Below are 115,343 nucleotides of genomic sequence, written 5' to 3'. Positions count from 1 at the left end.
GCGAGTCAGATGCCATGGTTTCAGCTTGGCTACCTAAAACTCATGGTTCACAATATGCACAATATAAAGATCAAGTCGAAGACCTAGGTGCCAATTTGACAGGAGCAAAAGTTGGTTTAGCAGTGCCAGCCTACATGGATGTAAATTCGATCGATGAGTTAACCGATCAGGCAGGTAAGAAAATCATAGGAATCGAGCCAGGAGCTGGTGTAGTTACGGCTGCTGAAAACACGATCCAAAAATATGACAACTTGAAAGACTGGAAAGTAGAGACATCTTCTTCAGGAGCAATGACCGTTGCACTAGGTCAAGCGATCAAAAAACACGAACCAATTGTAGTTACAGGATGGACACCTCATTGGATGTTTGCCAAATATGATCTGAAATACTTAGAAGATCCTGAAAACGGAATGGGAAGCGAAGAGCAGATCCATACGATGGTTCGAAAAGGATTGAAAGAAGACCAGCCAGAAGCTTACAAAGTATTAGACAATTTCCATTGGTCAGAAAAAGATATGGAAAAAGTTATGTTGGAAATCAACAATGGAAAAGATCCACAGCAAGCAGCAAAAGACTGGATCAAAGAGAACCAAGAATTAGTCGAAAGCTGGAAAAAATAAAAAGACAGACACGAAATAAATGGAGCTTCCAAAATTGGATCAAATATCCAAATTTGGAAGCTCCATGTTCGTCTCTATCTTTTTTGTCTATAAAAAAAGAGAATGCGTAGCTCATCTTCGAAACGTCCAAAGACGCCGACAAACTATTATGAATTTATGGGTGCGAGTCAAAGAGATCGATCGTAGGTATGAAAGACTAATGTGATTAAAGTTTATTATGTACGAAGTGCATTCTCAAAAAATATTAAAGAATATACATAGTTTATATACTTAAAAGTGATTAAATTCTTATTCAGGAATTATTTTGCTACGTTTCAAGAAGGAATTGTTTTTTGAAATTTAATGAATGTTAGAATAATAGTCTAAAAACATTAATTTAGGGGTGATTAGATTATGAAACATTTAAAAATTTTGTCTATTAAAGAGACACAACTTATCTATGGGGGTACCACTCATAGTGGAAAATATTATGGAAATGGAGTGTATTGCACTAAAAATAAATGTACGGTCGATTGGGCCAAGGCAACTACTTGTATTGCAGGAATGTCTATAGGTGGTTTTTTAGGTGGAGCAATTCCAGGGAAGTGCTAAAATGAAAAAAAATGCTAAGCAAATTGTTCATGAATTATATAATGATATATCTATAAGTAAAGATCCTAAATATTCTGATATTCTTGAGGTTTTACAAAAGGTATATTTAAAATTAGAAAAACAAAAATATGAATTAGATCCCGGTCCTTTAATAAATAGATTGGTGAATTATCTATATTTTACTGCTTATACTAATAAAATAAGATTCACTGAATATCAAGAGGAATTAATAAGAAATTTGAGTGAAATTGGAAGAACTGCTGGAATAAATGGTTTATATCGAGCAGATTATGGAGATAAATCTCAATTTTAATGATACTTATAATATTAAATATGTCTCAAAATTTTTTGATTAGAAAAATAGGTATATTGAATCAGTGACATAAAAGTATTTATAGTTTGTAGGGGGAATCGTAATGGAAGAAAAAAATAGACTAAATGCTAAACAATGTTCAGATCAAGAGCTTAAAAAAATTAAAGGAGGTGCTGGAACAAAACCTCAAGGAAAACCGGCATCAAATTTAGTGGAATGTGTTTTTTCATTATTTAAAAAGTGTAACTAAAATTTTTTTTATGATATCCTAAAATCAGGAGGGGATCTCTTGATTACTATCGATACAAAAGCTTATCTATTAAGAATGTTCGTGGGAAACTTTTTCTTTTTTCTCTTATTTTATATGACTAATACTGATCTTAACAAAAGAAAATATCTTTTTGTATGTTTATTGATACCACTCACTTTTTTTGTTGAATTATTTACTGATGTTTCCGCAGCTATACCTATAATCGGAAGTTATTTTATATTAAAGGAAAAGAAGAAAACTAATATAGTGCTTTTAAATAAATTACTATTATGTATGCTTATTGATGATTTCAGATCTATTATTACTTCCATGGTTATGACGTATATGTTTTCATTTGAAGGGATAAAAGGGTATGGTTATGTAGTATTCCAGATAATGCTTGATTCTTTGTTTTTGCTGATGTTTATTTGGTTATATAGAAAATTAGCTATAAATAGGATTGTTGAACAGTCCAGTTCTAAACTTACTGCTATATTCATGATTTATTTACTTACAATTGGTTTATTTGTTTCTTATGTTGCTCATCAATATCAAGTATTTGATCATTTTGTGTTTGGTGTCTTAATATTTTTAATCATTCAAATGTTTGTTGTTCTATTTTTATTTATTAGAATAACTATTAGGCAACGAGAACAATATGAACAGCAATTGAAAAGAAAAGAATTGGTTTATCTAAAAAAATATACTGATTCACTGGAAAAAGATCAAGAAAAATTTGCCAGATTTAGACATGACTATAAAAATTTATTGCTGAGTTTAAAAGAAATCGCTAATCAAAACCATGATTCGATATTGGAAAAAGAAATAAAAGAATTAGAGATCTATTCTAATTCTTATCTAACCAATAAGTTTGAATATCGTTATTTAAAAAATATAAAAAATGAATATTTGAAAAGTTTGTTGATAGCGAAGCTATACCAAGCAAATAACAATAAGATTTGTTGTAAATTCGAATGTCCAAGTACTATTATTGAAGTTCCTGTTCCAATATTTGACTGTATTAGGGTGCTTGGAATTATTCTCGATAATGCAATTGAAGCATCTATAGAGAGTCAAGATAGAGAACTGTCTCTAGCTATTTACCGAGATGATAAACAGATAGAAATTTCGATATCGAATAGTTGTAGAGAGATACTACTCTCTATAGATACTCTAATGAAAAAAGGAATAACAACAAAAAAGGGACATCAAGGGTTAGGTTTATCTAGTATAGAGGAAATCAATAAAAAGAATCCCAATATGTTTGTGAACTATCAAAACGATCCGTATCAATTTACTACTCAAGTTATTTTGTTGTTTTGAGGGAAGGAGGATTTATGAGTTATCCAATAATATTATGTGAAGATCAAATTATACAATTAAATCAGTTAGAACGAATTATTGATAATTTCATTCTTTTTCACGATAAAGTATTTAAGATAGTATTGAAAACACAAAGTCCGTTAGAAGTTAAAAAATACCTCAAACAATTCCGACCAAAGCAAGGAATATATTTCTTAGATATTGATTTAAATCATGAAGTTAACGGTATAGAATTAGCAGAAGTAATCAGAAAATATGATGTTCAAGCAAAAATCATTTTTACAACTACTCATGATGAGATGTTACCCGTAACAATAAAAAGAAGAGTTGAAACGTTAGGATTTGTAACAAAAGATCAAACACTAGATGAGTATCGAAACGAGATTGTTGAGTTATTGTTATTAGCGCAAGAAAGGATAGATGCAACAAAACAGGTTACGAATCAAGCATTTGTTTTTTCCATAGGTTCTCAAACATTTACTTTTGATATAAATGACATTTATTTTGTAGAAGCTTCAAAATTACCACATAGATTATCATTGTGTACTAAAGATGGGCAGTACGAATTTTATGGAAGAATTAGTGAGCTTGAAAAGAAATATCCTATGTTAACAAGAATTAGTCGAGCGTGTTTAGTAAATATCTTTAACGTTAAAGAAATAGATTTTAAAAAACGTTCACTATATTTTGATTCAGAGTTGGCCAGAAACTTTACTTTAGGGAAAGCACAAAAAATTAAGGAGAAGTTGAAAGAAAGCACTGTTTAGTGGTTTTTTCTTTAGGGAGATTGCATTTTTCTAATAAAATAGATTCCTTCACTAGTGCAAATTTTTCTGAATCCTATTAAAGTTGTACCAATTTTTATAGCTGTTATTAGTTACGTGCATAACAGCAATATTAGTTACTGGAGGAATATTTCTATGGTCTGGAACCAAAAAAGGGCCAAATGAATAGTTCTTTTCTTGTTTTTATTAAGTACCATAAAGGGGAATTAAAATTAAATGTATGGTGGAAGATGCGAAAGATTTGGCAAATTCTACTAATTTTTAGAAAGTGTTTTTCATTTTTTAGTTAAAAAATTTGTCCTGTCAAGTGCAATCCTATGATTGTACTTGATAGGATTTGAGATAATTACTTTCCTGTTTTTATAAATTTAACTTGCAGGAACAGGCTTTAATGCACATCCGACAAGTACATTACCAATACCTCCTGTAACGGCCGAAATAGGTCCTCCTGCAGCACCAACTACAGCGCTGCAAGTCCTTTTGTAAAAATATCTCTACCATTACATTTCCAAAGAATTTTTATCTGACTTTAATAAAAGATAAAAATTTAATATAATTATAAAAACTAGCACAAGAAGCTTTAGTAAAAAGTTCTGTCCATTCCAAACTTTTGAAAAGATAAAGAACATACCTATGTTCGTAATCGACACAAACCAATCTTGAGGTTTGATATTTTTTAATTGTTTACGCACCGGTCCACATGCTGAATCCAGCACCTAATAAAGCTCCACCTACACCACAAGCAGCTATTGCATAAGGTCCTCCGGCTGAACAAAGTTTTACTCCTGCTGTTGCCCCAGAAAAAGTAGTGCCTAAAACTCCCACGGCACTCCCACCTTGAATATTTTTCAACTCTTCTGAAGATAATATAAATGTTGTTTTTGTGTTTTTAATATGCATACTACTTATTCTCCTTTTTTATTTTTTTCGAGCATCCCAGCCAGCTGCAGCACCTCCAGCGACAGCTCCATATAACCCTCCAACAACACCGCAAGCTGGTCCGCAAATTGCTGTTCCTAAACCTGCACCACCTACTGCCCCTGTGGTAAGTCCACCTACAACTTGCCCCAATTTTCCCCAAGCATTATTGCCTCCACCAACAGTTTGTGCATTTCCACAATACTTAGTTCCTTTACATTTTGCATGTTTAAACACGCTTCTTTAAATAATATTTTTTACGGTGCTACTGTAACATACGTATTTGATTAACAGTAAAAATCTTCCTGAAACTTATCAAGTTTATTCTTGAATAGTAAAATTTCCAAAATAAATTTGATTCAGGAATGAAAAAGTTAGTGTTCAAGAACTGTTTTCAAAGTTTTTGTGGAATTATGAGACAATATTTTCACTGTATTAAAGCTATATTGAGAATTTTTCTATAAAAATTTTTTAGAAGGAGTTGTGTTAGATAAGTGATAAAATCATTTCCTTTTGTGCAGCAACAAGATGAAAAAGATTGTGGTGTTGCTTGCCTTTCGATGATTTTAAAATATTTTAAAACTGATATCCCGATTCATAAATTACGGGACCTATCTGGGACTGATTTAGAGGGTACTTCAGCATTTGGATTGAAAAAGACATTTGAAAAATTGTCTTTTGATTGTATGGCTATTCAAGCAGATAGTGAGATCTGGAAAGAAAGAGATCTTATCTTACCATTAATTGCACATATATTGGTTGATAACAGCTATATGCACTACGTTGTAATTTATAAAACGAAGGGAAACGTACTATGGATTGCAGATCCCGCTAATGGAAAAAATAGAAAAACGATTGAAGCGTTTCAAAAAGAATGGACAGGTATTCTTTTATTACCTATGCCTAGAGAAACTTATATTCCTATTAAAGAAAAAGTAGCTGGATTAAGTTCTTTTTTGCCTATAATTTGGAAACAAAAAGGATTAGTATTCCACATCGTTTTAGCATCGATTTTCATTACGTTTTTTGGCATAGGAAGCTCATATTATTTTCAAGGTATTCTTGATTTTTTCATCCCTAATCAAGCACGTTCAACTTTAAATATAATTTCCATTGGCTTGATCGCTGTCTATTTATTTCGGGTATTGTTTGAATATAGTCGTAGTTATCTTCTTATTATTTTAGGACAGCGAATGAGTATGGCAATTATGCTTCAGTATTTCAAACATGTGTTAACTTTACCAATGAATTTTTTTGCTACGAGAAAATCAGGGGAAATTATTTCTCGTTTTCTTGATGCCAGTAAGATTATTGATGCTTTAGCAAGTGCTACGTTATCAATATTTTTAGATATTGGTATGGTGTTGCTTGTTGGGGTTACGTTAGCTATTCAGAATAGTACGTTGTTTTTAATCACTCTATGCTCTTTGCCTTTTTATGTAGTTGCAATATTCGCTTTCGTGAAAAGCTATGAAAAATCGAACAGGGAAGAAATGGCAGCCGGTGCAGCTGTAAATTCTAGTATCATAGAAAGTCTTAAAGGAATAGAAACAATTAAAGCATATAGCGGTGAAGAGAAAGTATATAACCGTATAGACCATGAATTTGTTAAATTAATGAAAAAATCATTTCGTACGGTTACGCTTGATAATATTCAACAAGGAATTAAACATTTGATTCAATTAATTAGCAGTGCATTAATTTTATGGCTAGGTTCTTATTTTGTTATGGATAATAGAATTAGTCTAGGTCAACTTATCACATACAATGCTTTACTAGTATTTTTCACAGATCCTTTACAAAACATTATTAATTTACAAGTGAAAATGCAAACGGCTCAAGTTGCAAATAATCGTTTAAATGAAATTTTCGCGATTGATTCAGAAAAATCGAACCAGTCTTTTGAATATATGCTTTCTGAACAATTATTTCAACAAGATATCACTGTAAAAAACGTTTCATTCTCGTATAGCATGAAGGCCCCAACGTTGAACGAAATTTCATGTACAATTCCTTCGCACAGTAAAACGGCTATAGTTGGAGTTAGTGGTTCTGGAAAATCAACTCTTGCAAAGTTATTTGTTCGTTTTTATGAAGCATCAGAAGGATCGATCCATTATGGAAACATTAATCACTTAGACATTCCTTTTCAGATATTACGCGATCGAGTGACATATTTGCCTCAAGAGTCATTTTTCTTTAGTGGAACAATCATTGAGAATCTTATATTCGGTTTAGATAGCCCACCAAGTTTCGAACAAATAATAGAAGTTTGTGAGATAGTCCAACTAAATGAATTTATTAATCAACAGCCATTACGTTACGAGACATTGTTGGAAGAAGGTGGAAATAATCTTTCAGGAGGGCAACGACAACGATTAGCCTTAGCACGGGCTTTATTAAAAAATCCGGACATATTAATTTTAGATGAAGCAACTAGTGGATTAGATACCTTGTTAGAACATGCAATTATGAATTATCTCCTCAATTTAAAAGAAAAAACGATTATTTTTATTGCGCATCATTTACCAATAGCAAAAGCATGTGATCAAATTTTAGTTCTCCATGAAGGGCATTTGGTAGAAAAAGGAACGCACGATGAACTTCGTTTTGCCGATGGTATCTATCAAAAATTATGGGAAATCTAGGAGAGGGAAACAATTTATGCAGAATAATAATTGGTTCGAACATTCTAGTATCTATACTAAACAACATCATAGCTTCTACCGTTGGGTGTTATACCCTGTAATTCTTTTTTTATGTATTATTGGATTGTTTTTAACCTTTGCTAAAAAAGAGGTTGTTATTCGGACAACGGCTCAATTGAACCCCGAAAAAATAGAGAAGTTACAAGTGCCATTAGAAGCTAAAATAATGGAAAACTTCCTAAAAGAAAATCAATTTGTTCATAAGGACGATGTGTTGGTTAGATTGGATTGTTCTTTAATAGAGAATGAAAAGGCTCAGATAGAACAAGAAAACCAACGTATTACTCAACAAATAAAGATGGCTCAGCTATTTATTGAAAGTATAAGTAAAGGAAAAAATTTGTTTTCAACGGATGACAGTTTTGGCTACAGTAATCAATTAAAGAGCATGTTGTCAGAAAAAGAATCACTCCGCTACGCTTTGAAGCAAAGTGAATTAAATGATCAAAAGCAATTAGAAGTATACGAAAAGACAAAAAGACAACTAGAAAAACAAATTGAGAGTTCAGATAGTAAATTACAAGAATGGCAACAAGTACAGGTAGCTTGGAGTAATAATCAATCATTAAAAGATTTTTCAAAAGAAATGATGGCAAACTATGAGAATTGGCAAGAACAACTAAATAATGTTTCTGATGATCAAAAAAATCAAGTGAAACTGACAATTTCAGCAAGCATAAATGAACAAATTGAGCAACTAAAAAAAGAAGTAGAACAGTATCAGTCAGAAAAAGCTAAATTAGTTAAACCAACTACTTCTGAGAATGACAGAATTAGTCAAACGGAAAAAGGAAAGCAAGAGCTAGAACAAGCAATAACAACTGTAAAACAAACAGTTACAGAGCTAAATGAAAAACAAGAGAAGAACCAGTCAGTTATCAAAAGTTTGGACGATCAACTTTCAAAAGGAATACTAAAAGCTCCTGTATCTGGAACGGTTCATTTAAATGAAGAAACAAAGGGACAAGCAGAACTAGCCAAAGGAACAGTGCTTGCAGAAATTTATCCGATCCACGAAAAATCAAAAATGAAATTTACAGCACTTTTACCTGCGAATGAAAGTACCTATATTAAAGAAGGGATGAAGGTTCATTTTAAATTGGATCAAAAAGGTGGGGCTCCGATTACGATCGACGGAACTTTAGATGAAATTTCAGAAAATTCTACTGCCACTGAGAAAGGTGTTTTTTATGCAGTGAAAGGAACGTTAAAAACAACTCAATCGTTTCCGTTTCGTTATGGATTAACTGGAGAGTTGTCTTTAATTGTAGGAGAAAAAACATATTGGCAACAAATTGTCGATGTGTTTCTAAATAAAAAATAATTATTTTTACTAAGAATATAGGAGGAGTTTATATGAATAAAAGAAGATGGATTGCTGTGGGAGTAGCGTGCGGATTATTGTTACTATCCATTATCGTCGCGCTAATTCCAGGAAAAGATAAAGAGGAAGCATCAAATACAACCCTAACAGGAATAAATAAGATTTTTTACGGATCTAACGAAATCACAGAAGAAACGTTAGAAGAAGGCGCATCAAATAAAAAGATTGTCAAACTATCCGTCAATGGAGTTATTGCAGATACAGGTGAAAGCAATCTTTTTAGTAGGGAACAATATAACCATCAGAATTTTTTAACACAGCTAAAGAAAATTCAAGAAGACAAAGCGGTTAAGGGAGTGTTATTAGAAGTAAATTCACCTGGGGGAGGAATATATGAAAGTGCTGAGATTGCTAAAGAAATGGCAAAAATTAAAAAGCTAGATATTCCTATCTATACTGCATTTAAAAATACAGCGGCAAGTGGAGGGTACTACATTTCTGCTGGTTCAGATAAAATATTTGCTACGGAAGAAACAACAACTGGATCAATTGGTGTCATTATTTCTGGTTTAAATTATTCTGGCTTATTAGAAAAACTTGGCGTAACTGATGCGACGTATAAAAGTGGTGCATTAAAAGATATGATGTCACCTCAACACAAACCTTCAGAGGAAGAGAATAAAGTTATACAGGAATTTGTGATGAGTGCTTATGATCGTTTTGTCAATGTTGTAGCAAAAGGAAGAAATATGGATACTAATGCAGTGAAAGAACTTGCGGATGGAAGAATTTATGATGGTAACCAAGCAGTAGAAAATGGGTTGGTGGATCAAATTGGTTACTCTGAAGATGCATTAGATTCCCTAAAAAAAGAGAAGAAATTAACTGATGCGACGGTTATAGAATATAAAAATGACACAACTGGCTTTGCTTCTTCTTGGTTAGGTAATAAGATTGCTGAATGGCAAGGGCTAAAGGCAACTACATCAGATCGTGTAATTTCAGTTTTTGAAAAACTTGGATTTTCTGATACTCCAAAACCAATGTATTACTATGGAGGGCTATAAAATGAATAAGAAGAGTGGCATTGAAACTTTGCCTAATTATGTATTTGCGGGATTTTGGTTACGATTTTTTGCTTTTCTTATTGATTTAATTTGTATTAGCATCATCACCCATGCTACTATAGGTCTCTTTTACAAAATCATGGGACTGGAATCTGACAAATCCATTATTACTTTTTATGGTATAGCGTCATTAGCTATTTATTTAACCTATTTTGTACTTTTGACTAAGCTGAATTCAGGACAAACAATTGGGAAAATGATTTTTGGGATAAGAGTAGTGAGCTTTGAGGAAAAAGAGCTAAGTTGGCAAACTATCTTTATTCGTGAGTGTATATGTAGGTTTATATTAAAAAATTTTGTATTTCAAATTGGGTATTTGGTGGCTGCTTTCACGCCCAAGAAACAACATATTGGGGATTATTTTTCTAACACGTCAGTGGTTGTTATTCGTTCATTAGAAGCTATTAACTATGGTCAAAAAATTTCTAATTCTAAAACACTTAATCTGGAGAGAATTAAATGAATAAGAGAAAAACAGAGTTTATTTTGATTTTAATTAGTGGAATAACAGGGATTTTATGTAGTCTTTTAGCATTGATGGGTGGTATGTTTCTATCTTCTATTGATTCAACTACTTTAAATACTACAGAACTAACCAGTAAGGATATAGATATGTTAGTCAATCTAAGCGGGAATGTTGTTTTATTTGGAGGAATTACCCTAGTTTTTTCGATAATGATTTTCATAATAGGTTTTTTAGTAAGAAAAAATCAAAAAACAGTGGTCTATGGTATTAGTTTACTCATTTTATCTATTATTCCATTTTTTCTTTTAACATTATTGTGGGTAATTCCTGGAGTTTTAGGTATTATTGCGGGATTGATGCTTCTAATAAGAAAATCTTAATTAGGCAATGTGTAGACAACGTGAAACGAATTAATCAATTAAAAGCTAAATACGTTTTGAGAAATGATAACTTGTAGTCGATGGAAGACATGTAGATAAAAAAACTACGTGTCTTTTATTTATTCTAATTTTTTCGAAAAAAAGACACTCTCTGATTGTTGTATTAATGGAAAAGGGGAAAGCAGCAAGTAAATTTAGTTTTTCTATTAAATATTCTTCACTTTTTAACCTTTTATAGTACTTAGATTTAATCCTATATGTTTAGAGAGTTCATTGGCAGCATGATTTTGCAAAGCTTCTCGAATTATTGTTATATTAGAAACTTTACTGTTCATAATTATGCTTCTTTTTTAACTCAAAGTCCAAAGGGCTACAGTGGACTTTGAGTTAAAAATAAAAAGCCCTAGTTATTTTGAAAAATAAAAAAAGAACAGCGTAAATGTTTTCGAAATGCTTTCGCACCAACATTTACCTGTTCCGTGGGTTTGGCACCCAATGGGCCGTGAGGGGCTCGAACCCGCGACCCGCTGATTAAGAGTCAGCTGCTCTACCAACTGAGCTAACGGCCCGTACAAAAAGTACTTAATAATAGTAGCACTAAGAATTTTAAAATGCAAGACTACATTTAAAGAAAATCAGAAAAATCTTTACTTCCTTATAGGAAATCATTCATAGATTATTCACATTTGCTCGCTATTATATAAGCATACCAACAAACAAAGTTCTTGCAAGAGAACAAACCCTAACACTTTTTTCATTTTTTACTCCTTTCCCGCCGTCTCCCCGGCGGGTCTCCTGTTCTTAACGATAAAAGACAAGAAGGCTTAGCCTTCTTGTTTTTTGTTTTCATGGAATCCCGCTAATCAAATCACCTAGTTAAAGCAACTAGATTGAATGTTTATCATAAGTCTGATATCATGTTTATGAAATGAAAAAAGGAGCGGTTATGATGGAAAAAATGCGTCAGCAATTAATGGAGTGGGGGAAGGAACTAGAAACATTCCGTCTGCCTCACTGGGAAGAACTCCCTGACTTAGAACTTTATATGGACCAAGTCAGAACGTTAGTTGATCGTTATCTTTCACCTGTGATACAAGGAGAAAAGCATCCATTGCTTACCTCTTCTATGGTAAACAATTACGTTAAACTAGGTTTGATACCAGCACCAGTTAAAAAAAGATATAACAAAGAACACGTAGCATTTTTACTTGCAATCACTACGTTGAAACAAGTATTGACTATTCCTGAAATCAAAGAAGGGATATTGTTCCAAGGAAAAACAGTAGGAATTCGTGAAGCCTATAATCTATTTTGCGATGAACAAGAAGCAGCTGTGTGGATGGTCAGCCAATTAGCACAAGGTAAATCTCATCCGCAAAAATTCGACCAGGCAACCCCTGTAGAATATATTGCTGTAAGAGCGGCAACTTTATCGTTTGCAATGAAACTTCTTGCGGAAAAAACGATTGTTCTAGAAACCGAATATTTAAAAGAGGAGAAAACAAATGAAAAACAATAAAATCGCAATTTTAGTAGATTCAGGTACGGATGTGCCAGAAGAATTGATAAAAAAATACGAGATGTATATGATCCCATTGAAAATTATTTATAAAGATCAGGTATATACAGATAAAATTGACATTACCCCTGAAGAGATCTATCAACGTTTGCCAGAGGAAATCCCTGGTACATCTTTGCCGGATGGTGAGTCGATCACAGAAATCTTTGAGCAAATCAAAAAAGACGGTTATGAAAAGGTACTTGCGGTAACAATTTCCAGTGGATTGAGCGGGACATATAATGTGGTTCGTTTAATTGCACAACAGCAAGAAGAATTGGAAGCATATGTACTAGATACGAAAAATATTGGTATTGGTGCAGGTTTTTCTGCGATCCAAGCAGCAAAATGGCTGGAAGAAGGAGTAGAATGGGATCAACTGATCAGTAATCTGAATGAGTTAGTCGAAAGAACAAAAGTTTTCTTTAATGTTGCGACATTGGAATATCTTCAAAAAGGTGGACGGATCGGTTTAGTTGCTTCTATTGTAGGAACCGCTTTAAAGCTTAACCCAATCATCTCATGTAATGAAGAAGGGATTTATTACACAGTAGGAAAAGCTAGGGGACGTAAAAAAAGTTTGGATAAAACGGTTGCTTACGTCAAAGAAAAAATCGGTAATGCAAAGGTCTTCAACTTAGCTGTTGCCCATGGGGATGCGAAAGAAGAAGCAATTGAAATGGAAGCGAGACTTAAAAGAGAGTTCCCACAAGCAAACCAAATCTACTTTGGCCAGATTTCTCCGGCATTAGTAGTCCACACTGGTCCGGGATTATTGGGTGTCGGTGTACAAGTTTTAGAAGGATAAATCAAAAAAAGGAAACACTGAGGTGAAAATCAGTGTTTTCCTTTTTTATTGAAGTTAGAACAAAAAATAATAAAGTATTTTGCACTTTCATTTTAATTTTCTCTTTTGTTTTATAGGCAAAGATGAAACAAAAGCAGAAATACGGTATAATGAGAAGGTATGACAATAATATATAAGAGGTGGCTCTTTATGAAAAAAGTTTTAGTTGTCGATGATGAGAAGCCGATTTCGGATATCGTCAAATTCAATTTAGCCAAAGAAGGCTATGATGTTTATACTGCATATGATGGGGAAGAAGCCTTGGAAAAAGTTGCTGAGGTAGAACCTGATTTGATTTTACTTGATTTGATGCTACCTAAAATGGACGGCTTAGAAGTTGCTCGTGAGGTACGCAAAACTTATGATATGCCGATCATTATGGTAACAGCCAAAGATTCTGAAATTGATAAAGTCCTAGGCTTAGAGTTAGGCGCCGATGATTACGTGACCAAGCCATTTTCCAACCGAGAATTAGTTGCACGTGTCAAAGCAAATCTTCGTCGCGGTGCCACGGCTGCGAAGGAACCAGAAGAGGCAGCACCTGCGGAATTGACGATTGGTGATTTGACGATCCATCCAGAAGCTTACATGGTGACGAAACGAGGAGAAACAATCGAGTTAACACATCGTGAATTCGAACTACTCTTTTACTTGGCGAAGCACCTTGGACAAGTGATGACAAGAGAACATTTATTACAAACGGTTTGGGGTTATGATTATTTTGGAGATGTACGAACAGTGGATGTAACTGTACGTCGTTTGCGTGAAAAGATCGAAGATAATCCAAGCCATCCAAATTATTTAGTGACACGTCGTGGTGTCGGTTACTATTTGCGTAACCCAGAACAGGAGTAATTGGATGAAAAGAAAAGTCCGCTTTTTTCGATCAGTCAATTTTAAGATCGCTATTACCTTTATTCTGATTTTATTGATCTCGATCGAAATTATTGGTGCCTACTTTATACGTGGTTTAGAACGTTCCACGATCAATACATTTATTAAAGATATGAATCAAACGGTGGAATCATTAGCAACAACAATCAGCCCGGAATTGAATCGAAAAGATAATGCAGATGATGAAGAGGTAAATGCGAATATCAAAAGATTTATTGAAAACAGTGCGACTAGCGATATCATCGAAATACGGGTCGTTGACGAAAAAGGGATCATCCGAGGAACAACCGATGTCAATGAACAAAGCGCTGTGGGAAAGAAAAATGATTATGTTGATATCAATGATTTCACGACTAAACGTTATGTTGCTTTAGATAACGACGATAAACGGGTGAATATCAATGTTCAACCGATCCTGTCCCCGACCGGCGATGCCGTTATCGGGGCTCTTTACGTCAAAAGTAATATCGAACAAAAATATTCGGAAATCAATAACACAGCAGTCATTTTCTTTACTGCCTCACTAATTGCGGCATTTATTTCAATGATCGTATCTGTTTTAGTTGCTCGTTCGATTACACAGCCGATCGGTGAAATGAGAGAACAAGCCATTCGAATCGCTAGAGGAGACTACAGTCGGAAAGTCAAAGTGCATGGACAAGATGAACTTGGACAGCTGGCTGATACCTTCAATCAGTTAGCTGAACGTATTGAAGAAGCTCAAGATACAATGGAAGCTGAACGCAATCGTTTGGATAGCGTGCTATCCCATATGACAGACGGCGTCATTGCGACAGATCGCAGGGGTAAAGTCATTACGATCAATGATATGGCTGTTTCCTTGCTAGATATCAAAAACGAGGAAGCAATCGGACAATCGATTTTGACACTTTTAGATATCGAAGAAGAATATACGTTGCGGAAATTATTAGAAGATCCAAACGAAATGGTACTTGACCGTTCAACCAGTACATTGGAAAGTGATCAGATGATCTTGCGAGTAGACTTTTCTATGATCCGTCGCGAATCAGGTTTTATCAGCGGATTAGTAGCTGTCTTGCATGATGTGACAGAACAAGAAAAAACAGAACGGGAACGTCGTGAATTCGTCTCTAATGTTTCCCATGAACTTCGTACACCGTTGACAAGTATGCGTAGTTATATCGAAGCATTGAGCGAAGGTGCGTGGAAAGACGAGGAAGTAGCACCAAATTTTTTGAAGGTAACGCTAGATGAAACAGACCGAATGATTCGAATGATCAATGACCTCTTAAATCTATCTCGCATGGATACAGGTAATACCCAGCTTCAATTAGAATATGTCAATTTCAACGAGTTAGTGAATTTTGTTCTTGACCGGTTTGATATGATGGTGGGAAATCAGGAAAAAAATTATAAGATCCGTCGTGAATTTACGCAAAGAGATCTTTGGGTCGAAGTAGATACAGATAAAATCATCCAAGTAGTCGATAATATCATGAATAACGCGATCAAGTATTCACCAGATGGGGGAACGATTACTTGTCGCTTATTAGAAACGCATAATAACGTGATTTTAAGTATCACCGATCAAGGATTGGGGATTCCTAAAAAAGATCTGAACCGAGTGTTCGAGCGGTTCTATCGAGTAGATAAAGCACGTGCAAGAGCACAAGGTGGGACAGGACTTGGATTAGCTATTTCTAGAGAAGTGATTAAGGCGCATCGAGGCGCTATTTGGGCAGAGAGCAAGGAAGGAAAAGGGTCGACTTTTTATATCTCGCTGCCATATGAACCTTATGAGGAGGAATGGTGGGAATGAGAATCTCTGAAAAAGTCGTTCGTATAGGACTCATTTTGATGGTTGCGTTAAGCATATACTTCTCTTATGCAATCTGGCTGAGCCCAGCAGGAAAAAGTTCAATCAACGTAGATGAGACAAACACTCAAATGATCGAGTCTCAAAGCAATCGAAAAACTTCCGAAGTCTTTCTTCCGCTTCATGTTACATGGCACCATTCGGGAATGATCCAAGAAACCAACAGTGAAAATCTCGTGTACCGATTGCAATTGATCATCGATAAAGCAAGATTTGGAAAGCTTTCTGAAGTAGTTTCAGGAGACAAATCACAGTTTGAACAGGTGAAAAATCTGAACTCTGGTTTTGAGTTGGCCTATAATGCGCCTTTTTTGCTAAGAGAATACAAGGAAGCATTTGATTTAGATTTAGATGTGTCGAACTTGGCAAAAGAAAGCGAAAATATGTATTTTACTAGAATACAATTCGATCAAGGAAATAAAAAAATCCGATTTTTGAATTATTCGAACCATCTCGTATATGAAGCAAATATTTCGTTGAATTGGACAGATATCAATAAAGAATTAACAGCAAAAGACACAAAATGGACAGAAATGACAACAGAACCATCGACGATCGACACGCAATATGCTACGAAACATTCGATCAAACTGAAGAAGTATAGTTATATCCTGTCACAGCAACCCTATACACTTTTTAGAAATGCTTTTTTCCAGAAACCAGATAGCGTGAAAAATAATGATGAAAGCAATGAATTGATTTTTTACGGTGGGAATGAAACAATGTCTATCCATTCGGAAACGCAAGTAGTTGATTTTCGTGGAGAGCTGCCAGAGAAAAAAGAAAATGCTAGTGTATTTTCTGAAAGTTTCCCCTATATTAGCAAATTAGGCAGTTCTTTAGGGAACCTCAGATATTTTGACCGCAGTGACAATACGATCGATTATCGGATATTCGTGGAAGGCTTCCCGGTTTTTGGGACAGACAGCAGAGGACAGATTGGTGTGGAAGTTGGCGGTGAAACGAATGGTTCTGTGCAAGTGAATATCCAAACCAGTTTGAATACGATTCAAGTGCCGATACCTTCAGACGAAGAAGTAGAACTTGCAAGTACGAATGAAATCATCCAGCAGTTAAAAGCTAAGGGAGCAGATAGCAACAAGATTGGTTCAGTGATCGTTGGCTATACATGGCAAAATGTCAAAGAAACGAATCGTGTCGTTGATCTCTTACCTGAATGGTATGTGAAATATAAAGATAACTGGTATTCAGCTAACGACCTTCTGGAAAAATTACCTGGATTGGAGGCGAATTAATTGGATTTCAAAAAAATCGAATGGATATTTTTCGTCGCTTTTTTAGGGTTGAATGTGTTTTTATTCAGCAGTTATCATGACGCGGTATACCAAGAAAACAATGTCATTCGCTCTAATCAGACTGAATCAATCCAACAACGTCTGGCTAGCGACGATATCACTTACACGGGGAAGATTTCGTCTGAGAACAAGCAAGGCTATTATCTTAGCGCGGAGCAGACCAATCTTAGCACTTCATTAGCGAATTATCGCAAGGCTGGTAAAAGCGGCTTGCTGGCAAGTGGTGTGTTTTTAGACGGTGATGTTTTGACGAAATCTTTATCCAGTTCAGATGCTGAAAAGAACGTGATCGATCCAGATAAAATTAGTAGTTCCTTGGAAGATTTTTTATCTAACAAAGACAATATTTTATTCGGTAATGATTATGTGTACACGAAAAACTTTTCTCATTTAGAAGAAGAACCACTAGAAATCCAAGCAAGCCAAGAGTATGAAGGCATCCCATTCAATGATGATACAGCAAAAATCGTTCTTTCTTTAGAAAAAAACGATAATGATTATAGCATCACGAAATACATGCAGACGCATTTATCTGATATCGAGCAGCTGCGCGAAAAGACGGAACTGTATACGGAAGAGGAAGCAATCAATACATTGTACATCAATAACAAAATACCAAGAGGATCAAAAATTTTATGGCGTCAGCTAGCTTATTCCTGTATTCTGAAAGTCCGGGAAAAAAATGTGTATGTTCCTGTTTGGCATGTAGCGATCGAAACAAGCGATAAAGTGGTCCAAATTGAGAGCGTCAACGCTTTCAGCAATACGATCGTGACAAACAATACTGTACCAAAAGTGGAAGATCAATAAAAAAGCGAGTATAATGAAAAAAGTTTACAAAGTAAGAAGGGAAGTAGGAGTCAAATGGCTGAAGAAAAACCAGCTTTTAAAATCAGTATCCTAGCAAGTGGAAGTTCGGGTAATTCACTTTATATCGAAAGTGAAAAAAAACGGCTTTTGGTCGATGCAGGACTTAGCGGTAAAAAAATCACTTCCTTGATGGCTCAAATTGATCGGACACCGGACCAATTAGATGGAATACTTGTGACGCATGAACATCGAGATCATATACATGGCGTGGGTGTCTTGGCTCGTAAGTATCATTTGGATGTTTTTGCCAATCAGCAGACTTGGGAAGCGATGGAACCACTGATTGGAAATGTACCAGTGGAACAAAAACATCTATTTGAGATGGGGAAAGTCAGAACATTCGGCGATATCGATATTGAGAGTTTCGGCGTCTCCCATGACGCAGCGGCTCCGCAATTTTATCGTTTCCATAAAGAAAATCGGTCATTCGTCATGTTGACGGACACCGGATATTGCAGTGATTATATGCGAGGTGTCATTGAAAATGCCGATGGTTATTTGATGGAAAGTAATCATGATCTTGAGATGTTACGCATGGGACCTTATCCGTGGAATTTAAAACAGCGTATTTTAGGAGATAGAGGACATCTTTCCAACGAAGACGGTGCACTTGTCATGACTGATGTGATCGGTAATCGGACCAAACGAATCTATCTTGGCCATCTTAGCAAGGAAAACAATATGAAAGAACTTGCTCATTTAACAATGGAAAATGTTTTGAAAGAAAAAGATTTTGGCGTTGGACATGATTTTGAAATCTATGATACAGATCCAGATGAAGCAACTGAGCTATTTTCGATTTAAACAGTTCAATCAATAAAAATATAAAAAGCAGAAGATAAAATCAATCAGGGTTGGTTTTATCTTCTATTTTTATTTTTTTAGCATATTAAAAAAATAACCGTATTATCGACTGACTACACTGATGTGCTGCTTTTCATGTTTCTCATCCAGTATCTCATCTACTAATGCAATCGCGTAATCTGCCATGCTGATCGTACTGTCGCCAGCAGCGTTTCTTTGTAAATAATCATCACTTAACAAATAAGTACCTGTACGTTTGCCATGTGGATCAAATAAAGAAGCTGGACTGATATAAGTCCAATGTAGATTTTTAGATTGTTTCAATTTTAACAATCCTTCGTACATATTGAAAGCTGTTGGATAGAAGGGTGCATTTTTAGGTACTTGGTCAATCATACGAGTCGTCTTTTCTGTATCTAAGAATAACGAAGAGGCACCCCCAACGACAATTAAGCGTGTATCGGTTCCTTCAAGCATCTCAATCAAATGGGACAAAGAAGTTTGATGCATTTCTTCTTTTCCTTTGGGAGCGTTGAAAGCATCAACGACAACATCAAAAGATGCAAGATCAGTAGTTGTCAACTCAAATAAATCCTTTTGTATAAACGGAACATCTGATGGCAATTTTTCTGGATGACGCACGATTGCCGTCACGTCTAAATCTCTGGACAATGCTTCGTCTAAAATAAATGAACCTGCATGGCCAGTAGCTCCAATGAGTGCAATTTTCATAAAAAACCTCCTTTTTTATTCCTGTCCATTGTAAGCAGTTGCTGAATATTCGTCAAAGAATCCGATTTTTGAAAAGCTCAGTGCGCATTCCTTTCATGGTTCGTGATCATTGGGTATAGTTAAATTAAGAAAACTGATTGATAAAAATAGAAGTTGAAGGAGATAAGAAATGAAAGAGTGGTTAGATCGTGCCTTTTTACCAATGATAACATCTGTTGTGAATCTTAGACCCTTAACTGCTTTGCGTAATGGAATGACTTACACGATCCCAATAATTATTGTTGGCTCGCTGTTTTTCTTATTTGCTCATTTTCCTGTGGATTACATCGCTCAGTGGATAGACAAAACAGGATTTTCTATGTATTTTACACAAGTATACCAGGCTACATTTGATGTGATAGCCTTTTGGATCGTTTTTGCCATTGCATACGCTTATGCAAAAGAAGAAGACATCGATCGCTTACCAGTCGGCATAACAGCCTTGTCTGCTTATCTACTGCTTATTCAGCCACTAAATACTCAGATAGATACTGTCTGGACAGGTGCTGAAGGGATACTAGGAGCAGTTACAACTGGGCTCATCATCGGATGGGGCTATGCACGTTTAGTAAGACTTGCGAAAGGGTGGAAGCAAAGAGAGAAGATACCTGAAAATGTTTGGCAGTCTTTTACTTCATTGATTCCAATCATTGTTATAGTCACTTTTACGCTTATCGGTTCAGCGGTTTTTCAACATTTGTTCAGAATGACTGTTGTTCAAGGAGTATGGACATATGTCCAGCTTCCCATTCAATCGTTCATAGACACGTTGTTTGGTGTGCTTTTATTAGGTTTTTTTGTTCCGTTTTTATGGTTATTTGGTCTTCATGGATCTGCGATGGTCAATGGGTTGGTTAGTCCCGTCTTGCAAGCGAATTCATTAGCAAATGCAGAAATCTTAGCCTCAGGACAAGAGTTGACGGTGGCAAATGGCGGACATATCGTTACTCAGCAATTTCTCGATCAGTTCATGACGGTTACGGGTGCTGGATTGACGTTAGGGGCTGTATTTTTTATGACGGTTTTTGCGAAATCGAAGAAATACAGAGAATTAGGAAATCTTGCTCTTTTACCAGCCTTTTTCAACATCAATGAATCAATTATTTTTTCCACACCGATCGTGATGAACCCGATGATGGCTGTTCCTTTTATTTTCGCACCGGTCGTTTCAGGATTGATTACCTATTCCGCTTTATATTTTGGATTCGTTCCTTTATTTACAGCAGTCCAAGTCCCTTGGACAACACCGCCGATCCTCTCGGGTTTCTTAGTAGGCGGAGTGCCTGCAGCGATTTTACAAGGTATCGTGTTGTCAATTAGTTTTTTCATTTATTTCCCATTTTTGAAAAAAATAGATTCTGCAAACTGCAAAAAGGAAAGACAGACAAAAAATGATGGAGCAGCAGAAAAGATGAACGACTAAAAAACAAAAATACTCCTGTCGCTTTAGATTGGGAAAATCACCAATCTAGGATGACAGGAGTATTTATAGTCATGTTTATACTAGCCCTTTTTGGACAGCTAATTGAACAAGAACAACTAATGTGTTCATTCCTACGTGTGTGATCATCGATGTCCAGATCCGACCAGTTGCTTTGTACTCTAGGCTGAAGAAGAAACCTAGGAAAAAGTAGATTAGCAGATGACCATCATTATGAGCAAACGCAAACAGCAAAGAGCTGATCACTGCTCCGACCCAAAAATTTGAATATCGACTGATGATCCCCAGTATACTGCGGCGGAATACGAACTCTTCCATGATGGGTCCAGCAACAGTTGTCGCCAAAATAAAAGCGGGTGCTTCCATGATCATCTGGATGATATTTTGTGTATTCTCGGAAGGGGTTGCTTTGCCAAACAATACAGATTCTAACATGACAGCGATGCTTTGCAGAATCAATGCGACAAAGATTCCAACCAATCCATAAATAACAATCTTTGGAGCAGAAGCTTTTTTTACCGCTGATTCGATCGCTAAGGGTTCACGTTGCTTAAAATAAAAAATAGCTAGGACAACGGCGCCTAGTATATACATGACTGCAGTTGCTGTGATCAATTCAGACGTAGATTTTACAAGTCCTATCGAAGCTAGGATCAAGGGTGAGATAAAAATTAGACCATAGCAAAAAATGCTGAGGAAGCTATATTTTTTTAAAGACATGTAATTCCTCCTTTTAAGGGATAACAAGCATGCAAGGCAAGCTTATATCGATTGATTTCAATTATATCATAATTTCAATAAGCAGCTGTCAGAATAAAATTTCTTTTCTTTGATTTAAAAGCTTGCAAAAAAGAGGGAGAATGAGTATTATTAAAAATGTAGGTTAGCACTCGAAGGTTAAGAGTGCTAACAGATTAAAAAAAGAGTTATCGGAGGGATTTATCGTGTTAAAACCATTAGGTGATCGCGTCATTATCGAAGTCGCAAAAGAAGAAGAAAAAACTGTCGGAGGAATCGTTTTAGCTTCTGCTGCTAAAGAGAAACCCCAAACTGGGACAGTTGTTGCAGTCGGTGAAGGCCGTTTGTTAGAAAACGGTGAAAAAGTTCCTGCCGCTGTAAAAGCAGGCGACCAAGTTATGTTCGAAAAATACGCCGGTACAGAAGTAAAATACGAAGGAAAAGAATATCTGATCGTCGCAGGAAAAGATATCATGGCGATTGTTGAGTAAATTTGGAAGATAAAAAAATAATCAAAAATAATCAATGAGGTGAATCAATCATGGCAAAAGAATTGAAATTTGCAGAAGACGCACGCGCAGCTATGTTACGCGGGGTAGATAAATTAGCAGATACAGTGAAAGTAACATTAGGACCTAAAGGCCGAAATGTCGTACTAGAAAAATCTTACGGCTCTCCATTGATCACAAATGATGGTGTGACGATCGCAAAAGAAATCGAATTAGAAGATCATTTTGAAAACATGGGTGCAAAACTTGTATCAGAAGTAGCATCAAAAACAAATGATATTGCAGGAGACGGTACAACGACAGCAACTGTTCTGACACAAGCAATCGTTCGCGAAGGTTTAAAAAACGTAACTGCAGGTGCTAATCCTCTAGGCATTCGTCGCGGGATCGAATTGGCAACAAAAGCAGCAGTCGAAGAATTGCATAATATCTCAACTGTTGTTGATTCAAAAGAAGCCATTGCACAAGTAGCAGCTGTTTCTTCGGGTTCTGATAAAGTTGGACATTTGATTGCTGATGCAATGGAAAAAGTTGGAAACGACGGTGTCATCACAATCGAAGAATCAAAAGGGATCGAAACAGAACTAGATGTTGTAGAAGGTATGCAGTTTGATCGTGGTTACTTATCACAATATATGGTAACAGATAACGACAAAATGGAAGCTGTTCTAGAAAACCCATATATCTTGATCACAGACAAAAAAATCTCTAACATCCAAGATATTCTGCCATTGTTAGAACAAATCTTGCAACAATCACGTCCATTGTTGATTATTGCTGACGATGTAGATGGTGAAGCATTGCCAACTCTTGTATTGAACAAAATCCGTGGAACATTCAACGTAGTAGCTGTAAAAGCTCCTGGTTTCGGCGATCGTCGTAAAGCAATGCTTGAAGATATCGCTATTTTGACAGGTGGTACAGTAATTACTGACGATCTAGGTTTAGAATTGAAAGATGCAACAATCGAAAACTTAGGAAATGCTTCTAAAGTTGTTGTAGATAAAGACAATACAACGATCGTAGAAGGTTCTGGAGAAAAAGAAGCAATCGAAGCTCGTGTGCAATTGATCAAAAACCAAATTGCTGAAACAACTTCTGATTTTGACCGCGAAAAATTACAAGAACGCTTAGCTAAATTAGCAGGTGGTGTAGCTGTTGTTAAAGTTGGTGCAGCTACTGAAACAGAATTGAAAGAATTAAAATTACGCATTGAAGATGCATTGAATGCTACACGTGCCGCAGTAGAAGAAGGAATGGTCTCAGGTGGTGGTACAGCTCTAGTGAACGTTATCAGCAAAGTTTCTGCTGTAGAAGCAGAAGGAGACGTGGCAACAGGTATCAAGATCGTTGTTCGTGCTTTAGAAGAACCAATTCGTCAAATCGCTGAAAACGCTGGTTATGAAGGATCAGTGATTGTTGATAAATTGAAGAACGTGGAACTAGGCACTGGTTTCAATGCTGCTACTGGAGAATGGGTAAACATGGTTGAAGCAGGTATCGTAGACCCAACTAAAGTAACACGTTCTGCCTTGCAAAATGCCGCTTCCGTTTCTGCCTTGTTATTAACGACAGAAGCAGTCGTTGCAGATAAACCAGAACCAGCAGCGCCAGCAGCTCCTGCAATGGATCCATCAATGATGGGCGGTATGATGTAAGAAAAAGCAACTTGCTTATCTACAACTGATCATTAGTGAAAGACAGATAAAAAGAGGCTGGAACAGAAGCGTTTAACTCCAAGAAATAAGAAGAAATTCACGGAAATTGCTTTTCAAATTTTTGTGAATTTCAGCTTATTTCCGAAGGAGTTGCTTCTGCTTCCGCTGTTTATACGTGTTTAGAGCGTGAGACAAAAGTGTTCTTTACTTTTGTCTCACGCTCTTTTTTGTGTGTAATTATAATGAAAATAGTTATTTTTAATAGTTATAATATTTTATCTATTAAAAGTAAATATCCATTCACTAATAATAAAGATATATTTACAGTATCATTATAATGTATTCAATTTAAAATAAGAGACTTTGGTAATAATGAAAGAGGAATAAAACTTTTCTTTGGCAAAACAAACTCCTTGCTATGAGACGCGTTTCATACACTATACTCAAAGTATCAAAAGGAGGGCTTGCAATGAATACTTATGTAGAGATAACAGATGGCACAACGAACAATTATTTTTATGCGTTTGTCGAGTTCAAGGGATCCGTATTAACGTTGTACAGTTTTCAAGGGTTGAATAGGAATATAGTAAAAGAAATACCAATGAATGAAATCGAAAATTTGACAAAAGATATATATTGGGGCGGGCAGCGGATCAGTTTTTCGCATGAAGGAAAAATGTATCAGTTTTTTGAATGCGGTCCAGCTGTGGTAGACTATTTACAAGAAAATCTTTTTGTATAGGTGGCGAAGCAGCAGTGGCAAACATTCGAGATATCGCAAAGCTCACAGGTTATTCAGTTTCTACTATTTCACGTGTAATCAATGGACATCCATATGTAGATGAGGAAAAAAGGAAAGAAATACTTGCGGTCATGAAAGAAGTCGATTATATCCCTAATGCAAATGCCAGACAGTTAAGTTATGGAAAAACGAAAAGCATTGGAGTGATTCTGCCTTATACCAATCATCCGTATTTTGATCAGTTGATCAGTGGGATCATTGAAGCAGCGTTTGATTATGATTACAAAGTGACACTTTTACCGACGGGCTATCAGAAAGAAAAAGAGCGAAGGTATCTTGAAGAATTTGCAGCTAAAGCTTTCGATGGATTGATCATTACGTCTCGTGCCAATACACTAGATGATTTATTGGCATATCAAAAATATGGACCTCTAGTTTTTTGTGAAGAAATCAAGGGAAAACAGGCAAGCTGTGTCTTTATTGATCGAGAACAATCAATTACAGAAGGTCTTACTTATTTGAAGCAGCAAGGTATAAAGCAATTGGGCATCACGTTGGGGCGAAGTGGCAGGCTAAGTTATAACTCAAAAATCACTTTGCAGCTATGTCATCAACTTTTTCCATCTTTTGATGAATCACTTGTTTTTTGGGATTGTATAGATGCAGAGAAAGGAAAACAAGCAGGCTTCTTTTTTAAAGAGCTTGGAGTTGATGGTGTCTTTACAAATTCGGATATGGTTGCAGCAGGCATCTTGCAAAGCTATCTGCAAGATAAGACACCAGTGGTGATTGGACGCGATAATTTGCTGATCAGCGAGCTTCTTGGTTTCCCAACCATCGACCACCATCTGGAAGCTTGCGGAGAAATGGCATTTCAATTGTTTCTTACAGAAAAAAAGGATAAAGTGAAAATACCTTATACGTTTATTCAACGATGAATATATTTAAAGTAGGATGAAAAAACTTGTGAAAGAATGGAGCAGACACCAAAAGTTAGCATAAAAATCTAACTTGGGTGTCTGCTGTTTTGTTATTAGGTCATTTTACGTGTACTTTTTTGTTGGATCATGTAAAAGATTACGCCTTTTTTTGGATAATTTCATTTAAAGCTTTTGCTGCACCATGACCACTTCGCTCGTCATAATATGCAGTGAACCGTTCATCGGCTTCGTACATCATTCCTAGTCCTTTATGCGCTTTTGGCTGATATTCAGGCCAGCTGTAAGATAACCACTTCTTATGAGCTTGGAAGATACGGTCTGCTAAGCTTTCATCTTCTGGTTCTTTTAAGTAAAGAGTGAGATCAAATAATATCTGCTTTTCAACAGTTTGCATTTCTTCATACGTTTCTTTATCCATATTCATCCATTTTTCATTGGATGCTGTAACCTTTTTTTTTCCGTATTTTTGTCGAATCTCTTGTCCATAGGATTCTTCATTTTCTTTCAACTTTTGTTGTTTAAACCCTTCAAATTTTTCTTTGTCACTCATTTTTCTTCCTCCTTCGTACATATCAAGTGTCTGTTGGACAGTTGTCAAGAGGGTATCGATTTGTGCCCGTTTTTCCAGCAACATTTGCTGATGCTTGATTAAAGCTTTCTGGTGGTCAAAAGATGGATTGTCTAAGACCTCTTGGATATCATCCAACTTGAATGCCATTGTTCGATAAAATAAGATGTGTTGCAGACGATCGACTTCTTTTTTGCCATAAATCCGATAACCTGAAGAATTGATCCTAGCTGGTTTTAGCAGTCCAATCTCATCATAAAAGCGCAAGGTTCTCGGACTGACTCCTGATATCTCTGACATTTTCTTTATTGTGTACTCCATTATTTTTCCTCCTGACAAATGTAAGCATAATCCTTTACGTAACGAGATGGTCAAGAAAAAATTGTATTTTTTTCTCATGAAATTATGTTATACTATTAAGTGATAAAAGGTAAATCCTTTTGTCTTTAAAGGTTCAATTGTAACCGATTCCTTAATGCTAGGAAAGATGGTAACATAACTTAAGATTGGATCTAAATCGACTATATAGAAAAGAGGAATGAGATGAAGCTAATCGAAACACCTGTGAATAGTAATTTAAATATTAAGACATTTTATCCTAAAGTAGTGGAATTCTTTTTTGGGAATACGGCTATTAATTATTACAAATTATTTTCGTTAGATCGAACACAACTGCTATTGGTAGACACATATGATAAAAAGCAAGTCGTGATGATCAATACGAAGAAAAAAATCACAAGGCAAGAAATCGACTATGCGATTCATCACGTTTTAAAAATGACACGAGAAGATGTCAAAGTCCATGTAGGAGTGAAACAGGAGCTAGAACGTGCCGGAATACAATTCAAACGTCCAAATAAAGATATTGTAGTGATAGAACAAAAAAATACGAAGGATTCTATTTAATAACGACTAATAATCATCTTTATGGTAACCTGCTCCATATCTAATGTATACAATAAAAAACAAGGCGAGACTGATTGATGTCTCGCCATTTTTGTTTCCATTCTATTGACAGCTGCTTTCTTACTTTGTATCTTTTTAAAAACGTGTGATATTTTTTCCGCGAGTTTTTTCAACGCAAGGTATATCTTGTCATAATTCGCCTTTCCAAAAAAATTCAATACATAATAAGTTATATCCGTTTCTTTGGGGATAAGAAGCAAAAAAGGAAAGACGTATTATTGCTTCAAAAACTTTTGCCATTGATTATGTTGTAGAGACATTTGGTTATATTTGTTCAATCATCGGTATCTTAACGGCTACGATTGTAGTAGGAAAATCTACTTATTTTATCAAGTAAGAAAAATAGAAAACGCTAATTTCTTCGTGTCTCGGATACATTGAATAAAATAAGTATTCTTTCTCGTTTAGGTTAAATACCAATAAGAAAGGATAGTTTTAGCAGATGGAGTTCATTTTTAGCAAGAAATATCCGTAAAACATGTGCTTTTTCAGAAAAAATGGAAGATTTCTTTTCCTATTAATTTTTTTTGTTATAATGGGTAGGAAATGAAAACTTGCCAAGAGGAGTAATACAAGATGAATAATACTTACCCAGACGACAGTTTGACGCTGCATACGGATCTATATCAAATCAATATGATGCAGACATACTGGGAATTAGGTCGAGCTGATTTACATGCTGTTTTTGAATGTTACTTTCGAGAAATGCCTTTTAACCACGGATACGCGGTTTTTGCAGGATTGGAACGGTTAGTCAATTATTTAGAGAATCTGACGTTCAATGATTCCGATATTGCTTACTTGCGTGGATTAGAAGTCTATCCTGAAGGTTTTTTGGAGTATTTACAAAATTTTGAATTTAAAGCAACAGTTCGTTCTGCTCGTGAAGGAGAACTAGTTTTTGCAAATGAACCATTGATCCAAGTGGAAGGGCCTTTAGCGCACTGCCAATTAGTAGAAACAGCACTGTTGAATATGGTCAATTTCCAAACGTTGATCGCGACAAAAGCAGCTCGTATCAAATCTGTCATCGGAGAAGATCCACTATTGGAATTTGGAACTAGACGGGCACAAGAACTGGATGCAGCAGTCTGGGGAACTAGAGCGGCATATATCGGCGGAGCAGATGCAACAAGCAATGTACGTGCTGGGAAGATATTTGGGATACCAGCTAGCGGGACCCATGCTCATTCGTTAGTCCAATCTTATGGAAATGATTATGAAGCATTTATGGCCTACGCTAAAACCCATAAAGACTGCGTGTTCTTAGTCGACACTTATGATACGTTGAAATCAGGTGTGCCAAGTGCGATTCGCGTGGCGAAAGAATTAGGTGACAAAATCAACTTCCAAGGCGTACGCATCGACAGTGGAGATATGGCCTATATATCTAAGCGTGTTCGGGAACAATTAGATGCAGCCGGATTTACGGAAGCAAAAATCTATGCTTCGAATGACTTGGATGAAGCAACGATTTTGAATTTAAAGATGCAAAAAGCTAAAATTGATGTATGGGGTGTTGGGACAAAATTGATCACAGCCTATGATCAGCCAGCCCTTGGTGCAGTATTCAAGCTAGTATCGATCGAAGATGATGAAGGAAAAATGATGGATACGATCAAGTTATCAAGCAATGCAGAAAAAGTAACTACTCCAGGGAAAAAACAAGTGTGGCGCATCACTCGAAATTTTGATGGGAAATCTGAAGGAGACTACGTGACATTATGGGATGAAGACCCTCGAGAAGAAGAAGCTATCTTCATGTTCCATCCAGTGCATACGTTTATCAATAAAACTGTTCGAGACTTTACAGCTCGCCCAGTTTTACAAGATATCTTTATCGAAGGAAAAAGAGTTTACGAATTACCTGCACTAAACGAAATCAAAGAATATACAAAAGAAAATCTAGATTCACTATGGGAAGAGTATAAACGAGACTTGAATCCGCAAAAATACCCAGTCGATCTGTCTACTGAATGCTGGAACCATAAAATGGCTATCATGGAACGAATGAAAAAAAGCGTAGCAGAACTTCATACAGAAGCATAGGAGGAGAATAAATGAGCCTGCAGACAGAAATTATCAATGAATTAGGTGTCAAACCAACAATTGATCCAAAAGAAGAAATACGTAAAAGTATTGACTTTATGAAAGCATATTTGAAAAAATATCCGTTTCTTAAAACTTTTGTACTAGGTATCAGCGGCGGCCAAGATTCTACTTTAGCAGGCCGTTTGGCGCAACTAACGATGGAAGAAATGCGTGAAGAAACAAAAGATGAAAACTATCAATTTATCGCTGTTCGTCTTCCTTATGGTGAACAAGCAGATGAAGAAGATGCAAAAGCTGCTCTTGACTTTATCCAGCCCGATGTTAGTCTGCGAGTAAATATCAAACCAGCTGTTGATGCACAAGTACAAGTATTAAGCGAAGCAGGTGTGGGAATCAGCGATTTTAACAAAGGAAATATCAAAGCACGTCAACGTATGATTACGCAATATGCCGTAGCTGGAGAAAGAGCAGGAGCCGTATTAGGGACAGATCATGCTGCAGAAAACATTACTGGATTCTTCACGAAATTTGGTGATGGTGGAGCCGACATTTTGCCATTATTCCGTTTGGACAAACGACAAGGGAAACAATTGCTTCAAGCATTGAATGCACCGGAAAAATTATACACAAAAATTCCGACTGCAGATCTTGAAGATGGGAAACCAATGATTGCAGATGAAGTCGCACTAGGTGTCACATATAATGAAATTGATGATTATCTAGAAGGAAAAGAAGTTCCCGCTCAAGCACAAGAAAAAATCGAAGCATGGTGGAACAAGACACAACATAAACGACATTTGCCAATTTCCGTTTTGGATGATTTCTGGAAATAACAATAAAGCAAAAACAGCCGTCCCTTCATAGGGATTGGCTGTTTTTGTTTTATAAAATAGAAAAGAAAAATATCAGCTGTAGTAAACTTTTAATTTGATATCCTGATCGTAATTACCGAATCCTTTACCAAATAAAGTACAGCCCCCCACATGTTTGGCATCGTCTTTCACTTCGATTCGCAAATGCCAAGTGTCTTGCTCTTTAGGGATGTCGTTGATCGTGATGTTTGACAAGGGTTCTCCATTCATATTCGTCAAGTGTTTGGTAATTCGGATCGTCTTCAGCAAGCCGTATTGATTAAGATTATCTGGATACCAATCAGGCGTATATTTACCGCGGATATCAGCAAAATCTCCAGGGCTCGTCCATGTTCCTAGCTCCACACCATTTAGGCTGAAAGTGATATCTGAAGGCCAATTGTCATTTGAAAAAGGAAATTCAGAAGAAATTTCCACAGAAACTTCCAACATCTCCAATGTATCCTCTGTATTTAAAAAATTAGGTGCCTGATACTCGACAAATCCGCTGGTAAACCAGAGAATGCGGGCATCCATCCTTCGAGGATCCATAAAATAGCGTGGTTCATCCACTTTCCCGATAAAATCATGGATCGTAGCTAAACCGCATGTTGGTTCAATTGCATAATTTGTATAGTGACCAATAGGTATCGATGTTTCTTTCGTATCAAAAGCATTGAATATTTTTTCTGGAAAACTAATATCGATTTTATCGACACGAAGGCTCGAAATTTTTTGTTGTCCTACTTTTTCTGTTTTGATGATGTTTGCTTCCTCTAGCTTTTTCACGTGCATCGTCGTGATAGCACTGCTCACTCCAAGTTCTTTTGCCAAATCTTTGACATTCATCTTTTTTTTGGAAAGTAGCTGGATGATCTTGATCCTTGTTTTACTAGCTAATGCTTCATATACCGGTAAGGATTCTTCGTTTATTTGTAGTTGCATATATATCACCTCTTAAAAGGTTTTTCTTATATATTAACATATTTGTTAATAAAAGTTATATTAAATTATTTGTTTTAATCATTATTAATATTTTGGTTAATTAAAATCGATAAAAAATAAGTAAGTTTAACATTTATATTATTGACAACGCTTTCAACGAGGTGTATTATTCATGTATAAATTAAAGGAGGTCAGTTATGGAAGCCACAATGTTGATTAGTAGTGTCAAGCGTGTAGGCAAAGTTGATCCGCGGTTGTACAGTTCATTTATTGAACATATGGGACGAGCAGTATATGAAGGGATTTATCAGCCAGATCATCCATCAGCTAATAAAAGTGGATTTCGCCAAGACGTCATTCACTTGGTAAAAGAATTGAACATTCCCATGATTAGATATCCTGGTGGAAATTTTGTGTCAGGATTTCGTTGGGAAGACAGTATTGGGCCCATAGCAAATAGACCTAGAAGGTTGGATTTAGCTTGGCGGACAATTGAAACGAATGAAGTTGGGATTCATGAATTTTATAACTGGTGTCAGCATGTGGGGGCCGAAATCAATATGGCTGTCAATCTGGGTACTCGTGGAGTAGATGCAGCTCGTAATTTAGTCGAATATTGTAATTTTCCTAAAGGAACTTATTGGAGTGATTTAAGGCGTTCGAATGGTCAAGAGAGCCCTTTTGGAATTAAGACATGGTGTTTAGGGAATGAAATGGACGGTCCTTGGCAGATTGGACATAAAACAGCGGAAGAATATGGACGGTTAGCAGAGGAAACGGCTAAGGCGATGAAACTCGTAGATGATTCAATTGAGGTGGTTTTATGCGGAAGTTCGAATCGGCAAATGCCTACATTTGGTGATTGGGAGTTAACAGTTCTTGATCAAGCGTACGATCAAATAGATTATTTGTCTCTGCATCAATATTATGGCAACCAAAAAAATGATCTTTCTCATTATCTTGCACGTTCCTTAGACATGGATCGGTTCATTTCTGAAGTGACAGCGATGTGCGATACAGTCAAGGCGAAGAAACATAGTAAGAAGCAGATCAACCTGTCCTTTGATGAATGGAATATTTGGTATCATTCAGCGGAACAAGATGAGCAAGCAGCGCCTTGGCAGATTGCTCCTCCTTTACTAGAAGATAACTATAATTTTGAAGATGCATTACTATTAGGCTGTCTATTAATCACTTTATTGAAACATGCAGATAGAGTAAAGATTGCTTGTCTTGCTCAATTGGTAAACGTTATTGCACCAATCAGGACAGAAACAAACGGAGAAGCTTGGAGACAGACGATCTATTATCCATTTATGCAAGCTGCTGTGTATGGACAAGGAGAGGTGTTAAGCCCACAAATTCGTTCAGCAAACTATGCGACGGAAGATTTTGAAGAAGTGCCGTATTTAGAAAGTATAGCCGTAATAAATGACAAAGAACTTGTCATATTTGCAGTTAACCGTGGAGAAGAAGAAATGAATCTAACTGTTCACTTGTCTGAATTATCATTAGAGGGAGTGATTGATTTTTCTGAAATGAGTGGATTTGATACAAAAGCAACTAATCTTCCTAAAAGTGAACAAGTAAAACCAAGTCATTCAACAAATGTAAAAGCTGAAGATGGGAAAATCAATTGTTTATTGAAACCGCTATCTTGGAATGTGGTCAGATGTCGTTTATCAGATGAAGGAGGAACAAAAAATGAAAGGTAAAAAATGGTTAATTGGCTCTTTGTTGGTAGCTGCAACAGGTATTTTAGGAGCTTGCGGTGGCGGAAGTTCAGCAGAATCTGATTCTGATAAAGAAGTGACTTTGACTTTTTGGAATGGGTTTACTGCATCTGATGGTGAAATATTGCAAGAAATCGTTAATGAATTTAATAAAACAAATGATAAAAACATCAAAATTGAAATGGATATCATGACTTGGGCCAATTTGAATGAAAAACTTCCTACAGCGATTTCTTCTAAAAAAGCACCTGACTTTATTGCATTAAATTATCCAGATTTTGCACAGTATGTAGAAAACGGAGCGGTACAACCATTAGACGATTTCTGGGAATATGATGGAGTAGATAAATCTGATTTTAAAGAAACGGCTATTGAATTAGGTGAAGTAGAAGGTAAACAGTATTTTGTCCCCATGCAGGTACAAGGCATGTATATGTATTGGAATAATGATTTGTTTAAACAAGCTGGATTAGATACTGAACAACCACCTACTACTTGGGAAGAATTGACAGAAATGGCACCAAAATTAACTGATAGTAGTAAAAATGTATCAGGTTTTGTCTTCAATAAGGATGGAACTGCACCGTTATATAACTGGATGTTAGCAAATGGCGGTAAATTAGTGAACGATGATTATACTAAGTCTGAATTTGCGTCTCCTGAGAACCTTAAAACGTTAAAAGCGATCCAAAAAATGATCCATGTAGACAAGACTGGTCCAGAATCGATTTCTGGCGCCGAAATGGACAATTTAATGAATGCTGGTCAACTAGCCATTGAAATCAATGGGCCATGGTTAAATAACGGATTGAAAGCAAACGAGATTGATTATAATGTGACTACCTTACCACAAGGGAGTGATTCAGACAAAAAAACAGCTATTTTAGATGGCGTAGGATATGCCATTCCGGCAAGTACAGATAATAATAAAAAAGAAGCTGTCTATGAGTTTTTGAAATATTGGAATACAACTGAAATTGGTAAAAAATGGAGTATCGAAAATGGTTTTCCTGCCTACTTGGATTCAGTAGCAAAAGATGAAGAAGTAAAAAATGATCCTATTGTATCTGAATTATCGAAACAAATGGACTATGCAGAGCCATATTTACCAGGTTTTACCCAAATCTCTGCGATCAATAACGATATCATCAATCCACTGATTGAAAAATTATTAGCAGGAGAAGATCCTGAGACACTCATGAACGATGCAGATGATGCCATCAATCAATTACTGCAAAAATAGTACAGAACTTTATACAGGATAGACTGTTGGCAAGATACAGATATCTGAATGATCGACCTAGTATTTGCAGATAGGTGTTATTGCAAAAATCACAGCGATTGTTCGGATATCTTATTCAGATTCGTTTAAACCAAGATTGTATATTTTATCAAAATGAAAGATGAGGTGGACTATATGAACGGATTCACCAAATATTGGAATCGTCCTGATCGTGCTGCGTATTTGTTTTTAACTCCATCTTTTTTAGTTTTATTATTATTTACTGTCATACCGCTTTTAGGAACATTTGCTATTAGTTTTACAGATTTGAATATTTTCTTTACATCAAGAAATTTTGTAAGTTTTGAAAATTTCACACGTATATTTAGTGATGAACGAGCAGTTAATTCGTTGATTCATTCTTTATATTTCACCGTACTCGAAACGCCAACACAAATTATCGTTGGTTTATTAGCAGCAGTAGCATTATCTAAAAATACCAGATTCAATCGTTTTTGTCGTTCGACATTTTACATTCCAGTTATTTGTTCATTGACGTCAATTGCGATTATTTTTTCTATGTTGCTTGATCCGAATGTAGGGGCGATTCCTTACTTGTTTTCACAAGTCGGCTTGCCGATCCCTCAATTTTTTCGCGATCCAACCCTTGCTATGCCGACGGTAGCCATCATGACTGTTTGGAAGAATTTTGGTGTTACTATGACGATTCTCTTGACTGCTATTCAGGGAATCTCTCCCTCTTTGTATGAATCTGCTCAAATGGATGGTGCAACAAATCGACAGCAGTTTTTTAACATTACGCTACCTCAGATCGTTCCCTCCTTAGGTTTTTGTATTTTAACGAATCTGATTGGTTCGATGCAAGTGTTTGACCAAGTATATGTTGCAACCGCTGGTGGCCCACAATTTAAGACAGAAACAGCTGTTCAATATATTTACAGTCGAGGATTTACAGCACCTTATGAATTGGGCTATGCATCAGCACTGTCTTCGGTTTTGTTTATCATTGTTGCAACTATAGCTATCTCCACTAATGTGTACATGTCACGGAAAGAAAAACAAATGAAATAGGAGGGAAACCTGTATGGCACCAGAAAGCTCGATTACAGTTACTGTGAATAGTCGAAAAGCAGTTAGTGGTAAAAAAATCATTCGAACGATTAGTATGCTAGTTATATTGTTGGTTATTGCGTTTCCTTTTTTGTGGCTGATTATTTCTTCTTTTAAACACGAAAAAGACATTATCTCATTTCCGCCTAGAATATTTGCAGATAGCTATACCCTAGATAACTATATTAAGGTTTGGACAACGATCCCTTTATTAGATTACATCAAAAATACAGTGATTTTTGCTGGAGGGACAGTGATCACTTCTGTATTCTTTGATTCTCTTGCGGGGTATGCATTTGCTCGTATGCGTTTCAAAGGAAAATCAGTTTTGTTCTATTTCGTTTTGCTGACAATGATGATCCCATTCCAAGTCTTCATGATTCCTCTATTTATTGAAGTCAATTTGCTTGGCATGCTTGATACTTATGCAGGTTTGATCATTCCTCGTATGACAACTGCATTTGGTATCTTCATGATGCGTTCCTTTTTTATTACTTTACCAGATTCTTTGGAAGAGGCAGCACGCATTGATGGATTAAGTGAGTTTAATATTTTTTTGAAAATCATGTTGCCATTGAGCAAACCTACTCTTTTATCATTAGGGATTTTCACGCTGATGAATAGTTGGAATGACTTGCTTTATCCATTGATATTGACAAGTAGTTCAAAAATGAGAACTTTACCAGCAGGGTTAGCTTTATTTACAGGGCAGAACATTTCTTTTTATGGACCTGTAATGGCTGGAACGGTTATTTCAATGCTGCCATTACTAGTGGTTTATATTTTTGCACAGAAATATTTTGTTCAAGGAACAGCTATGTCTGGAATGAAAGAGTGAGGAAGATGAAAATAGTTGAGACTAAATTTTATGGACAGTTGATTGTGGTTTCTGATTACATCTTATTAGGTATTCTCTGGGTAATCGTGTGTTTGCCTGTTATTACTATCGTGCCTGCTACATGTGCTGTTTTTTATGTAATGGCGCAATGGAAAGGTGAGGGATCAGGAAATATCATTTATTTTTTCTTTCAAGGAATAAAGCAACATTTTGGTAAGAACTTGTTCCTTAGTCTGTTAACGATCATTATTTATTTTCTTGTTAATCAATTATTAGAAGAACAGACAATCGTACTTTCAATTAGTGGATATGTAGTTTTACTTATTTATTCCATGTTTCTTTTATCCTGGATATATGTGATTTCTGAAAACAAAGATATCACATTTTTACAAATTTTTGAACAAAGTGCATGGAAAGTATTTTTTGATTTTTTGAGAAATATTCTTTGTTGCGTATTGTTATTAGGATTTGTACTGCTCATATTTCTTTTCCCTCCTTTTATTTTTATCTTTGCTGGTGGCGTATGGAAACTTGTATCTATTATCTTGACTATAGGAAATGAAAGGTAGGGAAAGCTGTTGGACGAAGAAGTGAAAGTAAAAATCAGAGAGGATTTTACGGTAGGAGAGATCAGTTCTCGGCTGTTTGGCTCATTTGTTGAGCATATGGGAAGTGTCGTCTATACAGGGATTTATGAACCGGGCCATGAAACAGCTGATGGTGACGGGTTTAGACAAGATGTCCTCTCTTATGTAAAGGAATTAGAATTAGGTGTCATTCGCTATCCTGGAGGAAACTTTACATCTGGTTATGATTGGGTGGATACTGTAGGTAGGAAAGAACAACGACCAAAAAAAATTGATTTAGCATGGCGAGGTATAGAACCAAATTCTTTTGGACTCCACGAATTTTTTAAATGGATCAGTCATGTACAAGCGAAACCGATATTCACGGTGAATTTAGGAACAAAAGGAATTGATGAAGCAAAAAATTTAGTAGAATATTGTAATTTTCCAAAAGGAACCTTCTGGAGTGATTTAAGAATAAAAAATGGGCAAAAAAAGCCTTTTGGCGTTAAATTATGGTGTTTAGGGAATGAGCTAGACGGTCCATGGCAAGTGGGGGCTAAGAGTGCTTATGAATATGGTAGGTTAGCAAATGAAGCCTCAAAAGTCATGAAGTTAGTGGATGATTCAATTGAAACAATCTTAGTTGGAAGCTCTACGCCACGTTTACCATCGTACCCTGAATGGGATCGTATCGCATTAGAAGAAGCTTATGAGAATGTAGATTATTTAGCTTTGCATAACTATATTGATAAGTATGATGAAGAAGACTTGACTAAACCTCCTAAAAATGAGCGTGATGATACAGCGACATACCTTGCAAAAGCTTATCGATTCGATCGTCAAATTGAAGAAATCGTTGCTACTTGTGATTATGTAAAAGGATATTTGAGAAGTGAGAAAACAATGTATCTAGCGTTTGATGAATGGAATGTACATGCCCAACCGGAAAAAAGACATAGGGATTTTGAAGTCGGTAGTCCCATCGATTGGTGTTACTTTACTATGGAAGATACATTATTATTTGGTTCATTAGGGCTGGCTATTTTACGACACGCAGATCGCGTAAAGATTAGTTGTCAATCATTGTTAGTAAACACAATACCTTTAATACTGACAGATGCTAAAGGACAAGCATGGAGGAATCCAACTTATTATGTGATGCAACACTTATCGAAATATGCTAAAGGTCAAGTATTGAAACAACAAATCATTTGCCCTGTTTATGATTGTGAAAAGATAAAAAATGTTCCTTATGTGGACAGTGTGATCGTAGATAACGGCAATCAGCTGACTATTTTCTTGATCAATCGCACAAATGAACAACAAAAGATAACGATTGAACATGATTTCAATTTGCTAGATCAAGGAGAGCACTACACATTAACCAGTAGCGATCTGTTGGACAAAAATACACGTGAAGAACCAGAAAAAATAAAACCTGAAATAAACTATTTTTCAATAGAAAAACATGACGAATTAAATGTAGGGATAGAAAAATACTCTTGGAATGTAATTAGAATAAAGAAAATGTGAGGAAATTTGTTATGATGAAGACACTTTATAATAATCCTATCGTTCGGCAACGGGCAGATCCTTGGGTATATAAACATACAGATGGTTATTATTATTTTACAGGATCGGTTCCAGGCTACCAAGTGATTGAATTAAGAAGGGCAAAGTCACTGAATGAATTAGAACATGCTGCAAGCCTGATTGTATGGCAGGCTCATGAAGAAGGACCGATGAGTGAATTGATCTGGGCACCTGAAGTCCATTATATCAATGGAAAATGGTATATTTACTTTGCTGCAAGCAATCATAAAACTATACGTGATGAATCTCATCATCACCGCATGTTCGTACTTGAAAATCAGCATATAGATCCAATGAATACAGATTGGATAGAAAAGGGACAAATAAAAACGAAAAGGGAAACTTTCAGTTTAGACGGAACAACTTTCTCTTCTCAAGGAAAGCTATATTATGTGTGGGCCCAACAAGATCCTGAAATTACTGGGAATTCTAATCTTTATCTATCCGAAATGGATAATCCTTGGACGTTAAAGGGGAAGCAGATCCTCCTTTCTATACCTGAGTATGAATGGGAAAAACGGGGTTTTTCAGTAAATGAAGGTCCAGCAGTCCTTACTCGCAATGGGAAAATATTCATTACGTATTCTGGTAGTGCAACAGATGAAAACTATGCCATGGGCCTGCTGTGGGCTGATGAGCACAAGAATCTTTTATTAAAAGAATCATGGCATAAATTATCGGAGCCAGTATTCGTTTCTTCTGAAAAAAATAAGCAATTTGGTCCTGGTCACAACTCGTTTACGGTTTCAGAAGACGGGTGCTTTGATATTTTGATCTATCATGCTCGACCAGAGAAGAACCAAAAAGGGGATCCGTTAGACAATCCTAATCGGCACGCGAACGCGCAATGCTTTACGTGGAATGAGCAAGGATTTCCAGAATTTGGTGAACCTGTTCCGTATGCCTTATGAGCACAAGAAACCTTGATTTTTGCTTGAATAAACCTTGCAGACTCGTTATGATATATGTACGTACAAATAAAAAGGGGCAAGGCAAATGGCAAAATATCAAGATATTGCAGAAGAGATAAAACAAAAGATCCTTCGTGAGGAATACGAAGTAAATACAACCATTCCCTCAGAATTCAAGCTGCAAGAAATATATGACGTCAGCAGACATACGATTCGGCAAGCAATCGCTGTGTTGGTAAATGAGGGCTATCTGCGTAAAGAAAAAGGGTCGGGCACATATGTAGATGACAGCTATAAGAAAGAAAAAACACCATTGAACAGAACAAAAACGATCGGTGTCATCACCACATATCTCTCTGATTATATTTTTCCGTCGATTATCCGAGGAATCGAAAATGAATTACGAGAATCTGGGTATTCATTGCTTTTAGCCAGTACGAATAACGATCACGAATTGGAGAAAGAGTGTTTGAAGAAAATGATTGCTTATGGGGTAGATGGTTTGATCGTTGAGCCTACGAAAAGTAATCAGTATAACCCAAACTTAGCACTTTATGTTGCTTTGAGAGAACAAGGCATTCCGATGGTGATGATCAATGCTGCTTATGAAGAGTTAAATGCCTCTTATATTTGTTTAGATGATGTGAAAGTCGGTTTTATGGCAGCAGAATATTTGATAAAAAAAGGACATCAGCGTCTGTTGTTCATCACAAAAATCGACGATCTTCAAGGAAAATACAGGATGAAAGGTTTTATCAGCGCGTGTGAACAGTATAATGTGCGTTTTTTGACGGAAGATATCATTACTTTCACCACGGAAACACGAGAAACAATCGCTGAAAAAACAGTACAACGGTTGAAAGAAGAACAAGCTTTAGATGGCATCATTTGCTATAACGATCAAATAGCTAGTTTAATGCTAGATAAGTTGACAGAAAATGGCTATCATATTCCAGATGACCTATCGATCGTAGGAACAGACGATTCTTCTTTAAGCCATTTAGGGAATAAAAAATTGACAACATTGACGCATCCAAAAGAAAAGTTGGGACAAGATGCCGCACGGTGGATCGTCACAACGATTGAAAAAGGACAGGCACAGCCAAATATTCTCTATGAACCTGTACTAGTTGAACGGGAAACAGTGAAAGAAAACGAAAAATAAGAGACGGGTTTTTACCGCCTCTTATTGCTCCTACGGTTACTCGTCGCAATGTTTGTGAGAGCTTTTGTCATCGCTCAAGGCTGAACGTTTCTTTCACCACCTCTCCACTAAACGGTGTTCTCCTACCAACTGGTCACAAGTCACAATATTCATCAAACATGAGAAGCTGTTTTTTGAAATTGTTCCTTGTGACTGGAAACTAAGCGGTTCCTTCTTATTTCTTGAAGCTGACCACTTCTGTCACAACCTCTTTAAGAATGATGGATAGAAATACGTTTAGGATAAGTTTTTTTAGATGCACTTTGTTCGATTTCCTCTAAAGATTTCCCACGAGTTTCTGGTACGATCTCTTGAATAAATAAAACCCCTAAAAAGCAGATGATCCCAAAAATGCCGAAAACGATTTCTTGAGACATAGAAGCAGTCATCACAGGAAAAAGCAAGCCAACTAGGAAAGAACCAATCCAATTAAAAGAAGAGGCTAGGCCAGATGCTCGCCCGCGGACAGCTAGTGGGAATATTTCGCCTATGATTACCCATGTCAGTGGAGCCCATGTGCAAGAATAAAATGCGACATAAATACATAAAAACAAGAGAATCAACAACGAATTTGTATGAGCATCCAGTACAGTTCCTAAAACAGCTGGTAGGATGAAAGAAAGTCCCATCACGCTACCGCCTATTTTCAATAAAGTTCGCCGATTGAACTTGTCTGCAATAACCAAAAAGAGCAAAGAACCAGCAACTAAAATGATTCCTTGGATGATCGGCCACATCAATGCATCGCTCGCTGCATGCCCAGTCGCTTTTTCTACGATCAGCGGAATATAGTAAAAAATAGCATTAGCTCCTTGAAATTGCTGGAATACTGCTACACCAATACCGGCAATGACTAAGGAACGATATTTTTCTAAAAACAAAGTATGCCAAGAAGTTCCGGTTGTCTTTTCTTGTTTGACATTCAGCTGGATTTGTTCGAATTCCTGTTCAGCTTCTTTTGGTGTCCGAATATAGTTCAATACTCTTTTTGCCTCTTCCAAGCGGCCAGATTGCATAAGAAAACGCGGTGACTCTGGTAGAGCTAAAACACCGAAAAATAAAATCAGCGCGGGGACAGCAGCGAGCCCTAACATCACGCGCCAAGCCATCGTTTCAGGCAACCCTTTTAGCAAATAATCTGCAACATAGGAAAGGAGCATGCCAGAAGCAATCATCACTTGATTGATCCCTGACAATCTTCCCCTTAGTCTAGCAGGAGCCATTTCAGACATATAAGCAGGAACTAGGGCAGATGCAGCGCCAACAGCTAAACCTAGAAGAATCCTTGCTGCAATCAGAAAATAAGAACCATTGTGAGGGGCAGATGCAGAAAGGACAGAACCAGCCATAAAAATAAGTGCAGAAAGAAGAATCATTTTTCGTCGTCCAAGCTTATCAGAAAGAAGACCAGATAAAGAGCCGCCAAGGATCGCACCTAACATGACCGAAGACGTGATCCATCCTATCAAAGAAGCTTTACCTGCCAAACCCCAATCATGCTGTAAAAAAGGTAAGGCGCCGGTCATAACACCAATATCATATCCAAATAGAATGCCGCCAAATGCGCCAAAAAAATAAATAAACGATGAGGAAACTTTTTTTTCTTTTTTCATAAGTATTCTCTCCTTCTAGAATTTCGAGAAGGCGGTTGATCAGATTTTGTAAGCAATTTCATTTTATAACTTATGTACGTACAAAACAAGTGTTTTTTATTGTATTCTTGTAAATAACCGCTTGACATGTACGTACAAAAGTATACAATAATCATTGTAAGCGCTACTAAAAAGACGGTTTGATCAGGTTTGACGAGAAGGAGGGAGTTAAATCATTATGAAGGAAGTAAATGCGCAAAGTATGTTAGATGTCATAGATGGTCGTACATCTTTAGGGATTGAGTTTGGATCAACTAGGATCAAAGCTGTATTGATTGATTCATCTTTTACTCCTATTGCCGCTGGTAGTTATGAGTGGGAAAACAAACTAGAAAATGGTATCTGGACCTATTCATTAGAAGATATTTGGAAAGGACTGCGCGTCAGTTACCGAAAAATGGCAGCAGAAGTATTCGAAATCTATGGCGAGAATCTTACGACAATCGGGTCGATTGGGTTCAGTGCAATGATGCACGGTTATCTAGCATTTGATAGCAAGGAACAGTTACTAGTACCATTTCGTACTTGGCGAAATACAATCACTGAAGAAGCAGAACGAATATTAACGGAAAAATTTCAATACAATATTCCGCAGAGATGGAGTATCGCTCATTTGTATCAATCTATTTTGAATAAAGAAGAACATGTGAAAGAAATTAATTTTTTGACAACGCTTGCAGGTTATGTCCATTGGCAGCTTACTGGTGAGAAAGTACTAGGCGTAGGAGATGCATCAGGCATGTTTCCTATCGATCCTTCAACGAAAACCTACCATCAAGAAATGAAAAATATTTTTGGTCAGTTAATCGAAAAAGCGCACGTAGCGATTGACTTGGATCACATTTTGCCTAAAGTTCTAGTAGCAGGAGAAGAAGCTGGCAAGTTAAGCGAATCAGGGGCTTATCTGATCGACCCTACGGGAAATTTGAGACCAGGAATCCCGGTTTGTCCGCCAGAAGGGGATGCAGGAACCGGTATGGTCGCTACGAACAGTGTAGCCAAACGGACAGGGAACATTTCGGCTGGTACTTCCGCCTTCGCTATGATCGTATTAGAAAAAGAACTAGAAAATGTCCATCCGGAAATCGACATGGTCACTACACCTTCAGGAGAACTAGTAGGCATGGTTCATACGAATAACTGCTCTTCGGATATCAATGCTTGGGTCAGTATTTTTGAAGAATTTACCAATTCTTTGGGTATGGAGATAAGCAGAGATAAATTATTCACGGTATTATTCAACAAAGCGCTAGAAGGCGATACGGATTGCGGGGGATTACTTTCTTATGGTTATTTTTCCGGTGAAAACATTACAGGAGTAAATGAAGGAAGGCCATTATTTGTACGTACACCAGGTAGCCGTTTTGATTTAGCGAATTTCATGCGGATCCATTTAGCCAGTGCTTTTGGTGCAATGAGAATCGGAATGGATATATTGAAATCTGAGAATGTCCAAATTGATCGTTTAGTGGGGCATGGGGGGATTTTTAAAACACCAGAAGTTGGACAGCGGATTCTAGCATCTGCTATGGAGGCACCAGTTACAGTGATGGACACAGCCGGAGAAGGTGGAGCGTGGGGAATCGCGTTATTAGCAGCCTATATGATGGATCGACATGGGAAGTCTTTAGAAAACTTCTTGGCAGAAGACGTGTTTGGACAAGACCAAGGAATCACCATCACACCTTCAGCAGAAGAAATAGCAGGCTATCAGATATTTATGAGACGTTACCGTGAGGGGATCGACATTGAAAAAACAGCGATTCATCAATTGCAAGAAAAAGGAGTGATAGAAAATGCTGGAACAACTGAAAGAAGAAGTATACCAAGCAAATCTTGACTTGCCTAAACACGGACTCGTCAAATATACATGGGGAAATGTGAGCGCTTTTGATCCTGAAACACGATATTTCGTTATCAAACCTAGCGGAGTCAGTTATGAAGAGATGACAGCAGACGACATGGTCGTTGTGGACTTGGACAATCATATCATTGAAGGTAAACTCAATCCCTCTTCGGATACGCCTACTCATGCTGTTTTATATCGTTCATTTCCTCAAATCGGAGGAATCGTCCATACTCACTCGACATGGGCGACGATCTGGGCACAAGCAGGATTGGATGTTCCTGCGATGGGGACGACGCATGCAGATACTTTTTATGGATCGGTACCTTGTGCTCGATTTTTGACACAACAGGAAATCGACAGCGGGTACGAATATGAAACAGGAAAAGTTATCATAGAAACATTCAAAGAACGCAAAATTGATCCCTTAGCAATTCCAGGGGTACTTTTACACGGACACGGTCCATTTACTTGGGGGAAAGATGCGCAAAGTGCGGTAATGAACGCAGTCGTACTAGATGAAGTATGCAAGATGAATTTATTTACCAGACAGCTCAATTCATTTTCAGAAGAGCTGCCTCAACGGATTTTAGATAAACATTATTTACGAAAACACGGAAAAAATGCGTATTACGGACAAAACAAATAAAAGGAGTGGCTAATTATGTTGAATATTGGAGAAAAAGAATTTTGGTTTGTTGTAGGATCACAGCATTTATATGGGGAAGAAGCACTGCGAGAAGTAAAGAAACATGCACAAGAAATGGTCGATGAACTGAATGAAAATGGCCAATTGCCTTATCCAATCCGCCTTCAAGAATTAGCAGTTACTGCTGATACGATCACAAAAATCATGAAAGAGGTCAATTATCGAGAAGAAGTAGCAGGTGTGATCACTTGGATGCATACTTTCTCACCAGCAAAAATGTGGATCCGCGGGACAAAGCTTCTACAAAAACCATTGCTTCATTTAGCTACGCAATATAACGAAAGCATTCCTTGGAAAACGATCGATATGGATTTCATGAATTTAAATCAATCCGCTCATGGTGACCGCGAATATGGGTTCATCAATGCTCGATTAAATAAACAAAATAAAATCGTCGTTGGCTACTGGAAACGACCTGAGATCCAAAAAGAGATTGCTGATTGGATGGATGTTGCAGTAGCCTATAATGAAAGTTTTGGAATAAAAGTGGCTCGTTTTGGTGACAACATGAGAAACGTGGGTGTCACAGAAGGAGACAAAGTGGAAGCACAGATTCAATTTGGTTGGACTGTTGATTATTTTGGTATCGGAGATCTTGTACAAGTAATCGATCGCGTATCAGACGAAGAAGTCGATCAATTATTTGAAGAGTACAAGGAATTGTATACCTTCGACTATGGTGATTATGAAGAAAAGACATGGGAGGAACATGTAAAAGTACAAGCTCAGCAGGAAATCGGTATTCGCCGTTTCTTAGAAGAAGGAGGCTATAACGCTTTTACGACTAATTTTGAAGACCTGTATGGAATGAAACAACTACCTGGACTAGCTGTACAACGTTTGATGGCAGAAGGATACGGTTTTGCTGGGGAAGGCGACTGGAAAACTGCAGCGATTGATCGGTTGCTGAAAATCATGGCTCGAGGGAAAGATACAGGATTCATGGAAGATTATACTTACGAGCTAGCTAGTGGCCAAGAAGCAATCTTGGAATCCCATATGATGGAAGTAGATCCGACGCTTGCTGCGACGAAACCAAGAATCGTTGTTTCTCCTTTATCAATGGGAGATAGAGAAGATCCGGCGCGTCTTGTATTTGATGGGAAAGCAGGAGAAGGGGTAGTCGTATCGATGGCAGATTTCGGTACGCATTATAAACTGCTGATCAATGAAGTAGAAGCCTTTGAACCAACGACTGAAGCACCTAATTTACCTGTTGCACGTGTGTTATGGAAAACTAAACCGAATTTCCATGAAGGTGTCCATTCATGGATTCAGGCAGGTGGCGGTCATCATACCGTTGTCTCGCTAAATCTAACAACAGATCAAATTGAAACGTGGGCAAAATTAGTTGAGTTGGAAACAGTGGTTATTAGATAAAAAGAGGTTGTGAAAAAGCCACTTAGTTTTAAGAAATAAGAAGAGATTGACGAAATTTGCTTTTCAACTTTTTTGAAATTTAGTCTTATTATCAATGTCAGCTAACGGAACACCATTTATCAAGATATCTCACCCTCAATATTTTGCTCTCGAAAATAAGGCTTATGGCAGTAACTTGTCATAGCCTTATTTTTATCACTCAGCCTACTCTGCTCTAACTGCTCTTTTTGCTTCTAGGAAGTCAAATGGTAAACAGTTGTCTAATTGCAGAAATTTCGAGATACTTGTTAGTAAGGAGGGGGTTTTATGTATCACGTTCATTTGATTGATGCTATTCCAGAACAAGAGATAGAAAAGTTACAAGGGGAATATTTCAAAATAATAGATGATTTGCCAGCCGAAGGAATAGTTATTCGTAGTACGAAAGTGAAAGATGAATGGCTTACACCAGATTTGCTAGCAATTTCAAGAGCTGGTGTTGGGGTGAACACGATCAACGTTGAAAAAGCTTCTGAAAACGGGACGATCGTCATGAATACACCAGGTGTAAATGCTAATGCAGTAAAAGAGCTTGTTTTGTGCTGTTTGCTCTTATCTTCCCGTCCGATAATCGAAGCAAGTCGTATGGTACAAACACTAACAGGTCCTAATATTTTAGAACAGGCAGAAAACAAAAGAAGTGCTTATGTGGGACGAGAATTGCAAGGCAAAACCATCGGTCTTCTTGGTCTTGGAGCGATAGGCACAAAAGTAGCGCTAAGTTGCTATAGCTTAGGGATGGATGTCTTGGGTTATTCTATCCGCGATGCCCAGTTGGATTATGTTCGGCAAGCAGATTTAGAAACAGTTCTTTCTACCTCGGATTACATCGTAGTCATGCTGCCGTTGACAGAAGATACAAAAGGATTGATCGATCAGGCGAATATAGAAAAAATGAAAAAAGATGCTGTACTTATCAATGTAGGAAGAAGTGAAATTGTTGATAAATATGCTGTTATGCAAGCATTGGAAAAACAACATCTGGCTAAATACTTGACTGATTTTCCAGAAGAAGAGTTCTTAGAAAATGACCGTATACTTATGTTGCCTCATCTAGGGGGATCGACTCAGGAAGCTTTGGCAGACAGCGGACGTTTGGCAGTTGAAGCCTTAAAAGATTATCTTTTGTTCGGTACGGTTAGAGAAGCGGTCAATTATCCATCCGCACGAATGTTTTTCCAAGCGCCGTTTCGATTCACTATATTTTATCAAAAGAAAACCAATATATTAGCAGAGATATTTTCTCTGCTGAATGAGAACGAGCTAGCGATCGCAGATATATCGCGTAACCATAAGAATGAGCATGTCTACATATTGATTGACATAGACAGTACTGATTTTGAACAGCTCAATCAAGTGAAACAACAGCTAGAAAAAATTTCTGGAGTACGAAAGGTCCGCTTATTAAAGAAACCAGAAAGGCCATAAAGAAAGAGAATATTTGGATTTCATTAATTCTTCTTTCCGTTCTTTACTTTCGAATTTCGTACAACTAAAATAAGAGAAGCAACATTCTTTTATTGATAGAAATGAAGGAGCAAGCATTTGAAAAGATATATAAGCAGACTTTCGACCAAACAGAAAAAGATTTTAAAAGGAACAGCAGCAATCATCAGTATCTTTTTTCTTGTTGTTTTTAGTAATTTATTTTTGCAGTGGTGTCAAAATGATCTATCCGTAGACCTTGCGTTGAAATTTGCTTTTTCTTGGCATACGGAAAAATTCTTCTTAGCCTGTCTCGTCTTGCTGATTATTCTTATTTTTCTGATTGCACTAGCAGGATCTGTCCCTTTAGGTTCCCTTACGTATGTCGTAGCCATCGGTGTATTAGGTTTTGCAAATTATATGAAAATGAGTTATCGGCAAGAACCGATTTATCCAGACGATTTGAAGATGATCACTGAAATCGGATTGCTGAAAGATATGACCGGCACTATGCTGTTTACAGTGATCTTAGCTGCCGCAGGAACCGTGATAGGATTGTTTTGCTGGTACATGTTTCGAAGCCTGAAAAAAGGAAGGCGATTCCAATTGATCCGATTAACGACACTGCTTGTGGCAATTGGACTGCTAGGGTATATCAGTAATTTCAACAATCCCGATAATTTGTTGCGAAAAGCATATAATAAAACGGCACTATGGATACCTTACAGCCAGAAAATGAACTACTATAACACTGGTTTTATCGGTGGGTTTTTGTACAATCTGAAGGTAGAACCAATGGATGAACCTGAAGGATATTCGAAAGAAAAGATCAAAGAAATCACTGAAAAATACCAGAAGCTAGCCGATGAAAAAAATAAAACTGTAGAGGAAGAGTCGCCGAACATCGTGTTCGTGATGAGTGAAAGTTTCTCAGATCCTAGTCGATTAAACGGCGTAGAAGTATCTGGTGAGCCATTGGCAGATTATTATGAAGTAGCTGATCAAACATATAGTGGCAATATGCTTTCTCAAAACTATGGCGGTGGAACAGCAAATATCGAATTTGAAGCATTGACTGGTTTTTCTATGGCGTTATTTAATGCGCAACTCACCACCCCTTACACGATGCTTGTACCAAAAATGGATCAGCTTCCTTCTATCGTTTCAGCGTTAAACGCACAATCATACCAGACGACAGCGATCCATCCATACAATACTTCGATGTATAAAAGAGAGGATGTTTATCAGACATTAGGATTTGACCAGTTCATCAGCGAGCGTACGATGACCTATACGGATACGATAGAGAATAATCCATATATTTCTGATGAGTCAGCTTACAAAGAAGTAATGACACTTCTCAAGGAAGAAAAAACACCTCAGTTCATTCATTTAGTCACGATGCAGACACATATGCCCTACGATGGAAAGTATGATAATCTAGACTATCCTGCAAAAACTTCAGATGGAAGTGGGACACTTGACTTAGAGAATTATCTGCAAGATATTTCCTATAGCAGCACGGCACTGAAGCAGTTCACGGAAGAATTGAAGAATCTTTCTAGAAGGACTTTAGTTGTTTTTTGGGGGGATCATCTTCCAGGGATCTATTCAGATACGATCCAAGCAAAAAATGACAAACAAACATTGCATGAAACACAATTTCTTATGTTCGACAGTAAAGGAGAATTAGAAAAGCAAACGACTCACGATGCAATCACCAGTCCGTTTTATTTTGCAGCGAATCTAATGGAACAGACGAATCAGACAACAAATGGCTTTTATCAGCTGCTTTTATCATTAGAACAGGAACTTCCGGCGTTTGAACGAGAACTGTACTATCAAAACGGACAGTGGTATAAAGAAGCGCAATTCAATCGCTCGCAACAAGAGATTTACGACGAATATCAATTGATCCAATATGACATTGTCGCAGGGAAACAATATAGTTTAGCAGATGGTTTCTTTGAGCACGAATAAGAATGGCGAGCTGTATAGAAACCATTAAATTTTTTCAAGTACTTGTCATTTGAGGATAAAAACAAGTAGAATAAATAATAACAACAATGGAGAAAGTAGGAAAACGAACATGTTACCGAATATTGGCTATTATGTGCAGTCCATCGATCAAATCGTCAAGGAAACAGAAGCAATCGGAGAAGGAATGCATCCGAAATATGAAGTGATCAGAAACGCAATTGATGAAGGAAAAACAAGTGAACTGGACAAATCGACTCTTGAAGAGATCATCCTGTTATTTGAAGAAGGAACAAAAAAATATCGGGCAATGCTTAAGAAAGTCAGTACTTTGCGTCCACCAGCAAAAGCAATGGGCATTCATAAAAATTTTGAAAAAGCTTATCTTTCATATGTAGCAGGCTGTGAAGAAATGATCCAAAGTATCGATCTTGAATCAGGGGTAGATGAAGATCTATTCAATACATCTGAAGCAAAACAAGACCAAGCGACAGACCAATTGACAGCTGCCATCCAAAAAATGACTAATTTGTTGTTGAAAAAATAAAAGAAATCTTTGATAACAATAAAAACTAGAGTTATCTAATATAAATGTAATATTACCTTTATGATAGAGTGATCAAAATCCTTTATGATAATGACATACCTATAACCAACAACAACCTTGTACTTACTCAAAATCGAGTAAATACTCCTTTTCCGTCGAGTCTAACCATCTCGGCGGTTTTTTATTTGTAGAAAAGAACATCAGGATAGACGGAAAAGTCTTGTCCTGATGTTCTTTTCAGATAGTATGGAAAGCTGATTAGTTTTCTACATTCTGTACATATTGTTCAAAGTAGTTCTGTAAATCGGCTTTGAGTTTCTGATATTCCTCTTCGCTATACTCTTTATCTTCGATTTTCCCATCAAAGAAAGGAATATTTAGTTCTTCCCGTAGTCTGTCTAATACGTCTTGCTGATTCATTTCATTCTCCTTTTCTTACTAACGATCAAAATAAACACAGACACATTCTGGTACATAGACATCTTTTTTCAGTAATTCCAGTAATCCTGTTTCAGGATGACGGCGATATAATGTCAGATTATCGGTGTTCTGATTGGCACACACGACAAAATTATTGCTTGGATCTAGTGCGAAATCGCGGGGAAAATCCCCTTCTGTTGAGATGATTTGCTTGTTTTGAATGTGGGAACCATCTTCAAAAACTGCGAATACAGCAATCGAGTTATGTCCTCGGTTAGAAGCATAAAGGAACTTGCCATCATTTGAAATGCGGATAGCTGCCCCTCCATTTTCACCGTCGAATTCTTCTGGCAAGGTCGATATTTTCTGTAATTCTTCAAAAGCACCTGTTTCTTTATTATAAGAAAGCACGCGGACTGTGCTGTCTAATTCACCAAATAAATAAGCGAATTGTCCATTTGGATGAAAGACAAGATGGCGAGGGCCTGTTCCTGGCTCTGCAGTGAAGGTAGTTACAAGATTCAATTTGCCGTTTTCGGACACATCATAAGTATACACACGATCTGTACCAAGATCACATACGACTAATCGTTGGTCAGGAGTCAGATCCGTATAGTGGACATGCGCATGATCTTGGTTTTTATGAGGACCTGTCGCTTCTTGATGGAATATTGAATCTGCTGCTTTCAGTTCGCCATCTCCTAATATATGGTAGACATTTACTTCACCTTTATGATAGTTCGCCCCGTATAGTAATTGACGTGCTTCATCAACCGCTACATAACACAAAGGAGCGCCAGACTCTGTTACCGCATTCAAAAAATGAAAATCCTTATCGTACGCACCGGCACCACCTAATCCATCCACACTAGTAACTGTGTAAAGATTGCCAGCTTTACTTTTTGCTACATAGGTAGGGCTATTTTCTTCAACAGCTAATGAAAGGTTGGCTAATTCTTCTTTTTCTGTATCAAGGTCGATCGTATAGATTCCTTTACTTTCGCGACGCGTATAGGTTCCTAAAATTATCTTTTCGATCATATGAGCTGATTCCTCCTAATTGTAATGAAATAGTTTTCGTTTTTATTCTATCACATAATTATTCCACACGGCTAAAGAATGAGAATGTGTTATACTGTTTTTGAAAGCAATTAAAGGAGAGAGTGCAATGATTCAGGCAAAGATTACAGAAATTGGGACAGAAGCAATAAACAAGGAAGAACCCATGCTGATTTTGTTCGATAAAACAGCAACAGCTGCCTTACGAAAATATTCGGTGATTCAAGAAGTATCAAAAGACGAACCTTTTTCTTTGAAAGCAGGCGGAACAATTGCTTTTGATGATCAGGTATATACGATCGATTATGTCGGTCCGATGGCCAATGGGAATTTAGAGACAGTAGCTCACGTATCATTGATTTTTGATGCTTGTCCAGAAGAAGGACAAATTGCAAATGGAATCTATCTTCATCCGCATAGACTGCCTGCTATTGGTTTGGGAAGCCAAATTTTTTATAACTAACAGGAGGAATTATGGAAGGAAAAAATAAGAAGAACAGACCGGTATCGTGGTTTTGGCGCTGGTTTTTAAATAATCAAGTAGTCACAGCCTTACTTGTTGTATTGTTAATATTGCTGATCGTCTTTTTATTTACAAAAGTTTCATATTTGTTTGCACCAATCTGGCAATTTTTAGCAATCGTAGGTCTGCCTATCATTTTAGCAGGAATCTTGTATTACTTGATGAATCCGGTAGTTGATTACTTTGAAAAGCGAAAAGTACCAAGGCTTTACAGTATCATTGGGCTGTTTGTTTTGGTTGTTGCACTAATCGCATGGGGGAGCGTAGTGATCATCCCTAAGATTCAGGAACAAACAGTGAGCTTCATCAGTAACTTCCCTCAATATGTAGATACGATTGATAATAAATTAACCGAGATTTTGCGGGACCCGCTGTTCAACCAATTTCGCGAACAGTTGGAAACAGCAGGTGATAAGTTCATGAATTCGGCAGGCGATATGATCCAAGATATATCTAAGAGTACAGTTCAGAGTCTTGGAAGTTTTGTCGGCGCGGTAGCGACTATTTTAGTGGCTCTGCTGACGATGCCGTTTATCTTATTTTATCTATTGAAAGACGGTAAACAATTAGCACCTTATTTTGTCAAATTTTTACCGACACGCATGCAAAAACCGACGTTGAATGTGCTGAGTGAAATGAATAGTCAAGTTTCTTCTTATATAAGAGGACAACTAACTGTGGCTTTTGCTGTGGCAATCATGTTTATGATTGGTTTTGCGGTCATTGGTTTAGAGTATGCTGTCACGTTGGGGATTATTGCGGGTTTTTTGAACCTGATCCCTTACTTAGGATCATTTTTAGCGATGATTCCGGCTATCTTTTTAGCCATTGTAGCAGGTCCATTCATGATCATCAAAGTACTGATCGTTTTTGCAGTAGAGCAGACAATAGAAGGACGCTTGATCTCTCCATTAGTACTAGGGAATCAGTTAGCAATCCATCCAGTAACGATTTTATTAGTTCTGCTGACTTCTGGGAAATTGTTCGGAATCATCGGTGTGATCTTGGGGATTCCTGTTTATGCAGCAGCTAAAGTAGTGATTACTCATGTTTTTGAATGGTACACAACAATCTCTTCTCTTTATGAAGAAAATCCGTTGAAAAAGCAGAAAGAATAACAAAAAGAGACAGATGGGAAAATATCCAAGGCACAAATGCTGCTTTGAAGATTTTTTCCTCTGTCTCTTTTGTATGCATTTATCTCAATTTTTAAAATGATTTACCTAAAGCAGCAGCTTTATCTAATGCATTTTGCATCAACTCATCTGCACGGTCAGGGTCATAATCGATTCCTTCGATGAATAGCTGATCTACTTGATCGATGCCTACAAAGTTTAAAATACCTTTTACATATTGAGAGGCAAAGTCTTGTCCGTTGTATACACCGCCATTAGATTGGATGTGCAGTGCTTTTTTACCTGTCACTAATCCTTCTGGCCCGTTTTCTGTATAGCGGAACGTTTTTCCAGCTACATTGACGGTATCGAACCAAGCTTTTAATTTTGTTGGGATATTTAGATTCCATAAGGCGTTTGCGATAACGATTTTATCAGCAGCAAGGAACTGATCAGTCAATTCATTGAAACGAGCAATTTTTTGTTGTTGACTTTCTGATAAGGAAGTGAATTCTGCACCAGCACGTAATGCTTCCCAACCTGATAATAATTCTTCATCGATTTCCGGAATATCATCGCGATAAAGTTCCAAAACAGTCACTTCATCATCTGGATGATTTTCTTTATAACTTGTTAAAAAAGACGTCAATGCCTTAACTGTGCGCGATTCTTCTGCAGTTAGGGGATGACCTTTGACTACTAAAACAGATGCCATATGCTTACCTTCTCCTTTTATTGCTATGATTGTTATAACTATGACTAACAAAATCAGTTTACTCGAAAAAGAAAAGGCTATCAAGTCATATTGATAAGGTTGAAGAATAAATAACTAAAAAAAGACAGGGTATAAAAGAGGCTGTGACACGATTTTTTGTCACAGCCTCTTTTGAATCTAACAAGCAATATTCAAGCAACACTCGACTGAAGAGCTTCCATCCCACCAATGATATAAACAGCACGAAAACCATTAGCAGTAAGTTGATCGGCTAATGCTTCTGATCGCCTGCCTGTATAGCTTAGAATATAATAAAGTTTCTTTGGATCTAGATTTTTTAATTGTCTTGGCAAGATAGCAGCGGGGATAGAAAGCGAGTGGCTTAAGTGGTTTTTTGTGTAATCTAAGGTATTTCTTGTATCTAAAACGATGCTGTCAGCATCGAGAGGCAATTTATTGAAGTCTTGGACACTAATTGATTGGGCCATTTATCTCATCCTTTGTTTAGTATGTGGCTATTTTAATGGGCAACTCTCATTAATTCAAATGGAAGGATTCCTCTTATCACTTTTTTAATGTATCGGATGATAATGAAAAAAACTATGCAAATGTCTTGCAAAACAGGTAGGAGGTGTTATAATGACACAGCGTCATATGACAATGTGTCATCTTGAAAGAAAGGAGGATCCATATGCCGACACAGACATTTTTCCATTTGCCTAAAGAAAAACAAAAAAGACTAATCGAGGCTGCGAGAATCGAGTTTTCTAGAGTACCCTTAAAAGAAGCTTCGATTGCTAATATCGTCAAATTAGCGGATATCCCTAGAGGCAGTTTCTATCAGTATTTTGAAGATAAAGAGGATCTTTATTTTTATTACTTTGAGACAATGAGACGTGACAGCTCTAAAGATATGTTACAACTAATGAAAGAATCCGATGGTGATCTATTCAAAGGATTCGAATCCTATTTTTCTAAAATGATTTATGAGATTTTGGAAGGCGAGAATGCTTCTTTTTATCGTAACTTGTTTATGAACATGGATTACCGTGCCTCAAGAAAAGTCGCTCCTCATACGAGTCGCCAAAAAACGCCTCACGATCCACATAAAGAACACAAACAAGATGCAAAAGAGTTGCTTGAATTGATCGATCGGACGAAGCTGAAAGTAAAAAATGATCATGAATTGGAATTACTGATCCAATTAGTGATGAATACTGTATTTACAACAATTGCGCATTCGTATCGCTTATTTTCAACATCTGAAGATTACTCAGTAGAGCAAGCAATCAGTGAATTCAATTTGAAACTTTCTTGGCTGAAAAACGGAGTATATAAATAGAAAGAAGGGAACTAGATGCTAAAAATCGTAAAACGGATCTCCTTGACTTCAGCAATTGCAGCTGCAGTTTTCATGGTGATCCAAGTACTGGCAGATTTATATTTGCCGACACTTACCTCCAATATTATTGATAAAGGGGTAGCGCAAGGAGATGTCGATTATATTTGGCATACAGGTTTTGTGATGATCGGCTTTTCTTTGATCAGTATCTTAGCTGCTATCGCAAATACATTTTTTGCTACTCGTGAATCACAGAAACTGGGTAAGCAATTGCGTACGGATGTCTATAAAAAATCAGAGAGTCTGACAAAAGATGCGTTTGATAAATATGGAACGGCCTCTTTGATCACAAGAACGACCAATGATGTGACTCAAATCCAAATGGTTACACAAATGTTTTTACGTATGATGATCAATGCACCAATCACGTTGATTGGCGCGAGCATACTTGCTTATCAAAAAGATCATCAGTTGACAAAAATCTTCTTAGTTGTCATCCCAGTAATGATTATTTTGATCGGCGGAATCATGTACTTTGCTGTTCCATTATTCAAAAGTATGCAAAAGAAAACTGACCGTTTAAACCTGGTATTTCGAGAAGGATTGACAGGGGTCAGAGTGATTCGAGCATTCGATAAGACACGCTTTGAAGAAAATCGTTTTGATTTAGCGAATAAAGATTATACAAATACGGCAATCAAAGTTAATACGATCGTCGCATTGATGATGCCAATGATGACATTGATCATGAGCGGTACAAACGTAGCAATCACTTGGTTTGGTGGACACTACATAGCAGATATGACTTTGGAAGTCGGTAATCTGATTGCATTTATGACTTATGCGATGCAGATCTTGATCAGCTTTATGATGCTTTCCGCTATTTTTATCATGGTGCCTCGTGCACAAGCTTCAGCTGACCGTATTAATGAAGTGTTGGATGAAAAAATCGGTATCCATGACCCTGAAAATCCTAAAACAGTTTCTTTTGCTGGAAAAAACGCAACATTGGCCTTCAATCATGTCAATTATCGATATCATGGAGCAGAAAAACTTGCATTGGAAGATATTGATTTCCAAGCCAAGTCGGGCGAGATCGTCGCAATCATAGGGGGGACTGGTTCAGGTAAAACGACCTTAGTCAATTTGATCCCTCGATTATATGACATCGAATCTGGTTCGATCCAAATAAATGGAACGGACATTAGTGACATGACTCAATATAATTTGCGAGAATTAATGGGCTTTGTTCCTCAAAAAGCAGTTCTGTTCTCTGGAACGATCCGAGACAATATGCAGTATGGTAAGCCGGATGCAACAGATGAAATGATTTGGAAAGCATTAGAAATCGCACAAGCTAAAGATTTTGTTTCAGAGATGGAAGATGGCTTAGATAGCCATGTGGAACAAGGAGGAGGAAACTTCTCTGGTGGACAAAGACAGCGTCTGGCAATTGCACGGGCATTAGTCAAAACAGCAGATATCTATGTGTTTGATGATTCCTTCTCAGCGTTGGATTTCAAAACGGATGCCAATCTTCGCCAAGCATTGAAAACGAATATGAAAGAAAGTATCACCGTTTTAGTTGCTCAACGAGTAAGTACAGTAATGGATGCAGATATGATCCTTGTGCTAGATGAAGGAAAACTGGTTGGCAAAGGAACACATGAAGAACTATTAGCAACAAACGAAACTTATCAAGAAATCGTTCATTCACAACTAAGAGAGGAGGACTTAGCATGAGTAAAACAAACACACGTCCCTCTCATGGACCAGCAGGCGGTCCAGGACATGGTGGACCTGGCAGAAATCTCGGTGTAAAAGGTGAAAAGCCTAAAAATTTCTGGGGAACGGTACGCCGATTGTTTGGCTATATGTCTAAACGTATGGTTGCGATCATCGCTGTATTTGTACTAGCAATAGCAGCCGTGATCTTCCAAATCCAAACACCAAAGGTCTTGGGGAAAGCAACCACAGAAATATTCAAAGGTGTAATGGCTGGCGCTCAACAGATGCAACAAGGCCAACAAGTAACAAAATTTCCGATAGACTTTGATAAAATCGCGCAGATCATTGCGACAGTAATCGTGATGTATTTGATTTCTGCTGTATTCAACTTTTTACAGCAATTTATTATGACACGTGTTTCCCAACGAACAGTTTATGAATTACGTCATGATTTGGAAGCCAAAATGAATCGTGTACCGATTTCCTATTATGATACACATACAAATGGGGATATCATGTCTCGAGCAATCAATGATATGGATAACATCGCAAGCACGCTGCAGCAAAATTTGACTCAATTTGTAACTAGTGCAGTCACATTGATTGGGGTCATCGTGATGATGCTTTCAATCAGCTGGCAATTGACGTTAGTCGCGTTATTGATGATCCCTTTAAGCTTGATCATCGTGATGATCGTAGCGCCGAAATCACAAGTGTTTTTCGCAGATCAGCAAAAAAGTTTAGGTTTATTGAATAACCAAGTAGAAGAAACATATGGTGGTCATACCATTGTTAAAACATTCAATCATACTGAAAAAGACCAGGAAGTATTTGAAAAAGAAAATCAGAATCTGTATGCCGCTGGTTGGAAAGCTCAATTTATTTCGGCAATCATCATGCCGTTGATGAATTTCGTTAAAAATCTAGGCTATGTGTTCGTCGCTGTACTAGGCGGAGTAAAAGTTGCAAATGGGAACATGACATTAGGGGATGTTCAAGCGTTCTTGCAATATACAACACAGTTCTCTCAACCAATCACTCAACTTGCAAGTTTGATGAACACTATCCAATCAACAGTTGCTTCAGCCGAACGGGTATTTGAAGTGTTGGATGAAGAAGAGATGTCCAATGAAAAATCTGGCCTTCCAGAAGAAAAAGATACACCATACAAAGTTCGTTTTGAAAATGTTCAATTCGGCTACACACCAGATAACTTGCTAATGACTGATTTTAACTTGGATGTCAAACCTGGTGAGATGGTCGCTATTGTAGGTCCGACTGGTGCAGGGAAGACGACACTGATCAACCTTCTTGAACGGTTCTACGATGTTTCTGGAGGTAGTATTCGTTACGATGGTGTAGATACCCGTGATCTTTCACGTGATGAATTGCGCGCACAGTTTTCAATGGTACTGCAAGATACTTGGCTGTTTACAGGAAGTATCTATGACAATATCAAATATGGGAACGACGATGCAACAGACGAACAAATCATTGAGGCTGCTAAAGCTGCTCACGTAGACGATTTTGTTCGTAAATTGCCAGAAGGATATAACACTGTATTAAACGAGGATGCAAGCAATATTTCGCAAGGGCAGCGTCAGCTAATCACAATTGCGCGGGCATTCTTAGCAAATCCAGATGTCCTGATCCTTGATGAAGCAACATCTAGTGTAGATACACGAACAGAAATACTGATTCAAAAAGCGATGAACCGCCTATTGGAAAACCGGACAAGTTTCGTTGTTGCTCACCGCTTGTCTACAATACGCGATGCAGACAACATTATTGTGATGAATCATGGTTCGATCGTAGAAACAGGAAACCACGATACATTGATGGAAAAAGACGGATTCTATGCAGATCTTTATAACAGTCAGTTTTCTGAAGAAGAAGCTTCATAGAATAGTACAAATTTATTATTTTTTTTAGGGGCTGTGACAAAAGTCGTGTCACAGTCCCTTTTTCCGAATAAACGGTGTTCAATCAGCTGTCCTTCGGTATTAGCTCAAAAAACGGCAAAATATGAGAAGCTATTTTTCCGTTTTGTATCTCTAATACTCAGGTCAAACCGCTGATTTTACAACCTCTTCCTTAAACGGTGTTCAAAAGCTTGCATCTGCGGTAATAAGCCCAACCAAACGAAAAATAGGAGGAGCTATTTTTGTTTGGCTGTTCTTATTACTTGATGCAGAACAGCTTTTTCACAACCTCTTTTTATAAGAGTTTTTACTCATTAATTTACAAAAAACAAGCAAAATGCGAATTTTCTCACATTTTTTTTAACAAAATCAAAGTTATTGCTTGAAAGAAGAAGAATCCATCGTTAAAATAAAGCTTGACGTAGAGGGGAGCAAGAAATATGAAAGATTTTCAATTGGGGGCTGCCACCTATTTAAAAAGTGTAGCCATTCGGGTGAAAGACCGAGATAAAATGATTGATTTTTACAAGAACGTTGTTGGCTTTGATTTGAAAAGAGAAGAAAACGAATTAGCCATTTTAGGAACAGAAGAAGCTGGAAGTGAAATGTTGCTGCTGGAAGAAAGTCCTAGAGCGAATGATCACATGGGGGTGATCAAAAAGCTGAACCGTTTTTCATTGATTATCCCTAGCACAGAAGAAATGGCAGATATCCTTTGTCGTATCCGTAAAATGAATTATCCAATCAAAGAAGCTTTAGAAGATCATGGACGTATGGGGATTTTGCTCGTAGACCCAGAAGAGAATGAATTGGAAATTTACCATGAAGAGAATAAGAACGACCAAAGAGAAATTCCAGAAACAATGGATCAAGAAGCATTATTAAGAAAATCTGAAGAAAAATTCAGTAAACTATCAACAGGTTCTTATTTTGAAAAAATCCATTTAAATGTTACTAACTTAACAAAAGAACGCCAATTTCTTAATCATGTACTTGGTTTGAAGGTACATAATGAAGAAGAGGGCATCCATGTATTGAATGAAGGAGATTTCCATGTTGGTTTGACAGAAGCTAGCGGAGGCGCAATTGATTTGCCTACAGATGAAGTGATTGGACTTGATTTTCTGAAATTCATGATCGATACTGAAAGCATGGAAGGACTGATTGCTCACTTGCAGCAACTATCAGTTGATTTCTTCTTAGACAAAAAGCACACAGTACTCACAATCTATGATGCTATAGGAATCGAATGGTGGTTCGTCAGTGAGCCAAAAGAAAAGAATAAAACTGACATTCGATGCGACGCTTAACTTTTTCTTTCTTAACGATTGTCGCATGTCTCGTCATTTTATGAACGGTCATACTATCGCTTATTCTAGAGATAGAAAGAGAAAATAGTATACCGGGGGAAACTGCGCGGTTTTTCGCGCAGTTTTTTTGTGTAAAAAAGGTTGATTCCTCATAGATTAAGCTTTAAGCTTGGACTGTAAGAATCTGATAGAAAAGCAGGAGAAAAAGATGTATCCACACACGAAACAGCTTATTTTGAAAAAGATGGAAGAAGGATTTTATCCAGGTGTAGCAGTCGCCTTCATAAAAGAAAATCAAGTAGAAACATTTACAGCCGGCTTTGCCCAAGTCGTTCCTGAAAAGCAGCTGATGACAGAAGATCTGTTGTTTGATGCAGCCTCACTGACGAAAGTCGTTGCAACCACTTCATTAGTTTTACGTCTATTAGAAGATGGAAAGATAGAACTCGATCAACCGCTTCATAAATATCTTCCTGAATTTGAAAATCAGACAATCACTTTGCGTCATTTACTGACACATACTTCTGATATCAAAACATGGATACCAAACAGAGATAAGCTATCTCAGGAAGAATTGATCGCCGCTTATTTGAAGCTAGAACCAGGTGAGCAACTAGGAAAAGAAGTAAAATATACAGATGCCGGTACGATTCTTCTTGGGTTGATGCTAGAGGAAATTTACCAAGAAACTGCAGTGGAAATCTTTCAAGAACAAGTATTGGAACCATTAGGAATGATGAACAGCTTATTTCTTCCTTTTCCTTCCAAAAAAATCGTTCCCACAGAACAACTGCCTTCGGGTGAGGTTTTGCGTGGACAAACTCATGATCCGAAAGCAAGAGTTTTGGCTGAACATGCAGGTAACGCGGGTCTCTTTATTGATTTGAAAGACAGCATTACTTTTGTCCAAATGTATTTGAACAAGGGAAAAATCCGTAATGGTCGTTTTTTAGAAGAAGAGACGATTGATTCTTTACTGCAAGATCAAACACCGAAAAAAAATGGCTATCGTTCTTTAGGATGGGACTTAAAAAAGGATGTAGAAGACGGTCATGCGATTCTTTTTCATACTGGTTATACAGGTACGTTTTTCTTGATTGATATAAAAACACAAGAAGCGTTGATATTTTTGTCAAATCGCGTACATCCTGTCGATCATCGTGCGGAGTATCTCATATGTCGAGATGAAATTGTTGAAAACTTTTTGAAAGAGAAAGCGGTATTACCGAAATAATGCTATAATAGCTATGAAAAATGAGAGGAGTTTGAATTATGCAGGAACCTATGTTTTTAAAACCAGTTTTTCAAGAAAAAATTTGGGGAGGAAGTCGTTTACGTTCAGTCTTTGGTTTTGATATCCCTAACGATAAAATCGGAGAAGATTGGGCGATCAGTGCGCATCCTCATGGTGTCAGTGTAGTAGAAAATGGCGAATTCAAAGGGAAAAGATTAGATGAACTATGGTCAGAACACAAGGAATTGTTTGGCCATCCTTCAGAACCAGTGTTTCCATTATTGATCAAGATCTTAGACGCAGAAGATGATCTATCTGTACAAGTACATCCAGATGATGCCTATGGGATGAAACATGAAGGTGAATTAGGAAAAACTGAATGCTGGTATATCATCGATGCTGAACCTGGTGCAGAAATCATCTATGGTCATCATGCAAAGACAAGAGAAGAACTAGCTGAGATGATCAAAGATGGGCGCTGGGATGACCTTTTGAAGAAAGTACCAGTTAAAAAAGGTGATTTCTTTTATGTACCAAGCGGAACGATCCATGCTATTGGTAAAGGAATCATGATTTTAGAAACACAGCAAAGTTCTGACACGACTTACCGCGTGTATGACTACGACAGAAAAGATGCGCAAGGACAAACAAGAGAGCTGCATATCCAACAATCGATCGATGTAACAACTGTCCCTGCGAAAACACCAGAATTACAAATCAAAGAAGTCCGAAAAGGGAATTCATCGATCGTCACTTATTTAGAAACTGAGTTTTTCAATGTATATGAGTGGGATATTAAAGGAATCACATCTTTCAAAAAACAAGCCCCTTATACATTGATGACGGTAATCGAAGGAGCAGGAGACCTTGTCGTTGACGGAAAAACATATCCATTAGAAAAAGGAACAAGCTGTATTATTCCAAATGGCGTTTCTGAGTGGGCGGTCCAAGGTGAACTAGCAATCATTGCGACTGAACCAGGCAAATAGTTCCCAGATAGCTGAAAGCAGCAGACGGTTTTTCGTTTGCTGCTTTTTCTACATAAAATCCGTCCATCAATAAATAGAAGTATGGTGAAAAAGATGGAATACAAATGGAAAGCAAACAACAGCAGTCGCGTGTCTATGAAACAACTGAGAAAAGCTGGACATCACTTAAATGAAATGATCATGCCAAATCTAAGTCTGTTTATCGCTTGGGGAATCTTGTCATTAGCAACAAAAGGTGTGTCTGGCGATTTGCACACCACATTAGAAGAGGTATGCCATTGGATGATCCAGCTGCTTTTACCCATCTTGATCAGTTATTCAGGCGGGAAATCGGTAGGGGGACAAAAAGGGGCAGTCGCCGGTGCAATTGCTTCTTTAGGGTTGATCGCTCGTTCCAATGCTCCACAAATCGTAGGAGCGATGATTATCGGGCCGCTTGCCGGCATCGTATATGAACAATTTGTTTCTAGATTCCATGTGAAATTCAAGGCTGGATATGAAATGCTTGTCAGCAACCTACTAGTAGGACTGACTGGTAGCGTTATTTGTATAATTGGAATCGTTTTTATTGAACCAGTTTTAAATAGTGTTCACTTGTTGCTCGCCTCCGTTGTGTCTTGGCTAGTCACAATGAATCTGTTACCACTTGTCAGTCTGATCTTAGAACCTCTAAAAGTACTATTTTTCAATAATGCAATCAATCATGGTGTATTGACACCTTTAGGAATCGAATTCTCACAAACAGTCGGGTACTCTTCCTTATTTTTGATGGAGGCAAATCCTGGACCTGGTTTAGGGATCTTACTTTCTATCCTTTGTTTTGCAGAAAAACAGGAAAAAGTAAATGCGAGTGGAGCATTGATGATCCATGCGATTGGCGGGATTCACGAAATCTATTTTCCATTTGTCTTGCTGCGACCGTATCTATTTTTAGCTGTAATGGCTGGTGGGGCAAGCGGCACGTTGATATTTCAATGGTTAGATACGGGATTAGCTGCACCTGTATCGCCTGGGTCACTACTCGTGATTTTTGCCAATGCGCCTTATCCACAACTAGCTGGGGTAAGTATAGGGATAGCAATCAGTACATTTGTGACCTTCATTTGTGCAGCGATACTATTGAAATTACCAAATAAAGAAAAAGAGAACAAAACGGTCAAAGAAAGGGGAGAAATCTTGGAACCATCTATCATTCATTCCGTCATTTTTGCTTGCGACTCAGGTATGGGATCAAGTGCTATGGGAGCCGCCCTGCTGAAAAAGAAATTAGCAGCAGAAAAAATCGATCTTTCTGTCGGATACAGCTCTATCTATGAATTGAATAACCAAGTAAATCAGCTGGTTATCGTGCAACATGAACTAGCGGGTCTTGCAAGAGAAAAAGTACCTCAAAGTCAAATCTATGTACTGGATCACTTTTTGGAAACAGATATCTTGCTGTCACGAATAAAAGAAGCGATCCAATTTCCAAAGCGGGAAGAAAAAAAAGAGATAGCAGATATCACAGAACAAAAAACGTCGCCTGCTAATATTGTATTTTTGTATAAAAACAACAGACGCGGCTCACAAACTATGGGCATGACGATTTTAAGTCAATTAGCAAAAAAAGCGAAAAAACAGTTTGTTATCTCAAAAGAATCAATAGAAAAAATCAAAATCCAAGAAGAAACGATTTATATCGCACAAAGAGAACTAGCTGTAACTGAACAGCTAGAAGAAAAGATCCCTCGGCTAGTTCTAGTTGAACATTGGGTAGCTACGAATGAATACGAAAAACTCGTGAAGGGAGAAATATAAGATGTATTTATCGCCCAGAGAAAAACAATTATTAGCAGAATTTCTCAGTAGCCCGTCACCTGTATCTATCCAAAAAATGATGAATTTATTGAAGGTCAGTAAACGGACTATTTACCGCGAATTAGATAATCTTGAAGTCTCATTGAAATCGGTAAATGCTTCTTTGAAAAAAGCAGCTAGAGGCTCATTTGTCATTGAGGCATCAGAAGAAGTATTAGAGCAATTAAAAGAAAATACAGATGGGAAAAGTAATGACTTATCCACTGCTAAACGACAACACGCGATTTTAGCCGAGTTGTTACTGACGACAGAGCCGTTGAGTCTTGCTCATTTCATGGAATCATATCGCATCAGTAATACCACTTTTTATGCAGATATCAAACAGTTGGAAGAAAGTATTCGCCAACTGCCTTTGGAAATCATTCGGAACCAGGGATACGAGATCGAAGGACCGGAAAAATACCGCCGGCTTCTGACAGCAAATGTATTAGAATTAGAAATCAATGAATATGAACTTTTTCATAGTATTTCTTTCGATGCATCACTGAATTATTTTTTTCGATTCGTTGATCCGCAACATCTATCTCTTGCACGCAAAGTAATCGGGGAAGAATTGATCCAAAAAAAGACCAATCTAAGTGATAGAAAGCTTGAACATTTGGTTTTGATGCTGACATTGACGATGGAGCGTGTGACTAAAAATCATTTACTGACAAATGAGACATATAATAGTCTGGCAAACAAAGAATTACTACAGACAGCTAAACGATTGTTTTCACGGATCGCTTCTGAGACAAAACAACTTTATCCAGTAAATGAGATCGTCTTTTTTGCAGGATTATTAAATGACTTCACGAACTCATTTGATCAGAATTTCTTTGAAGAGACGTTCGATACACAGCTTGCTTATTTAGTAAAACAACTGATTCAAGAAGTAAGTGAAGAGACGAATGTCCATTTTTATGAAGATGAAACTTTGTACAAAATGCTGTTGACTCATTTATCTGGTGTGTTTTCAAGAGCCGTTTTACAAGAAGAGACACTGACCAATCCGATTTTAGAAAAAATCATGGTTCAATACGAGGAAGTTGCGAATGCAATCCGTAAAGCAGTAGAGCGGATTTTTCAAGAAAAAAAATTATCCGAAGAAGAGATCGCTTATATGGTCCTTCATTTTGCGAATTCATTGGAACGAAGTCCGAAAGAAAGCAATATCAGTATTGCAGGATTTTCGCCAAGTGGATTAGCTTCTACTAGCATGTTGGAACTACGATTGAAAAGGTATTTTCCCTTCATCCAACAAATTCATTTCTATCGGATTGCTGATTTAAAAAAAATCGATTTACAAGAAGAATATGATGTTGTTATTTCTACATCTATTTTACCAGGATACGGTGGAAAATATATTTTAGTCTCCCCGCTACTGCTAGAAGATGAAGTCAAGCAGCTAAAAGAAGCTTTTTCGCATATTGAGAAGAAAAAAAGGCAAAAAATTACGTATAACAGCAATAACGAGTGGATGATAGAAGATACTTATGAGGAAACAATGCATTTCATGGATCAAATCAATCAATTACTCGGTCGTTTTTTTATCCAAGAACTGGATAATCCTGAGACGATTTCCGAAACGATTCGCAGCTTATTTCCTTATTTTCCTGAAGGACTAGTAACGGATGAAGAGGTGGTTCATCGCCGGCTGCTTAAGCGATATGAACAAGCACCTATCGGTATTCCTCATACAAATATGGGGTTATTCCATACATCCAGCTCATTGATTTCTAAACCGATCTTTTGTATTTTCAATTTGAAACATCCGTTGACCATTGAAGGGATGGATAGACAGCCAGTCGATTTGTCCCGTATGTTAGTTATGCTGGCGCCTTCGCCAATCCAAGAAAAAGACGGGATTCTTTTAGGAAAGATCAGTGGAGCAATCATCATGAATGACTTGAACACCGAGATCTTCCGCTCAGGAAATAAAGAAATCGTTTATCAGTTGTTAGCGAAAATCCTGATTGAAGAAATAAAGAAATGAAGGTGAAAAGATGATACAGCTACCAGCAGAAAAAATATTGCTCGATCAATCCTATCAAAATTGGAAAGAAGCGTTGACCGAGATCGGCCAGTGGATGACCCAACAAGGGGGAATCAAACCGGCATATATCCAATCAATGATCGAAAGACAAGAAAAAGCGAGTGTCTATATCGGGAATTTCGTAGCCTTGCCACATGGGACTGACAAAGATGAAGAAGTAGTAGAAGAAGGAATCTATTTAGTCCAAGTGCCTGATGGTGTGGACTTTGGAACAAAAGAGGAACCAAAAATCGCGACACTCTTATTTGTAGTGGCTTTAAAAAAAGAACATCAGTTAGCGGTGCTCCAAGATTTAGCCTTTTTCTGTTCAGACATCGACCAAGTAATGGCGCTCAGTGATGCGGAAACCATTGAAGAAGTCCAAATGATTTTTGAACATGGACATATATAACCAATGTTCACAGTAAAAAAAGCTGCCTTGCATCAAGTAATAACTTCAACCAAGATAAAAATAAGAGGAGCTATTTTTGTTGGGAGGTTCTTATTACTGCGGATGCAAGCTTTTGAAAACTATTTATTCTAGAAAACCGTTTATTTGAAATAGGGGACGGTGACAAGGTTTTTGTCACCGCCCCTATTATTTTTGTGTTTTAATAGCTCTTTTTTATATAGATAGTGCCCATACCTATGAATAATAAAACGATACTCCATATACCAAGTGTCAAGATACCATTCATGAAAGTAACCTGTTCTGAAGCTAGTGGCGAGAAAATATCTCCTCCTATGATCACATTTTGAAAATCAACATAAGAAGTTGGCAAGTAATGACTGATTGATTCTATCCATCCAATCGAAGAAAACAAGCGATACTCTGCTAAGAAAAGACAAAGAAGTGTACCTAAAAGATTGACTAGAGAATGTTCAAATAAAGCAGATAGAAGAAAACTGATTGTACTTAAAAAGAGCACCCACAACAACAGGAACAGAAAGCTCTGGAAAAGATACTCATACATCGGAAGGATTCGTATCTCCTGACCAATGATCGTTCCTACAGGATAACGGAAGTCTCCCAAACCATTTTTGATTATTACTAGTATAGAGACGATCAAAAATGGCATCACGAGACTTAGCATAGCTGCACCATAATAAATGGTAAAACGGATGCTATGTTTCTTTACCATACTATCCGGTAATAGATTGACTAGAGAGATTACCTGCTTTCTTTTTTCATAAGAGATGATGGAAGAAAGAAACAAGGCGGTTATACATAAAATCAAAAAACTAGAAATCATTCCTGAAAAAATATTTTCGTAGTAATTTGCTAAAGGGAGATGCGCTGGCAAGTCAAAAATAGAATATCTTTGGATCTGATGTTCTTTCATATAACGGAGCAACTCGACACGTTTTTGTTGTTCAATGATTGGAATTCCTTGTCTTTGACCAGAAATCAGTCGATCCAGTATATCTTTTTCATAATGATAAGTTGCTTCGACCATTTGCTGGACATTCCCTGTGTTTTTTGCATGTAAGATTGCTTCGATCAGTTTGTTGCTTTTCTCTAAACTTTCCACAAATTCTTTCTCATTCTCATCTTCTTTCAACGTTTCAATCAAACGTTGCATCTCTTCATAGTTATGATTCAGTTCATCGAATTCTGTATAAGCAAGTTTATGATCAAAAAAAAGTGGGAATGCAAAGAGCACGACCAACAATAGAGGAAATAAAAAGTTTACTTTGTTTTTTAGTAAGAGATTGCGTTCAAATGTAAGTAAAGACATAGTTACACCTCATATAATTTACGATAAATAGCTAAAATCTCTTCCATATTTGAGGATTCTGTGACGATTTCTCCATTTTTTAGAAAACATGCTTTAGAACAAATCGATTGGATATTCGCGATAGCGTGGGAAGAAAGAAGAATCGTCTTCCCCTCTTTCTGCCATTGTCTGATGAGGCTATTCAAGATATCAATACTTCCTGGGTCTAATCCGTTCAACGGTTCATCGAATAACATGACAGATGAATCACTGATCAAGTAAGCAGCAAGCAAGACATGTTGTTTCATTCCTAGAGACATTTTTCCAATCGGCAAAGTAAGGTACTCAGTCATCTTCAATCGTTGGAAAACAGTTTGGCATTCTACTTTGCTCTGCCAATAGTATTTGATCAAAGTCAAATAATCAACAGCCGATAGATAGTCGGATAACTGATTCGTTGATTCTAGAAAAAAGAAAGACCGGCGATAATCTGTATAAGCAGTAGGAGAGATGTTGTGAAGGGACAATTGATCATAAGTTGTTGGCAGCAGTTGGGCAATGCCATTCAGCAAAGTTGTTTTGCCAAATCCGTTCGGGGCAATCAAAGCAGCTACTTCTCCTGATTCTACTAAAAGATTCAATTGTCGAATCACACGTTTTTTACCACGTTTCATGTTCATGTTTTTGATCAGTAATGTCATAGATAGGCCTCCAATATAAAATTTAATAACATAATAGAATGAAAAACATCTAAATTAAATGCTAACAAAAGTTATTGTTTGCATATTATAAAAAAATTAAAATAACAGTTTTATTTAAAATTGAAGTTTTCTGATACCGAAATCTTTTTATTTTGCTGACATACTCAAACCTTTGGCACAAAGTTTCGTGCCAAAGTACGACTATTTCTCTTTTTAGTAAGCGGATACAATTAGAGTATCAAAAGGAGAGAGGGAGAGACAAAATGGAACGGACGATTCCCAAAAACAACATTTCGCTAAAAGCGAGGGTACAAAAATTAGGCAGTACTTTATCAAGCATGGTCATGCCAAATATTGGAGCACTGATTGCCTGGGGTGTATTAACGGCTCTATTTATCCCAGATGGTTATTTACCAAATGAGGCTTTCGCTACCATGGTAAGCCCAATGCTAACTTATCTGATTCCTTTATTGATCGGTTATACTGGCGGAAAAGTAATTGCTGGTGACCGCGGATCAGTTGTTGGGGCAATTGCAACGATGGGTGTGATTGTCGGAACAGATATTCCAATGATGCTAGGCGCGATGATCATGGGACCTCTTGGTGGATATGCCATCAAGAAATTTGATCAGCTATTCCAAAAACGGATCAAATCCGGTTTTGAAATGCTAGTCAATAATTTTTCAGCAGGTCTTATCGGTTTTGGATTAGCGTTATTAGGTTTTTCTGCGATTGGTCCAGTTGTCGATGCATTGACTCAAGCAATGGCAAAAGGTGTAGAGATCATTTTATCTGCCCATTTGATTCCATTGACAAGTATTTTTATTGAACCAGCAAAAATCTTATTTTTGAATAATGCAATCAATCATGGGATTTTGACACCATTGGGAACTGAACAAGTAGCAGAGGCTGGAAAATCTATTCTATTCTTGCTTGAAGCAAATCCTGGTCCAGGACTTGGCGTATTACTTGCTTTTACTTTGTTTGGCAAAGGAGCAGCAAAATCTTCAGCACCAGGAGCCATGATCATTCACTTTTTAGGCGGGATCCATGAAATCTATTTTCCTTACGTTATGATGAAACCGTTATTATTCTTATCAGTTATAGGCGGAGGAATGTCAGGAAGTTTCATTTTCCAATTGATGGATGCTGGACTAAGAGCGCCAGCTTCTCCAGGGTCGATCATTGCGATTCTAGCGATGACACCGTTCAATTCTTACCTTCCTGTTATTTTGGGCGTGATTGTTGCCGCAGCTGTTTCGTTTGGTATTTCTGCAGTAATTTTGAAAGCGGATGCGAAAGATACAAATGAAGACTTCGAAAAATCTGTTCAAGAGACAAAGGCAGCTAAGCAAGCTTCCAAAGGTGCCCAAGGTATTCCTCAAGGAGCTACATTCTCTGGCGTACAAAAAATCATTTTTGCTTGTGATGCAGGAATGGGATCAAGTGCGATGGGCGCTTCGATCTTGAGAAAAAAAGTACAGGAAGCAGACTTGCCTCAAACGGTGACCAATCAAGCAATCAGCCAACTGACAGATGACTCGAATACATTGATCGTTACTCAGGTCGAACTACAAGAAAGAGCAAAACAAAAAGCACCGAGCGCGCGTTTTGTCTCAGTAGAAAACTTTTTGAATTCACCTCGATATGATGAAATCATTCAAGAATTAAGCAGCAAGCAGAAAACATCAGTTTCTGAAATTGAGAATGAGCCAGCAGAAGAGTTTCTTTCAGCAAACATCAAACAAATCAAAGAGATTCTACTTGTCCACGATGATCGTTCCGGATCAGCAACAATGGGGATGACCGTGCTCAAAGATATATTAGACAAGAACCATTTAACTATCCCGTTAAGAAAAGTCAATATCCAAGATTTAAAAGATGAACCTGATTCACTGATCGTAGCCAAAGAAAGTTTAGCGGAAAAAGTACAGATGGCTGCACCTCAATCCATTCATTTATCAGTCAACAGCATGGTCAATCCGCAAAAATACGAATCGATTGCACAATATTTGAAACAGACAGCTTAAGGGAGGAAAACAGCATGCAAAGTTTGCCATTCGACATGATCGAGCTCAATCGATCTTTTAAAACCAAAGAAGAAGCGATCCGCTATTGCGGTCAGATGCTTGTAGAAGCAGGGTGCGTTGATGAGGAATATATCGATGCCATGGTAGATAGAGACAAAATGTTATCTGTTTATATGGGGAATTTTATCGCGATTCCTCATGGAACAGATGAAGCAAAAAAATATGTGAAAAAATCCGGCATCTGTGTCGTTCAAGTACCAGATGGTGTAGATTTTGGTACCGAAGAAGAAGAAAAGATTGCGACTGTTTTGTTCGGTATTGCAGGAGTCGGAGATGAGCATTTGCAACTTGTACAGCAAATCGCACTTTATTGCAGTGATATGGACAATGTTGTCCAGCTAGCAGACGCGCTCAGCAAAGAAGAAGTAACGGAAAATCTAGCAATTGCTTAAGGAGAGAGAAAAATGAGAGCAGTACATTTTGGTGCAGGAAATATCGGTCGAGGATTTATTGGAGAGGTTTTGGCAGCTAATGGATTTGAGATTACTTTCGTAGATGTGAATCACACGATCATTGATGCTTTAAATGAAAGAAAAGAATACGAAATCGAATTAGCAGATGAATCAAAAGAAAAAATCACTGTAAAAAATGTCAAAGGAATCAACAATCAAACAAATCCAGAAAAAGTAATCCAAGAAATCGCTGAAGCAGATTTAGTTACTACCGCCATTGGCCCGAATATCTTACCTTTTATTGCTGAGTTGATTGCAAAAGGTATCCAAGAAAGAGAAAAGGAAGGAAGCACAACATCTTTAGATATCATTGCCTGTGAAAATATGATTGGCGGTTCAGCATTTCTAGAAAAAGAAGTGTATAAATATCTTCCGGAAACATCATTTACTGACAAATATATCGGCTTTCCAAATGCAGCAGTCGATCGAATCGTCCCATTACAACACCATGAAGATCCTTTATTCGTCCAAGTGGAACCTTTCAAAGAATGGGTCATTGACGATAGCCAAAGAAAAAATAAAAAAATCCAATTAAAAGGGGTTTTATATGTAGATGATCTAGAACCATATATCGAACGCAAACTATTTAGTGTCAATACTGGTCATGCGACTGTCGCTTATACAGGTGCCTTGTTAGGTTACCAGACCATTGATGAAGCAATGCAAGATGCGTTAGTTGTGGCACAATTAAAATCAGTTTTGCAGGAAACAGGAAGTTTGCTGATTGCCAAATGGGGGTTTGATGCAGAGCAGCATCATGCGTATATTGAAAAAATCATTCATCGCTTCCAAAACAAAAATATCTCTGATGCGATCACACGTGTCGCTCGGACACCATTACGTAAGTTAGGTTATCAAGAAAGATTTACACGTCCAGTGAGAGAACTACAAGAACATAACTTGACTTGCCCACATTTGACGGCAACAATGGGGATTATTTTTAATTACTATGATCCTGAAGATGAACAAAGCCGTCAATTGCATGAAATGAAGATCCATGAAAACTTGGAACAATTGATTCAAGAAGTCACAGGAATCAATGATCCGAAAACAATCGGGAATATCAAGCAAAACGTGAACCGTTATGCCAAGCAAGTCGCTTAAAATAGGATACGAAAAAGGGGAATGTGACGAAATTTTTGTCACATTCCCCTTTTTCGAATAACTAGGCTGTTTGTCCTTCAAGATAGGGCAGATCCAATTCTTTACCGTAACGTTGTTCTAAAGCTAGGCGGATCAAACGAGCTGCCAGGTTCTCATTTCTTGCAAGGATAGGTCCATGGAAATAAGAACCGAAGACATTTCGGTAAATGACACCTTCAGATTGGTCTTCACCATTATTTCCTTGACCTTGTACCACTTTCCCCAAAGGTCGTTCACCTTCACCTAAGAAAGTCCGACCATTGTGGTTTTCAAATCCATAATAAGTTTCATTGAATTCTTCGTTATGGATAACGATATCACCGATAAACCGGTTATTTTCCTGACTTAACGTGTAGTGATCCAGTGCACTGATTCCTTGGATCTTTTCTCCATTAGCTCCCATGTAGTAGTGACCTAGCAATTGGTAGCCACCACAAATGGCTAACATGACGCCATCATTTTCGATATAGTTGATCAAAGAATCTTTCTTTTTCTGGATGTCTTTTGAAATGATTAATTGCTCAAAGTCTTGACCACCGCCAAAGAAAACCAAGTCATATTTATCAGCATCAAAAGGTTCATGTATACTAACGATCTCCGTATGGCAAGAAACCCCCATTTTTTCTGCTATATATTTCAACATCAAAAGGTTTCCGTTATCACCATATGTGTTCATCAAATTTCCATAAAGGTGGGCGATATTGAGTTCATAATTAGCCACGGTTCATTCCTCCTTTGATAAATCCTTGAGCAGCTAGTTCTTTACGAAGCTGCAATACAGCAGTGTAAGTAGCTAAAATATAGACATGCTCAGTTGGCAATTCTTTGATTTTTTCGATTACTTCTGGTAATTCTTTTGTTTCTGTCAATTTATTTTCTGGAATCCCGGCAACTTTTAGACGTAAAGTCATATCTGTATGACGGTCTCCTCCAGAAATAACAGCTGGGATATCCATATCGGCAAAGTTTTCAAAATTACCATCCCAAATCCAGCTGACATCGATTCCGTCTGCGTAATTGGCATTTAATAAAGCCACTAAAGAAAATGGATAAGGAGCTAGACCAATCATATCGATTACTTGATTGATACCTACAGGATTTTTGACAAGTACTAATGTACATTTTTTCCCATTGATATTGATGACTTCTTGTCGGCCGAATACTTTCTCGTCATATCCTAAACCTTGTTTGATTTTATCAGGATCGACATTGAAGTACTCTGCCACTGCAGTAGCTGCTAAAGCATTGTAGACATTATACATACCGCCAACTTCGATTCCGTATTCATGACCATCGATCACGAAATCTGCTGACACATTGTCCATCCGTACCATATCAGTTAATCGATAATCCAATTCAGGACGTTTGAAGTCACAATTTGGACAGTAATATTTCCCTAAGTTTGCATAAGTGATCATTTTATAATGCAAGATGTGATGACAATTTGGACATAAGACACCGTCTGTATTGTAATGAGCCATTTGTTCACGATCTTCTTCATGGTCAAAGCCATAATATTTTCTAGGATTGACTGTTTCGATAGAATTGAAGATTGGTGAATCACCGTTACTGATAATCGTTGCATTTGGTGACTTTGCGGCACCGTCTACAATCATTTTATAGGTCGTATAGATTTCTCCATACCGATCCATTTGATCACGGAAAATATTTGTAAATAAGAACAGTTCTGGTTTCATATATTCTGTGACTTTGCTCAAACTTGCTTCATCTATTTCTAGGACAGCAAACTTTTTCTGTCCTTTTTTTGGTTTTGCCTGCAAGAAAGTCGATACAATTCCCTGTACCATATTCGCACCAGTAGGGTTGGTTAGAACTTCATCGAATTGCTGGCGCAAAATATTGACTGTTAAAGCGGTAGTCAATGTTTTACCGTTTGTTCCGGTGACAACGACGACTTGGTAGTCTTTTGCCAAACTATCTAGTATATGTGGATCGACTTTCAGCGCTAGTTTACCTGGTAAACTTGATCCGCCTTTAAAAAAAGTTTTTAATGCCCATTGCGACGTTTTTCCAACTGCAATCGCAAAATGACTGCGTATTCCCATTATGTAACCTCCAAAAACGATTTGCTGACGAATAAATTCAACTAATCATACCATATGTTGAAAAAAAGGTTAAATTGCTTTTCTTATTCTTAAGAAAAGGTTACGGCTGAAAGTGCATGAAATCGGACAAAATCGCATGATTTAACAAAAAAACAGCTTGAAACAAAATGATTGTTTCAAGCTGCTGTGATTTTATTATTCCCTCTTACCTATATTCCCATTTTAACCGATAATAATTTTCTCGCTTGGATATTCATAGCCTAGATCTCGTGTTTCTTTTGGCACGAATAACATCAATGTATATAGCATTCCGATCCGCCCAATAAACATCAGTGTAGCAATCGTGATTTTGCCCACAACAGACAAGTCTCCGGTAATCCCTAAAGATAAACCAGTTGTTCCAAACGCAGAAGTTACTTCGATGATGATCGAGATCAGCGTTTGTTCTTCTGTAGCAGATAAAAAAACGATACAAAAGAAACACATACCAAGAGAAAGCATAAAGACAACGACTGATTTTCGCACATCATCTTGATCGATTCTCCGTCCAAAAATATTGATGTTATCTTCACTTTTGAGGAAGGAATATAGATACAAACCGATGATTGCTACAGTAGTTGTTCGAATCCCGCCGCCTACAGAACTAGGACTGCATCCGATAAACATCAGTAAAGAAAAAATGATCAGTGTTGTGATTTGAAAATCACCCAAATCGTGAATCTGCAGACCAGCATTACGAGTCGTAATCGAATAAAACATCGAATTGATCCATTTGACACTCATATTGGAATCTTGGAATAAATGGTCCTTTTCCAATAGATAAATCAAGACAGTTCCCGAAACAAACAAGATAACAAAAGCTAACACAGCTAATTTGGTAAACAAGGAAAAACGAAACGGAAGCTTCGCATTGGAACGTTTGTATAATAGCCATTCCCGGCACTCCATCAATACAGGAAAACCAATTCCTCCGACAAAAATCAAAAACATGATCAGGATCAAGAAAAAATAGTCATGTGCAAAGGGCTTGATGGAATCCCCAGTGACGTCAAACCCAGAGTTCGTGACAGCCGATATCGCCTGATAAAAACCGTAAAAAACGGCATCACGCCAACGATCAAAATAGCCTCTGTAATAAAAATAAATAGAAAAGAATGTCCCAAAAAGTAATTGAAACCAGATTAAAATAGCAAAAGTGATCCGAATCAGTCGGACGATACCAGACAAACGCGGTTGATTCATATCCGTCATGATCAGCTGTCGCTGTTTCAGTGTGATCCGTCGTTTAGAAAAAATGACAAAAGCAGTAGAAATCATCATGATCCCCAAACCACCAACTTGAAATAATATTTCCAGCAGTATAATACCGTTATCATTGAACACAGAATTGATATCAAAAGTCGATAGTCCAGTCACACTCACTGTACTGATTGCCATGAACAGCATGTCCACAAAAGAAACATGGCTATCTGGTTCGCGAAAAATCGGCATATAAAATAGAACGAGTGATAAGACCGTCATCAATATATAATAAAAAACGATGATTTGGATCGATGAGAAATGATTGGCAGCAAACTTCTGTCCTCGCCGCTGCAGCCTTCGAAAGAATAAATCAACATGCACAGTACTATCCTCCTGACAATAGTCGTTTCTACCAGTATACAAGGGGAATTAGGAATACTCAAAGAAATTATCAAACAGATAACAATACAGCTTTCGATTAAAATAGAAATGGCTTATAATAAGGCAAATCCTAGAAAAAAGAAGGAGGAGGAATAACAAATTGATTAATGCTCAACAAATCGTAGAAAAAATGAAAAATCAAAAAATAAATTATGATACAGTTCTGAAAAAAATGATCATGCAATGGGAGAAAGAAGAAGTAAAGCCTAAGATATTAATACATACATGCTGTGCTCCTTGCAGTACGCACACATTGGAATTCATGTCTCAATATGCAGAGATCACGTTATTTTTTTCAAATTCGAATATTCATCCTAAAAGTGAGTATTTGCGAAGATTACATGAACAAAAACGATTTGTAGACCAATTTAATGAGAAAACTGACCATCATGTTGCGCTAATCGTTGATGAATACCGTCCAAATGAATTCACCAAAATGGTTTTAACAAACCATCTTGAAAACGAAAAAGAAGGTGGTGCTCGCTGCAGTGCATGCTTCAATATGCGATTAGATCTTGTTGCGCAAAAAGCGCAAGAACTAGGATACGATTACTTTGGAAGTGCCCTGACCATCTCGCCAAAGAAAAATGCAGCTTTGATCAATCAGATCGGAATGGATATCCAAAAGATTTACGGGACACAATACTTGCCAAGTGATTTCAAGAAAAACAAAGGCTATGAACGCTCTTTGCAAATGTGCAAAGAGTATGATATTTATCGCCAATGTTATTGTGGTTGCGTGTTCGCTGCCAAGCAGCAAGGATGCGATCTGAAAGAAATCAATCGGGAAGCAAAAGCTTACTTAAAAACATCAACCGTAGTTTTTGAGGAAAATTAAAGAAATCTTTCGGAAAAACGTAAGAAAAAAATAAAGAATTTATGGTAGAAATAAGGTAGACTGTATAATTTGTCCGTAGTAAAGTAAGGAAACAAGAATAAATTTCAATGAAGGAAGAGATAAGATGCGAAAAGTAGCACCTATTTTGAAGCCAATCGCTGTATTAACAATCTCGACGATTGTCGCGACTACTACAGGTATTGTGAATAGTTCCAGCTACCGTGCACCAAGTTCAAGTTCTAGTACTGTAGAAGAAACAACACCAACTACTTCAGTCTCGACATCTGAACCAACAACAACGGAAAGTTTGAATGAAACCACTACGACAAGTACATGGGACGATACAACAACTAGTTCGTCGTATGATGAGACATATACAACTGACAGCTCAAGCGAAACAAGTAATACGGTACCAGATGGCACTCCATCGGATTCAACCAATCCAAGTACAAGTCCGGATACAAGTGCTAGCTCCGAAACGATACCAAGCAGTACGACTGTAGATGATAACACGCAAAATGATGATGCAGCACGTACAGCACAGCAAAACCAAGATTCAGGAAATACCCAAACGTATAACCAGCAAGCAGGTGATTCTCAATGACATTTTTACTAGACCTTATCAACGGGGTGCATAAATTCCTTGGCTATTTAGACATCAGTCCTAAATATCTTAACCGTGGATATACGATTTTAAGTGTGATTCCCACGCTTTATTTATTGAGAATTGTTTATGGACTTTGGCAAAACCAAAACTATCTTCAATTTTTCTTATATGGACTTGCATTTCTAGTGCTTGTTTATTTTACTGTTTTAAATGTATTTTATTACTTTTTAGATAAAAACACGAAAGCCGATGTCACTCAGCTTTTTGTGAAGTATTTACCTGATGAAGCGTTCAACATCCAGACAGAAGAATCGATAGATAATGGAAATTCGATCGATAAAGTGAATACACAAGAGGTCATGGTTTCTTATGACGAAGATTATCAATTGAAATTAGCCGAGAATATGCGGTATTTGATTGGAAATGGTGAGATCAAAACAAATGAACTCGGTCGCATGGATGGATTTCTGGTCGATAGAAATACATTGTATCCTTATTACTATGTCAAGAAAACAGGAGAGAAAGAGTATGTTCTAAATATTGGACGAAGCTACTCGGACATGGAAAAAGTAGGGACCATTCGACTTGACTCAACAGAAGACACATTGGAACCTGTCGGATTGTTCATCGTCGGCGGTGATTTTGTCAAAGACGGGTTACGCTATCATGAGCCTTATCGTCTGAAATTGATTGCAAAAAAGGCACAGTCGCAGGAAGAACCAGTGGTTTATAGTCGTAGCCAAAGAAGAAGACATTCATAATGTGATGAAACGCCGTGTATCAGTGGTTGCGATAAAAACGTTTATTCGGAATAAGGGGGATGTGACACGTCTTTTGTCACGTTCCTTTTTTATATAACGAGAAAGATAAGACGAACACATCACTTATTCTTTCCTTTCATTTATAAACATTGTAGAATAAAGAAAGTACAACGAAGTATTGTGAAAAAACGTAATAAATAACGAGGAAAATACAAGTAGGAGGTAAGCTGTGAAAGAATTTTTGAAAAATTGGGGGATTTTGATCCTTGTATTAGCGGCTATTTTATTAGCTAGAGTGTACGTGTTTACACCAGTTACTGTAAACGGGCATTCGATGGACCCTACATTAAGTGATGGACAACGATTGATTTCATCTAAGATCTCAAACTATGAACGAATGGATATTATTACTACAAAGGAACCGGGGGATGAAGAACGGATGATTGTTAAACGGATCATCGGTATGCCTGGAGATACAGTCAAGATGGAAAATGACCAGTTGACCATTAATGGCAAAAAGTATGATGAACCTTATCTGGATGAGTTCAAAAAAGAATTTTCAGAAGATAAGTTACAAGGAGAATATGCTTATAGCTCAGGATTCCAAGCACAAGCAGAAAGTTCATCCACCTTTACGAGTGACTTTGAATATACTGTGCCAAAAGGAAAGTATCTTGTTCTAGGCGATAACCGCTTGATTTCAAAAGACAGCCGAATGTTTGGGTTAGTCGACAAAGATATGATCCAAGGAAAAGTTGTTTTCCGTTATTGGCCTCTTTCAGAAATTAAAATCATGTGATGAAAAAATAAAAAGAAGCTGTGACATGTTTTTTGTCACAGCTTCTTTTTCCGAAAATTCCTTCTTATTTCTTGGAGTTGCTCACTTTTTTTGCAATCTCATTTTAAGCTTTTTGGCTGATGGATAAGAAAAGCGAAGCGTTTTTGTTCATAAATAGCTTTTCCCCACGATGGAAGGTATGACTAGTAGCAGAGACAAAGCCCGTTTTTTCCAATCGATTATTCAATTCTTCTTGGCTAAAGCCATTATGGACTTTCGGATGACTAATTTGTTCATTCTTGTCAAAGTCTACGATGATCAATTGACCGCCAGGAGCTAAAATTTCATAAAGTTTTGTAAGAATATTCTCCGTATCAGGAATGTGTAAAAGTACAAGTGATAGAAGGATGAGATTAGCTTGGACAGCAGGAAATTCGACAGAAGCATCAGCGTGGATCGTTCGGACATTTTTCAGATCTGCTGCTTGGATCTTTTCTTCTGCCATTTTCAGCATAGTTTCTGAAGCATCGGCAATGATCAGTTCTTTGAATCTTTCCGCAAGCGGTAAACTAACAAGCCCAGTTCCGCCTCCGTAATCCAGCAGGACTTTTTGGTGGCTGTCGCGCGGTAGATAAGTAGTTAGTTCTTCGCGAATAATCTTGGCTAATGCTTGACGGTCAGGGGAATCATAATGGTTAGCGATGGAATCAAAAATATTTTTTGTCATCAAATAGCTCCTTACGTAAAACTTTGAAATTTTAACTTATTATAGCACGTGAAAAGAAAGAAAGCATGCTATACTCAATTCAAAAAGGGAGAATCTAGAAAGAATATGCCGATATCGTTTGTAAAAGATAGAGAGGAAAAAGGAAAGTGTGTCCGAGAAATATTACTAGACTTGCCTGAGTGGTTTGGGCTTCCTGAATCAACGGAAAAATATATCGAGGAATCAAGTAAACTACCTTTATGGTGTGAAAAAAGAAAAGAAGAATATTTAGGCTTTATCACTCTTTCACAGACAAGTGAAGATACTGCCGAAATCTATTCTATTGTATGGGAATAAAAAAAGACTATCATCACCAAGGATTAGGAACAAAACTTTTTAAAGAAGCAGAAGGTTACGCAGCAAAACATTACAAATATTTGCAAGTGAAGACTGTAGACGAGGGGCACTACTCTATATATGATCAAACTATTTGTTTCTACGAATCATTAGGATTTTCAAGGTTGGAAGTTTTTCCAAATTTATGGGATGAATGGAACCCATGTTTAGTTCTTGTCAAAAAATTGGAACAAAAGTGAGCAATAGATTTAATACTAATCTGTGCTTGATGAAAATTCTCACTGTAAAAAATGCTGAAAATCAAGTATAATACCATAGGAACAAACTGGAAGGTGAAAAAGAGCATGGCACAACTATTTTTTAAGTATGGCGCAATGAATAGCGGCAAGACGATCGAGATCCTAAAAGTCGCACATAATTATGAAGAACAAAATAAGCCAGTTGTCTTAATGACAAGCGGTATTGATACAAGAGATGGTTTAGGCGTTGTTTCAAGCCGAATCGGACTGAAACGTAATGCGATGCCGATATTTGAAGAAACAGACGTATTTGACGTAATTCAGAAAATGGAAAGCAAACCCTATTGTGTGCTGATCGATGAAGCGCAATTCTTAAAAAAGAAACATGTCATTGCTTTTACGAGAATTGTGGACGAATTGGATATTCCGGTTATGGCATTTGGTTTGAAAAATGATTTTCGAAACGAGTTATTTGAAGGATCAAAATATTTATTGCTTTATGCAGACAAAATCGAAGAAATGAAAACAATCTGTTGGTTCTGCCACAAAAAAGCAATCATGAATTTACATTATATTGATGGAAACCCTGTTTATGAAGGCGATCAAGTGCAAATTGGCGGAAATGAAGCTTATTACCCCGTTTGTCGAAAACATTACTTTCACCCATCAATGATTACAGAAGGAGAATAAGCATGTACGATCAATTACAAGCAATTGAAGACCGTTATGAAGAGCTTGGAGAACTTTTAAGTGACCCAGAAGTGATTTCTGATACAAAGCGTTTTATGCAGCTTTCAAAAGAAGAAGCAAACACGCGCGAAACAGTCGAAGTTTATCGTCGTTATAAAGAAGTAGTACAAGGAATCACCGATACAGAAGAACTGCTTGGTGAAAAACTGGATGATGAAATGGCTGAACTAGCAAAAGAAGAATTATCTGAATTAAAAAAAGAAAAAGAAGTCTTAGAAGAAAAAATCAAGATCTTGCTTTTACCAAAAGATCCAAATGACGATAAAAATATCATCATGGAAATCCGTGGAGCAGCAGGCGGAGACGAAGCAGCATTATTCGCTGGCGATCTTTTCAATATGTACCAAAAGTATGCTGAAGCACAAGGCTGGAAAACAGAAGTGATGGAAGCTAACGTTACCGGAATCGGTGGATATAAAGAAGTGATCATGATGATCACCGGAGACAACGTATATTCGAAATTAAAATATGAAAGTGGTGCGCACCGCGTCCAGCGTGTTCCTTCAACTGAATCGCAAGGGCGTATCCATACTTCCACCGCAACAGTTGTCGTGATGCCAGAAGCTGAAGAAGTAGAGATCGATATTGAAGACAAAGATATCCGTACAGATATCTATCATGCTTCAGGTGCTGGCGGACAGCACGTCAATAAAACAGCATCTGCTGTACGTTTGACTCACTTACCAACAGGGATCGTTGTTGCTATGCAAGATGAACGTTCTCAAATCAAGAACCGTGAAAAAGCAATGAAAATCTTGCGTGCTCGTGTGTACGATAAGATCCAGCAAGAAGCACAAAGCGAGTATGATGCCAATCGAAAATCAGCAGTCGGAACTGGGGATCGTTCAGAACGGATCCGGACGTATAATTTCCCGCAAAATCGTGTGACTGATCATCGTATCGGATTAACTATCCAAAAATTAGATCAGATTTTAGCAGGGAAATTAGATGAGATCGTTGATGCATTGATCATGTATGATCAAACATCAAAACTGGAAGCTATGCAAAATGGGTAAAATGACCTATCGAGAAGTCCTGTCACGGGCTTCTTCTTTTTTAGAGGATCATGGGAAAGAAGCATATAGTATCCAATTTTTATTTTTGGAACGAAAACAATGGAAAAAACTTGATTGGCTCCTTCATATGAACGAAGAGATTTCAGAAGAAGAACAGCGGTTGATCGAAACCGATCTGCGACTTCTGCTTGCAGATCATCCACCTCAGTATTTGCTAGGATATGCAGATTTTTATGATCATCGGTTAAAGGTAACTGAAGCAACACTGATCCCTCGACCAGAAACAGAGGAGTTAGTCGAATGGTGTTTAGACGAGACGCCTGGTGTACCGTTAGAAGTGATAGATATTGGGACAGGGACTGGAGCAATTGCTATTAGTTTGAAAGCAGCAAGAAAAAATTGGCATGTATCTGCTGTGGATCTTTCAGAAGAAGCATTAGAAGTAGCGAAAGAAAATGCTCAGAAAGAAGGAACGAAAATCAGTTTTTATCATGGAGATACATTAGGACCAGTAATGGATCAGCAATTTGATGTGATTATTTCTAATCCGCCGTACATCAGTCGGAATGAATGGGAACTGATGGATGAAAGTGTCCGGTCATTCGAACCTAAAATGGCCCTTTTTGCTGAGAACGATGGATTAGCTATTTATGAAAAAATAGCAGTTGAAGCACCAAGCGTACTAAAATCAAATGGAAAGATTTTTTTAGAAATCGGATTTCGCCAAGGTGAAGCAGTAAAAAAAATATTTCAGCAAGCATTTCCAGATAAAAAAGTGGCGATAAAAAAGGATCTTTTTGGCAATGAACGAATGATCCAAGTTTATGGTTGAAGTTGTGGATGAAAAATTTTTTATTTGTTTTTTTATTATAAAAAAACACTTATTTGACAAGGATGTAAACGACTTTTTGGTTTATCAACAAGTTTATCCACTATTGACAAATAGATTATCCACAAACAGTGGAAAACTTGAGGATAAACTCAGACAAAATAAGAATGTATGAAAAAGGGGTTGTGGATAAACTGTGGAAACGAAACGATATGATGAAACAGAATTGCAAGAGGCAGCCGAAGCACTGAAAGAAGGAGAACTTGTTGCTTTTCCTACCGAAACAGTATACGGATTGGGCGCCAACGCTCTTTTACCAAACGCTGTCAAGAAAGTGTTTTCTGTAAAAGGGAGACCGCAAGATAATCCATTAATCGTCCATGTCGCCTCTTTTGAACAAGTAAAAGAGTATGTGGACAACTTTCATCCGGCAGCAGAGAAGATTGTGAAGAACTTCTGGCCTGGACCATTAACTTTGATATTTAAGATCAAAAAAGACACTTTGCCCTCAGTTGTGACGGGAGGATTATCCACAGCTGCATTTCGTATACCGGATAACAAAAAAACACTAGAAGTAATCGAACTTTCCGGTGTTCCGCTTGTCGGTCCAAGTGCAAATACGTCGGGAAAACCAAGTCCAACGACTGCAGATCATGTATATCATGATCTACAAGGAAAAATTACCGGGATTATTGATGATGGAGCTACGCGAATTGGTGTAGAATCCACTGTTCTTGATTTAAGTGATCCAACAGCCATGCCTATGATTTTACGACCAGGTGCAGTAACGAAAGAACAAATCGAAGCAGTCATCGAATCTCCTGTTGCTATTGATCAGCATCTTGTAAAAGAAAATGAAACACCAAAAGCCCCTGGGATGAAATACAAACACTACTCACCCGATACACGTGTTCTGATGGTCAGAGATGGCGATTGGTCAACTGCAGTTCAATGGGCAAAAAATAAGAAGATCCGTGCAGGTGTCATAGCAAGCCCCGAAATTGCGGATCAAGTGCGGACAGATACTGCAGCTGTTTATATGTATAACGACAACTCAGTAGAAGCGGCGGCTAAAGGATTGTTTGCAGGTCTAAGAGGATTAGATGAACCAACACTTGGATTAGATTTGATTTTTGTACAAGTGTATCCAGAAACTGGATTGGGGAATGCTTACATGAATCGCTTGAAAAAAGCAGCAGGACAAAATTATTTTGAAAAATGATCAATTGGTTATTGTCGCATTCTTTTAGTATGATACAATGCTATCAAGTAAATCTTCTATCAGTGAACGAAAAACTAAGCGTAACTAATCGTAATAGAAGAGATACGAATATTTGGCAATTTGTTTTTGATGGGAAAAATAAAATTGTAGGAAAATAAAAAGGAGCTGTTGTTTGTGGTAGATTACAAAACGTTTGACCCTGATCTTTGGGCTGCGATCGCCAAAGAAGAAGAAAGACAAGAACATAATTTGGAGCTGATTGCCTCTGAAAACTTTGTCTCCGAAGCAGTGATGGCTGCACAAGGAAGTATCTTGACAAATAAATACGCAGAAGGTTATCCAGGGCATCGCTATTATGGTGGGTGTGAATTTGTCGATATCGTTGAAAATTTAGCGATTGACCGTGCAAAAGAATTATTCGGAGCGAAATTTGCGAACGTCCAGCCTCACTCCGGCTCTCAAGCCAACACGGCTGCTTATCTCGCTTTGGTAGAACCAGGGGACACGATCTTAGGAATGGATCTTTCCGCAGGCGGACATCTAACACATGGATCACCAGTCAACTTCAGTGGCAAAACCTATCACTTTGTTGCTTACGGTGTTGATCCGACAACAGAAGTTATTGATTATAATGTGGTACGTATTTTAGCTAGAAAACATCAACCAAAATTGATCGTAGCAGGTGCCAGTGCTTACGGACGAACGATCGACTTTGCGAAATTCAGAGAAATCGCAGATGAAGTAGGCGCAAAACTGATGGTAGATATGGCACATATCGCAGGATTAGTAGCAGCAGGACTTCATCCTAATCCAGTTCCTTATGCAGATATCACAACGACTACCACTCATAAAACATTGCGTGGCCCTCGAGGCGGCATGATTTTGACAAACGATGAAGCATTAGCAAAAAAAATAAATAGTGCGGTATTTCCTGGTATTCAAGGCGGCCCTCTAGAGCATGTGATTGCGGGTAAAGCAGTAGCATTCAAAGAAGCATTAGATCCTGCATTTAAAGAATATAGTGAACAAATCATCGCCAATGCAAAAGCAATGGTCAAAGTTTTCAATCAAGCAATTGGAACCAGAGTCATTTCAGGGGCGACAGATAATCATCTGATGTTGATCGATGTTCGCGAGTTAGGTATAAATGGAAAAGAAGCAGAGAGCATTTTGGACAGTGTGAATATCACTGTAAATAAAAACTCGATTCCTTTTGAAACACTAAGTCCATTCAAAACAAGCGGTATTCGAATCGGCACGCCAGCAATCACTACTCGCGGGTTCAAAGAAGAAGATGCTGTAAAAGTGGCTGAACTAGTTGTCAAAGCATTACAAGCAAAAGATGATAACGCTCAACTAGACGAAGTCAAAACAGGTGTACGCGAATTAACTGAAAAATTTCCGTTGCATAAAAAATAAAAATTTAAATTCCATTAGTAAACAGAAAAGTTCAATGTTGGGCTTTTCTGTTTATTTTTTGGGAAAACGGATTCTTTGACAATATCGGTGATGCTCTCTAGTATATGAGGTGTAATTTTAGTCTTCACACTAAATCTCAGGGAGGAAAAGTCATGACTGATCGTATCTCGTTAGAAAAGGAAGCAGTAGCATTCAGTGATGCAAATGCGCCTCATCCGCGTATCTATGAACTAGCACCGGAAGAAGGAAGAGCTTTACTAGAAGAAGTACAAGAATCACCTGTGAACAAATATTCCGTCGATATTGAAGACTTGATGGTGGATACTGGCGAATGGGGAAAACTCAATATTCGTCTCGTACGACCAGAAGGGAATATGGATAAATTACCAGTTATTTTTTATATTCATGGAGCAGGCTGGGTTTTTGGCAGTGCTCAAACCCATGATAAATTGATCAGAGAACTTGCGGTTCGTACGAATTCCGTCGTTGTCTTTCCAGAATATAGTCGATCACCAGAAGCAAAATATCCAACAGCAATTGAACAAAATTATGCTGTGTTGCAACAGCTGAATAAATTAGCCAAGTCAAAAAATCTGGATCTCGAGAATCTAATCGTTGCAGGAGATTCAGTAGGTGGTAACATGGCTACAGTCATGACGATCTTAACAAAAGAACGAAAGGGCCTCCCAATATCCAAGCAATTGCTGTATTATCCAGTCACAAACGCTGATTTTGATACAGATTCCTATCATGAATTCGGAGAAAACTATTTTTTGACAAGAGAAGGAATGATGTGGTTTTGGGACCAATATACGACGAATGAAGAAGAGCGTGCTGAAATCACAGCTTCGCCTTTGAGAGCAAATATAAATGAACTAAATGATCTTCCTTCAGCAATGATTTTAACGGGAGAAGCGGATGTATTAAGAGATGAAGGTGAGGCTTATGCGCGCAAACTTCGTGATGCAGGGGTTCCTGTTACACAAGTACGCTTCCAAGGAATCATCCATGATTTTGTCATGGTAAATGCTATGGATCAGACAAAGGCAACGCGTGCAGCAATGGCATTATCTACTTCTTGGATCAAGAAAAAAGAATAAGCTTTGCTTGTCCGCAGGAAAACTTCTTTTCAAAAACGGATTTTCTTAGGAAAAATGGCGAGTTTGACTAGTCAATCACTTGATTTTGTTTTACAATTAAAAAGAAACGACAGAACAAAGGAGAGCTTAAAAAATGGGCAAATTTCAAGTGATCGATCATCCATTGATTCAACACAAACTAACTATTATTCGGGACAAAAACTGCGGAACAAAGGTTTTTCGTGAAGTAGTCGATGAAATCGCTATGTTGATGGCATATGAAGTATCACGGGATATGCCATTGGAAGACATCGTGATCGAAACACCGATCACTGAAACAACACAAAAAACGTTGTCTGGTAAAAAAGTAGCGATTATTCCAATCTTGCGCGCAGGTATTGGAATGGTTGACGGTATCTTGGAATTGATTCCAGCTGCTAAAGTGGGACATATCGGTCTTTATCGAGATGAAGAAACATTGGAACCACATGAATATTTCGTCAAACTTCCAGAAGACATTGATGCACGTCAGTTGTTTGTAGTAGATCCAATGTTGGCAACAGGCGGATCAGCAATCATGGCAATCGATGCATTGAAAGAACGTGGCGCGTCGAACATTAAATTTGTTTGTTTGGTAGCAGCACCTGAGGGAGTAAAAGCTTTGCAAGAAGCGCATCCTGATATTGACATCTATACAGCTTCTCTAGATGAAAAATTGAATGAACATGGTTATATCGTTCCTGGACTAGGGGATGCGGGTGACCGTTTGTTTGGTACAAAATAAGTAAATACGAAAAAGGGTGTGACACAACTTTTGTCACATCCTTTTTTGGTCATTTTTAACGTTTGATGCAGAACAGCTTTTTCACAGCTTTCGTTTGCATATAAAAAAACCATCCCAAAAATGCAGAGATGGTCAAATTCAAATCTTTTTTAGTTCTTTGTAGTTAACGATTACTACACCCTTACTTTGCGTCATCAAGTTCGCATTTTCTGCAGTTTCATCAATCTCAACAACAGCGGAATTTTTCAATTGCTTTGAAATCGTTCCAGTTTGCGACTTGCCGTGAATTGTGAACATTACGTGAGTATTGATCTTGAATTTTTCACCAATTTCCGATGGTACGATAGTTGTATCAAATTTTCCAAAAGTTGCCATTTTCATAAAACCTGCCTTTCACATCAATTATACCACGTTTTATGAAAAATATCATGAAATTAAACTAATTTTCCATCGGACTCTTTACAATCAGCCAAATAGAGTATATAATTTCTTTTGGATAAGGCCAGCTTAGCTCAGTTGGTAGAGCAACGCACTCGTAACGCGTAGGTCGTAGGTTCGATCCCTATAGCTGGCATTAAAAGAGAAGACAGATATATCAAGGATTTTTAATCCATTGATACATCTGTCTTTTTGTTTAAAGGAAATAAAGTATGCTTTCTTAGCAATAGAGCATGTATTATTTCTATAAAAATTTAGGAGAATAAAACGACTAGCAATATAGCTGTGAAATCAAATATCACATGAACTGCCCAACTTGTAATGATCGAGTTGCTTTTAATGGCAGCTTGGTTGAATAACAATCTTGCCACCCCTTGTATCAAAAGGATGTGTGCTACAGTGTGTAAAATATTTCCATTATCATAAGTACTGTAATGGATAAATCCAAAGATGATTGCTGACAAGAAACTAGCGACAGGAATGCTGAACTTACTAGAAAAAATAGCGAGAAAATACACTGAGAACAATTCTTCTCCAAGTATCATGATAGGCAAAATAATAAATAATAACGGGCTGAAAGCCTCATTTATTGGATTGCCTGTTAAACCCCATTTCAAAATTTGTTGCAAAAATACCGAGACTGCGGCACTGATTACTACATTGATAAAAAAATATTTGGCTATATTTTTGACAGGAGCGACAGGTTTCGAGAACATTTTTTTCGTATCTTTTTTACCAAAAACAAGTGTAAATGCTATAAATCCAGTGATAGTTAAAGAAAAAATGCTAATAATGGATGGCGCAAATAGCAACCCTAACAAACCGAGTACAACGACAATAGTGCCCAATATCCCTTTTTTAAGTTCTATTTTTTTTCCTAAAATGTTATTCATGATAATAACTCCTACTATTCAGTTTTTGAAGATAGAGTCAGTATACATGAAGAGTTAAAATAGGCAATGTTTTTTTATGGATATTTGTATTGCTAAAAATTTATCTTATATATTCATTTTGATTATACTACTTTTATTTGTAAAAATTTTCTAGCAAAACCAAGTGCTTGCAACTGATTAAGCGTACAATTTTTTAGATGTTCCGAGCGTACTTCAATCATTTCAAAGGAGTTGCTACTTAAATCGATATTTTTTAAATCAGTATCAAAAAAGCTAGCATTTTCTAAATCATTAGTAGAAAACATTATTTTAGTGAGGGAACAGTCTACAAAATCTGCGCTTGATAAGACAGAGTGCTCAAAGGTACTTTCTTTTATGTTTGAACCAGATAAATTTACATAGTCCATTTTACAATTCTCGAATAACGTGTTCCCAATATAACTTTCCATCAATTTAGTACCTGTTAATTTACAATTGACAAATTTCACGCGATGCAACATGCTTTTTGTCAATATACAGCCTGAAAAATCACAGTTTTCGAATATACAGTCGGTAATCTCCATTCTTTGAAAATCATTGGAAGCAAAAAATGCATACTTGAAAATAGATTTGTAAATAATTGGATGGCAGATTATTTGGTTTTCGATGACCTCTTTTTGTGAAAGGATATTATACAGTTCAAAATCTTCGTTTTCATAGATATGAAAAAAGGATCCTTTATTCAAGCTTGCTTCATTAACTTTAGGAAAAATCATATTTAATTACCTCCATTTTCATAAAGTCATATTAACAAAAGCTAAACCAACTTACATTAGCAGAAAATGAGATAGGTTTTCGCCTTTTTCGATAACGATAGTGTCGCTATCTCTTGAAACGTTCTTAGAATTGCCCTGAGAGACACAAATTAGGCGTAATTCTAATAAAAATCTTAGAATAAAAATTTTTACTGATTTAATTTAGAATGTTTTTAAAATAAAAATCGTTGCCATAACAGTGTATTGAAAGGTTTTAACAATCCAGTAATGATTTAAAAAAATCTAGATGTAGCGTATACTTTGTTTATAGAATGTAGTGGGAAGAAATATATTTTTGGGAGGAAATCGTGATGTCTAAAAGTGAAGAAATAGAAAACATGGTACTAAAATTATATGATCTCGTTTTAAATCCAGAGATCAAAGAAAAGGAACGTATACTTTTGATAGACGCAAAGACAGGCTTAGAAAAAGGTCAGTATTATCCTAAAGTCATAAATAATTTGGAACGTAGTTTACGTCCGTTAGCAATCAGGGGAGAATTGTCTAAACCAGTATCACCGTTTTATATGGAGATATCAACAATAGGAAAATTTGAAAAAGAATTAGGTCGAGGAATGGCTTCGGCACCGATTACTTTTGGGCATTTATAAAAACGAGTTATTCATCTCAATGAATTAAAAAGTATAGTCAATCTCATAATGCAGGCTAGGTTCATTTATTTGAACAGAGTCTGTATTTTTTTATTCTAAATAAAGAAACAGATGTTTCTTTATATTGTATTTTATCCTTTAATTAACACAAAAACAGCTAGTATAAACTAATAATGTTAATTAAAAGTGTATTTTATGAAACTATCGTTATTTATTAATGTTGCATTTTTGTAAGTTAAAAATTGGAAATATAGATTGAAAAAATGAAAGCAATAAGTAAAATAAAATGAATATATGCGAAAAAATAATTTACATTAGGAAAAACCTTGTAAAAACAGTTTTTTGGCATATTTATTTTTTATAAATATTTGTAAAATAACTATCAATTTTTTAGTTAAAAGATTGGAAATGAGTGGGGGAGGAATTGAAGAAAGGATTTTTGAGAGATGATATAGTAGGTTTTATTTTTAGTTAAAATAGGGGAGATAGAAAAAATGAAAAAGTGTAGAAATATTATTTTATCAATGTTATTTATTATTACTATTATTTGTCAAATTAAGCGAGACAAAACTTTCCATTTACGTAACTCAAAAAAACTTCTAATGGTGTTTGGTAATTTAGTGATTTTCTAGGGATATGGTTTCTTTTGGACGCAACGGATGAGATGAATCCTTGATTGACTTGGTTGAATTCCATTTCTTTTGGTAGTCCATCTTTTCGGAGGAGTCCGTTTGAATGTTCATTTAATCCCCGTTGGGAAGGCGTTCCTGGGTCTGCGAAATAAATATCAATATCATTCGTATTACTAATACTTTTCCAATTAGAGAATTCTTTTCCACAATCAAAGGTAATTGATTTGAAAAGATTTTTGGGTATGGATTGAAGCCATTCATTAATCGAATTTTCAATATCAACTGCCTTACGGCCTTCTGGTTTCAAGGCGATAATGGCTTTTGAAAGTCGCTCAACGAGTGTGATGACGGCACTTTTATGGTGGATGCCGACAATCGTATCACCCTCTAAATGTCCAAATTCTTCTTCGAAAACGACATAATCTTTTTTACGTTCAGAAATATTTCTTTTGAATGCCTGTTTTCCACGTTTTTCCTTATAACCATTTGGTTTTCGTTTTCCTTGCATCGGTAAATGTAAAACATTGAATTCTCCCGTCTTAAACCGGCGATAGAGGGTACTTACTGAACAAGAGAAGGTTCGCTCTGCACGGCCAATAATGACGTCTGGGGTCCAACCTTCAGTTGATCTTTTTTCAATGTATTCTTTTTCCTCAGCAGGAAAAATGATTTCGGTTCTCCCACAACGTCGCTTATTTTCTTTGTATTGTTCAAAGTATTCAAGTGCTGTTCCACCACATTTGAGAAAGTTATAGACATTGTAAATTGTTTGGCGTCCACGTTTAAGCTGCTTCGCAACGATAGCAACCGGAGTTTCTTGATGAAAATATGCTTCTATCATTACAAGCTCGTTTGGTGTAAGATGGGTATAAGTCATTTATGTTCACTCTCCTTGTATGCTTTAGCGGGTATTACAATTTGAGTGTAACATAAATGGCTTTTTTATTTGTCTCGCTTAATTATACAAACGGCGTACTAATATAACATCACTGATTCCTGTTCATGTCTATGCGGATGCAGGCAGAGATATCAGCAGTAATGTCACTTCGTTGACCGTGGACCCAACGAATATTACAGATGGAGGAAACATAAAAGTAAAATTCTCGTTTGACGAAAAAAAACAAAATATCCAACCAGGTGATTATCTTTGGATCAATTGGCCAAGTGAAGGAAATATTCGCGGTGAAGGATTCCAAAAAGAAATCCCATTAATGATTGAAAATAAAAATGTTGGAACTTTAACGGTCAGAAAAGATTCTGCGCAGGTTGTGTTTAATGAAAATATTAAAAACCTAGACTCAGTAGAAGGTTGGGGGCAATTTGAGATACAGGCCAGAAACGTAACCGATACCGGTGAAGAAAATACGGGACCATTCACCGTGACGAGCGGTGATAAAACAGCTACTGTAAATGTGACAAAGCCAGCTTCTGGTTCTTCTTCTAGCGTTTTTTATTATAAAACAGGAGACATGCTACCTGAAGATACTAAGCACATTCGATGGTTTTTGAATATTAACAATAACGGCACTTATGTTGAACAACCAGTTAAAATCAGTGATGAAATCCAAAGTGGACAAAGATTAGATCCAAGTACGTTTGAAATTAATCAAATACACTTAGGTGAACAGAAGGTTTATAGAGGAGAAGAGGGAATCCAACAATTTTTACAAGATTTCCCCGGCGCTACATTTAATTTTTCAGTAACTGATAATTACATTGAAATAACTATACCAAAAAACTTTGTCAATCTTAGGAAAATAATGGTGAGTTATAAGACGATCATAGAAAACCCAGAACAAATAAATTTTGAGAATCATTCGGAAGCTTGGTTTAAAGAATTTAATAAACCTGCTGTTGATGGAGAAAGTTTCAATCATACAGTTAAAAATATTTCAGCTTCTGGTGGAGTCAACGGTACAGTTAGAGGCGAATTGAAGATTTTCAAATATATCAATGACACAGAGATTGGTATCCCAAATGTGACTTTCGAATTAAGACGAGCAGATGAACAGCCTATTCAAGGACAGTCTAGTATCCTGTTGACTTCGAATGAACAGGGAGAAGCTAGTATCAAAGGCCTGCAAGTAGGAGACTATGTTGTAAAAGAAAAAGAAGCGCCCAATTGGATTGATTTTGATCCACTAAGTTCAAATGAACTCAAATTCTCCATAAACGAAAATGATACAGAGGGAGTCAGTTTACCTATTTATAACAAGAAAAAGGTTACGAACATCACAGCAACTAAAATTTGGAACGGTGGAACCACTCCAAGACCGAGTATTTATTTTAAATTATTCAGAGCAAGTACAAACAATTGGGAACCAGTTCCTGATGCAGAAACAAAACGATTAGACAATGGAATAACTTCAGTGACTTGGGAAGATATCCAACAGTATGATGATAGTGGAAACGAATATACGTTTAAAGTGCAAGAAGTAGATCAAAACGGAAATGATTATGTCCCTTCAGGTTATCAAAAAATTGAAAACGGGCTAGTCGTTACAAATGAGAATAAAGAAGTCATTTCAGTCTCAGGACAAAAAACATGGGAAGACAATGAGAACCAAGACGGCAAACGACCGACGACGATCATAGTAAATCTATTAGCCGACGGTCAACCGATCCAACACAAAGAAGTAAGTGAAAAAGATGATTGGCGCTATCGTTTCACAAATCTGCCAAAATACAGAGACGGGCAAGAAATCATCTATACTGTAACGGAAGACAACGTGCCCGAATACAGTACGACGATTGACGGGTATAACATCAAAAACAGTTATACACCGGAAAAAACAAATATATCTATACCAGGTAGCCATATAACACCGTGGAAAAATTTTCCAGAGAAGACAGAGAGAGAGAAAATTAGAAATCTATTCTCTCAAAAATTGCAAATATTTGCTCATACAGGAGAATCCAGCGAACAAAGAAGCAATTATATTAGTAAGAGAGCTGTACCTAAACAGATAACAAATAAATCAAAAAGCATTCTTCCTAAAACAAGTAGTAAAAAATCTAGTTTTGCTGTAATCATTGGTTTATTGATAGTAACTATCTGTGCTGGGATATTCTTACAAAAATATAAAAAAGTTTAGTTAGAATATAATATTTTTTGTTAAATATGACTGAAATCAAAAGAATAAAATTCCGATTTATAATCGAAAAAAGAAGCATTTTTATATATGCTTCTTTTTTCGTAGAATCAATAAATATGGATTTGGCTAACTATGGAAGAATACTCGTATTAGTTTTCAGCGTTCATACTAGTTGTTACATTGTTTGATTGGCCAAAAGAATTTCTGATATATTTTGTGCTAAATAAAGAAAAAGACGCTTGAATTGGGAAATAAGAAAACTACTCTATCATTACAAATTTTCATAAACTGGCAGATGTTCTAAGTAAACAAGTATCTTTTCAAAGTCGGAAAAATCCATAATCAACGTAGTGGTATTGATATTTGGATGAAAGCCTACGGTATCTTGACGATCAATAGCAGCATCGATCACGACTTGGATTTTTTTCTCTTTGTCGTGCATCAATGCTAATGGAGTCACTGTACCTGCTGGAACGCCTAGGAGGTCAGGAAGCTGTTCTTCAGAAACAAAAGATAAGCGCTTTTCTTTTAATTGTTCAGCTAGTTGTTTTAAATCGGCGTGCTTTTCATCAGGCAAGATGACAAGATAGATTTGTTTTCCTTTTCTTGATTTCAATAATAGATTTTTTACTTGCGGACCAGGTAGGGAAAAAGGGACATTTTTGACTGACGTAATCGCAGGATGATCGACTTTTTGAAAAGAGATACCCAGTTTTTTTAGTAGTTCATAAGCTTCTTGTTCGGTTGCACGACTCATCGCGCATCACCCTCCTTTTTTTATTAGTGTATCATAAAAAAGAGTTGACAAATGAAAAATAATCATGTAAATTACACGTAAAGTTAAAACAAATGACATCGAAAAGAAGAGTAGCCGTTAGGTGTTTTTAGAGAGTCTCTGGTTGGTGGAAAGAGGCAGCAGTTAACCGTGAAACACATCTTGGAGTCGATTTTCTGAAGCGTATAGTAGGAAAATCCGGGGAGCCCGTTACAGCTGCGGTCGTTGCTAGATGACCAGATAAGGCTGGCTTTTCCGTGAGGAGTCGGTAAAAAAAGGTGGAACCACGTGATTAACGTCCTTTGATCTTCGGATCAAAGGACTTTTTGTTTTCATCTGAACGGCAACGACTGTGTGAGGTTTTTTCTGCAAGGAAAAAATAAACAGAGGTGGAACCACGTATAATACGTCCTCTTGGCATTTGCCAAGAGGATTTTTTTATTTTAAAGGAGGAAAAGAAGATGGAGTATTTGATTGAAGTTATGCCGCAATTATTAGTAGGAGCACTCACAACATTGAAATTATTTTTATTTACCTTGATTGGCTCATTACCATTAGGGATTGTTTTAGCATTAGGATTGTCTTTGCATTTTAAGCCGCTACGCTACTTGCTTCAAACATATGTATGGGTTATGCGGGGAACACCGCTGTTGTTGCAACTGATTTTTATTTTTTATGGGTTGCCGACGATTGGGATCGTTTTTGATCGTTTCGAAGCAGCACTCATTGCCTTTATCTTAAACTATGCAGCTTATTTTGCAGAGATCTTTCGTGGAGGGATACAATCGATTCCTCAAGGTCAATATGAAGCAGCGCAAGTTTTGCAATTAAGTCCCTTTCAAACGGTGACGAAAATCGTCATCCCACAAGTGACAAAGATTGTTTTACCTTCTGTAGGGAATGAAGTTATCAACTTGGTCAAAGATTCTTCCTTGATCTATATATTAGGTTTAGGTGACGTAATGCGTGCTGGGAAAATCGCGATGGAACGCGACGCGACTTTACTGCCTTTGCTAGGCGTGGCAATCATCTATCTTACATTGACTGGTATTCTAACAATCGTAATGAAACAAGTTGAAGGAAAATTAAATTATTACCGCTAACTGATAGGAGGAAGAAATATGATTGAATTGAAGAAAGTGAACAAAGCATTTGGTGAAAAAAAAATAATCAAAGATTTGAATCTAATCATTCCAGATGGGAAAACATTAGCTATCGTAGGTCCTTCCGGTGGCGGTAAAACCACGCTTTTACGTATCTTGGCTGGCTTAGAAAGTTCTGACAGCGGAGAATTTTATTTAGACGGTGTACCGTTCAACCCATTCGAGCTTAAAATGAAAGAACAAGTTGTAGGAGTCGTATTCCAAGACTTCCAGCTATTTCCACATCTGAATATTTTTGAAAACATTACCTTAGCACCAAAAATGGTATTGAAACAGACAAAAGAAGAATACACCAAAAAAGCAGAAGAATTAGCGGCTTCATTAGGGATTAGTGATTTATTGAATATCTATCCTTATCAGCTTTCTGGCGGACAAAAACAGCGGGTAGCGATTGCCAGAGCATTGGCTATGAATCCACGGGTATTGGCTTATGATGAACCAACAAGTGCTTTAGATCCTGAATTACGCCAGCAAGTCGAGCGTTTGATCCTATCATTGAAAGAAGATGGGGTAACCCAAATTATTGTCACCCATGATTTAGTATTTGCAGAAAATGTCGGTGATCAATTACTAAAAGTTTCCCCAATTCATTAAGAAAGGAGAAGATAGAGATGAAAAAAACCAGTTTTCTATTCGCTTTGATCGCAGGTCTTCTTCTTTTTGCAGGCTGTTCGAACAAAAAAACTTCAGCAGATAATTGGGCGACTATCAACGAAGAGAAAAAAATCGTTATAGGTTTAGACGATACATTTGTTCCTATGGGATTTAGAGATAAAGACGGGAAGCTCACAGGATTTGATATTGATTTAGCCAAAGCAGTCTTTGAACAATATGGGATTACGGTAGACTTTCAGCCCATTGACTGGTCAATGAAGGAATTTGAACTGAACAATGGAACGATCGATTTGATATGGAACGGCTATTCCAAAACGCCGGCAAGAGAAAAGAAAGTGCAATTTACAAAACCTTATATGGAAAACGATCAAGTGCTGATCACACCTAAAGAATCAGGAATCACAAACTTTGGACAAATGAATAATAAGAGATTAGGTGCGCAAAATGGGTCATCTGGTTATGATGTATTTACGAAACAACCAGAAGTATTAAAAGAGATAGTCAAAAACCAAGATGCTGTTTTGTATGATAGTTTTAATGAAGCATTGATCGATCTGAAAAGCAGACGGGTCGATGGTCTGCTGATGGATAAAGTATACGCAGACTATTATTTGAAACAAAGAAACGAACTAGAAGACTTCAACATAACAAAAGGTTCTTATGAAAGTGAGGATTTTGCAGTTGGTGCACGCAAGTCAGATAGTACATTAGTGAAAAAAATCAATGAAGCCCTAGATCAACTAGAGAAAACAGGTGAATTCCAAAAAATATCCGATAAATGGTTTGGCGAAGATGTTACGCCGAGAAATTAACAAATAGGGGACTGTGACAAAAGACGTGTCACAGTCCCTTTTTCCGAATAAACAGTGTTCTCCTGCCAACTCCTTGTGACTCGGAGCTGAATGGCAGGCTCACAACCTCTTGGTAAACGGTGTTCAAAAGCCAGTTTTTCGGTATTAAGCCAAATTTATGCAAAAATGTAGAAAGCCATTTTCACAAAATTTTTCTTACTACTCGAAACTAAGCGACTTTTTCACAACCTCCTTTACATAATTTTATTTTGTTGTGGAAGGGGTTTCGTGTTATTCTAAAAGAGGAACGATTGAAGGTTATAGGAAAGGAAGAGATGAATGGAACACAAAGAACTTACCTCATTTCCAAAAGATTTTCTGTGGGGCTCTGCTTCTGCAGCGTATCAAGTAGAAGGAGCTTGGCAAGAAGATGGGAAAGGAGAATCAGTCTGGGATCGATTTGTACGGATACCTGGAAAGACATTTAAAGGAACGAACGGTGATTTGGCAGTAGACCACTATCATCGTTATAAAGAAGATATTGCTTTAATGAAAGAACAAGGTCTGAAAGCTTACCGCTTCTCTGTAGCTTGGACACGGATTTTTCCTAATGGACGAGGAGAAGTCAATCAAGCTGGGCTCGCTTTTTATGAGAGATTGATCGACGAATTGATTGAAAACGATATTGAACCTATGTTGACTTTATATCATTGGGATCTTCCACAAGCATTGCAAGATGAATATAATGGTTGGGAATCACGTCAGATCATTGAAGATTTCACTCATTATGCAGAAACATTATTTGAGGCATTCCGCGGGAAAGTCCATTACTGGATTAGTTTGAATGAACAAAATATCTTCACTTCATTAGGTTATTTGTTAGCAGCACATCCGCCAGGTGTGACAGACCCGAAACGAATGTATGAAGTTAACCATATTGCTAATTTAGCAAATGCATCTGTCATCAATAAATTTCACGAGTTAGAAATGCCTGGAAAAATCGGACCAAGCTTTGCGTATACGCCAAATTATCCAATTGACAGTAATCCTGAAAATGTTCTGGCTGCTGAAAATGCAGAAGACCTGATGGCCAATTATTGGATGGATGTCTATATGTGGGGAAAATATCCGATTGCTGCCATGAGGTTCTTAGAAGAAAAAGGATGGGCACCAACGATTGAAGCTGGCGATGCAGAATTGCTAGAATCTGCTAAACCAGATTTTCTTGGGATCAATTACTATCAAACGGCGACGAATGCATTCAATCCATTAAACGGAGTTGGTGCAGGAAAAATGAATACGACAGGAAAAAAAGGTTCATCAGAAGAAACTGGAGTTCCTGGAATGTATAAAAAAGTTGAGAATCCATTTGTCGAACGAACAAATTGGGACTGGGAGATTGACCCAGAAGGATTAAGGATCGGACTGCGTCGTATCACAAGCCGTTACCGCATGCCGGTACTGATTACGGAAAATGGCTTAGGAGAGTATGACAAGTTGACAGAAGATAAACAAATCCATGACGACTATCGAATCAATTACTTACAAAGCCACGTCAAAGCCATCAAAGAAGCAATTTCGGATGGAGCAGAAGTCCTAGGCTATTGCACCTGGTCTTATACAGATTTGCTTAGCTGGCTGAACGGTTATCAAAAGCGATATGGATTTGTATATGTTGATCAAGACGAAACACAAGAAGGATCTTTGGAACGATATAAGAAAGACAGTTATTACTGGTACCAAAAACTGATTGAAGAAAATGGAGAGAACCTTTAGTTCACATACTTAAAACAAGAAGGTACGGCTGGATATGGCCGTGCCTTTTCTTGATAAAATCATTTAGAAATTAAGAAAAACTGTAAAATAAGCTGAAAAATGAAAGAAAGCGTCAGTTCTTTCAAACAAAACTTTAGTTCCCTTACTTTTTTTTGTATAATGAAACTTGATGAAATGAGGGATAATAAATGGCACAAAAGAAACGGCCTACTAAAAAAAGGAAAAAGACGAAAAAAACGAAAAAGCAAAAACAGCAGCAGGAACAAATGCTGACGATTGGTGTTGGGTTTGCCTTGATTTTATTTGCTGTCTTCGGCTTTTTAAAATTAGGTTTTTTAGGAATATTGATTGCAAACGGCTTTCGGATCATTGCAGGAAATACTTACCAAATCCTCTGTCTTTTATTAGCCGTATTAGGATTTTGGATTGTCATTAAGAATACAGAGTTTTCAATTGGTAAAAACCGACGCTGGTTTGGCGGCATACTCTTTTATTTCGGTATCTTATTATTGTTACATGCCCATTTATTTGGCAAACTCCATACTGGGGAACCAAATATCATGGGGACGACATGGGATTTGTTAGCCAGTGATATAAAACAAAGTCAAGTAGACAATAACGTTGGTGGTGGGATGATTGGAGCAATCCTTTATCATTTTACTTACTTCTTGATTGCACAGCCTGGAAGTTATTTAGCAGCAGTGCTATTACTGGCAGGAGGAGCATTCCTGTTCAGTAATCTGGAAGGCTATCAGCTGTTAAATGGTATCCAATCAATTGGAGAACGAGTACAGGAATTATTGGAAGGTGATCCTGCCAAGCAAGCTCGAAAGCAAGCGGCAAAGGAAGAGAGAATGAAACAGCGCGCAGAAGCGAAAGAAGCAAGGCGCTTAGCTGCAAAAGAAGCTGCAGAAAAAGAAGCTGCAGAATATGAGAAGAAAAAAGCGGTGAGCCAGCAAAGGGAAAATACTGCTGATGAATGGCAGGAACCAGAAAATACAGAGCCGGAGCAGCTAAGTTTTGTTCCAATCGACAGTTTTCAAGAAAATATCCATCCTGCGAATCTAGAGAAACCAGTACCAGATACACCAAAACAGACCAATACAGCAGAAGGTTTTTCAGATGAGTTGCCAGAGGATGACGGTACCTCATTAGAATTTGAGATTGAAGCAGAACAGGAAAATCAAGACTATGAATTACCGACAGTTGATTTGCTTGATTCTATACCAACTGTGGATCAAAGTGATGAGTATAAAAAAATTGAAAAAAATATCGGCGTATTAGAACAAACTTTCCAAAGTTTCGGTGTCGATGCCAAGGTCGTCAAAGCCAGCTTAGGACCATCCGTCACAAAATTCGAAGTCCAGCCGGCTGTAGGGGTAAAAGTAAGTAAAATTGTGAACTTAACAGATGATATCGCGCTTGCTTTAGCGGCGAAAGATGTCCGGATGGAAGCACCGATTCCAGGTAAATCACTGATTGGTATTGAAGTACCAAATGGAAAGATCAGTATGGTTTCCTTTAGAGAAATCATCGAAGCACAACCAAACCACCCAGATAAATTACTAGAAGTACCTTTAGGACGTGATGTTTCTGGACGGGTACAAACGGCTGATCTTTCGAAGATGCCTCACTTACTCGTGGCTGGTTCGACTGGTAGTGGGAAGTCAGTAGCAATTAATGGGATTATCACAAGTATATTAATGCGTGCTAAGCCCCATGAAGTAAAACTGATGATGATCGATCCGAAAATGGTTGAATTGAATATGTACAACGGCATACCTCATCTGTTGACGCCGGTCGTGACGAACCCTAGAAAAGCAGCGCAAGCCTTACAAAAAGTAGTACAAGAAATGGAAGAACGATATGAAAAATTCGCGGCAACCGGAGTAAGAAATATTTCTGGTTACAATGAATTTGTTCAACAGAAAAACTTGGAAAACGGAACGAAACATCCAACCTTACCATTCATCGTAGTGATCGTAGATGAATTAGCTGATTTGATGATGGTAGCCAGCAATGAAGTTGAAGATGCGATTATTCGTTTAGCGCAAATGGCTCGGGCAGCGGGGATTCATATGATCCTAGCTACTCAACGTCCAAGTGTGGATGTTATCACAGGAATCATCAAAGCAAATGTACCTTCCAGAATGGCATTTGCGGTATCAAGCGGTACAGATTCTCGGACGATCATTGATTCTAATGGGGCAGAAAAGCTCTTAGGGCGAGGAGATATGCTATTCTTGCCAATGGGTGAGAATAAACCGATCCGTGTGCAAGGAGCATTCATTTCTGACCACGAAGTAGAACGGGTCGTTCAATTTGTTACAGATCAGCAAGAAGCTCATTATGAAGAGAAAATGATGCCGACAGATGAAGTTGAAACGACAGGTGCTCCAGAACAGCCACAAGATGAGCTGTTTGAAGAAGCAAAAGCACTTGTCGTTGAAATGCAAACGGCAAGTATTTCCCTTCTCCAAAGAAGATTTCGGATCGGTTACAACCGAGCAGCACGTTTAGTAGATGAACTGGAAGCTCATGGAGTTGTTGGCCCGTCAGAAGGAAGCAAGCCTCGGAAAGTATTCATTGAGCAGGAAGAAACATCAGAAACGTTGCCGGACGATAATGACATGTAAAACTTGTGTGATGAAGGGTTGAAAAACGAATAACCAATAAAAAGACAAGGCATGATGATACCAAAAGAAAAAATGGTTTTTTTCCATCTTTTCTAATACGGTATGATGTCTTGTCTTTTTAGTTTTTGTGAGATTAAAGTTCTATTCGATTTATTTGTGAAGTATTGCATTAAGGAAATGAATCATGTATAGTATGTAGCGAAACTTTGAGAAAAAGAGGGAAAATACTTTGGAAAAACAGTCCATTTATGGCTTGACGAATGAAGAATTAATCAATTGGTTTATAGAAAACGGCGAGAAAAAATTCCGAGCTGCCCAAGTTTGGGAATGGTTGTATCAAAAACGTGTAAGTAATTTCACAGAAATGACGAATCTATCGAAACAATTGATCGAAAAATTATCGGAGCATTTTATCATCAATCCTCTAAAACAGATGGTCGTCCAAGAAGCTTCGGATGGTACAGTAAAATATTTGTTTGAACTCCCTGATAAAAACATGATTGAGACTGTACTGATGAGACAAGAATATGGCTTGTCAGTTTGTGTGACGACACAAGTAGGATGTAATATCGGCTGTACGTTTTGTGCAAGCGGGCTGCTCAAAAAGAACCGTGATCTGACTGCTGGAGAAATTGTTGCACAGATCATGATGGTCCAACATTATTTTGATGAGCGCAATCTTGGCGAACGCGTTTCACATGTCGTTGTAATGGGGATCGGTGAGCCATTTGATAATTACGACAATGTAATGGACTTTTTGCATATCATCAATGATGCCAAAGGATTGGCAATTGGTGCTCGGCACATTACAGTTTCCACTAGTGGATTAGCACACAAAATCAAGGAATTCGCTAATAACGGCTTGCAAGTCAATCTGGCTATTTCCTTGCACGCGCCGAATAATGAGGTGCGAACATCGATCATGCGGATCAACCGAAGTTTCCCAATTGAGAAATTGATGGAAGCTGTGGATGAGTATTTAGAGAAAACAAACCGTCGAATCACGTTTGAATATATCATGTTGAATCAAGTAAATGATAGACCAGAGCATGCGCAACAATTAGCAGATCTATTAAAAGATAAGAAAAAATTAGCATATGTCAACTTGATTCCATATAATCCAGTCAGTGAACATGATCAATATTCTCGCAGTCCAAAAGCTGATGTATTGAGATTTTATGATGTATTGAAGAAAAACGGCGTAAACTGTGTGATACGTAAAGAACATGGTACAGATATTGATGCAGCTTGCGGACAATTGCGAAGCAAGCAAATGAAAAAAACAGTTGCCAAATAATCGTATCCTACTCGTTTTTTCAATTACCATAAAAGGAGCAGTTTTCTTAATTAAGGAACTGTTCAACTTAAATAAGAGAAAAGATTCTATAGCGAAAGCTATAAAGCTTTTTTTGACAAGAAAAACCCTCATCAAGCAAAGAAATGTCCTCAATTTGATGACAGCCTGCTTGATGGGGGTTTTAGCAATTATTTAACTGATTTTCTTATATCCTTGCTGGCTTTCTTGTGTAGCATGATAAGTTTCTACGTCAAGAATGGCCTGTTTAAATTTTTCTCGGGTGATTTCATAAGGCACATGTTTAATATCATTTGTTGCCATGGCTTTATCTAAGATTGCTTCTAAATCGGTCGTGACATTGAGATTCATGTCGGTTAACGATACTGGAAGTTGGTTCTTTTTCATAAACACATAGATTTTATCAAACAAATCGAACTGCTGATCCATCATCAATAAGGTCAGTACACCATAACTGACAGATGCTCCGTGAAGGTATCCCTCCATTTTTTCTAGAACAGTCGTACCGTAATAGAATGAGTGTGCCATAGCAGAATTATAGTTATTGTTAACTAAAACAGAAACCAATCCGGTAGTAACAATGATATCCGAAACGACTTGTTCAATTGCATATGAGGGACGATCGTCGGCACTATCTTTCAATGCTTGCGTACCATAAGTCAAGAGACGATCAATGCACATTTTTCCGATTTGGATTCCTAATCTATCCGTGTAGCCTAGATCATCGCCACGAGCAGAAAAAGTAGATTCGACTTCTTTGGATAAAGCATCGCCAATACCTGCCCATAAGTATTTATCAGGTGCTTCGGCAATAATTGCTGTATCAATGAAGGTGTGTACAGGTGGTTTTGAAGGAAAGAAGAGTCCGTCCATTACGCCTTCTTCGTTATAGATGACACATACCGCAGTGACGGGCGAACAGTTCGAACCAATAGTGGGAAAGGTGAAGACTGGTTTAGCTAGTTTTTCACCAATGACTTTTACAGTATCGCAAGCACGGCCACCACCGACTGCAAACAGGACGTCTGCTTTTTGGACACTTTCATGCTGGATCAACTGTTCAATATTTCCATAAGTTGAATTACCCCCGTACCAGAGACTGGCGACAACCTCTATTTCCTGTGTCAAAGCTACTTTTATTTTGTTTTCTGCCTTTGAAAGTGCAGTCTTCCCTCCAATCAGCACTACTTTTGTCCCATATTCTTTGACGATTCCATTTGCTTTTTCATACGCATCTGTTCCAATGGTATAATTTGGTAAGAAAACACTTTGACTCATATTCATTTCCTTCTTTCTTCGTTGAAACGGGTTAAAATTTTAAAGAGTGATCGATCTGACTGCGGCTGTAGATGGAGTAGAGGTGAACCTAAGACAGGATAAGTGATGAATAAGGTGGCATGAACACCTTGAAATCATCAATAAGTATCCTAAAAACGAACAAGTACAAAAACATTGAAAACGACAATAATGAATTTTTGTTCCTCTTAGTATTTCTACCGATTCCCTTTGCTTTTTTGTAATTATCTAAAAATTCTAAAAATTAAGATTATTATATGAAAACAGGTTTTATTTGTCAATTCATAATTGGTTTTTTTTAAAGCAAAAGATAATCTATATCATGATGAACAAACAGAGTTTTTTCCTCCAATTGATGGCTTTCCTGATCTTTCCTATTTTGAATAAAGTGTTTCTGTATAATTTTTTTATTTTATAAGTAAGATAAATAATGAAAGAATAGAGATACTGATTGGTAGCTAAAGATTTTTGAGCGAGAACATTTCGTTTTTTCAAAAGGACTGTTAGAATAAGCAAGAACAAGGGGGAAGACGTATGATAATCAGTGAATTTGACCGTAATAATCCAGTATTGAAAGATCAGCTTTCTGATTTACTGAGACTGACTTGGCCGGAAGAATATGGAGACAGCTCGGCAGAAGAAGTAGAAGAAATGATGAATCCAGAACGAATCGCGGTAGCAGCGGTAGACCAAGATGAGTTAGTAGGATTTATTGGTGCAATCCCTCAATACGGTATCACAGGTTGGGAATTGCATCCATTAGTTGTAGAAAGCTCCCGACGAAAGAACCAAATAGGTACTCGATTAGTCAATTACTTAGAAAAAGAAGTAGCTTCCAGAGGAGGAATCACGATTTATTTAGGTACGGATGATTTAGACCATGGAACAACGTTAAGTCAAACGGACCTGTATGAGCATACATTTGATAAAGTGGCTTCCATCCAGAACCTTCGTGAACATCCGTATGAATTCTATGAAAAATTAGGTTATAAAATCGTAGGTGTCTTACCAAATGCAAATGGCTGGGACAAACCGGATATTTGGATGGCAAAAACGATTATTCCTCGACCAGATTCTCAATAATAAAAAGAGGTTGTGACAGAAGTAATCAGCTTCAAGAAATAAGAAGGAATTTACGAAAATTACTTCTTGAATTTTTGTGAAATTCCAACTTATTTCCGAAGAAGCTACTTTTGGAACACCGTGTACCAGAGGTTGTGAAAAAGCTGTCCTGCATCAAGTAATAAGAACAGCCAAACAAAAATAGCTCCTCATATTTTTCGTTTGGTTGGGCTTATTACCGCAGATGCAAGCTTTTGAACACCGTTTAGTGGAGAGGTTGTGAAATCAGCGTCCTGACCTGAGTATTAGAGAAACAAACGGAAAAATAGTTCTTCATATTTTGCCGTTTGTTGAACTAATATCGAGGGTCAGCTGATTGAACACCGTTTAAGGAAGAGGTTGTGAAAAAGTCGCTTAGTTTCGAGTAGTAAGAAAAATTTTGTGAAAATGGCTTTCTACATTTTTGCATAAATTTGGCTTAATACCGAGAAACTGGCTTTTGAACACCGTTTATTCAGATAAGGGACTGTGACAAGACTTTTGTCACAGTTTCTTTTTGTTTATTCTTTTTTATCTTTGTATGTCAATAATAGACAATATAACGAAAATTATTTAATGGCTTTTGGAAGACCATGGAAAACCTTGTACAAAGCTATTTTTTCTGAAAAATTCCTTGAAACCTCACGAAAAAATCATTATTTTATGAAAAAGACAAAAAAAAGTGTTGATTTTTTAATAATTATTCATTAAACTCTTAAACAACTTCAGAAAATATTAATTATTCTGAAAATTCCAATAAAGGGGTACGTAAAATGAAAAAGAAATTTACATTTGGTTTGGTTGCGGTATGCGGCCTTGTACTTGCTGGATGTTATGGCGGCAGTTCAGCCACAAGCAGTAGTTCAGCAAAAAGCGGTTCAGCAGATGGAGGAGGCGTATTTAACTTAGTCGTGCCTCAAGAAATGCCTACAGCTGACTTATCAGTTGCAACAGATACAATCAGTTTTACAGCATTGAATAACGTTTATGAAGGAATTTACCGTCTTGATGAAGACAGCAAACCACAGCCGGCAGGAGCTAGCGAGTTGGCAGAAGTCAGTGAAGACGGATTAACTTACAAAATCAAATTACGAGAAGACGCAAAATGGTCAAATGGTGATCCTGTTACAGCAGCGGATTACGTTTATGGCTGGCAACGAACAGTAGACCCAGCTACAGCTTCTGAATATGCTTACCTGTATGCGCCAGTTGAAAATGCAGAAGACATTACAGCTGGAAAGAAAGATAAATCAGAACTAGGGATCAAAGCAGTTGGTGACTATGAATTAGAAATCAAATTGACGAAACAAACACCATATTTCCAATATCTGCTTGCTTTCCCATCATTTTTCCCACAAAAACAATCCGTAGTGGAAGAAAATGGGGATGCCTATGCATCTGCAAGTGATAAAGCTGTTTATAATGGACCATTCACATTAGAAGATTTTGATGGACCAGGAACAGATACAGAATGGACTTATAAGAAAAATGATCATTACTGGGACAAAGATACAGTAAAACTTTCTGAAATCAAAGTCAGTGTAGTAAAAGAATCTTCTACTGCATTGAACTTATTCAAAGATGGCCAAGCAGATGACGTGATCTTGTCTGGTGAGTTAGCACAGCAAAACGCAAACGATCCAGCTTATACTTCTGTTAAAGAAGCGCGGACAAGCTATATCGAATTCAATCAACGTGAAAAGAATTCACCATTCAACAATGTGAACCTAAGAAAAGCTATTTCTTATTCTATCGATCGTGAAGCTTTAGTAAAACAAGTACTAGGTGACGGATCAGTTGTCTCTACAGGATTGATCCCATCAGATATGGTAAAAAGTCCAACAACGAACGAAGACTTTGCAAAAGAAGCTGGAAAATTAGTTTCTTATGACAAAGATAAAGCAAAAGAATATTGGGAAAAAGCGAAAAAAGAATTGGGCGTTGATTCTTTAGAATTTGATTTGATGGCTTCTGATGATGATTCATCGAAAAAAGTAATCGAATATGTTCAAAACTCAATCCAAGAAAACTTGGATGGCGTAACAGTCAAACCAACACCTGTTCCATTCTCTGTACGTCTTGACCGCTCAACTTCGGGTGATTTTGACGCAGTACTAGGCGGATGGGCTGCTGACTATGCAGACCCAAGCAGCTTTACTGATTTGTTTGTCACAGGTAATTCATACAACCGTGGTCGCTGGAGCAATGCAGAATATGACGAAGCAGTTAAAGCAGCTTCATCAACAGACGCTGGCGATGAACAAGCCCGTTGGGATGATTTCCAAAAAGCAATCAAGATCATCTCTGATGATATGGGTGTCGTTCCGGTGTACCAAAAAGCAGAAGGTCACCTAGTGAATGAAAAAATCAAAGGTATCGTTCACCATGCGGCAGGCGCTTCATGGGATTACAAATGGACATACGTTGAAGAATAATCGTTAATACCGTGAGCATGAGAAAAAACGAGGCTGCGGCAAATGTCGCAACCTCGTTCTCATATTCACTTATCCTAACAAAGAAAAAAGCATGAAAATAGCAGAAAGAGCAATTAGTATTCCGGCAATGATCAGCCAAAAGCTGTACATACCGTAGCTGGCAGACGAGAGCGAGGAAAATTCTGGTTTTTTCTTTCGGTTCCTTGTTCGTGCAAGATGGACCGATCGCTGAAAATGATCGAAGAAACCCGAAGAAAAGACCCATAAAAAACCGCCGATAATCAGAAACGGCAATGACCATAAGAATAGATCATTAGATAATTGAATGAGTGTAAAGGAATGGTTGATGAGATTTTTTATTAAAATAACCAGAATCAGTAGAAAAGCTACTGCGTAGGGGATAGATTTTTTTTTCATTTGATTGCTCCTTTATTTTTGGTTCATTATCTAATAATGTAGCGAAACATCTGTCAGAAGTCAAAAGCTAGGGGGAAACATTAGTGAATAGTTATATCAAATATGTATTAAAACGTGTCTTTTTCATGATCATCACGCTTTGGTTAATTGCAACAATCACCTTTTTCTTGATGCAATTGCTGCCGGGCACGCCATATACGAATCAGGAACGTTTGAGTCCTGAAACAATCGAGATGCTAAATAAACAAGTCGGTTTGGATAAACCAGTTATCGTACAATATGGGATTTATCTTTCTAATTTGCTTCAAGGAGATTTTGGAATTTCCTTCCAATTTAAAAACCAGCCAGTCGCACATTTGTTAGCTGGAAGAATCGGACCATCCTTGCAGTTAGGGTTACAGGCAATTATCTTTGGAACAGTCCTAGGGACGATTTTAGGAACGATCTCTGCCATGAAGCAAAATACATGGGCAGATACATCTTCTACACTCGTAGCGATATTAGGTCGTTCCATTCCAAACTTTGTATTTGCTGTTTTATTACAATATATCTTTGCAATCAAATTACAAGTTTTGCCAATCGCAAAATGGGATGGCTTTGTGTACACAATCTTACCAACAATTGCGTTGGCCATGTCGCCGCTTGCTGACTCTGCTCGGTTTATCCGTACGGAAATGGTGGAAGTACTGCATAGTGATTATGTGGAATTAGCAAAAGCAAAAGGATTGAGCCGTTGGGAAATCGCCTTTAAACATGGTCTTCGAAATAGTTTGATTCCATTGATGACTTTATTAGGACCGTTAGCTGTAGCATTGATGACCGGATCACTGGTGGTAGAAAATATCTTTGCTATTCCTGGTATCGGGGAACAATTCGTTAAGTCAATCACAACAAATGATTATCCTACGATCATGGCTGTAACGATCCTTTACTCATTTATGCTGATTTTTGTTATTTTGATCGTGGATCTATTGTACGGTCTAGTTGATCCAAGAATTCGTGTTTCAGAAGGGAGCCGAGGATAAATGGAAATGATACCAAAGCGTTATGAAACAGTTGCAGATATCCCTGCGGATGAATTTCTTCCATTACAAAAAAATACCGAAGAAGAACGTGAACAGATTACTGCACCTTCTTTGAATTTTATCCAAGATTCATGGCGCCGTTTAAAGAAAAACAAAGCTGCCGTTATTTCAATGGTTTTACTATTGGTCATCATTTTGATCTCTGTGATCACAATCTTTGTTTCTCCTCATGATCCAACTGCCCAAAACGTGGCTTATATCAATTTGCCTCCTCGTATTCCGGGAATCAATATCGATGGATTGAATGGAAAAGCAATGGTTGGTGGTGAACTTGTTGATAAATATGCTCAAGCAAACGTCCCTTCAAACGTAAATTTCTTTTTAGGAACAGACGGTTTGGGACGTGATGTATTAAGCCGCTTATTTATGGGAACGAGAATCTCGTTGCTGATCGCATTTATTGCTGCATTACTAGATGTAACGATTGGTGTAGCTTACGGGTTGGTTTCTGGTTTGTTAGGCGGACGTGTCGATAACGTGATGCAACGTTTTTTGGAAATCTTATCAGGAATTCCAAACCTCGTTGTCATGATTTTGATGTTGGTCGTTTTTGAACCAGGAATTTTTTCAATCGTGGCTGCTATGGCCATCACAAACTGGATACCAATGGCACGTATCGTTCGTGCACAAACAATGAAATTAAAAGATCAAGAATATGTTTTAGCTGGATTGACATTAGGTGAATCAAGAATGAAAATTGCATTCAAACATATTTTGCCGAATATCTCTAGTGTCATTATTATTCAAATGATGTTTAGTATTCCATCTGCTATTTTCTTCGAAGCCTTTTTAAGCTTTATCGGTTTAGGTCTTACGCCTCCGTCAGCTTCATTAGGAACGATGTTGAGCGAAGGGTACAAGACATTCCTGTATCTGCCTTATCTATTATGGATTCCGGCAGTAACTTTATCGGTTATCATGATTGGCTTTAACTTACTTGCTGATGGATTGCGTGATGCCTTTGATCCTAAAATGAAAGAGTGAAGACGATGACGAAAATTTTAGAAGTGAAAGACTTAGAAATCTCTTTTGATACGTATGCTGGAAAGGTACGAGCGATTCGCGGTGTCAATTTTCATTTGAATAAAGGAGAAACATTGGCGATCGTTGGGGAATCTGGAAGTGGAAAATCAGTGACGACCAGAAGCATCATGCGCTTGCTGTCAAGCAACGCCAATATAGATGCTGGTCAAATCCTCTTTAAAGGTAACGATATCGTTGGAAAATCAGAAAGAGAGATGCAAAAAATCCGTGGTAAAGAAATAGCGATGATTTTCCAAGATCCAATGACCTCTTTAGATCCGACGATGCCCATTGGGAAGCAAGTCGCTGAGTCCCTTAGAAAGCATAATAAAGTTTCAAAAAAAGAGGGACAAAAAGCTGCATTAGAATTGCTTAAATTAGTTGGAATACCCGAAGCTGAGAAACGTATCAACAGTTATCCGCATCAGTTCTCAGGAGGTCAGCGTCAACGGATCGTGATCGCGATTGCACTGGTATGTTATCCGGAAATCCTGATTGCTGATGAACCTACAACAGCGCTTGATGTGACTATTCAAGCACAGATTTTGGAGCTGCTGAAAGAAATTCAGACAAAAATCGATACATCAATTATCTTTATCACTCATGACCTTGGTGTAGTAGCGAATGTCGCTGATCGTGTCGCTGTCATGTATGGAGGAAGAATCGTTGAAGTTGGAACATCGGAAGAAATTTTCTACAACCCGCAACATCCCTATACTTGGGGACTGCTTGGTTCAATGCCGACATTAGATAGTGCGAACGATCGATTGTATGCTATTCCTGGTTCTCCACCGGATTTATTGAACCCGCCAAAAGGAGACGCATTCTATCCAAGAAATGAATTCGCGATGAAAATCGATGCAGAACAAGAACCACCATTTTTTGAACTATCAAAAACACACAAGGCAGCAACTTGGCTACTTGCTCCGCAGGCACCCAAAGTGACACCGCCAGAAGAAATCCAACGTCGCTGGGCTATCTTTAAAGAGAAACAAAAACATACTTACGGTCAAGGAGGAATTGCTGATGCCAAATAAACTACTTGAAGTTAAAGGATTGAAACAGTATTTCAATGTAGGAAAAAAGAATGAAGTACATGCTGTAAATGACATCAGCTTTCACATTTATGAAGGAGAAACATTCGGTTTAGTTGGAGAATCTGGAAGCGGAAAATCCACTACTGGCCGTACGATCATTCGCTTGAATGAACCTACTGATGGTGAGATATTATTCGACGGTCAAGATATAACGAAGATCAAAGATAAAAAAGGTTTGACGAAATTCCGGCATGATGTTCAGATGATCTTTCAAGATCCATACGCTTCGTTGAATCCTCGTATGAAAGTCAGAGATATCATTGCCGAAGGAATTGATGTTAATGGACTAGCTAAATCATCTGAAGAGCGTGCAAAAAAAGTCGATGATCTATTGAGAACTGTTGGATTGAATCCAAGCCACGGTACTCGTTATCCTCATGAATTTTCAGGTGGGCAACGCCAGCGTATTGGTATTGCACGAGCATTGGCAGTAAAACCGCGTTTTATCATTTGTGATGAACCAATTTCTGCACTAGATGTGTCGATCCAAGCCCAAGTGGTCAATTTGTTGCAAGATCTCCAAAAAGAACATCAATTGACCTATCTATTTATTGCACATGATTTGTCGATGGTTAAACATATTAGTGACCGAATCGGTGTAATGCATAACGGCTTGTTATTAGAGATGGGAACAAGTGATGAAATCTATAATCACGGTGTTCATCCTTATACAGAAAGTTTGTTATCTGCTATTCCTCTACCAGATCCAGACCATGAGAGAAAACGCAGAAGAATCAAATATCAACCTGAACCAGATGACGGACAAGTACGTCAACTTCGTGAAATCGCACCAGAACATTTTGTCTATGCAACTGAGCAGGAAGTCCCATATTACGCAAAAAAACTAAAACGACAAAAGGAATCTCTTCTGGTTGCTAACTAGGAGGGACATAGATGCTAAAAGCTTTTAAATTCCGTATGTATCCGACAGAAGAACAAAAACAGCAATTGATTCGTACTTTTGGATGTGCTCGATTTACCTATAACCATTTGCTGAAAAAGCGGCAGAAAAGTTGGCAACAAACAGGAATAGCCAATTTTTCGCTCACACCCGCTACATTAAAAAAAGAATACCCATTCTTAAAAGAAGTAGACAGTCTTGCTTTAGCAAATGCACAGCTTAATTTGGATCGGGCTTTTCGCAATTATTTCAAGGGACGTGCCAGCTTCCCAAAGCTTAAAACGAAAAAAAGTATGTGGCAATCTTATACGACCAACAACCAAACCCGTACGATCTATCTGGAAAATGGCTACTTAAAGTTACCAAAACAAAAAGAACTAATCAAGATAAATCAGCATCGGCCAGTTGAAGGATCGATTCGCTCCGCTACGATTTCTGCTCGATATAATGAAGAATTTTATGTCGCACTACTTTGTGATGTTTCGCCAGTAAAAAAAGAATCTTTAGCTAAATGGATCGGGATCGCCTATCATCCGAAGACATTGATCCAAACATCTCGACCTCTAGAAGTAACTTTACCAAAATTTCACCAGACAGAAGAAAAGCTGCAACATGCACAGCGGAAATTGAATGTGAAAGTCCGCTCCGCTCACCATAGAAAGATCAGGTTAGATCAGGCAAGCAATTATCAGAAACAAAAGAGAAAAGTAATGGATCTTTATCTGAAACAAAAGAACCAGCGAGAAGATTATCTTGAACAATTATCTGGGAAATTGGTCAAACAATATGACTACTTATTTGTAGAATCTTTTCCAAAAGAAGAGGCACATGCTGATTTTTCTATTCACGACTGGCATAAATTAATAACAAAATTGCGTTATAAGTCCCAATGGTATAATAAAAAATTTCTTTTGATCAATACCGACGGAGCAGAAGAAAGCAATTCCGTAAGAAAGAGCCAAGTAGTAGAAAAAATGGGCAGACATTCGGTTATCAAGGGATAAAAAATGAATGAAACTGATAGGAGCGTTAGGGTTAGCCTTGTTAATAAAAAGTCTTAATGACTTTTGTTTCTAGGAATTTTTCTTTTGAAGAAAAGCTCACTAATTATGACAAACCAATAAAACAATAGCAGAAAAAGTTCGTACGAGCTTTTTCTGCTATTGTTAATTTTTTATTCAGAAAGTTTACGAATACATCAAAATTCTGAAACAAAAAACGTAACTCACAAAGAGTTGTTTTTGCGTTTTTTCTTGAATGATTAGGTCTGAATCTTTTGCTCACAACCTTATTCATGGTGCCCCGGCTTGAGCTGATAGATTTTTGAAGGACGGCCGATTCCTACAGGACGTTCACCGATCTCATCGAAATATTGGAGCATAGCTTTCTTAAAATTGGAATGATCGATCGTTTTATAATCGATCCCTAAGAATTTAGCAAATACTTTTCGAGCTTCCGTAATCGTGAAATCTTTACCTAAAACTTGTAGAACTTGCGGCTCGTGTTCCATTTTATTGACTACACGGTTGAATGCTTTCAAGATGATTTGACTATGGTCAAAAGCCAAAGTATCTTTGCCAGAAGACTCTCCAGTGACTAAATCAAGCGAGATAGCCACTTCTCCGCTAGATAAATGGATCTTGTTACTATGACGTTCTAGTGTGAACCAGCGTACTTCCTTGGCATCATCTCCGGCGATTAGCGGTTCTTCTCCAATAAAGGCTAAGTAGCTGACTGTGACGACCCAGCCTCGCGGATCTCGATTAGGCGTACTGAATGTATGCAGTTGCTCAATATTTTCTTTTGAAATAACCACACCAGTTTCTTCCTTTGTTTCTCTTAAGACGCTTTCTCCAGTTGACTCATCCTTTTGGACAAAGCCACCAGGCAATGCCCATGAATTTCGATAAGGATGCCCTTTTCTTTGGATCAACAAAACTTTCAGCTGATCTTCTTCTTTGTTATAGCACATCAGTACGATATCGACAGTCAAAGAGGGCTTGTCATATTCTGGACGTTCCTGTTTTTGATACCAGTTAAGAAATTCTTCTTCACTTGCTTCATGTTCATAATATAATTTTTCTTCTTCTTTAGAAGCAAAACGGTTCATCTGACCACCTCCATTGACAGTAAAAGTACTTTTTACCTTATTGTAGCAGACTCTGAAAAAAAACCAAGGATTTACTTGAAAAATCTAGGTTATCATTTAAATATGAAAAATAAATGGAAGTATGAGATTGAATAAAAAGAAAAGCAGATAAAACGGCAATACTTTATACCGCTCTTCACGAATGGCAAAGAAGCCACAAATAACGATATATACGTCAATGATAAAACGCAAAATCCAAGCTGCTGTCATAAAACTGTTCAAATGCCCATGGAGGTTAAAATAACCATACATACGAATATAAAAATAGCTGAATATTAAATGTGCTAATGAAAGAAAAGCAATACTAAGTGTAAAAAAAAGATGTTTCTTCTGCATGATTGTTCCAGTCCCTTACTAAGATAGATAGTCTTTATTATACCACGTGTGAGGGGAGAAATAAAAAGCCGTTTTTTAGTAGATATGAAACAAAACAAAAACCCGCATTTATTCAACCTATTCATCCTTTTAAAGGATAGATTGAACGTAGATAGAAGTCGTTTATCCAGTCTTTTTCATTTTGAAAAAAAGCTAACAGCATGCTTTTTTTATGGTATACTAGCAAGGAAACGAATTCGCATCATGCGATAAAGGAGGAAGAGCCCCGTGGCAGAAAAGGAAACTTTTTATATCACTACGCCAATCTATTATCCAAGCGGCAAACTTCATATCGGCAACTCGTATACTACGATTGCATGTGACGCAATTGCTCGTTATAAACGGTTGATGGGCTTTGATGTGTTTTATCTCACTGGAGTGGATGAACATGGTCAAAAAATCGAAACAAAAGCAGAAGAACTAGGTGTAAAACCGCAAGAATATGTAGATAAAATGGCGGCTGATGTCAAGAAATTATGGAAAACGCTTGATATCAGTTATGATAAATTCATTCGCACGACAGATGATTACCATAAAGCAGCTGTTCAAAAAAT

The 115,343-nt window shown here is 37.3% G+C and carries 112 protein-coding genes, 2 tRNA genes, 1 pseudogene and 1 other annotated feature (2 of these 116 cut by a window edge); of the genes and pseudogenes, 86 read left to right on the top strand and 29 right to left on the bottom strand.

The window, feature by feature from the left end; all coding sequences use genetic code 11:
- The 6 genes from PYW34_RS10465 to PYW34_RS10440 all read left to right on the top strand — a co-directional run.
- Positions 1-620: the 3' end of an ABC transporter permease/substrate binding protein gene (locus tag PYW34_RS10465; protein WP_002287807.1), read on the top strand. It extends 1,108 nt beyond the left edge of the window; only the last 620 of its 1,728 coding nucleotides appear in the window; the start codon falls outside the window, past its left edge; its stop codon occupies positions 618-620.
- A 393-nt stretch (positions 621-1,013) separates the two neighbouring features.
- On the top strand, positions 1,014-1,211 hold the full coding sequence (locus PYW34_RS10460; protein WP_002304799.1) for a class II bacteriocin: 198 nt from the start codon (positions 1,014-1,016) through the stop codon (positions 1,209-1,211).
- 1 nt (position 1,212) lies between these two features.
- A complete protein-coding gene (locus PYW34_RS10455) occupies positions 1,213-1,524 on the top strand; it encodes a bacteriocin immunity protein (protein ID WP_002305452.1) in 312 nt (103 codons plus the stop codon).
- 103 nt (positions 1,525-1,627) lie between these two features.
- A complete protein-coding gene (locus PYW34_RS10450) occupies positions 1,628-1,774 on the top strand; it encodes an EntF family bacteriocin induction factor (protein ID WP_002294600.1) in 147 nt (48 codons plus the stop codon).
- Positions 1,775-1,849: 75 nt separating this feature from the next.
- Positions 1,850-3,097, top strand: a complete 1,248-nt coding sequence (locus tag PYW34_RS10445) for a sensor histidine kinase (protein WP_002348775.1) — start codon at positions 1,850-1,852, stop codon at positions 3,095-3,097.
- 14 nt (positions 3,098-3,111) lie between these two features.
- Entirely contained in the window at positions 3,112-3,864 is a 753-nt protein-coding gene (locus PYW34_RS10440) for a response regulator transcription factor (protein WP_002294602.1), read from the top strand.
- 702 nt (positions 3,865-4,566) lie between these two features.
- Here the strand turns inward: PYW34_RS10440 and PYW34_RS10435 are convergent.
- Positions 4,567-4,782, bottom strand: a complete 216-nt coding sequence (locus PYW34_RS10435; protein ID WP_002294603.1) for a Blp family class II bacteriocin — start codon at positions 4,780-4,782, stop codon at positions 4,567-4,569.
- An 18-nt stretch (positions 4,783-4,800) separates the two neighbouring features.
- Positions 4,801-5,037, bottom strand: coding sequence for a hypothetical protein (locus tag PYW34_RS10430; RefSeq protein ID WP_002303465.1), 237 nt, complete (start codon positions 5,035-5,037; stop codon positions 4,801-4,803).
- 257 nt (positions 5,038-5,294) lie between these two features.
- On the opposite strand from PYW34_RS10430, the gene PYW34_RS10425 reads away from it, so the two are divergent.
- The 5 genes from PYW34_RS10425 to PYW34_RS10405 are packed head-to-tail and all read left to right on the top strand — an operon-like array spanning position 5,295 to position 10,805.
- Entirely contained in the window at positions 5,295-7,448 is a 2,154-nt protein-coding gene (locus PYW34_RS10425; RefSeq protein WP_002294605.1) for a peptide cleavage/export ABC transporter, read from the top strand.
- A complete protein-coding gene (locus PYW34_RS10420) occupies positions 7,417-8,832 on the top strand; it encodes an HlyD family secretion protein (protein ID WP_002348772.1) in 1,416 nt (471 codons plus the stop codon). The genes PYW34_RS10425 and PYW34_RS10420 overlap by 32 nt, the downstream gene beginning before the upstream one ends.
- Positions 8,833-8,864: 32 nt before the next feature.
- On the top strand, positions 8,865-9,899 hold the full coding sequence (gene sppA / locus PYW34_RS10415) for a signal peptide peptidase SppA (RefSeq protein ID WP_002294607.1): 1,035 nt from the start codon (positions 8,865-8,867) through the stop codon (positions 9,897-9,899).
- 1 nt (position 9,900) lies between these two features.
- The gene (locus PYW34_RS10410) at positions 9,901-10,422 is read left to right on the top strand and encodes an RDD family protein (RefSeq protein ID WP_002294608.1); all 522 of its coding nucleotides are present in this window, start codon (positions 9,901-9,903) and stop codon (positions 10,420-10,422) included.
- Complete coding sequence (locus PYW34_RS10405) at positions 10,419-10,805, top strand: DUF4064 domain-containing protein (RefSeq protein WP_002294609.1); 387 nt, start codon at positions 10,419-10,421, stop codon at positions 10,803-10,805. The genes PYW34_RS10410 and PYW34_RS10405 overlap by 4 nt, the downstream gene beginning before the upstream one ends.
- A 496-nt stretch (positions 10,806-11,301) precedes the next feature.
- Here the strand turns inward: PYW34_RS10405 and PYW34_RS10400 are convergent.
- Positions 11,302-11,374, bottom strand: a tRNA-Lys gene (locus PYW34_RS10400).
- 380 nt (positions 11,375-11,754) lie between these two features.
- Here PYW34_RS10400 and PYW34_RS10395 point away from each other — a divergent pair.
- The 7 genes from PYW34_RS10395 to PYW34_RS10365 all read left to right on the top strand — a co-directional run bounded on the left by PYW34_RS10395 (position 11,755) and on the right by PYW34_RS10365 (position 18,952).
- Positions 11,755-12,324, top strand: coding sequence for a DUF1836 domain-containing protein (locus PYW34_RS10395; RefSeq protein ID WP_002322652.1), 570 nt, complete (start codon positions 11,755-11,757; stop codon positions 12,322-12,324).
- On the top strand, positions 12,311-13,171 hold the full coding sequence (locus tag PYW34_RS10390) for a DegV family protein (protein ID WP_002294132.1): 861 nt from the start codon (positions 12,311-12,313) through the stop codon (positions 13,169-13,171). The genes PYW34_RS10395 and PYW34_RS10390 overlap by 14 nt, the downstream gene beginning before the upstream one ends.
- A 189-nt stretch (positions 13,172-13,360) precedes the next feature.
- Positions 13,361-14,065 carry a response regulator YycF gene (gene yycF, locus PYW34_RS10385; protein WP_002288850.1) on the top strand — a complete coding sequence of 235 codons (705 nt, stop codon included), beginning with the start codon at positions 13,361-13,363 and terminating at the stop codon, positions 14,063-14,065.
- Positions 14,066-14,069: 4 nt separating this feature from the next.
- Entirely contained in the window at positions 14,070-15,905 is a 1,836-nt protein-coding gene (walK, locus tag PYW34_RS10380) for a cell wall metabolism sensor histidine kinase WalK (protein WP_002294131.1), read from the top strand.
- Positions 15,902-17,218, top strand: a complete 1,317-nt coding sequence (locus PYW34_RS10375; protein ID WP_002288852.1) for a YycH family regulatory protein — start codon at positions 15,902-15,904, stop codon at positions 17,216-17,218. The genes walK and PYW34_RS10375 overlap by 4 nt, the downstream gene beginning before the upstream one ends.
- Positions 17,219-18,088 carry a two-component system regulatory protein YycI gene (locus tag PYW34_RS10370; protein ID WP_002288853.1) on the top strand — a complete coding sequence of 290 codons (870 nt, stop codon included), beginning with the start codon at positions 17,219-17,221 and terminating at the stop codon, positions 18,086-18,088.
- Between the two features lie 54 nt (positions 18,089-18,142).
- On the top strand, positions 18,143-18,952 hold the full coding sequence (locus PYW34_RS10365; RefSeq protein WP_002288854.1) for an MBL fold metallo-hydrolase: 810 nt from the start codon (positions 18,143-18,145) through the stop codon (positions 18,950-18,952).
- Between the two features lie 102 nt (positions 18,953-19,054).
- Here the strand turns inward: PYW34_RS10365 and PYW34_RS10360 are convergent, their stop codons facing one another.
- Entirely contained in the window at positions 19,055-19,684 is a 630-nt protein-coding gene (locus tag PYW34_RS10360; RefSeq protein WP_002288856.1) for an NAD(P)-dependent oxidoreductase, read from the bottom strand.
- 169 nt (positions 19,685-19,853) lie between these two features.
- Here PYW34_RS10360 and PYW34_RS10355 point away from each other — a divergent pair, with 169 nt between their 5' ends.
- Positions 19,854-21,146, top strand: coding sequence for a PTS sugar transporter subunit IIC (locus PYW34_RS10355; protein ID WP_002303458.1), 1,293 nt, complete (start codon positions 19,854-19,856; stop codon positions 21,144-21,146).
- 75 nt (positions 21,147-21,221) lie between these two features.
- Here the strand turns inward: PYW34_RS10355 and PYW34_RS10350 are convergent, their stop codons facing one another.
- Positions 21,222-21,884, bottom strand: coding sequence for a CPBP family intramembrane glutamic endopeptidase (locus PYW34_RS10350; RefSeq protein ID WP_002288860.1), 663 nt, complete (start codon positions 21,882-21,884; stop codon positions 21,222-21,224).
- 224 nt (positions 21,885-22,108) lie between these two features.
- Here PYW34_RS10350 and groES point away from each other — a divergent pair, with 224 nt between their 5' ends.
- The 4 genes from groES to PYW34_RS10330 all read left to right on the top strand — a co-directional run bounded on the left by groES (position 22,109) and on the right by PYW34_RS10330 (position 25,749).
- Positions 22,109-22,393 carry a co-chaperone GroES gene (groES, locus tag PYW34_RS10345; RefSeq protein WP_002288862.1) on the top strand — a complete coding sequence of 95 codons (285 nt, stop codon included), beginning with the start codon at positions 22,109-22,111 and terminating at the stop codon, positions 22,391-22,393.
- Positions 22,394-22,443: 50 nt separating this feature from the next.
- A complete protein-coding gene (gene groL / locus PYW34_RS10340) occupies positions 22,444-24,069 on the top strand; it encodes a chaperonin GroEL (RefSeq protein ID WP_002290607.1) in 1,626 nt (541 codons plus the stop codon).
- Positions 24,070-24,538: 469 nt separating this feature from the next.
- A complete protein-coding gene (locus tag PYW34_RS10335; RefSeq protein ID WP_002287308.1) occupies positions 24,539-24,811 on the top strand; it encodes a hypothetical protein in 273 nt (90 codons plus the stop codon).
- 14 nt (positions 24,812-24,825) lie between these two features.
- A complete protein-coding gene (locus PYW34_RS10330; RefSeq protein WP_002294125.1) occupies positions 24,826-25,749 on the top strand; it encodes a LacI family DNA-binding transcriptional regulator in 924 nt (307 codons plus the stop codon).
- A gap of 139 nt (positions 25,750-25,888) precedes the next feature.
- On the opposite strand, the gene PYW34_RS10325 is transcribed toward PYW34_RS10330, so the two are convergent.
- On the bottom strand, positions 25,889-26,641 hold the full coding sequence (locus PYW34_RS10325; RefSeq protein ID WP_002334552.1) for a MerR family transcriptional regulator: 753 nt from the start codon (positions 26,639-26,641) through the stop codon (positions 25,889-25,891).
- A 222-nt stretch (positions 26,642-26,863) separates the two neighbouring features.
- Between PYW34_RS10325 and PYW34_RS10320 the strand changes: the two genes are divergently transcribed.
- The 3 genes from PYW34_RS10320 (at position 26,864) to nadE (ending at position 30,171) form a co-directional block, all read left to right on the top strand.
- On the top strand, positions 26,864-27,226 hold the full coding sequence (locus PYW34_RS10320) for a DUF1827 family protein (RefSeq protein ID WP_002287305.1): 363 nt from the start codon (positions 26,864-26,866) through the stop codon (positions 27,224-27,226).
- 636 nt (positions 27,227-27,862) lie between these two features.
- Positions 27,863-29,335 (top strand): nicotinate phosphoribosyltransferase, encoded by a 1,473-nt coding sequence (locus tag PYW34_RS10315; RefSeq protein ID WP_002287304.1) that lies wholly within the window; start codon positions 27,863-27,865, stop codon positions 29,333-29,335.
- 11 nt (positions 29,336-29,346) lie between these two features.
- A complete protein-coding gene (gene nadE, locus PYW34_RS10310) occupies positions 29,347-30,171 on the top strand; it encodes an ammonia-dependent NAD(+) synthetase (protein ID WP_002287302.1) in 825 nt (274 codons plus the stop codon).
- A gap of 72 nt (positions 30,172-30,243) precedes the next feature.
- Here the strand turns inward: nadE and PYW34_RS10305 are convergent, their stop codons facing one another.
- Positions 30,244-31,134 carry an ArsR/SmtB family transcription factor gene (locus PYW34_RS10305; protein ID WP_002287299.1) on the bottom strand — a complete coding sequence of 297 codons (891 nt, stop codon included), beginning with the start codon at positions 31,132-31,134 and terminating at the stop codon, positions 30,244-30,246.
- Between the two features lie 197 nt (positions 31,135-31,331).
- Between PYW34_RS10305 and PYW34_RS10300 the strand changes: the two genes are divergently transcribed.
- From PYW34_RS10300 to PYW34_RS10265, 8 genes are all read left to right on the top strand, one after another.
- On the top strand, positions 31,332-32,849 hold the full coding sequence (locus PYW34_RS10300) for an alpha-N-arabinofuranosidase (RefSeq protein ID WP_002287297.1): 1,518 nt from the start codon (positions 31,332-31,334) through the stop codon (positions 32,847-32,849).
- Positions 32,821-34,110 (top strand): ABC transporter substrate-binding protein, encoded by a 1,290-nt coding sequence (locus tag PYW34_RS10295; RefSeq protein ID WP_002321046.1) that lies wholly within the window; start codon positions 32,821-32,823, stop codon positions 34,108-34,110. The genes PYW34_RS10300 and PYW34_RS10295 overlap by 29 nt, the downstream gene beginning before the upstream one ends.
- Positions 34,111-34,284: 174 nt before the next feature.
- Positions 34,285-35,181, top strand: a complete 897-nt coding sequence (locus tag PYW34_RS10290; RefSeq protein ID WP_002287294.1) for a carbohydrate ABC transporter permease — start codon at positions 34,285-34,287, stop codon at positions 35,179-35,181.
- A gap of 13 nt (positions 35,182-35,194) precedes the next feature.
- Positions 35,195-36,058, top strand: coding sequence for a carbohydrate ABC transporter permease (locus PYW34_RS10285; protein ID WP_002287292.1), 864 nt, complete (start codon positions 35,195-35,197; stop codon positions 36,056-36,058).
- A gap of 5 nt (positions 36,059-36,063) precedes the next feature.
- Complete coding sequence (locus tag PYW34_RS10280; protein ID WP_002294120.1) at positions 36,064-36,627, top strand: YesL family protein; 564 nt, start codon at positions 36,064-36,066, stop codon at positions 36,625-36,627.
- 21 nt (positions 36,628-36,648) lie between these two features.
- Complete coding sequence (locus tag PYW34_RS10275) at positions 36,649-38,160, top strand: alpha-N-arabinofuranosidase (protein ID WP_002305467.1); 1,512 nt, start codon at positions 36,649-36,651, stop codon at positions 38,158-38,160.
- 11 nt (positions 38,161-38,171) lie between these two features.
- Entirely contained in the window at positions 38,172-39,131 is a 960-nt protein-coding gene (locus tag PYW34_RS10270; protein ID WP_002287289.1) for a glycoside hydrolase family 43 protein, read from the top strand.
- 85 nt (positions 39,132-39,216) lie between these two features.
- Complete coding sequence (locus PYW34_RS10265; RefSeq protein WP_002287288.1) at positions 39,217-40,296, top strand: GntR family transcriptional regulator; 1,080 nt, start codon at positions 39,217-39,219, stop codon at positions 40,294-40,296.
- A gap of 251 nt (positions 40,297-40,547) precedes the next feature.
- On the opposite strand, the gene PYW34_RS10260 is transcribed toward PYW34_RS10265, so the two are convergent.
- Entirely contained in the window at positions 40,548-41,948 is a 1,401-nt protein-coding gene (locus tag PYW34_RS10260; protein ID WP_002294118.1) for a sugar porter family MFS transporter, read from the bottom strand.
- Positions 41,949-42,165: 217 nt separating this feature from the next.
- Between PYW34_RS10260 and PYW34_RS10255 the strand changes: the two genes are divergently transcribed.
- The 4 genes from PYW34_RS10255 to PYW34_RS10240 all read left to right on the top strand — a co-directional run bounded on the left by PYW34_RS10255 (position 42,166) and on the right by PYW34_RS10240 (position 47,389).
- The gene (locus PYW34_RS10255) at positions 42,166-43,827 is read left to right on the top strand and encodes a xylulokinase (RefSeq protein ID WP_002294116.1); all 1,662 of its coding nucleotides are present in this window, start codon (positions 42,166-42,168) and stop codon (positions 43,825-43,827) included.
- Positions 43,784-44,482 carry an L-ribulose-5-phosphate 4-epimerase gene (locus PYW34_RS10250; RefSeq protein WP_002287284.1) on the top strand — a complete coding sequence of 233 codons (699 nt, stop codon included), beginning with the start codon at positions 43,784-43,786 and terminating at the stop codon, positions 44,480-44,482. The genes PYW34_RS10255 and PYW34_RS10250 overlap by 44 nt, the downstream gene beginning before the upstream one ends.
- Positions 44,483-44,497: 15 nt before the next feature.
- Positions 44,498-45,922 (top strand): L-arabinose isomerase, encoded by a 1,425-nt coding sequence (gene araA, locus PYW34_RS10245; protein ID WP_002287282.1) that lies wholly within the window; start codon positions 44,498-44,500, stop codon positions 45,920-45,922.
- Between the two features lie 306 nt (positions 45,923-46,228).
- Positions 46,229-47,389, top strand: coding sequence for an NAD(P)-dependent oxidoreductase (locus tag PYW34_RS10240; protein ID WP_002287280.1), 1,161 nt, complete (start codon positions 46,229-46,231; stop codon positions 47,387-47,389).
- Here PYW34_RS10240 and PYW34_RS10235 read toward each other — a convergent pair.
- Complete coding sequence (locus tag PYW34_RS10235) at positions 47,366-47,506, bottom strand: hypothetical protein (RefSeq protein ID WP_002321042.1); 141 nt, start codon at positions 47,504-47,506, stop codon at positions 47,366-47,368. The two genes, PYW34_RS10240 and PYW34_RS10235, sit on opposite strands and share 24 nt — an antisense overlap.
- On the opposite strand from PYW34_RS10235, the gene PYW34_RS10230 reads away from it, so the two are divergent.
- Both PYW34_RS10230 and PYW34_RS10225 read left to right on the top strand, forming a co-directional pair.
- Positions 47,507-49,366, top strand: a complete 1,860-nt coding sequence (locus PYW34_RS10230) for an LTA synthase family protein (protein WP_002287279.1) — start codon at positions 47,507-47,509, stop codon at positions 49,364-49,366.
- Between the two features lie 109 nt (positions 49,367-49,475).
- A complete protein-coding gene (locus PYW34_RS10225) occupies positions 49,476-49,910 on the top strand; it encodes a hypothetical protein (RefSeq protein ID WP_002294114.1) in 435 nt (144 codons plus the stop codon).
- A gap of 258 nt (positions 49,911-50,168) precedes the next feature.
- Here the strand turns inward: PYW34_RS10225 and PYW34_RS10220 are convergent, their stop codons facing one another.
- Together PYW34_RS10220 and PYW34_RS10215 are read right to left on the bottom strand one after the other, a co-directional pair.
- On the bottom strand, positions 50,169-50,330 hold the full coding sequence (locus tag PYW34_RS10220; RefSeq protein WP_002287277.1) for a hypothetical protein: 162 nt from the start codon (positions 50,328-50,330) through the stop codon (positions 50,169-50,171).
- Between the two features lie 18 nt (positions 50,331-50,348).
- On the bottom strand, positions 50,349-51,371 hold the full coding sequence (locus PYW34_RS10215; RefSeq protein ID WP_002287276.1) for a lactonase family protein: 1,023 nt from the start codon (positions 51,369-51,371) through the stop codon (positions 50,349-50,351).
- Positions 51,372-51,498: 127 nt separating this feature from the next.
- On the opposite strand from PYW34_RS10215, the gene PYW34_RS10210 reads away from it, so the two are divergent.
- Both PYW34_RS10210 and PYW34_RS10205 read left to right on the top strand, forming a co-directional pair.
- Entirely contained in the window at positions 51,499-51,852 is a 354-nt protein-coding gene (locus tag PYW34_RS10210; RefSeq protein WP_002294113.1) for a PTS glucitol/sorbitol transporter subunit IIA, read from the top strand.
- Between the two features lie 11 nt (positions 51,853-51,863).
- Positions 51,864-53,030 carry an AI-2E family transporter gene (locus tag PYW34_RS10205; RefSeq protein WP_002287273.1) on the top strand — a complete coding sequence of 389 codons (1,167 nt, stop codon included), beginning with the start codon at positions 51,864-51,866 and terminating at the stop codon, positions 53,028-53,030.
- 91 nt (positions 53,031-53,121) lie between these two features.
- Here PYW34_RS10205 and PYW34_RS10200 read toward each other — a convergent pair whose 3' ends face one another.
- Positions 53,122-53,742: an NAD(P)H-dependent oxidoreductase gene (locus tag PYW34_RS10200; protein ID WP_002287272.1), complete on the bottom strand. Its 621-nt coding sequence runs from the start codon at positions 53,740-53,742 to the stop codon at positions 53,122-53,124.
- 191 nt (positions 53,743-53,933) lie between these two features.
- On the bottom strand, positions 53,934-54,230 hold the full coding sequence (locus PYW34_RS10195) for a rhodanese-like domain-containing protein (RefSeq protein ID WP_002287271.1): 297 nt from the start codon (positions 54,228-54,230) through the stop codon (positions 53,934-53,936).
- Positions 54,231-54,433: 203 nt separating this feature from the next.
- On the opposite strand from PYW34_RS10195, the gene PYW34_RS10190 reads away from it, so the two are divergent.
- The 9 genes from PYW34_RS10190 to PYW34_RS10150 all read left to right on the top strand — a co-directional run bounded on the left by PYW34_RS10190 (position 54,434) and on the right by PYW34_RS10150 (position 66,550).
- Complete coding sequence (locus PYW34_RS10190; protein WP_002287269.1) at positions 54,434-55,084, top strand: TetR/AcrR family transcriptional regulator; 651 nt, start codon at positions 54,434-54,436, stop codon at positions 55,082-55,084.
- Between the two features lie 15 nt (positions 55,085-55,099).
- Positions 55,100-56,827: an ABC transporter ATP-binding protein gene (locus tag PYW34_RS10185; protein ID WP_002287267.1), complete on the top strand. Its 1,728-nt coding sequence runs from the start codon at positions 55,100-55,102 to the stop codon at positions 56,825-56,827.
- Positions 56,824-58,716, top strand: a complete 1,893-nt coding sequence (locus PYW34_RS10180) for an ABC transporter ATP-binding protein (protein ID WP_002287265.1) — start codon at positions 56,824-56,826, stop codon at positions 58,714-58,716. Before PYW34_RS10185 ends, PYW34_RS10180 begins: the two co-directional genes overlap by 4 nt.
- Before the next feature lie 458 nt (positions 58,717-59,174).
- Entirely contained in the window at positions 59,175-60,044 is an 870-nt protein-coding gene (locus PYW34_RS10175) for a VOC family protein (protein WP_002287264.1), read from the top strand.
- Between the two features lie 208 nt (positions 60,045-60,252).
- Positions 60,253-61,278 (top strand): serine hydrolase domain-containing protein, encoded by a 1,026-nt coding sequence (locus PYW34_RS10170; RefSeq protein ID WP_002287263.1) that lies wholly within the window; start codon positions 60,253-60,255, stop codon positions 61,276-61,278.
- Between the two features lie 38 nt (positions 61,279-61,316).
- On the top strand, positions 61,317-62,267 hold the full coding sequence (gene manA, locus PYW34_RS10165) for a mannose-6-phosphate isomerase, class I (RefSeq protein ID WP_002294110.1): 951 nt from the start codon (positions 61,317-61,319) through the stop codon (positions 62,265-62,267).
- A gap of 93 nt (positions 62,268-62,360) precedes the next feature.
- The gene (locus tag PYW34_RS10160; protein ID WP_002287257.1) at positions 62,361-64,064 is read left to right on the top strand and encodes a PTS transporter subunit EIIC; all 1,704 of its coding nucleotides are present in this window, start codon (positions 62,361-62,363) and stop codon (positions 64,062-64,064) included.
- 1 nt (position 64,065) lies between these two features.
- Complete coding sequence (locus tag PYW34_RS10155; RefSeq protein WP_002287256.1) at positions 64,066-66,099, top strand: BglG family transcription antiterminator; 2,034 nt, start codon at positions 64,066-64,068, stop codon at positions 66,097-66,099.
- 10 nt (positions 66,100-66,109) lie between these two features.
- Positions 66,110-66,550: a PTS sugar transporter subunit IIA gene (locus tag PYW34_RS10150; protein ID WP_002287254.1), complete on the top strand. Its 441-nt coding sequence runs from the start codon at positions 66,110-66,112 to the stop codon at positions 66,548-66,550.
- Between the two features lie 199 nt (positions 66,551-66,749).
- Here PYW34_RS10150 and PYW34_RS10145 read toward each other — a convergent pair whose 3' ends face one another.
- Together PYW34_RS10145 and PYW34_RS10140 are read right to left on the bottom strand one after the other, a co-directional pair.
- Positions 66,750-67,877, bottom strand: coding sequence for an ABC transporter permease (locus PYW34_RS10145; protein WP_002294108.1), 1,128 nt, complete (start codon positions 67,875-67,877; stop codon positions 66,750-66,752).
- A 2-nt stretch (positions 67,878-67,879) separates the two neighbouring features.
- On the bottom strand, positions 67,880-68,557 hold the full coding sequence (locus PYW34_RS10140) for an ABC transporter ATP-binding protein (protein WP_002287251.1): 678 nt from the start codon (positions 68,555-68,557) through the stop codon (positions 67,880-67,882).
- Between the two features lie 263 nt (positions 68,558-68,820).
- Between PYW34_RS10140 and PYW34_RS10135 the strand changes: the two genes are divergently transcribed.
- Genes PYW34_RS10135 through PYW34_RS10125 form a run of 3 tightly spaced genes read left to right on the top strand, consistent with a single transcriptional unit; the run spans position 68,821 to position 72,203 of the window.
- Positions 68,821-70,587 (top strand): PTS mannitol-specific transporter subunit IIBC, encoded by a 1,767-nt coding sequence (locus PYW34_RS10135; RefSeq protein WP_002287250.1) that lies wholly within the window; start codon positions 68,821-68,823, stop codon positions 70,585-70,587.
- 14 nt (positions 70,588-70,601) lie between these two features.
- The gene (locus PYW34_RS10130; protein ID WP_002287247.1) at positions 70,602-71,039 is read left to right on the top strand and encodes a PTS sugar transporter subunit IIA; all 438 of its coding nucleotides are present in this window, start codon (positions 70,602-70,604) and stop codon (positions 71,037-71,039) included.
- Positions 71,040-71,051: 12 nt separating this feature from the next.
- Positions 71,052-72,203 carry a mannitol-1-phosphate 5-dehydrogenase gene (locus PYW34_RS10125; RefSeq protein ID WP_002287246.1) on the top strand — a complete coding sequence of 384 codons (1,152 nt, stop codon included), beginning with the start codon at positions 71,052-71,054 and terminating at the stop codon, positions 72,201-72,203.
- A 61-nt stretch (positions 72,204-72,264) separates the two neighbouring features.
- On the opposite strand, the gene PYW34_RS10120 is transcribed toward PYW34_RS10125, so the two are convergent.
- The 3 genes from PYW34_RS10120 to PYW34_RS10110 all read right to left on the bottom strand — a co-directional run bounded on the left by PYW34_RS10120 (position 72,265) and on the right by PYW34_RS10110 (position 75,931).
- Positions 72,265-72,963, bottom strand: a complete 699-nt coding sequence (locus PYW34_RS10120) for a type 1 glutamine amidotransferase (RefSeq protein WP_002287245.1) — start codon at positions 72,961-72,963, stop codon at positions 72,265-72,267.
- Complete coding sequence (locus PYW34_RS10115) at positions 72,956-74,308, bottom strand: Mur ligase family protein (RefSeq protein WP_002287244.1); 1,353 nt, start codon at positions 74,306-74,308, stop codon at positions 72,956-72,958. The genes PYW34_RS10120 and PYW34_RS10115 overlap by 8 nt, the downstream gene beginning before the upstream one ends.
- A gap of 222 nt (positions 74,309-74,530) precedes the next feature.
- A complete protein-coding gene (locus PYW34_RS10110; RefSeq protein ID WP_002287243.1) occupies positions 74,531-75,931 on the bottom strand; it encodes a TrkH family potassium uptake protein in 1,401 nt (466 codons plus the stop codon).
- A 160-nt stretch (positions 75,932-76,091) separates the two neighbouring features.
- Between PYW34_RS10110 and PYW34_RS10105 the strand changes: the two genes are divergently transcribed.
- The 4 genes from PYW34_RS10105 (at position 76,092) to lepB (ending at position 78,996) form a co-directional block, all read left to right on the top strand.
- Positions 76,092-76,829 carry an epoxyqueuosine reductase QueH gene (locus PYW34_RS10105; RefSeq protein WP_002287242.1) on the top strand — a complete coding sequence of 246 codons (738 nt, stop codon included), beginning with the start codon at positions 76,092-76,094 and terminating at the stop codon, positions 76,827-76,829.
- A gap of 124 nt (positions 76,830-76,953) precedes the next feature.
- Positions 76,954-77,433, top strand: coding sequence for a hypothetical protein (locus PYW34_RS10100; protein ID WP_002294107.1), 480 nt, complete (start codon positions 76,954-76,956; stop codon positions 77,431-77,433).
- Complete coding sequence (locus PYW34_RS10095) at positions 77,430-78,197, top strand: DUF6681 family protein (protein ID WP_002302142.1); 768 nt, start codon at positions 77,430-77,432, stop codon at positions 78,195-78,197. The genes PYW34_RS10100 and PYW34_RS10095 overlap by 4 nt, the downstream gene beginning before the upstream one ends.
- 229 nt (positions 78,198-78,426) lie before the next feature.
- The gene (gene lepB, locus PYW34_RS10090; RefSeq protein ID WP_002294105.1) at positions 78,427-78,996 is read left to right on the top strand and encodes a signal peptidase I; all 570 of its coding nucleotides are present in this window, start codon (positions 78,427-78,429) and stop codon (positions 78,994-78,996) included.
- Positions 78,997-79,099: 103 nt separating this feature from the next.
- Here the strand turns inward: lepB and PYW34_RS10085 are convergent, their stop codons facing one another.
- Positions 79,100-79,702: a class I SAM-dependent methyltransferase gene (locus PYW34_RS10085; RefSeq protein WP_002289673.1), complete on the bottom strand. Its 603-nt coding sequence runs from the start codon at positions 79,700-79,702 to the stop codon at positions 79,100-79,102.
- A gap of 105 nt (positions 79,703-79,807) precedes the next feature.
- Between PYW34_RS10085 and PYW34_RS10080 the strand changes: the two genes are divergently transcribed.
- The 10 genes from PYW34_RS10080 (at position 79,808) to upp (ending at position 87,376) form a co-directional block, all read left to right on the top strand.
- The gene (locus PYW34_RS10080) at positions 79,808-80,038 is read left to right on the top strand and encodes a hypothetical protein (protein WP_002294104.1); all 231 of its coding nucleotides are present in this window, start codon (positions 79,808-79,810) and stop codon (positions 80,036-80,038) included.
- Complete coding sequence (locus tag PYW34_RS10075; protein ID WP_002289674.1) at positions 80,029-80,277, top strand: GNAT family N-acetyltransferase; 249 nt, start codon at positions 80,029-80,031, stop codon at positions 80,275-80,277. The genes PYW34_RS10080 and PYW34_RS10075 overlap by 10 nt, the downstream gene beginning before the upstream one ends.
- Positions 80,278-80,382: 105 nt before the next feature.
- A complete protein-coding gene (locus PYW34_RS10070) occupies positions 80,383-80,967 on the top strand; it encodes a thymidine kinase (RefSeq protein WP_002289675.1) in 585 nt (194 codons plus the stop codon).
- Between the two features lie 2 nt (positions 80,968-80,969).
- The gene (prfA, locus tag PYW34_RS10065; RefSeq protein ID WP_002289676.1) at positions 80,970-82,043 is read left to right on the top strand and encodes a peptide chain release factor 1; all 1,074 of its coding nucleotides are present in this window, start codon (positions 80,970-80,972) and stop codon (positions 82,041-82,043) included.
- A complete protein-coding gene (gene prmC / locus PYW34_RS10060) occupies positions 82,036-82,875 on the top strand; it encodes a peptide chain release factor N(5)-glutamine methyltransferase (protein WP_002294103.1) in 840 nt (279 codons plus the stop codon). Before prfA ends, prmC begins: the two co-directional genes overlap by 8 nt.
- Entirely contained in the window at positions 82,868-83,047 is a 180-nt protein-coding gene (locus tag PYW34_RS10055) for a hypothetical protein (RefSeq protein ID WP_002300130.1), read from the top strand. The genes prmC and PYW34_RS10055 overlap by 8 nt, the downstream gene beginning before the upstream one ends.
- A 21-nt stretch (positions 83,048-83,068) precedes the next feature.
- A complete protein-coding gene (locus tag PYW34_RS10050; RefSeq protein WP_002294101.1) occupies positions 83,069-84,094 on the top strand; it encodes an L-threonylcarbamoyladenylate synthase in 1,026 nt (341 codons plus the stop codon).
- Between the two features lie 174 nt (positions 84,095-84,268).
- Entirely contained in the window at positions 84,269-85,513 is a 1,245-nt protein-coding gene (glyA, locus tag PYW34_RS10045) for a serine hydroxymethyltransferase (protein ID WP_002294099.1), read from the top strand.
- Between the two features lie 152 nt (positions 85,514-85,665).
- Complete coding sequence (locus tag PYW34_RS10040) at positions 85,666-86,613, top strand: alpha/beta hydrolase (RefSeq protein ID WP_002294097.1); 948 nt, start codon at positions 85,666-85,668, stop codon at positions 86,611-86,613.
- A gap of 133 nt (positions 86,614-86,746) precedes the next feature.
- Positions 86,747-87,376 carry a uracil phosphoribosyltransferase gene (upp, locus tag PYW34_RS10035; protein ID WP_002294095.1) on the top strand — a complete coding sequence of 210 codons (630 nt, stop codon included), beginning with the start codon at positions 86,747-86,749 and terminating at the stop codon, positions 87,374-87,376.
- A gap of 138 nt (positions 87,377-87,514) precedes the next feature.
- Here the strand turns inward: upp and PYW34_RS10030 are convergent, their stop codons facing one another.
- Positions 87,515-87,757 (bottom strand): hypothetical protein, encoded by a 243-nt coding sequence (locus tag PYW34_RS10030; protein WP_002294094.1) that lies wholly within the window; start codon positions 87,755-87,757, stop codon positions 87,515-87,517.
- Positions 87,758-87,877: 120 nt separating this feature from the next.
- Between PYW34_RS10030 and PYW34_RS10025 the strand changes: the two genes are divergently transcribed.
- Positions 87,878-87,950, top strand: a tRNA-Thr gene (locus PYW34_RS10025).
- Between the two features lie 118 nt (positions 87,951-88,068).
- Here the strand turns inward: PYW34_RS10025 and PYW34_RS10020 are convergent.
- Positions 88,069-88,707, bottom strand: coding sequence for a CPBP family intramembrane glutamic endopeptidase (locus PYW34_RS10020; RefSeq protein ID WP_002303626.1), 639 nt, complete (start codon positions 88,705-88,707; stop codon positions 88,069-88,071).
- 122 nt (positions 88,708-88,829) lie between these two features.
- Positions 88,830-89,462, bottom strand: coding sequence for a pentapeptide repeat-containing protein (locus tag PYW34_RS10015; RefSeq protein ID WP_002289236.1), 633 nt, complete (start codon positions 89,460-89,462; stop codon positions 88,830-88,832).
- A gap of 350 nt (positions 89,463-89,812) precedes the next feature.
- Here PYW34_RS10015 and PYW34_RS10010 point away from each other — a divergent pair, with 350 nt between their 5' ends.
- Positions 89,813-90,112: a bacteriocin immunity protein gene (locus PYW34_RS10010; RefSeq protein ID WP_002289237.1), complete on the top strand. Its 300-nt coding sequence runs from the start codon at positions 89,813-89,815 to the stop codon at positions 90,110-90,112.
- Between the two features lie 555 nt (positions 90,113-90,667).
- Here PYW34_RS10010 and PYW34_RS10005 read toward each other — a convergent pair.
- Positions 90,668-91,621 (bottom strand): IS30 family transposase, encoded by a 954-nt coding sequence (locus tag PYW34_RS10005; protein WP_002333172.1) that lies wholly within the window; start codon positions 91,619-91,621, stop codon positions 90,668-90,670.
- 103 nt (positions 91,622-91,724) lie between these two features.
- Between PYW34_RS10005 and acm the strand changes: the two genes are divergently transcribed.
- A complete protein-coding gene (gene acm / locus PYW34_RS10000) occupies positions 91,725-93,839 on the top strand; it encodes a collagen-binding MSCRAMM adhesin Acm (protein ID WP_033585060.1) in 2,115 nt (704 codons plus the stop codon).
- Between the two features lie 271 nt (positions 93,840-94,110).
- Here acm and PYW34_RS09995 read toward each other — a convergent pair whose 3' ends face one another.
- On the bottom strand, positions 94,111-94,596 hold the full coding sequence (locus PYW34_RS09995; RefSeq protein WP_002289239.1) for a prolyl-tRNA synthetase associated domain-containing protein: 486 nt from the start codon (positions 94,594-94,596) through the stop codon (positions 94,111-94,113).
- Positions 94,597-94,685: 89 nt separating this feature from the next.
- Positions 94,686-94,920: a binding site (T-box leader), on the top strand.
- 155 nt (positions 94,921-95,075) lie between these two features.
- Here PYW34_RS09995 and PYW34_RS09990 point away from each other — a divergent pair.
- From PYW34_RS09990 to PYW34_RS09960, 7 genes are all read left to right on the top strand, one after another.
- Positions 95,076-95,717 (top strand): amino acid ABC transporter permease, encoded by a 642-nt coding sequence (locus PYW34_RS09990; protein WP_002289240.1) that lies wholly within the window; start codon positions 95,076-95,078, stop codon positions 95,715-95,717.
- A gap of 18 nt (positions 95,718-95,735) precedes the next feature.
- Positions 95,736-96,371, top strand: a complete 636-nt coding sequence (locus tag PYW34_RS09985; protein WP_002289241.1) for an amino acid ABC transporter ATP-binding protein — start codon at positions 95,736-95,738, stop codon at positions 96,369-96,371.
- 17 nt (positions 96,372-96,388) lie between these two features.
- A complete protein-coding gene (locus PYW34_RS09980) occupies positions 96,389-97,204 on the top strand; it encodes an amino acid ABC transporter substrate-binding protein (protein WP_002289242.1) in 816 nt (271 codons plus the stop codon).
- A 318-nt stretch (positions 97,205-97,522) separates the two neighbouring features.
- Positions 97,523-98,959: a glycoside hydrolase family 1 protein gene (locus PYW34_RS09975; protein ID WP_002289243.1), complete on the top strand. Its 1,437-nt coding sequence runs from the start codon at positions 97,523-97,525 to the stop codon at positions 98,957-98,959.
- Positions 98,960-99,147: 188 nt separating this feature from the next.
- Positions 99,148-101,595, top strand: a complete 2,448-nt coding sequence (locus tag PYW34_RS09970; RefSeq protein WP_002289244.1) for a DNA translocase FtsK — start codon at positions 99,148-99,150, stop codon at positions 101,593-101,595.
- A 229-nt stretch (positions 101,596-101,824) separates the two neighbouring features.
- Entirely contained in the window at positions 101,825-102,892 is a 1,068-nt protein-coding gene (gene rlmN / locus PYW34_RS09965) for a 23S rRNA (adenine(2503)-C(2))-methyltransferase RlmN (RefSeq protein ID WP_002293986.1), read from the top strand.
- Positions 102,882-103,088: a hypothetical protein gene (locus PYW34_RS09960; protein WP_002321602.1), complete on the top strand. Its 207-nt coding sequence runs from the start codon at positions 102,882-102,884 to the stop codon at positions 103,086-103,088. The genes rlmN and PYW34_RS09960 overlap by 11 nt, the downstream gene beginning before the upstream one ends.
- On the opposite strand, the gene PYW34_RS09955 is transcribed toward PYW34_RS09960, so the two are convergent.
- Positions 103,085-104,188, bottom strand: coding sequence for an iron-containing alcohol dehydrogenase family protein (locus PYW34_RS09955; protein ID WP_002303623.1), 1,104 nt, complete (start codon positions 104,186-104,188; stop codon positions 103,085-103,087). The two genes, PYW34_RS09960 and PYW34_RS09955, sit on opposite strands and share 4 nt — an antisense overlap.
- 552 nt (positions 104,189-104,740) lie before the next feature.
- Between PYW34_RS09955 and aac(6') the strand changes: the two genes are divergently transcribed.
- Positions 104,741-105,289, top strand: a complete 549-nt coding sequence (gene aac(6') / locus PYW34_RS09950) for an aminoglycoside N-acetyltransferase AAC(6')-Ii (RefSeq protein WP_002293989.1) — start codon at positions 104,741-104,743, stop codon at positions 105,287-105,289.
- 493 nt (positions 105,290-105,782) lie between these two features.
- On the opposite strand, the pseudogene PYW34_RS13075 reads toward aac(6'), so the two are convergent.
- Positions 105,783-105,902, bottom strand: a pseudogene (locus PYW34_RS13075) (ribonuclease P).
- 178 nt (positions 105,903-106,080) lie between these two features.
- Between PYW34_RS13075 and PYW34_RS09945 the strand changes: the two are divergent.
- A complete protein-coding gene (locus PYW34_RS09945) occupies positions 106,081-107,742 on the top strand; it encodes a peptide ABC transporter substrate-binding protein (protein WP_002289796.1) in 1,662 nt (553 codons plus the stop codon).
- A gap of 69 nt (positions 107,743-107,811) precedes the next feature.
- Here the strand turns inward: PYW34_RS09945 and PYW34_RS09940 are convergent, their stop codons facing one another.
- On the bottom strand, positions 107,812-108,159 hold the full coding sequence (locus PYW34_RS09940; protein ID WP_002293992.1) for a DUF3899 domain-containing protein: 348 nt from the start codon (positions 108,157-108,159) through the stop codon (positions 107,812-107,814).
- Between the two features lie 83 nt (positions 108,160-108,242).
- Here PYW34_RS09940 and opp3b point away from each other — a divergent pair, with 83 nt between their 5' ends.
- From opp3b to PYW34_RS09915, 5 genes are read left to right on the top strand one after another with little or no spacing between them, the layout of a single operon-like run.
- Positions 108,243-109,184 carry an oligopeptide ABC transporter permease gene (gene opp3b, locus PYW34_RS09935; RefSeq protein ID WP_002293573.1) on the top strand — a complete coding sequence of 314 codons (942 nt, stop codon included), beginning with the start codon at positions 108,243-108,245 and terminating at the stop codon, positions 109,182-109,184.
- A complete protein-coding gene (locus PYW34_RS09930) occupies positions 109,185-110,228 on the top strand; it encodes an ABC transporter permease (protein WP_002293994.1) in 1,044 nt (347 codons plus the stop codon).
- A gap of 5 nt (positions 110,229-110,233) precedes the next feature.
- Positions 110,234-111,304 (top strand): ABC transporter ATP-binding protein, encoded by a 1,071-nt coding sequence (locus tag PYW34_RS09925; protein ID WP_002289332.1) that lies wholly within the window; start codon positions 110,234-110,236, stop codon positions 111,302-111,304.
- Positions 111,294-112,247, top strand: a complete 954-nt coding sequence (locus PYW34_RS09920; RefSeq protein WP_002289330.1) for an ABC transporter ATP-binding protein — start codon at positions 111,294-111,296, stop codon at positions 112,245-112,247. Before PYW34_RS09925 ends, PYW34_RS09920 begins: the two co-directional genes overlap by 11 nt.
- Before the next feature lie 11 nt (positions 112,248-112,258).
- Positions 112,259-113,269, top strand: a complete 1,011-nt coding sequence (locus PYW34_RS09915) for an RNA-guided endonuclease TnpB family protein (protein WP_002333423.1) — start codon at positions 112,259-112,261, stop codon at positions 113,267-113,269.
- Positions 113,270-113,553: 284 nt separating this feature from the next.
- Here PYW34_RS09915 and PYW34_RS09910 read toward each other — a convergent pair whose 3' ends face one another.
- Positions 113,554-114,375: an NUDIX domain-containing protein gene (locus PYW34_RS09910; RefSeq protein WP_002293995.1), complete on the bottom strand. Its 822-nt coding sequence runs from the start codon at positions 114,373-114,375 to the stop codon at positions 113,554-113,556.
- 96 nt (positions 114,376-114,471) lie between these two features.
- Positions 114,472-114,750: a hypothetical protein gene (locus tag PYW34_RS09905; RefSeq protein ID WP_002289337.1), complete on the bottom strand. Its 279-nt coding sequence runs from the start codon at positions 114,748-114,750 to the stop codon at positions 114,472-114,474.
- A 267-nt stretch (positions 114,751-115,017) separates the two neighbouring features.
- Here PYW34_RS09905 and metG point away from each other — a divergent pair, with 267 nt between their 5' ends.
- Positions 115,018-115,343, top strand: partial view of a methionine--tRNA ligase gene (gene metG, locus PYW34_RS09900; protein WP_002289325.1) — the 5' portion only. The gene runs 1,684 nt beyond the window's last position; only the first 326 of its 2,010 coding nucleotides appear in the window; the start codon lies at positions 115,018-115,020; its stop codon lies off the right edge, out of view.

Source organism: Enterococcus faecium, from assembly GCF_029023785.1.
GTDB lineage: Bacteria > Bacillota > Bacilli > Lactobacillales > Enterococcaceae > Enterococcus_B > Enterococcus_B faecium.
The sequence above is the reverse complement of the archived record's forward strand: the minus strand, read 5'-3'. Positions and strand labels throughout refer to the sequence as shown.

What these genes read in the sequence shown, in the direction of transcription:
- PYW34_RS09915 (WP_002333423.1), top strand. Translation starts at nt 112,259, where the DNA reads ATGCTAAAAGCTTTTAAATTCCGTATGTATCCGACAGAAGAACAAAAA.
- PYW34_RS10135 (WP_002287250.1), top strand. Translation starts at nt 68,821, where the DNA reads ATGGAACGGACGATTCCCAAAAACAACATTTCGCTAAAAGCGAGGGTA.
- PYW34_RS09955 (WP_002303623.1), bottom strand. Translation starts at nt 104,188, where the DNA reads ATGAGTCAAAGTGTTTTCTTACCAAATTATACCATTGGAACAGATGCG.
- PYW34_RS10320 (WP_002287305.1), top strand. Translation starts at nt 26,864, where the DNA reads ATGAAGCTAATCGAAACACCTGTGAATAGTAATTTAAATATTAAGACA.
- sppA (WP_002294607.1), top strand. Translation starts at nt 8,865, where the DNA reads ATGAATAAAAGAAGATGGATTGCTGTGGGAGTAGCGTGCGGATTATTG.
- PYW34_RS10290 (WP_002287294.1), top strand. Translation starts at nt 34,285, where the DNA reads ATGAACGGATTCACCAAATATTGGAATCGTCCTGATCGTGCTGCGTAT.
- PYW34_RS10420 (WP_002348772.1), top strand. Translation starts at nt 7,417, where the DNA reads ATGGTATCTATCAAAAATTATGGGAAATCTAGGAGAGGGAAACAATTT.
- nadE (WP_002287302.1), top strand. Translation starts at nt 29,347, where the DNA reads ATGAGCCTGCAGACAGAAATTATCAATGAATTAGGTGTCAAACCAACA.
- PYW34_RS10270 (WP_002287289.1), top strand. Translation starts at nt 38,172, where the DNA reads ATGATGAAGACACTTTATAATAATCCTATCGTTCGGCAACGGGCAGAT.
- PYW34_RS09990 (WP_002289240.1), top strand. Translation starts at nt 95,076, where the DNA reads ATGGAGTATTTGATTGAAGTTATGCCGCAATTATTAGTAGGAGCACTC.
- PYW34_RS10445 (WP_002348775.1), top strand. Translation starts at nt 1,850, where the DNA reads ATGTTCGTGGGAAACTTTTTCTTTTTTCTCTTATTTTATATGACTAAT.
- PYW34_RS10435 (WP_002294603.1), bottom strand. Translation starts at nt 4,782, where the DNA reads ATGCATATTAAAAACACAAAAACAACATTTATATTATCTTCAGAAGAG.
- PYW34_RS10160 (WP_002287257.1), top strand. Translation starts at nt 62,361, where the DNA reads ATGGAATACAAATGGAAAGCAAACAACAGCAGTCGCGTGTCTATGAAA.
- PYW34_RS09920 (WP_002289330.1), top strand. Translation starts at nt 111,294, where the DNA reads ATGCCAAATAAACTACTTGAAGTTAAAGGATTGAAACAGTATTTCAAT.
- PYW34_RS10040 (WP_002294097.1), top strand. Translation starts at nt 85,666, where the DNA reads ATGACTGATCGTATCTCGTTAGAAAAGGAAGCAGTAGCATTCAGTGAT.
- PYW34_RS10140 (WP_002287251.1), bottom strand. Translation starts at nt 68,557, where the DNA reads ATGACATTACTGATCAAAAACATGAACATGAAACGTGGTAAAAAACGT.
- PYW34_RS10115 (WP_002287244.1), bottom strand. Translation starts at nt 74,308, where the DNA reads ATGGGAATACGCAGTCATTTTGCGATTGCAGTTGGAAAAACGTCGCAA.
- PYW34_RS10055 (WP_002300130.1), top strand. Translation starts at nt 82,868, where the DNA reads ATGGTTGAAGTTGTGGATGAAAAATTTTTTATTTGTTTTTTTATTATA.
- PYW34_RS09905 (WP_002289337.1), bottom strand. Translation starts at nt 114,750, where the DNA reads ATGCAGAAGAAACATCTTTTTTTTACACTTAGTATTGCTTTTCTTTCA.
- PYW34_RS09995 (WP_002289239.1), bottom strand. Translation starts at nt 94,596, where the DNA reads ATGAGTCGTGCAACCGAACAAGAAGCTTATGAACTACTAAAAAAACTG.
- PYW34_RS10355 (WP_002303458.1), top strand. Translation starts at nt 19,854, where the DNA reads ATGAAAGAGTGGTTAGATCGTGCCTTTTTACCAATGATAACATCTGTT.
- araA (WP_002287282.1), top strand. Translation starts at nt 44,498, where the DNA reads ATGTTGAATATTGGAGAAAAAGAATTTTGGTTTGTTGTAGGATCACAG.
- PYW34_RS10395 (WP_002322652.1), top strand. Translation starts at nt 11,755, where the DNA reads ATGGAAAAAATGCGTCAGCAATTAATGGAGTGGGGGAAGGAACTAGAA.
- PYW34_RS10205 (WP_002287273.1), top strand. Translation starts at nt 51,864, where the DNA reads ATGGAAGGAAAAAATAAGAAGAACAGACCGGTATCGTGGTTTTGGCGC.
- PYW34_RS09980 (WP_002289242.1), top strand. Translation starts at nt 96,389, where the DNA reads ATGAAAAAAACCAGTTTTCTATTCGCTTTGATCGCAGGTCTTCTTCTT.
- PYW34_RS10315 (WP_002287304.1), top strand. Translation starts at nt 27,863, where the DNA reads ATGAATAATACTTACCCAGACGACAGTTTGACGCTGCATACGGATCTA.
- PYW34_RS10005 (WP_002333172.1), bottom strand. Translation starts at nt 91,621, where the DNA reads ATGACTTATACCCATCTTACACCAAACGAGCTTGTAATGATAGAAGCA.
- PYW34_RS09970 (WP_002289244.1), top strand. Translation starts at nt 99,148, where the DNA reads ATGGCACAAAAGAAACGGCCTACTAAAAAAAGGAAAAAGACGAAAAAA.
- PYW34_RS10210 (WP_002294113.1), top strand. Translation starts at nt 51,499, where the DNA reads ATGATTCAGGCAAAGATTACAGAAATTGGGACAGAAGCAATAAACAAG.
- PYW34_RS10350 (WP_002288860.1), bottom strand. Translation starts at nt 21,884, where the DNA reads ATGTCTTTAAAAAAATATAGCTTCCTCAGCATTTTTTGCTATGGTCTA.
- PYW34_RS10460 (WP_002304799.1), top strand. Translation starts at nt 1,014, where the DNA reads ATGAAACATTTAAAAATTTTGTCTATTAAAGAGACACAACTTATCTAT.
- PYW34_RS10335 (WP_002287308.1), top strand. Translation starts at nt 24,539, where the DNA reads ATGAATACTTATGTAGAGATAACAGATGGCACAACGAACAATTATTTT.
- PYW34_RS10010 (WP_002289237.1), top strand. Translation starts at nt 89,813, where the DNA reads ATGTCTAAAAGTGAAGAAATAGAAAACATGGTACTAAAATTATATGAT.
- PYW34_RS10440 (WP_002294602.1), top strand. Translation starts at nt 3,112, where the DNA reads ATGAGTTATCCAATAATATTATGTGAAGATCAAATTATACAATTAAAT.
- PYW34_RS10410 (WP_002294608.1), top strand. Translation starts at nt 9,901, where the DNA reads ATGAATAAGAAGAGTGGCATTGAAACTTTGCCTAATTATGTATTTGCG.
- PYW34_RS10175 (WP_002287264.1), top strand. Translation starts at nt 59,175, where the DNA reads ATGAAAGATTTTCAATTGGGGGCTGCCACCTATTTAAAAAGTGTAGCC.
- PYW34_RS10365 (WP_002288854.1), top strand. Translation starts at nt 18,143, where the DNA reads ATGGCTGAAGAAAAACCAGCTTTTAAAATCAGTATCCTAGCAAGTGGA.
- PYW34_RS10095 (WP_002302142.1), top strand. Translation starts at nt 77,430, where the DNA reads ATGACATTTTTACTAGACCTTATCAACGGGGTGCATAAATTCCTTGGC.
- PYW34_RS10030 (WP_002294094.1), bottom strand. Translation starts at nt 87,757, where the DNA reads ATGAAAATGGCAACTTTTGGAAAATTTGATACAACTATCGTACCATCG.
- PYW34_RS10250 (WP_002287284.1), top strand. Translation starts at nt 43,784, where the DNA reads ATGCTGGAACAACTGAAAGAAGAAGTATACCAAGCAAATCTTGACTTG.
- PYW34_RS09945 (WP_002289796.1), top strand. Translation starts at nt 106,081, where the DNA reads ATGAAAAAGAAATTTACATTTGGTTTGGTTGCGGTATGCGGCCTTGTA.
- PYW34_RS09940 (WP_002293992.1), bottom strand. Translation starts at nt 108,159, where the DNA reads ATGAAAAAAAAATCTATCCCCTACGCAGTAGCTTTTCTACTGATTCTG.
- PYW34_RS09985 (WP_002289241.1), top strand. Translation starts at nt 95,736, where the DNA reads ATGATTGAATTGAAGAAAGTGAACAAAGCATTTGGTGAAAAAAAAATA.
- PYW34_RS10285 (WP_002287292.1), top strand. Translation starts at nt 35,195, where the DNA reads ATGGCACCAGAAAGCTCGATTACAGTTACTGTGAATAGTCGAAAAGCA.
- PYW34_RS10215 (WP_002287276.1), bottom strand. Translation starts at nt 51,371, where the DNA reads ATGATCGAAAAGATAATTTTAGGAACCTATACGCGTCGCGAAAGTAAA.
- PYW34_RS10070 (WP_002289675.1), top strand. Translation starts at nt 80,383, where the DNA reads ATGGCACAACTATTTTTTAAGTATGGCGCAATGAATAGCGGCAAGACG.
- PYW34_RS10455 (WP_002305452.1), top strand. Translation starts at nt 1,213, where the DNA reads ATGAAAAAAAATGCTAAGCAAATTGTTCATGAATTATATAATGATATA.
- PYW34_RS10155 (WP_002287256.1), top strand. Translation starts at nt 64,066, where the DNA reads ATGTATTTATCGCCCAGAGAAAAACAATTATTAGCAGAATTTCTCAGT.
- PYW34_RS10075 (WP_002289674.1), top strand. Translation starts at nt 80,029, where the DNA reads ATGGGAATAAAAAAAGACTATCATCACCAAGGATTAGGAACAAAACTT.
- PYW34_RS10220 (WP_002287277.1), bottom strand. Translation starts at nt 50,330, where the DNA reads ATGAATCAGCAAGACGTATTAGACAGACTACGGGAAGAACTAAATATT.
- PYW34_RS10295 (WP_002321046.1), top strand. Translation starts at nt 32,821, where the DNA reads ATGAAGGAGGAACAAAAAATGAAAGGTAAAAAATGGTTAATTGGCTCT.
- PYW34_RS09925 (WP_002289332.1), top strand. Translation starts at nt 110,234, where the DNA reads ATGACGAAAATTTTAGAAGTGAAAGACTTAGAAATCTCTTTTGATACG.
- PYW34_RS10300 (WP_002287297.1), top strand. Translation starts at nt 31,332, where the DNA reads ATGGAAGCCACAATGTTGATTAGTAGTGTCAAGCGTGTAGGCAAAGTT.
- PYW34_RS10305 (WP_002287299.1), bottom strand. Translation starts at nt 31,134, where the DNA reads ATGCAACTACAAATAAACGAAGAATCCTTACCGGTATATGAAGCATTA.
- PYW34_RS10170 (WP_002287263.1), top strand. Translation starts at nt 60,253, where the DNA reads ATGTATCCACACACGAAACAGCTTATTTTGAAAAAGATGGAAGAAGGA.
- PYW34_RS10100 (WP_002294107.1), top strand. Translation starts at nt 76,954, where the DNA reads ATGCGAAAAGTAGCACCTATTTTGAAGCCAATCGCTGTATTAACAATC.
- PYW34_RS10020 (WP_002303626.1), bottom strand. Translation starts at nt 88,707, where the DNA reads ATGAATAACATTTTAGGAAAAAAAATAGAACTTAAAAAAGGGATATTG.
- upp (WP_002294095.1), top strand. Translation starts at nt 86,747, where the DNA reads ATGGGCAAATTTCAAGTGATCGATCATCCATTGATTCAACACAAACTA.
- PYW34_RS10450 (WP_002294600.1), top strand. Translation starts at nt 1,628, where the DNA reads ATGGAAGAAAAAAATAGACTAAATGCTAAACAATGTTCAGATCAAGAG.
- PYW34_RS09975 (WP_002289243.1), top strand. Translation starts at nt 97,523, where the DNA reads ATGGAACACAAAGAACTTACCTCATTTCCAAAAGATTTTCTGTGGGGC.
- PYW34_RS10225 (WP_002294114.1), top strand. Translation starts at nt 49,476, where the DNA reads ATGTTACCGAATATTGGCTATTATGTGCAGTCCATCGATCAAATCGTC.
- PYW34_RS10195 (WP_002287271.1), bottom strand. Translation starts at nt 54,230, where the DNA reads ATGGCCCAATCAATTAGTGTCCAAGACTTCAATAAATTGCCTCTCGAT.
- PYW34_RS10255 (WP_002294116.1), top strand. Translation starts at nt 42,166, where the DNA reads ATGAAGGAAGTAAATGCGCAAAGTATGTTAGATGTCATAGATGGTCGT.
- PYW34_RS10200 (WP_002287272.1), bottom strand. Translation starts at nt 53,742, where the DNA reads ATGGCATCTGTTTTAGTAGTCAAAGGTCATCCCCTAACTGCAGAAGAA.
- PYW34_RS10405 (WP_002294609.1), top strand. Translation starts at nt 10,419, where the DNA reads ATGAATAAGAGAAAAACAGAGTTTATTTTGATTTTAATTAGTGGAATA.
- PYW34_RS09910 (WP_002293995.1), bottom strand. Translation starts at nt 114,375, where the DNA reads ATGAACCGTTTTGCTTCTAAAGAAGAAGAAAAATTATATTATGAACAT.
- PYW34_RS10180 (WP_002287265.1), top strand. Translation starts at nt 56,824, where the DNA reads ATGAGTAAAACAAACACACGTCCCTCTCATGGACCAGCAGGCGGTCCA.
- PYW34_RS10130 (WP_002287247.1), top strand. Translation starts at nt 70,602, where the DNA reads ATGCAAAGTTTGCCATTCGACATGATCGAGCTCAATCGATCTTTTAAA.
- PYW34_RS10085 (WP_002289673.1), bottom strand. Translation starts at nt 79,702, where the DNA reads ATGACAAAAAATATTTTTGATTCCATCGCTAACCATTATGATTCCCCT.
- PYW34_RS10235 (WP_002321042.1), bottom strand. Translation starts at nt 47,506, where the DNA reads ATGCTTGCTCCTTCATTTCTATCAATAAAAGAATGTTGCTTCTCTTAT.
- PYW34_RS10375 (WP_002288852.1), top strand. Translation starts at nt 15,902, where the DNA reads ATGAGAATCTCTGAAAAAGTCGTTCGTATAGGACTCATTTTGATGGTT.
- PYW34_RS10390 (WP_002294132.1), top strand. Translation starts at nt 12,311, where the DNA reads ATGAAAAACAATAAAATCGCAATTTTAGTAGATTCAGGTACGGATGTG.
- walK (WP_002294131.1), top strand. Translation starts at nt 14,070, where the DNA reads ATGAAAAGAAAAGTCCGCTTTTTTCGATCAGTCAATTTTAAGATCGCT.
- yycF (WP_002288850.1), top strand. Translation starts at nt 13,361, where the DNA reads ATGAAAAAAGTTTTAGTTGTCGATGATGAGAAGCCGATTTCGGATATC.
- PYW34_RS10185 (WP_002287267.1), top strand. Translation starts at nt 55,100, where the DNA reads ATGCTAAAAATCGTAAAACGGATCTCCTTGACTTCAGCAATTGCAGCT.
- prmC (WP_002294103.1), top strand. Translation starts at nt 82,036, where the DNA reads ATGGGTAAAATGACCTATCGAGAAGTCCTGTCACGGGCTTCTTCTTTT.
- prfA (WP_002289676.1), top strand. Translation starts at nt 80,970, where the DNA reads ATGTACGATCAATTACAAGCAATTGAAGACCGTTATGAAGAGCTTGGA.
- PYW34_RS10260 (WP_002294118.1), bottom strand. Translation starts at nt 41,948, where the DNA reads ATGAAAAAAGAAAAAAAAGTTTCCTCATCGTTTATTTATTTTTTTGGC.
- PYW34_RS10145 (WP_002294108.1), bottom strand. Translation starts at nt 67,877, where the DNA reads ATGTCTTTACTTACATTTGAACGCAATCTCTTACTAAAAAACAAAGTA.
- PYW34_RS10125 (WP_002287246.1), top strand. Translation starts at nt 71,052, where the DNA reads ATGAGAGCAGTACATTTTGGTGCAGGAAATATCGGTCGAGGATTTATT.
- PYW34_RS10240 (WP_002287280.1), top strand. Translation starts at nt 46,229, where the DNA reads ATGTATCACGTTCATTTGATTGATGCTATTCCAGAACAAGAGATAGAA.
- groL (WP_002290607.1), top strand. Translation starts at nt 22,444, where the DNA reads ATGGCAAAAGAATTGAAATTTGCAGAAGACGCACGCGCAGCTATGTTA.
- PYW34_RS10080 (WP_002294104.1), top strand. Translation starts at nt 79,808, where the DNA reads ATGCCGATATCGTTTGTAAAAGATAGAGAGGAAAAAGGAAAGTGTGTC.
- PYW34_RS10190 (WP_002287269.1), top strand. Translation starts at nt 54,434, where the DNA reads ATGCCGACACAGACATTTTTCCATTTGCCTAAAGAAAAACAAAAAAGA.
- PYW34_RS10280 (WP_002294120.1), top strand. Translation starts at nt 36,064, where the DNA reads ATGAAAATAGTTGAGACTAAATTTTATGGACAGTTGATTGTGGTTTCT.
- PYW34_RS10325 (WP_002334552.1), bottom strand. Translation starts at nt 26,641, where the DNA reads ATGGAGTACACAATAAAGAAAATGTCAGAGATATCAGGAGTCAGTCCG.
- PYW34_RS09930 (WP_002293994.1), top strand. Translation starts at nt 109,185, where the DNA reads ATGGAAATGATACCAAAGCGTTATGAAACAGTTGCAGATATCCCTGCG.
- PYW34_RS10150 (WP_002287254.1), top strand. Translation starts at nt 66,110, where the DNA reads ATGATACAGCTACCAGCAGAAAAAATATTGCTCGATCAATCCTATCAA.
- manA (WP_002294110.1), top strand. Translation starts at nt 61,317, where the DNA reads ATGCAGGAACCTATGTTTTTAAAACCAGTTTTTCAAGAAAAAATTTGG.
- PYW34_RS10015 (WP_002289236.1), bottom strand. Translation starts at nt 89,462, where the DNA reads ATGATTTTTCCTAAAGTTAATGAAGCAAGCTTGAATAAAGGATCCTTT.
- PYW34_RS10360 (WP_002288856.1), bottom strand. Translation starts at nt 19,684, where the DNA reads ATGAAAATTGCACTCATTGGAGCTACTGGCCATGCAGGTTCATTTATT.
- PYW34_RS10265 (WP_002287288.1), top strand. Translation starts at nt 39,217, where the DNA reads ATGGCAAAATATCAAGATATTGCAGAAGAGATAAAACAAAAGATCCTT.